Origin of the sequence: Caldanaerobacter subterraneus, assembly GCF_004345675.1 — a bacterium.
Classification (GTDB): Bacteria; Bacillota; Thermoanaerobacteria; order Thermoanaerobacterales; family Thermoanaerobacteraceae; genus Thermoanaerobacter; species Thermoanaerobacter subterraneus.
In genome coordinates this window covers 1-82,592 of sequence record NZ_SLWU01000011.1, presented here as the reverse complement: position 1 = coordinate 82,592, position 82,592 = coordinate 1, and the positions used below count along the sequence as shown (strand labels likewise).

Below are 82,592 nucleotides of genomic sequence, written 5' to 3'. Positions count from 1 at the left end.
TTCGCTAGAGATATCAATGCCCACAATAAGTGTAGAGCTCATGGATAAATTCACGCTCCTTTTTGCAAAAAGTTTTTTGAAGGTCCTTTGTCTCTTAAGTTTTTGTAATACACCCTCGCCGTGATTAGTGCTCAGATTTAGCTTATAGGGTGCCTGACCATCGATGCTCAAGCGATGGACAGATAAGCTAAAGAGGCACAACAAACGAGTATGTATTACTCAAATAACTCCAGAGGTTCAGTCTTTGCCGAGTGGTAATGCTGCTTTACCAGCATGCCACAGGAGTGAGTCAAAAATACCTCAGTAAACTTAAAAGGGACCTTCTACTTTTAAGTTTATCAGAGACAAAGGACCATTTAAATAAAAATGAGAAATTTAATTATGAGATTGTTTTACCAGGGTAAAAATGGTTTTTAAGGATTTAATTTGTGTGTTTATTATTAAATTTTTAATGTGGATTACAATCATATTATACGAGGAGTGGTCCTTATGGATATGGCAGAATTAGGAAGAAGAATAAGGGAAGAGAGAAAGCGCCAGTTTCTAAAACAAGGAGACCTATCGGGAGGAGAATTTTCAAAAGGCTACATAAGCCTTATTGAAAAGGGGAAAATTAGTCCCTCCCTCAAAGCATTAAGTTACATTGCAGAAAGACTAAATAAACCCATAACATACTTTTTAGATGAAGACTATGTAGAAAAAGAAGAACTAAAAAAAGAACTTGAAAAATACAAGACAATACTTGAAAAATTCCTCACTGCTGAGCGCTTTTTTGACAATAAAAACTACGAGGAAGCGATTAAATTATACCTTGAAATTTTAGAAAATTCAATAGACGAGTATTCCACAAACATAATAAATTTTCACCTTGCCAAATGTTATGTTGAAACTAAAAACTATTCAAAAGCCTTAGAAGTAGTTGATAAAATTCTGCCCTATTTTGAAAAAAAGCTCAATGACGGAATTTTAGTAGAACTATACCACATAAAAGGCTTAAGCCTTGGTAACCTGCAAAACTTCCAAGCTTCTCTTGAAAACTACTTAAAAGCCTTAGAAGCTCATGAAAAATACTCATCCAAAAATTTACACTCAAAAGCTCGCATCCTTTACAGCATTGCAAACCTCTACAGCAAAATGGGAGAATTCATAAAAGCAAGAGATTATTACATGAAATGCTTAGAATACGCCACACAAATTGAAGCTGTAGACTTCATAGCTCTAGCAAACAACGGATTAGGGCTTGTAAACTATGAACTCAAACAGTATAAAGACGCAATAAAATACATAAGGCGAGCAATACTCATTAGCAAAACCCTTAACCTAAAAGCAGACATAGCTAATGAGTACAACTACCTGGGATTCGTATACACAGACCTCAAAAAATATGACATCGCAGAAAAATACTTTACAAAGAGCTACTCCCTTTATAAAGAGCTGGAAAACGAAAGAGGAATGGCATACAATTTAACAGAAATTGGTAGAATATATTACCTGAAAGGAGACCTTAACAAAGCTTTAGAGTATCTAAATAAATCTTTAGAAATAGTGACAAGGTTAGGAGAAGAAGAGGAAATTGGGAGAATCTACACAATACTTGGGAATTTGCACTTAAAAGAAGGCAATTTTGAACTAAGCGAAAAAGAACTTTTAAAATCAGCAGAAATACTCTCAAGATTGGGACTAAAGAAGGATCTGTCAGAAGCCTACAAAGGATTAGGAAATCTCTATATAGCACTTAGCAAACCAGAAGAGGCAAAAAAATATTTCAATCTATCCATAGAGCTTTTATATGAGAATTACTGACTCTTTTCCAGCACTAGAACACAGAAACTTTCGCCTCTTCTGGTTAGGTCAGATGGTGTCATTGATAGGAACGTGGATGCAAAACATAGGGCAAGGATGGTTAGTTCTTGAACTAACAAATTCTTCTTTTTTATTAGGACTCATAAGTGCTGTGCAGTTTCTCCCTATGATGCTCTTTTCCCTTTTTGCAGGAGTAATAGTAGATAGATTCCCAAAAAGAAAATTAATACTCTTTACTCAGTCAAGCTTTGCTGTTACATCTTTTATACTAGCCACTCTGACAGCTTTAAAGGTTATAAATTACTGGGAAATCTTGATTTTAGCATTGATAAACGGATTTTTAAACACGATAGACGTGCCAGCTAGACAGTCCTTTATAATAGACCTGGTAGGCAAAAAAGACCTTATGAATGCCATAGCTTTGAATTCCGCAGTATTCAATGCCGCCAGGATAATAGGCCCTGCTATAGCCGGAATCTTGATAGGCAAGCTAGGGTATGCCATTTGCTTTTACTTAAATTCAGCAAGCTTCATAGCAGTTATAATTGGACTTATACTTATAACCGTAGAAGGAGTAACTCCAAAATTAAAAGACGCAAAAACGAGAATAATTGAAGACCTGAAAGATGGCATGACTTATATAAAGAATATGCCTGTAATACTGCACACAATCCTAATGATAGCAGTTTTAAGCACCTTTTCTATGAATTTTAACGTCTTAGTGCCCGTTTTTACTAAAAATGTGCTCCACAGAGAAGCTACAGGCTATGGACTTTTAATGTCAGCAATGGGAATAGGAGCACTAATTGGCGCATTAACCCTGGCATCAATAAGCAAAAGAGGAGTAAAGCCAGTCTACCTCTTCGCGGGAGGCATAGGTCTGGGGCTTTTTCAGATACTTATAGGGATTCAAAATAGTTACACCCTAACCGCCTTTTTGTTGGCTTTGTCCGGCTGGTTTATGGTAACCTTCACTTCCTCTGCAAACACCACAATACAGATAAACTCCGCCGACGAATTCAGAGGAAGGGTTATGAGCGTTTATTCTCTGGTATTTGGAGGAGTAACGCCTATAGGTTCGATGTACGCAGGCACACTATCGCAAAGATTTGGCCCCCATATCACCTTTATAGTAAGCGGTGTAATAGCAATGGCCTACTCCTTTTACGTATTGTCAAGATACAGAAAAATTTTTAGTGCCTAGCTTTCCTCCTCTTCGTATATTCTCTTTGCCTCTTTAAACATCTCAATTGCCCTCGGCAAAAGCCCATTCACATAGGCTATAAGCACGCCGTAATTGACAATGGGCACCTTTTTCTCTTTTGCATATGAAATTCTGTACATCATCTCTCTTCTGTTTAGCATGCAGGCGCCGCAGTGAACTATAAGACTGTAAGTCTCCAAATCTTCTGGAAAGCCCATGCCACTTGACCAGCTGAATTTCAATTCCTTTCCTGTCTTTTCTTTAAGCCACCTCGGTATTTTCACTGTCCCTATGTCATCCTCCTGCCTGTGATGGGTACAACCTTCAGCGATCAAAACTTTGTCCCCATCTTTTAATCTCTCAATCGCCTTCACGCCCCTCACCAGTTCTTCTAAATCGCCTTTATACCGAGCAAAGAGTATTGAAAAAGAAGTAAGAGGCACATCTTCCGGAACACAGGCTCCCACTTTTTTAAAAACTTGAGAATCTGTTATCACCAAAGAAGGCTTAACCTTTCTCCTCTAATTCCTTTTCTGATATGGAATAATTCCTAAACACTACTAAGCTTAAAAGTATCAACACCCCTGCCAAAGGCCCACAAAGCATAAGCCCTAAGGGACTTTCTGCGCTATATCCAAAGGCTTTAAAGAGAAGAGGTGTAACAAGTGACGAAATCCCCATGACCACCTTTACCACAAATCCCTGCGCTCCAAAAAACATACCTTCTCTTCTCTGCCCAACTTTAATGCCATCTAACTCCGCTATGTCTGCAATCATGGCATTGGGTATCACAAAAAACACAGAAAGAGGAATACCTGCAAGCAAAATTATCACAATAGACAAAGTCTTACTAAAAACCGTGCCAAAAAGGCCTGTAAGCCCTAGTATCAGAGCAAAAAATGCTGAAAACACCATAAAGACCTTCTTTTTCCCATATGCAAGGCTTAGTTTTGGCACAAAGAAGCTGAAGAAAACAGCTACCACAAAGGCTCCCGCAATCATAAATCCAGAATTTTCAGCAGGAATCTTCAAAAGAACTTCCGTAATATAAGGCATAGCAATTGTAAGGGTATTAAGCCCAAACCACAATGCCGTAATAGCAGTCAAGTAATAGATGAAGTCTTTATTTGAAAGAGTCATCTTTATAGAGGCAAACATCGAGACTGTCGACATATCCTCTTCTTTTACTGGTTCTTCCTTCACAAACAAAGGAGTCAGCATAAGCGTTACAAAGGCAAAACTTCCTAGTATGATTCCCATAACCTTAAAGTTAAAAATCCTAATTAAAATTCCTGAACCAGCTTCTGCCACCATGACGCCCAAAATCTGGGTTATCCCCTGCATCATCGTAAGAGTGATTCTTTCCTCTGCGCTTTTTGTTATCTCGGGAATAAGAGCAAGATATGGAGCTACCACTGCCGTGAAAGCCACAAAAAACAAGCTAAGGACAAAGGTCAGATAAACAAAATTTAATATAGATTCATGCTCTACAGGAGGAAACCAGATCATTATAAAGGACAAAAACAAAACAGGGCTTCCAAAGAGCACAAAAGGAATCCTTCTTCCCCATCTAGACCTCAATTTGTCAGAATAGTAGGCGACTATCGGATCAGAAACCCCATCAAAAATTCGAGCAACTATCATGGAAAAGCCTATAAGACCTATAGGCACAAGAATTTTAAGCCCCTGTGTGTTGAAAGCAGGAGGAGTGTAATAGTATTGATACCATTTCACCGCCGTCTGAGTGAAAATTGATATTCCCATGTACCCCAAAGAATACATAAAAAGCACGAAAAACCTTCTTCCCTTCATCCTCTTTCTCCTTTCAATAAAGGTTTATACACTTTTTCATAATAATCCCTTTCAAAGGCATCATTTCTATCTCCAAAATACTCTGCTTTTTCCCTCGCTTCATGAAGCTTTGCCATGTCAAGGTCAGCTGTTACCAAAAAATCGCCTTCATAATGGGGAGACACGGCCAAAACCCCATCCTCATTTTTAGTTATATCTATTGGAGCAAAAATCCCTGCTCTTCCTGTAAAGTGGATTCCACCTATCCACCCGTTCAAAGAAGCTTTGGCACCATACACATAGGACTCCTGAACCCTTGGCCATATGCCCCTTAATGCCCTCCAGAAATTGTATTCCTCATTGTTAGCTATTGGCAAAAGGACTATATCAACCCCCATTTCATAAGCCATTCTGAAAGTTTCAAAATAGGTGGCATCCATGCAGACAGGGCAAGCTACTTTCCCTACATCTAGTAAAAACACTTTAAGTTCATTTTCTCTATCAAGCCCTATTTTCTCCTCAAAATCAGTGAGGTGAATCTTCTTCTGCCTTCCTAAAATTTCTCCTTCCCTCGATATCAACGCTCCTCCGTTGTAAAGCCTGCCGTTTTCATTTATTATGTAACTTCCAGTATAAATGTAAATCCCATATTTCTTCGCAAGTCCTTTCATTAATTCCTCTAGAGCTTCCTGATAAGGACCTGCTATAGACTCAAATATAAACTTGAGAAGGCCTTCGCCTCCACCTTGAGAAGCACTCATTCCTTCCTTCTTAGATCTGCCGTTTAGATATTCATCAATCTTCTTAAATCCAGGAATTATGCCAAATAAGTCAAAAAAGTTGTACTCCGGAAAAACTACTATATCGCTATCTTTTGAAGCAGCCTCCTCCACAAAATTTTTAAGCCTTTCTGCATATTCTTCAAAAGAAGAGGTCAATTTGATTTGCCTCTGAACGCATGAAACCCTCACTTTTCTGTAATCCTTACTTCTCCTCGCAATACCAACTACCCTACCTACATAGCCCTCTGCCTTTTTGGAAGACATTTTCTTCTTAAAAATGTACTTTAACACATTCATCTTCATCACCCAAAAATCCCTTTATAAGCTTTGACATTAAGTTTACTTAAAACGTCAAACTTTAAAACAGCCTTTTTTCTCTCATTTTCATCCAGTTCTGCCCATATAAAAGTCTCCTCTCCTTCTTTTGCCAAAAAACCGTCATCATCTTTTGTCATTTCCAGCGGAGCGTGAATTGCGGACTCAGAAAAAAATTCTATCCCTTCAAACTTGCCTTTGAAGCCACTTTCTACTGCAAAAAACAGGTTTTGCTGTACATTTTGCCATACACCAGCTATCTGCCTTGCAAAATTTCTATTCCCTTTAATTGCCATAGGTGCAAGTACGAGGTTAACCCCTTTTAAAGCAGCGTATCTCGGTACTTGCGGATAAAACCAGTCTGTTGGGAGAATTATAGACACCTTAAAGCCTTTTACCTCAGCCATTTCAAGGTCAGTTCCCCTTGAAAGGCCGTAAAACTTCTCCCATTTTGAAAGGTACAGTTGCCGTTGAAAAAGCATTACATCCCCTTCCATCACTAAAAAAGAAGAGTGAAAAATCTCATCATCTTCTCTCTCAAAAAAACTTCCAGGGCATATGGCAATATTCTTATATTTTGAAGAAAGGTCTTTCATTATCTCAACAAAATCCCCTCTGAAATACCCCACTTCCCCCAGAAGAGCAGGGAAAACCGCAATATCAATTTTTTGCAAACAGCACTCCCCTATTACATCCTCATACCAGCAAATCCAGTCTTTCTGAGATTTCAGCTTGTAAACTACGTCTTTTTTCAAAACTACAGAGGCAACCTTCATAAAATTCACTCCTCAAAAAGCACTTTGTAAAGAGCCATTGCAAGATACCCTGCTCCTGTCGCAAAGCCAACCCCGGTCTTCGCTTCTCCTGTGTCTTTGTCAAAACTCTCCGCTAAAAGCCCGTAATCCATATTAGCCATCTTAAGCCAGCCTAAAGCCTCTTCCCTCTTTAAAGGATTTAGTAGACTTCCACAAAGACCTAAACCTGACGGCGTATTCGGATGATGGTCACAGGCTAATTCTTTTATCTTCGCATCTTTAAAGTAATACTTGTATTTCGGCGAATAATAGTAATCAATCGTATTCTTAAATATCTCATCCTTGTAGTCAACAAAACCGTAATAATACATAAGCCCTAGATTGCCTGGCGGATCATTGTAAAGCCTATAGTTTCCCTTCCCATCAGAAGACCAAGCAAATATCTTTTTCCCTTCTACTTCTACCACCAAGTATTCGTATATTCCTTTCTCTATCCCCCTTATCTTCTTTTCAACTTCTTCTGCTTTTTTGTACCAGTTAAGCTTTACATAAAGGTCTTTTAAATTGATAAGCCCTCTTAAGAGTATTACGTTGTCTATTGTCACAAAAGGATATTCTGAAGGGTCATCTGAAGGCAGTAGAAAAGTTTTATAAAGCCCTGTTTTGGGGTCATATTCTTCCTCAATCCTTCTATACACCATATCCAATGCCTTTATAAGCTCCAAATCATCCAAATCCACATCCATCTCCTTAAGCAGTATAAAATAGCTAGCTGCCTCATCTAATTCAAATCCTGGGTAAAGTACTGTGCCGTCTATGTAATGAGCATGGTCTCCAGCATTTTTGCTGTGCCTTAATATCATCTCCCTCGCAATAAGATTGTGGAATTCCCTGTCAATAAGCTTTATTGCTGGAAAAGACCATAAAAAACTATCTCTTTCCCAAAAAGCGCCTGAAACGTAATACCTCGGGCTCCTTGATGTTAAAGCCACATAGCTATCCGATTCCATGTCTTTGCCTACCGCAAAAAAGTAGTTGAAAAATAGGTTCTTGTTAAGTAATCTCTCCAGATATTCATCTTGGGAGTATTTTATGTATTTCTTCTCAAGCCATCTGCAAACTTCCTCGTATATCCTTTCAAAACCTTTTCTTTTGAGATGAATCAAAGTGGTAGAAGCTCCATCCATATCAGAATTTACCGCTATGTAAAAGCAGTTTTTGCCATTAAGTTTTAGCTTCAAGGTAATGCTGTTGCTCTCTTCAACGTAGTCAAACTCCTTTTCTGCTCCAAAGGCTAGAGAAAAGGCTACATTATAAGAATAGACGTTTAAAGCAGGGTTTTTAAGCCATTTGTCAATTTTAAACTCCTTTTTAAAATCAATCTCATGGGAATTAAAACGTAAAAAGCTCAATTTGTCAGGATGAACTATCAGGTATACTTCCATTTTTTCAGAACTTTCAAATTCGTAGACAAAACCTTTTTCTTTCAGATCAGCGTAAATTTTTATTAAAACACGACTTCCATCTGAAAGGTATAATTTGATAGAAGGAATGTAAGAAAATATCTCTTCTATCTCACTTTTCACTATTTCAAGTCCCTCACCTTTTTTGTAAAAACGGGGTTCAAACAAAGCTTCTTCTCCAGAAAGTTCAACAAGTCCTTTATTTGAAAGAGAAACAAAATTCAAACTTTTTATAGAAGCATCATTTATATCTATCTCAGGCAAACTTATATAGTGATTTCCAGCATACAATACCCTCATATTTTTGTCAATTTCACTGGGTCGTGTAACAATTTTATTCACCCTAACCCCTCCTGTTAATTTTCTTTTTATCTTGAAAAAAGTTTTCACCTTAATTGTACTATTTTTTCTAAAATAGGTAAATAAAAAGATAAAAAATAGGCGAATACTTTTTCGCCTATTATGCCAACCTACTGCGAATATTTAACCCCTTATCAATGGCATCCTGCACTATTTTATGACAGCACTTGTCTAGAGGATTTTTCTTTTGACAATCAGAATTACTCATTGCACCAGTAAGATTTATGACTTCTTCCATAGTGTTGGCACCATATTCTACTACTGCCTTTATAATTTCTTCTTTTGTCACTCTGCTGCAATAACAAGCATATTTAGGATTAGCATCTTTCTTAAACCATAGCGGCACTTTCACCAAATTTATTTAAAATCTTTTCCTCCATAATCCCCATACTCCTTTGTTCTAAAGCTTAGCATAACATGATTTTAACTTATTACTTTAAATCTTCTCAATCTTAAAGCATTTGTTACAACTGACACTGAGCTAAATGCCATTGCCTCTCCTGCTATAGCTGGAGTTAAAAGGCCCATCGCAGCAAATGGTATGCCGATTGTATTGTATACAAAAGCCCAGAATAAATTTTGATATATATTTCTCATGGTAGCTTTGCTTAATTTTATAGCGGTCACAATACCCATAAGATTTCCACTTAAAAGCGTTATATCTGAGGTTTCTATCGCCACATCTGTACCTGTACCTATCGCTATGCCAACATCCGCAGTAGCTAAAGCAGGAGCATCATTAATACCATCTCCCACCATTGCAACTACTTTTCCCATTTTTTGAAGCTTCATAATCTCCAAAGCCTTATGTTCTGGCAATACTTCTGCCAACACATTTTTTATACCAACTTGTTTTGCTATTGCCTCAGCAGTCCTTTTATTATCTCCCGTAATCATGTATACTTCAATACCCATAGCTTGTAACTTTTGAATTGCTTTTGCCGAGTCACTCTTTACAGTATCTGCAACAGCTATAATGCCATAAACTCTGTCGTGAGATGCCAATATCATTGCTGTTTTACCTTGTGATTCTAGTTCTTCAACCTTATCTTCAATTGACGTTATATCAATATTTTGTCTGTCCATGAGCCTTCTATTGCCAATATAAAACTCTTTTTCATTTATCGTAATGCATATACCGTAGCCTGGTATAGCCTCAAATTTCTCAGGGTCTTCCAATATTTTGAATTTTTCTTTTGCTTTATTGACAATTGCTTGTCCCAATGGATGCTCAGAATTTTTTTCCGCAATTCCCGCAATTTTCAAAATCTCATCTTCGGTGAAATCTCCAAAAGTTACTATGTCTGTAACTTCCGGTTCTCCTTTTGTTATCGTCCCAGTCTTATCAAATACTATTGCCGTTATTTTCCCTGCCCTCTGCAGATGTTCTCCTCCCTTTATGAGTATACCATTTTCTGCTCCTTTTCCTGTCCCTACCATCACAGAAGTGGGAACTGCAAGTCCAAGCGCACACGGGCAGGCAATTACAAGTACTGATACTGCATTTATTATGCCCGCATTAAAATCTCCATACCCAAAATACCAAATTAAAAATGTGGTAGCAGCTATGGCTATAACTGTGGGTACAAAAATACCAGAGATTTTATCAGCAATTTGTTGAATTGGCGCTTTTGATCCTTGGGCATCTTCTACCATTTTAATAATTTGCGATAGTACCGTATCTTTACCCACTTTTGTCGCTTCAAATTTAAACGTTCCTGTTTTATTTATCGTAGCGCCAATTACTTCATCACCAACGCCTTTTTCTACAGGAATAGATTCACCAGTTATCATAGATTCATCTATTGTGGAACTACCCTCAACTATTTTACCGTCAACTGGTATTTTTTCGCCCGGCCTTACAACAACGATATCCCCGACTTTGACTTCTTCAATAGGTATATCTAATTCTTGCCCATCCCTTATCACTCTTGCGGTCTTTGCTTGTAGTCCCATGAGGTTTTTTATTGCTTCAGATGTTTTTCCCTTGGCTGTAGCTTCAAGCAGTTTACCTAATGTTACAAGCGTTATAATAACTGCTGATGCCTCAAAATACAAGTAATTGTGTATCTCATGAGAGGGTTTGGTAAATACATTGTACAAACTATAAAAATACGCTGCAGATGTTCCCATAGCTACCAAAGTATCCATATTTGCCGTCATATTTTTTAAATTGTTCCAAGCACCTTTATAATATCTAAAACCTACAATAAACTGAACAGGTGAAGATAAAAATACCTGTAACCACGGATTATCAAGTATTCCACCTGAAATTTTAAACATTCTCAAAATCATTGGTATTACTAACGGCACAGTTAAAATCGCTGAATATATTACAAGTTTCCTTAATGTATTTATTTCTTTCTCCTTTATCTCTTTTCCTGTGTCAATACTTACTCCAGTCTTTTCTTTTGCATCATATCCTATATCTTTTATCGCTTTAATCATTTTTTCTGTATCAATTTCATTTGAATCATATTCGACAATTGCCGTCTCAGTTGCAAAATTAACTGATGCATTGCTTACACCAGGCAGGTTTTTTAAGGTTTTTTCGATTTTGGCAGCGCAGGATGCGCAGGACATACCCATAAGTGCAAGTTCTACTTTATCTTTTATTACACCATATCCTATATCTTCTATCTTTTTCTCAATATTGCATATATTAATTTTATCTGGATCATATATAACTGTTGCTTTTTCAACAGCAAGATTTACATTTGCGTCTAAAACTCCATCTAAGCTTTTAAGCCCTTTTTCTATTTTGGTTGCACAAGCTGCACAAGACATCCCAGTTATTTTTAAATTAGCTTTTTCGGCCATATTTTCATCTCCTCTTCATCTCTCAGCATTCTTATAGGAAATTCTTCAACATAAAAGGAGATTCAGAAATTTTATCTAACTTTTCTTTCTATTATTCCCCCTCCTACAACAATATCTCCATCATAAAAGACTACTGACTGCCCCGGTGTAATAGCCCTTTGTGAATTGTCAAATTTCACAAAAACTTTGCCGTCTTCAAGTGAATGCCAATCTTATTCGCTACCCTTCTAGCATCATTAACAGCAGCCAATGAACAACAGCCACCTTCAACTTTCACTGCTTCCTCATCTTTGTCCTGCCATATTTGCATCGTAACACCTATAACCTCATATCCCTGTTCTTTTAAAAGATATGCTGAAACAGAGCTATCAACACCTCCGCTCATTCCCACAACTACTCTGTTATTCTTTTTCATAAAAAAATTTTTTGACCTCCTTGTAGATTCTTTCATACAATCTGTGATATTGACCTTAATCTTTTAATAATTTGTGGAAGCACTTCTAAAACTTTATCTATATCTTCTTCTGTGTTATCTTTACCAATTGTAAGTCTTAATGACCCTCGAGCTAATTCTTTTGAGTGCCCAATTGCCAGAAGCACATGAGAAGGCTCCAATGAACCAGAAGTGCATGCTGAACCACTTGAAGCACATATTCCTGCCATATCTAAGTTTAAAATAAGGGATTCGCCATCTATAAATTCAAATGATACATTAACATTGCCTGGAAGCCTTTTTGTTGGATGCCCGTTTAACCTCGCATATGGTATTTTTTCTAATATTCCATTTATAAGTTTATCTCTTAAAAATGTAAGTTTATTTATATGAGAATCCAAATTTTTCGTGATAAGCTCCATCGCTTCTCCCAGTCCTACTATTCCTGGAACATTTTCTGTGCCCGCTCTTCTATTCCTTTCCTGTGTTCCACCTTGTATAAGCGAATGAATCTTTACACCCTTCTTTATATATAATGCTCCCACGCCTTTAGGTCCATATATTTTATGGGCAGATAGAGATAACAAATCAACATCTAATTTTTTTACATCTATTGGTACATTACCAACTGCTTGCACAGCATCAGTATGAAAATATACATTTTTCTCATGAGCTATTTTGACAAGCTCCTCAATTGGCTCTATCGTACCTATCTCATTATTGGCAAACATTATAGAAACAAGGATTGTTTTATCTGTAATTGCCTTTTTTAAATCTTCAGGTTTTACAAGTCCATATTCGTCAACTGGAAGATATGTTACTTTGAATCCTTCTTTTTCAAGATATCGACAAGTATTAAGTACTGCATGATGTTCAATTTCCGTTGTAATAATGTGATTTCCCTTATCTTTTAACGCATATGCTACACCTTTTAATGCCCAATTATCAGACTCAGACCCACCACTGGTAAAATATATTTCGTCAGAATCTGCCCCTAGTGCTTTTGCCACTTTTTCCCTCGCTTCTTCAATAGCTTTTTTCGCTTCTTGTCCATATGAATACAGGGAAGATGGATTACCAAAAACATCACTATAATATGGTAACATCGCCTCTAATACCCTTTTATCAACTGGTGTAGTCGCAGCATTGTCTAAATAAATTCTATCCACAAAAATCGCCTCTCTCTATTATTTTCTACTTCTTAGTATCTGTTCATATTTTACATTTTTTATTCAAAAAATTTGTGCATACTTAAATATAAAATACCACAAAGAATTCCTTCTTGTTTTGCAAGTTTCATTGACATCTCAAAAGCCTCTCTCTTTTATCTTTATAATTTCATCAATAATGTCAAGATTTAATGTGTCAGGAATAAATCCAGCTCCTATTCCTTGTAACTTAATTCCGAGTATTACGATAAGAATTATAAATTTTCTCTTTTTACGCTATCACAATCTTATCTCAATGTCAATAGGTGCATTTGCGCATCCAAATTGCTATTCCTTATCAAACTGAATGGGCGGTATCAAGCCGCCCAACATATCTTTTCCTTAGTCAGTTGCAAATTATTTAGAAAAGTTAACACCGATGTTTCACAAATTCCACAAAACATCCTCCTACTTTATACTTTAATTTTTTAATAGATATTACACTTCATATCCTGTATCAATAATTGCTTTTTTCATATCATCTACAGAAACTTTAGCAGGGTCATATGTCACCGTTACATTACCTTTGTCAAGGTCAACAATAGCTTTCGATACTCCATTTAACTTCTTTAGTGCATTTTCAATAGACATTTTGCAATGGTTGCATGTCATCCCCTTAACATTTATGACGATAGTCTCACCCTTAGGTCCAAACAAACCCATGATTCATATCCTGGTTATCCAAACTGTACAAAAATGTACAGTTTGGATAGCTGGGGTATTTGTAGTCCGCCTTTCAGACTTTCCCATCCCCAGCAGGCGGTATTTGGGAAAGCCATAGCCCCTGCCCCAAGAAGCAGGAACTTGCGCCCTTTAAGGGTCTCTCCACTTACCCTGAATTAGTAATTCTTTTAGGGCAGAGAAGTCTCTTTTTACCTTCTCAGAAGAGAGTGGAGTTACCACCGCTACCTTGAGAACTTGCCAGAAATCATAGGCACTAAAACTTGTTCCATACAGAGGTTTTAGCACCCTTCCTGGCTCACTCTCAAGGCTTTGTATGAGTTTTATTGCTTTGTTTATCTCTTTTAAGTGTTTTTTCTTTAGATACTTGTTTTTGACTGTTTTCTTTACATGCTCTTTTAATTCTTCTAATTCTTCTATGGTTAACTTGTTGAGAAACTTTATATAATTGTCTGGTATCTTTTCTTGCAGTCCCAACCCCCTTCTTGCTATTACATAGGCTGCTGCTATATCTTTTGTTATCATATACTGTGGCGCATATTTTAACATCCCTATTATTGAGGTGTAAGAAGGGTCTACCTCTATTACTTCTATCCCTTCTCTTTTCGCTAATGCTTTTATTTTTGAAAGAAGTGATTTATAGCTAAAGCTATGTCTTATCCTCCTTGATTTTCTCCCTGAAAAGTCTCCTCTTTTGCCTTTTTCTTTTATTTCTAATCCCTCAATTACAATTGCTTTTCCTTTCTCTTTTGCTATCTTTACTATCTCATGAGCATACTGCCATCTGAAATATTCCCTTTTATCTGAACTGCCACTTGCAAGCTCTGGCATTGGTATATTCCCATAGCTTATTAGATTCCCTTTTTCATCTACTTCTACCCATGATATGTTTTCTGGATATGCGTTTATGTCTATTCCTATTGCTCCTTTTTCTTTTGTTATTTTTATTTCTGGATATTCTTCTTCAATGGCAAAATAGGCGTATATATTGCCATTTTTGAGTTTTAATTCTACAGAATAAGGTATGTTTGATTCGGCAATTTCCTTAAGAAGTTCTTCTCTTCTCTTGTTCTTTTTATATCCTGCTTCTATTTTGGCATATACATATTTTCTTTCTCCTACATTTATCCTTAAGAAAGTGCCATTTTTTCTTACTTCTATTCTTGTGTTGAGATTTCCTTTTTTGCTTTTATCCCCTCTTGAATAGAGATTTCCTTTTCTTTTCTCCTGCCACCTAATTTTTAGTTTTTCATATCCTTTCCCATTTATATGGCGCTTTTTAAGTTTCCCAAATAAGTCTCTTCCTCCAAAAATTACTTTCTTTGGATTATTCCCTAATTGTCTAGATGATTCTAATACACCTCTTGCTTTCATTATTGCATCATCTACATATCTTGAGTTTAAGTTAAACATCCCCTGAAGGTCTCTTTTTAAGGTTTTTCTATCATAACCTTCTAGAAGCCTTTTGTATGCAAATCTCATGCAGGAGGACCATCTTCTCATTAAGTCTAATAATATTTGTTTGTCTTCTTGATTTAGAAAAATGAGTTTAGCCTGTATTACTACCATGTTTTTTGCCACCCCTTTGTCCGTAAATTCTTGCTGCGAAAGATGTTACTATTGCTATTAAGTCTTCTGCTAGCTCTTTATTTCATTTACTCCACTTGCTATCTCATGTATGACTTCATACTACCATCTTTCTTCCTTTTGGTGTTCTAACTGGGGTTATTAATCCTTCCTTTTCCCAGTTTATTAATGTAATTCTCACCATATCATACAGTTCTTTAACCTTTTTTATAGTTAATAACATTTATCATCACCCAATCAAAATTATATCATTTTTTACTACTAATTTCAACTGTTTTGACCTCCTTTTTTAAAAGTTAATAATATTTTTATTTTTTATTAAGCAATCTTAAGGAATTAAGGACTGCAAGGAGTGCAACACCTACGTCGGCGAACACAGCTTCCCACATTGTAGCAACCCCTAAAGCACCAAGTGCTAAAACCACTATTTTTACTCCTAATGCAAGAAGAATATTTTCCCATACTATTAACTTTGTCCTTTTGGATATCTTTATAGCTGTTACCAGTTTTGACGGTTCATCTGTCATTAAAACTACATCGGCTGCTTCTATAGCAGCATCTGACCCGATTCCTCCCATTGCAACACCCACATCAGATCTCGCTAAAACCGGTGCATCATTTATGCCATCACCGACAAATATGAGCTTGCCTTTTTTATTGTCAGCATACAATTTCTCAAGTACGCCAACTTTCTCATTTGGAAGAAGTTGTGAATACACTTCATCAATCCCTAATGAAGCAGCGATTTTATCGCTTACAACTTTGTTATCCCCCGTAAGCATGACAATCCTTTTAATGCCCATTTTCCTGAGACTTTCTATAGCTTTTGGGGAATCTTCCTTTACCTCATCAGATATGAGGATATAACCACAGTATTTGTTATCTATAGCTACATGGATGATAGTGCCTGTTGAGTCACCGGTAACACAATCAATATTTTCCATCTTCATTAATTTGGCATTGCCCACAAGGACTTCTTTTCCTTCTATATTTGCTCTTACGCCATTTCCTGAAATTTCTTCATACTTTTTTATTTTAGATCTGTCTACTTCTTTCCCATAGGCTTCTAAAATGGATTCTGCTATAGGATGATTTGAAAAACTTTCGGCATATGCCGCATATTCTAAAAGCGCATCCCTGCTCATGCCATTTACAGATTTAATTTTCGTCACCTTAAATACCCCTTTTGTAAGGGTACCTGTTTTATCAAATACAACAGTTTCTACATTGCTTAACGCTTCCAAATAGTTACTTCCTTTTACAAGGATGCCATTTTTTGAGGCAGCACCTATACCAGCAAAAAAGCTTAAAGGAATCGATAACACCAGTGCACAGGGGCACGATATAATAAGAAAAATAAGTGCTCTATATATAAATTCCTTGAAGGTTGCTGCTGGTATAATTAAAGGAGGAATTACAGCAATAATCAATGCCAAAAAAACAACAATAGGAGTGTAATATTTGGCAAACTTTGTCATAAATTTTTCTGTAGGAGCTTTCTTACTGCTAGCCTCTTCAATAAGTCCTAGTATTTTTGAAACAGTTGATTCTGCAAACTCTCTGGTTACTTCTATTGTGAGAAGTCCATTTTTATTTATAAAGCCACTTAAAACCTCCGCGCCTTTATAAACCTCTTTTAAAACAGATTCTCCTGTTAATGCAGAAGTATCCACCATCGATTCCCCTTCGATTACCTTCCCATCAAGTGGTATTTTTTCACCAGGCTTTACTATGATGACGTCTCCCGGTCTTACTTCTTGTGGTGAAACCCTCTTTATTTCATATCCAATTTTTAAGTTAGCATAATCGGGACGAATATTCATTAACTCTTTAATAGACCTTTTCGAATGATCAACAGCAATATCCTGCAGAAGTTCCCCAATTTGGTAAAAAAGCATTACTGCTACACTCTCAGGATACTCTCCAATAGCAAAAGCACCAATTGTCGCTATGCTCATGAGAAAATACTCATCAAAAATCCGCCCTTTCAAAATATTTTTGGCAGCTTTTAAGATGACATCTCCTCCTGCGATTATATAACTTACAAAAAATAAGGTAAATTTGACATAACCTAATGAATTAAATAGCAATGCTATTGCAAACAAGATAGCAGAGATCCCATATTGAATGATTCTCCTGTATACTTCATTAGAGTCATCATTCTCAAGCTTACAACTATCAGAATCACAATTTGCGTTCAGTGGACTTTCTTTTGCATCTAGGGCACAACTTTTACAGCCAAACCTCTCTAAAACAAAGGCCCTTTTATTATTTTGCATAGTATTCACCCTTCCTGATTCATTCATTAATATGGTCAAAACCCTGTTCAAATATTTTCTTTACATGGTCATCCGCCAAAGAATAATAAACCACTTTTCCTTCTTTTCTGAATTTAACAAGCTTATTTTGCCTTAGTATCCGAAGCTGATGAGAAACTGCGGACTGGCTCATACCAAGAAGTACAGCAATATCACAAACACACATTTCTGATTCAAATAATGCATAAAGAATTTTTATCCTTGTAGTATCTCCTAATACTTTAAACAATTCTGCAAGGTCATACAATTTTGTTTCCTCTGGCATAGCTTCTTTTACTTTATTTATAATATCTTCATGTATTACGCTAACTTCGCAGATTGGGATTTTGCTGTCTTCTCTTTTCATAGGTATCTCCTCTTTGCTTTAATATATGAATAATTGTTCATACTTTATTATATAATAATTTTTGTTTCCTTTCAAGAACTCCAATTTCCTTTTTTAAAATTCTTGACCGAATAGTTCAAATGTGTTATAAATAATTTTGCCACACAATTTTCAAGATTTGGTTTCTACGGGGGTATCGAGAATGACAGTAATATTTGTAGGAAAAAACAATCAAATTACAATAAAAGCTCCAAAAAATGTTGAAAAACTCGCAAAAGAGTTGAATATAAATTTAGAATCACATGTCTTTATAAAAAATGGAGAAATAGTTACTCCAGATGAAATTCTTCAAGATGATGATGTAGTAGAGATAATATCGGTAGTTTCTGGAGGTTAGTAGAAGGAGGCTTTACCAATTGAAGTGCATAAGATGTAAGAAAAAAGCAGTTATCACTCTAAAAAGGCATAATGCAGCCTTCTGTGCTGAGTGTTTTTTGCATTATTATAGAAACCAAGTCTTAAAAAACATTCAAAAAAATAAAATGTTTAAAAAAGACGACAGAGTTTTAGTGGTAGTATCTGGCGGCAAAGATAGTATGGCTCTGTGGGACGTTCTAGCCAAGGAAGGTTATAACGTTACCGCAATGTATATAAACCTTGGAATTGGAGAGTATTCAAACAGGTCTCAAGAAGTGGTTGAAAATTTTGCAAAGAAAAATAATCTTCCACTCATTGTAAAAAATATTAAAGAAGAATTCGGGCTTGATATATACAAGCTTTCAAAGACTTTAAAACGAAGCCCCTGTTCCGTATGTGGAACAATTAAAAGATACCTGTTTAACAAAGTAGCTTACGACAATGGATTTTCAGTTATCGCAACAGGTCACAATCTAGATGACGAAGCAGCAACACTTTTAGGCAATATTTTGAATTGGGGAGAAAGCTATCTTGCAAGACAGGGACCAGTTTTACCTCAAACTCACCCTAAACTCATAAAAAAAGTAAAGCCCCTTTATACTTTAACAGAAAAAGAAAACATGTATTACGTGCTTTTAAACAAAATTGAATTTTTACATGAAGAGTGTCCTTATTCAATTGGAGCTCGTTCAATTCTTTATAAAGAATTGCTGAATGAACTGGAAGAAAAAAGTCCTGGCACAAAGCAGCGTTTTTTGATTGGCTTCCTTGAAAAGGGCAAAAAGCATTTCAAAGAGGTAGAAAATATTGAATTGAAGGAATGCAAAACTTGTGGCCATGTCACAACAAGGGAAGAATGTTCTTTTTGCAGACTTACAAAAGTTTCTAATACCGTTGGCTAGTGTAGAGATTGTACCTAAGGCTGGTAGTATAAAAAATTCTTAAAACCAGCCTTTTTTCTTACACAAAAGTCAACATTTAAAATTACAAACAAAGTAGGGAGAGTGAAAAATGCATGAATCCTTTTGATGTAATGCTTAAAAATTATTTTGATGAAAAGATGCTTGACAAGCTTTCAAGAGTAAAAATTCTTCTCATTGGCTGTGGTGGACTTGGTTCAAATGTTGCAGTGATGCTTATAAGAAGTGGTATTAAAAACCTCACAATAGTCGATTTTGATGAGGTAGACATCTTAAATCTCAACCGACAAAATTACTTTTTACACCAGGTAGGAGAAAAAAAGGTATTAGCCCTTAAAGATACTCTCTTTAAAATCAACCCCCACGCAAACATAGCAGCCAAAAATATAAAAATTGATGAGTCAAATTTAGATGAGTTAATCCCTCAACATGATATAGTTGTGGAAGCTGTTGACAATGAATTTACCAAAACGCTGATTTTTAAAAAAGCCCAAAAACATAATAAAAAAGTGGTTTTGGCTTCAGGTGTCGCAGGATTTGGTGATTGCGAAAATATTAAAATAAAACGGGGTAAAAACTTTTCAATTGTGGGTGATTTTGTTACATCGATTAATGAAAAGAAACCTTTGGCACCCAAAGTCATGGCAGTCGCCGCAATACAAGCAGATGAAGTATTAAGGATGATAAATGAGCTGGAGTAAAAATGATGATATAATTATTTTTCTTCAAGTATTTTTTTTCGTTCCAGATACTCTTCTTCGCTTATTTCCCCTCTTGCATATCTTTCTTTTAAAATTTCTAATGCATCACTCTTGTGACTTCTACTTCTCGTACCTCGAAATGATGATATAATAAAATAGATTGCTACAATTATTAAACCTATTTCTATTGCTGACCAAATAATACCCCAAATGAATACATCCGCTCTATATCCCCATGCGCACATCATACGCATCAATTGTCTCTCCTCCTTTACAAAGGAATTTTAACAGTAAACTTACTCCCTTTATTTATCTCGCTTTCAACGCTTATTTCGCCTCCATGGGCTAGTACTATAGCTTTTGCAATCGAAAGCCCTATTCCACTTCCACCTGTTTCACGATTTCTTGATTTTTCTCCTCTGTAAAACCTTTCAAAAATAAAAGGAATATCATCTTTTGATATGCCCATTCCATTATCTTCTACAATAAATACTGCATAATCACCATCTTTATAAAAGTCTATTTTTATTTTGCCACCTACAGGAGTATATTTATTTGAATTTGATATTAGGTTAACGAAGACCTGTGCTATCCTGTCCTTATCACCAAACAACATAATGTTATCTTCGATGTTCTTTACAACTTCTTGTTCTTTTTCAGCAAAAGATGCTTCAAAATTTGTCAAAATGCTCTTTACTAATTCGCTTGCGTCAAATTTGATTTTATTAAGCTTTAACATATCAGATTCAAATTTATTCAATGTTTCAAGGTCTTTTACAATATTTATAAGCCTTAAGACCTCTTCATTTAAACTCTTCAATCTTTCATGCGTCGGCTCCCAAACCCCATCAAGCATTGCTTCAATATGACTCTGCAATGTTGTCAATGGTGTTCTAAGCTCATGTGCAATGTCAGAGGTCATTTGTTTTCTTAGTATTTCTTGATTTTTTAAAGATTCTCCAAGATGATTTATTGCAGCTGTGAGCTTAAATAGCTCATCTTCTTTAGGTATATCATAAACCTTTGCAGTAAAATCACCTTTTTCAAGCTTTTTAGCAACTTCCGTAATATTAATTAATGGTCTTGTAATATAATTTGACACATAAATACTTATAGTCAATGCTATAAAAATAGCTATCACCGTTGCTATAACATTATATCTGCTAATATCACATAAAAACTTAAAATCCAAGTCACTCATCATTATCGGCCCATAATAAATTATATCTACATATCCCACTGTTTTTTCATCTACAATGATGGGAAGAGTTTTTTCAGAAATATTTTTCTTATTCCATTTTCCCATCATATTCATCATATATGACATTGAAGAAAAATCCCATATAATTTTGCCATCTTTATCTCTAAGCCTTAATCCATATCCTTCCATCATAGCTGCATGCCCAATTTCACGCCCTGTCGTACTTTTCCAACCTCCCTCAGATTTATACACTGCAGCAAGAGTGTTAGCTATATTGCTAAATTCTTTATCTGTTGACTTTATAACATAATTTCCAAAGCTATTTATTATTAAGATGTTTGTTGTAATACTTACAATAACAATCGATATAAGAGCTATTGAAATAAATACAATAGCCGCCCTTGTTCTTAAATTATTTCTAAACATTTCCATCACCAAATTTATATCCAACACCATACACTGTTCTAATATACACTGGATTTTTCGTATCGTCTTCAATTTTTTGTCTTAAATTTTTAATATGTGCATCAATCGTCCTGTCATATCCTTCATAGTCAAATCCCATAACTTTTTCAATTAATTCTTCTCTTGTAAAGACCCTATTTGGATTGCGAATTAGAATCTTTAAAATTTTAAATTCATTTGGAGTAAGATTTACAACCACACCCTTTTTCCTCACTGTATGTGCTCTTAAATCGACCACAAGGTCATCATTATTAAAAGACATTACTTCAGCAAGAGGCACATCATCAGTTGTTCTTCTTAATATTGCTTTTACTCTCATAACCAATTCACGTGGGCTGAATGGTTTTGTAATATAGTCATCAGCACCTATGGAAAATCCATTAATTTTATCACTTTCTTGAACTTTTGCTGTAAGCATCAATATCGGTACATCGGAAAACTGACGTAACCTTTTACACAGTTCCTCTCCTGAAATACCTGGCAACATGAGGTCCAATATAACAAGGTCTGGTTTTTCTTTTTTAAATGTATCTAAAACGTTATTGCCATTAGTTTCAGTAATAACACTAAATCCCTCACGCTCAAGGTATGACTTTACAACTTCCAGTATTTTTATTTCGTCATCAACCACAAATATTTTCTTATTCATCTTCCATCCACCCTTTATTATTTTGCAGCAAAATTATGAATAACTTATGAAGATAGCTTGATAAACTTCTTTTAATATATTATACATCACAGTTTACAAAAATCTAATCGCTTACTTTTGGAAATTATTTTAATTAAACTGTATTTATTTTCTCTTCATATTTTCTTCAAAAGTAAGCCTTAAAATAAAAATGAACCCAAGTTAACAGTTTTTTAATAAATAGAAAGGAGTTGAAATGTATGGGGCTTATATTAATCTTGGCAATTGGCTTCTATTTGTACAAAACAGGTGACCTGCAAAGAATAATTAATAATTTAAATGCAAACAAAGATTGCCAAGTGAATGAAGCAAAGAAAATACTTGATATACGTTTAGCCAAGGGAGAAATTACAGTAGAAGAATATAACAAATTAAAAAGCATTTTGTAAAATATAAATATTTAGAGAGGAGGAGAAAATAATGTTTGGAGGATATATGATGGGTGGTTTAGGTCGTTGGTTTGGAGGATATTATCCTTGTGGTTATGGAACTTGGTTCGGCGGTGGACTTACCAATATATTGTTCTTGATTTTAATAGGCGTAGTAATTTACTTGGTAGTAAAACAGATTAGAAATGTTAACTTTTTTAAAAAACACAATACAGATCCTAATAATGAAGCATTAGAAATTGCCAAGTTAAGGTACGCTCGCGGTGAAATCACCTTAGATGAGTATATAGAAATAACTAAAACTTTAAAAAAGTGAGCTAAATAATCAGATAGAACCCCCCATTTTTCTGAATACAGAAAAGGGGGGCTGTATTTGTATATAATTTGCCTTTTTTTAGTATAATAAGTGACAATAATCACAGATTTTTGATAAACCCCTTTTGTATAATAAATTAAATAAATTAAATCTTTAGTTATACCCTTTGTTGAAAAGCTGCAAAAGCAGTAGTTGGGGAAGCCAGTGAAATCTTAATTTTATTGTTAAAAAATTATTTTAGAAGTTCTTGTCAAAAATAAGAATTGATATTATAATTAGAATCGTAATCAATATAAAATTGTGATGTGTATTAAGGAGGAAAAATAAAATGGATGCCAAAGAGATAGTATTAAAAACTTTAAGAGAATCTTCAAAGCCTCTGCGTCCTAGTGATATTGTAGAAAAATCAGGCCTTGACAAAAAAGAAGTTGAAAAGGCTATTAAAGAATTAAAAAAAGAAGATTTAATAATGTCTCCTAAAAGATGCTATTACTCTGCAAAATAATCTGTAAAAAAGAGAGTGCAGATTTTACACTCTCTTTTTTCTATAACCAAAACTTTCTGAAACTACTCTTCCAATACTATTTATCCTAGCAGTTATACAACTAAAGCAATGAGCAGGAGTATCAGCAACGCAAATTTTTCCAGGATACAGCCGTATATAATCGTTCAATATTCAAAAAATTTGTGCATACTTAAATATCTTTCCCCAGTATCAGGTAGTACTGTTACAACTCGTTTTCCTCTCCCGAGGCGATTTGCAACTTCAACTGCCGCAAAAACATTTGCGCCTGAAGAAATACCACAAAGAATTCCTTCTTGTTTTGCAAGTTTCATTGACATTTCAAAAGCATCTCTCTCTTTTACCTTTATAATTTCATCGATAACGTCAAGATTTAATGTGTCAGGAATAAATCCAGCTCCTATTTCTTGTATCTTATGAGGTCCAGGTATTTCCTATGAGTGAACTTATTAATAATAGGGAATACAGAAGCTTTTAAAAGAAGTTATAAAAGAACTTCATAGAGGTAAAAGTGTTGCAGAAGTTAAAGAAAAATTTAAAGATGTCATAGATGGAATAACTTCTACAGAATTGTCAGCAATAGAACAAGAACTAATAAACAGGTGAATATATATGTATTTTGAAGGTGACACAGGATATCGCTCCTATAAAAGCAATAGAAGGAGAAAAGAGGCTTATGTCTTAATAAATTTTAAAGGGGACAGCTTTAAAAACTGTCCCCTTTATTTTCTCTATCTACTCAAAAATTACTTTGCACTCTTTAAAGCCTCTGCAGCTAATTCTTTAAAAGTTTGGGATGTATGTGTAGCTCCAGTAACAGTATCTACTTTATCAGGGTCTTGCTTCTCAATAAGCTGCTGTTCCAATTTCTCAAATGCTTCTTTTGGTGTAACACCTGACTTAGCCTTCATATTTTCTGCATATTGCTGGTCATCTCTCTTTAACTGCCCATCCTTATTTACTTCATTATAAGTCACGGATGCTATTTTACCGTCTTTTACAGTTATCTCAATCTATCCTTTCCATCCGTGCTCGTCAAAATTAGGTTGTTCCGCTTTGTAAGTACCATCTTTGTAAGTACCAGTTGCTGTTTTAGAAGAACAGCCACTTATTGCAAACACCAAAAATAATCCCACTAATACGAGTGTTAAAATCCTTCTCATAAAATCACAGCCTCCCTTTTAATACAAATTTTGTGTAAAAATATTATACTGTTTTGTTAAAATAATATCAATGTTTTTCGCTCACCTCCCTTCTAAAAAATATCTTAATAAAACCTAAAATCTTGATACCAAGGAAGATAAAATCATTATGAGTCCTACAATTTGATATATTTTTATCGTATCGGCATTTGCTTTTACCAGCTTTGGTATTTCGTCATAATATTTGCGGGCAACATTTACAGACCTCACAGCTAGTGGAATTGTTATAAAGGTCATAAGCCATATTGGATTTTTAGTAACTAAAGCTATTAAAGCAAGAGACAGATAGGCTGCTATATAAAGAGATGCGTACACTATCACTCCTTTTTGTTTGCCAATTCTAACTAACAAATTGTATTTATGTCCTTTGAGGTCTGCTTCATAATCTGGATACTGGTTTATCCAAAGAACATTGGTTATTAAAAACCCTATAGGCAAAGAAACTAATAAAACATCTATACTTACATGATGAGTCATCACTAAATACATCCCTATAACTATCAATGGCCCAAAAGTTATTCCTACAGCTATTTCTCCAAAGCCTCTGTAGCTTAATTTAAAAGGAGGCAAACTATAAAAAACTGCTATTAAAACTCCAGCAAGCCCTACAATAAATACGCGAGGTTCTCTAAATATGACAATAGCTAGCCCTATAGCACAAGCTACAAGTATTGTTACTAAGGCAATAATTACTGTTTCTTCGACTGTAAGTTTACCTTCGACTATAGTTTTCTTCCCTCCACTAAAAGGAGTTCTTTTATCCGGAGTTACAAAAGTATCTACCCCAGATTTATAATCAATAAATTCATTGACTGCATTTTTACCTATCTCAATAAGGTAAATGCCTATAACTGAGACAACAAACCAGAATAAGTCAAACTCTCCCGTTTTACCATAAGCATAGGCAGCCGCTACAAACATAGGCACAGTAGATGCTATCCATATCTTAGGATCTGCCAACTGCCAAAAACCCTTCCATATCCTTAAAAATTCCTTTTTATCCATAGAACTTCCTCCAGAAAAATAGAATTACTTAGTCATTAAGGTATATTCTGGATCGGTAATCCTAAAATTTCCTTTTAACCCAGAAGTTATATACACTTTTTTATCATCTGTCACAAATATTGCTTCTACTCCAGGTAAATTTTCTGCAACCCTCATACCCTCATCTAAACCCATAACAAAAACTTTTGCTAGTGCATCACCATCTATAGAAGTATCTGTTATTATAGTAACGCTATATAAGTGATTATCCGCAGGATAACCGGTAAAAGGATTTAATATATGATGATATAATTTTCCGTCTTTTTCAAAATATCTTTCATATACCCCTGAAGTGACGACAGCTTTTTCAGCAACCTCTACTATCCCAAAATATTCACCTCTGGGTTTAAAAGGAGTTTGAATCCCTACACGCCAATTAGTTCCATCAGGTTTTGTACCAATTGTAAGGACATCACCGCCCAAATTTATAATAGCATGCTTTACACCTTCTTTTTTTAAAACTTCTGCCACTTTATCTGCAGCATAGCCTTTCGCAATACCTCCCAAGTCTATGCTCATGCCTTTATCTTTTAACATAACTGTCATATTCTTTTCATCTAAAACTATATTTTTATAGTTTACAAGAGGAAGTTTAGCTTTTATTTCTTCCGCTGAAGGCACTCTGGCTTTATCGGTACCAATATTCCAAAGATTTACTATAGGACCTACCGTGATATCAAAATAACCTTTTTCAATTTCAGAAAAATGTATTGCTTTTTTTATAACGTAAAAAGTATCAGGAGACACTTTTACGGGTCTAATCCCTGCGTTTTTATTAATTTCACTTACTTCACTATCCTCTATAGTGACGCTCATTTTCTTTTCTATATCTTCAATGGCTTTAAATCCATCATCCAATACTTTTTTGGGAACCTTGTCGTATACAGTCAAAGTACAATAAGTATCCAGTGCAAATTTAGTATCAGATATAGGTTGAGAATTTTTATTTGAACACCCAGAAAATATAAATATCAGTAGAAAAATACCAAAAAATGCTGTAATTTTTTTCATATAATAACTCCTCCAAGAATAAGGCCTTTAACCAATTTTAGTAATTTCTATATAAAAGCTTAGTCGTCACATCAATCAAAATTTGTTTTGGTGGAGAATCTTTTAACATAGCTATTTTGTCAAAAGCTTTTTTAGTATACTTCTCTGCTAACATTTTTGATTGGGTTATCCCACCATTTTGTTGAACAAATGCAACAATGCGTTTTATGTCATCCTCACAATAATTTCTCTTTTTTATCAACGATATAATTTTTTCATCTCTATTTCTTTCTAAAGAATATATTAAAGGAAGTGTAAAGACACCCTGTCGTATATCATTACACAAAGGCTTCCCCACAACACTTTCTTCCCCAGTATAGTCTAAAATATCATCTATAATTTGAAAAGCTATTCCAATATTATAGCCTATACTAGCCAATACTTTGGACAACTCTTCTCCACAGTTGCTTTCATAAGCTCCCACATAAAAGCTTAAAGCAAAGAGAGCAGCAGTTTTTGCAGCTATTCTTTTTAAATAATCGCTTATTGTAATATTTATGTCATATCGGCTTTCAAATTGAGCAATCTCTCCTTTGCATATTCTTGAAACCACTTTAGAGACTTTTTTTAAATTCGCAACATTGATATTATCTGATAAAAGCAAAAAACTTTGAGAGAAAAGAAAATCTCCAATAAACACTGCATAATCTTTACCATATTCTGCCTGAATAGTGGGTTTACTGCGCCTTATTAAAGCATTGTCAATTATATCGTCATGCACTAAAGTCGCCATGTGAAGCATCTCAATAGCAGCTGCTAAAGGTAATATCTTTTTTCTATCATAATTTCCAAATTTAGCCGATATAATTACAAAAGCAGGCCTTAACATTTTGCCACTATTATTTACCATATCTAGTAGTATATCGCTAATTAATTTGTTTGAACTTTTTACACCCTTTTTCATGATTTTTACAACTTCTACAAGTTCTTCTTTTACCTCTAAATTGTCATTCCAAAACTTATCCATTTAACCACCTTTAACCTTTATCAAGAAAAATTTAGTATTTTAATATTTTTAATTTGTTCCAGTGTTTTAAAAGAAATTTAGAAGATAAACCCACAAAGATACCAGTTCCTATCCCTGCTATCATCAACACAGGCAGATATATCATTATCTTTATATTTTGAACTATTGCAGAAGCCACCAACATCTGCCCAATATTGTGAAATACTCCCCCTGAAACACTTACTCCTACTTCACTAACATGATTTTTCCCAATGTTTTTGACAAGATACATAACAACAAGACTTAACAAGCCCCCTCCTAAACTGTAGAAAAAGGTAGAAGGCGAAGAAGCAAAAAAAGTAGCTAATAGTATTCTCACAATGAGAACAATTAATGTATCAATAAAACCAAATAAATACAAAGAAGTAACAGTGATTATATTTGCAAGGCCTAATTTAGCACCAGGAGCAATAAAAGGAACAGGCAGCATTCCTTCTATAATATATAAAATCAATGAAGTAGAAACTAGTATTGACAAAAAAACCATTTTCTTGGTCCTGGACATATTTGTATATTCAATAGGTAACTTCGTCGATCTCCACACTTTTATCCCCCCTTATCTCTACCACAATCCTAAAGGGGAGGCACACTATGCTTTGCCCTGGTTTATCAATAAATCCCTCTTTCATACAGATTTTATCCGGACACTCGGCATGAATAACCTGAACTCCCCCATTTTTGACTAACAATATATTTTTACCTTGCTTTGTAACTATAGGTATTTCTTCTTTATGATTTACATCATCCAATGACACCTTTTTGTACACTTTACCATCTATCATTATTACCGCATATTTATGGTGATACTGTTGGGTTGCTGATATTCTATAAAACACCAACAACCCAACAGATAAAACCGCTACAAAAAGTATAATAAAAATATCACCTTTTTTCACATCAAGTAGCCCTCTCTTTAACTTTTATCAACTTATATAAAGATATGTTTTTCGAGCAAAGGTAGTCTTCTTCCACCAATTTTTTATCCATGGAATTACATAATAGTCGAGGCCAAAAGACCTCCCTGCTCCTCCCATTAAAGCTATAGCAGCGAAGATATACCACAATATTGACTTATCTGCCATTGCTGACAAGATGAAATTAAGTGCTAAGAATATAGAACCAGCAGATGCAAGGAAAGTAAACAAACCCGCTATTAAAGCCAATCCTATTGCCACCTCTGCTAATACTACCATGACCTGGAATAAGAAAGCATGGGGTACTACAAAAGTATCCATAAACCACTTATAAAAAGCCGGCGGTTCCTTTAATAGAGGCTGCAAAGTTTGAACAGCAGTAGCTCCAGAAGTAGCATTAGCAGTTGCGCCGGATACATCAGAGGTAGTTATAATAAATATTTTTGACGGGTCAAGCCATCCTTGCTGTATTTTATTTATGCCTTCAATAAGCCACAAAGCGCCTACATATATTCTCAAAAGGACAAGCCAAAAAGTAGGAACATGGGCTGCAATATGTCCTCCCAATATTGAGCGATTGTTTTTGACTTCAAAGAACTCATGGTAAATGTACGATAACACAGCATCAATGCCAGCTACCCCAAAAAGGTAGTGCATGTTCACAAGATGCTTAATAGCCATTGCTAAAAAACCCGTCAAAGACACACCCATAAGTTCTGCTACTGCATATCTACTTCCTATGGATACCATAAATCCATGATATTTAGGTTTAAAAGTTTTTTTCTCTTCCCCTTTTATGTCTGCCACTATATTATGAACAGCAGTTTCCGCTGACTGCAGCGCTGTCTCTACAACTTGAGGTATAGGTTTCCCATCTATTTCATAATACGCCAAGTCACCTATCACATAAATGTTTTCTTTTCCTACTGCTTGCATGTATTCGTTTGTTTGGACTCTGCACCGTCTATTTAATTCCAGCCCAAAATTTTCAACACATTTATTGCCTTGAACTCCACATGTCCATATTAAAGTTTTTGTCTCAATCTTTCTCCCATCTTTTAACACAACATAATCCCTGGCTACTTCCACAATAGGGGAATTAGTTAAGACCTCTACTCCTTTTTTATTCAAAAACTTTTGCGCTTTAGTAGCCAGTTTAGCATTTAAATTGGGAAGTATTGTATTTAAAGCTTCTACTACCATAATTTTGATTTCACTGCGGTCTAAGTTATATTTATCACACAAACTTTTTGTCCATTCCATCAATTCACCCGCAGTCTCAATTCCTGTAAATCCCGCTCCAGCTATTACAAAAGTAAGCATCTTCTTTTTTTCATCCGGATCCTTCTCTACACTAGCCTTTCTAAACATTTCTTCAATGTGTTCCCTCGTTCTAATAGCTGCCTCCAAACTCCCTACATTAAAGCCATATTCAAATACACCTGGTATACCAAAATCACATGGCTCACTGCCAATGCCTAAAATCAAATAATCGTATTGATATGCGCCTTTTTTCCCAATCACTTGCTGTTTTTCATGATCAATTTTTTCTATTTCGTCAAGTATTATGTTTACTCTCTTGCCAGCAAAAACCTTATGTAAATAAATGCGGACACTGTCAGGTTCTATTCTAGAACCAGCTACTTCATGTAAATCTGTTAACAAAGTATGATAAGGTTTCTTGTCTATAAGTGTTACTTCTATATCAGGATTATTTTTTAATTTTTTATTCAGTAATTTCGCTGCATGTAAGCCCCCATACCCGGCCCCAATGATTACAATTTTCTTGTTATTACCCATATAAACACCTCTCCGATTGATATGATTATAACAAATTTTCTAGTCAATATTTTATCATACAAATCACATTTTGTCTATGGTCTGACAATAAAAACGTTGTCTTTTTCACTAAAAAATTTATAAAATCATCGTTTATAAAAAAATATACCCCCACCCGGTATTGATTAAAACTTTAGTGTTGTTTTTTCCTGTACTGTTTCGCATACGGAAAAATTAATGAAACGCACCTACTAAATGAAAATCCTTAATATAACAAATAAAGGCAGGTATTTAAAAAATACCTACCTTATCTATTAAAAAGTCCTTTATTCAAATTCTTTCATTGCCTCTTCAACACTCTTCTTTCCACGCAAAATCATCTTTTCCCAAAAGGCCCCTTAAGCCTTCGCTTTGCCCTGCTCCGCAACTTCCTGCTGTTTTTTCTTGAGCTCCTCTTCATCAGCTAAATAATAGTGCCTTATAGGCTTTAAGTTCTCATCTAACTCATAAACCAGAGGAATACCTGTAGGAATATTTAGCTCCATTATTTCCTCATTAGAAAGATTGTCCAGATACTTCACAAGGCCTCTTAAACTGTTTCCATGAGCTGCTATTATCACTCTCTTGCCAGACTTTATAGTCGGTGCAATTGTGGACTCCCAGTAGGGAATAACTCTATTTATAGTGTCTATCAAATTCTCTGTGAGAGGGATTTCATCCTCAGAAAGGTCGGCGTACCTTGGGTCATTGCCAGGATATCTCGGGTCATCCTTAGTCAAAGCAGGAGGTCTAACCTCTGCAGACCTTCTCCAAAGCTTTACCTGCTCTTCTCCATATTTTTTTGCAGTTTCTGCCTTGTTAAGCCCCTGAAGAGCTCCATAATGCCTCTCATTCAATCGCCAGGACTTGTAAACTGGTATCCACATGAGGTCCAGCTCATCTAATACAATCCATAGTGTCCTTATTGCCCTCTTCAAAACTGAAGTAAACGCCACATCAAAAGTAAATCCCTTCTCTTTTAAAATCCTTCCCGCCTGCTTTGCCTCTTCAATTCCTCTAGGCGAAAGGTCTACATCTGTCCAACCTGTGAACCTGTTTTCCATGTTCCATATGCTCTCTCCATGGCGAAGTAAAACTACTTTGTGCATGCTACACCACCTTCTCGTCTTTAAATTTTATTCCAAAAGGCTATTTTTATTATACCTCAATGAATAAATAAACACAACAAAAAGCTCTTACACCATTTCCCTGAAAAGGTTTGACTTATCTTTAAAAATATTTTACAATCAAATTGGCAAATATTATACAAAATGGGGGAGAGGTAAATGAGGTGGTCTTTGGATGTCCTTTATACTTCCTTTGACAGCGAAGAATTTCAAAAAGACGTCGAAAAAATAACTTCATCAATCGAACACATACGGTCTTGGACTGAAGAAAACTTTACAACATATGAAAATTCCAAAGAAAAACTCGAATACTACATAAGATTTAAAAATGAACTGGGAGATTTAATGGTAAAAGTAAGAGGATATTCTGCTTTATCTTTAAGTGTGGATGTAAAAAATGAAAAGGCATTAAAAGCTTTGGAATCTCTTGAAAACTTAAGCACAATGCTTGCAGAGCCAGAGACCAAATTTAAAAGATGGCTTTTGAACATGCCGAACTTGGAAGAAACAATCCAGTCTTCCTCTTATCTTAAGGAACACGAATTTTTTATAAAAGAGACAGTCAAAGAAGCAATGCACCTACTTTCAGAAAAAGAAGAGACGATAATAGCAAAGATGAAAAACACAGGGTCAGAAGCATGGGCAAAACTCCATGACCTTTTGACCTCTACACTCCTTGTAGACATAAATATAAGCGGCGAAGAGAAAAAACTGCCTCTTTCCGTTGTAAGAAATATGGCTTATGACAAAGACCCTTACATAAGAAAGACAGCTTATTTTGCCGAATTAAATTCCTATAAAAAAATAGAAGACGCTTCAGCAGCTTGCCTCAATGGAATAAAAGGAGAAGTAATAACTGTTACAGAACTGAGAAAATACTCATCTCCTTTAGAAATGACTCTTCAGCGTTCACGCATGGATTTTGAAACACTTGAGGCAATGCTTGAAGCTATAGAAGAATATCTGCCAGAATTTAGAAGATATTTAAAAGAAAAAGCCCGCCTTTTAGGTCATAAAGATGGACTACCTTTCTATGACCTTTTTGCTCCAGTAGGAAAATTGGACAAAAAATTTACATTTGATGAAGCGAAAGAATTTATAGTAGAAAACTTTAACTCCTTCAGTGAGGACCTTGCACAATTTGCTAAAAAAGCCTTTGAAAACAGCTGGATTGATGCAGAGCCAAGGGAAGGCAAAAGAGGAGGAGCCTTTTGCTACAACCTTCATCCAATAAAGCAAAGCAGAATACTGGCAAATTTTGATGGGAGTTTTTCTAATGTTCTAACTCTGGCTCATGAATTAGGGCATGGATATCACGGCCATTTGCTAGCAAATGAAACATTAATAAATTCAAGATACCCGATGCCTATAGCGGAAACAGCATCAATTTTCAACGAGCATATTATAGTGAATTCTGCATTAAAAACAGCTTCTAAAGAAGAGAAATTATCAATTATAGAAAACTCACTGCAGCGCTCAACACAAACCATCGTAGACATTTACTCAAGATTCTTATTTGAAGATGAAGTCATAAAAAGAAGAAAAGACCATTCTTTATCTGTTGAAGAATTAAAACAAATTATGATAGAGGCTCAGAAGAAAACATACGGGGATGGCCTTGACCAAAATTACCTGCACCCTTACATGTGGATAAACAAGCCCCATTATTACGATGCCGATTTAAACTACTACAACTTCCCATATGCATTTGGGGAATTATTTGTAAAAGGCCTAATTTACAAGTACAATCAAGAAGGCAAAAAATTTGTAGAAGAATATAAAAACCTTCTTTCCCAGACAGGGAAGAAAAATCTCTATGATTTAGGAAAAATCGTAGGATTTGACTTGCACTCTAAAGACTTCTGGAGAAAATCTTTAGATGTCATAAAAGAAGAAATCGACCAATTTATATCTTTAATATAATTCAAACACTGGAAGAGGTTCTTCTCATTCGAATTTTATTTTGAAGTAAAATATCTAAAAGGGGACCCGGGTTTTGTACAAAGAGCGGTCCCCTTTCATATTTTAAAACTCCCTATTTTCATAAAATTTAACAGATAATAGACATGAAACTGTCAACACAATAAGTGTCAAAGCAATTATAAACAACATTTTCACTGTATCTGATTGATTCATTATAAAAGATACAATATTTTGAAACCCATAGTGTAAAATTATCGTAGGATTTTTTGAGTGAAAAAAACAAGAGACAACCCCTGTGATAAAATAGAACTTGGAAACAAAACATCACAGAAAGGGGGGTCTCTTGTGAAAAAACATATCTTTGAGGATATTATACTTACAAAATGCTCTAAATTTCACTGAGGAAGTAGTAGAAATTTTTGGTGATTTGTTAAACAAAGGAATGAATATTACAGAGCTTGTAGCAAGGATAAAGGAACTCACGGACAAACTAGGTAGAGAGGCAATAGAAGCAATTATTGAAGAGTTAGATAGGATAATAAAAGAAGACAAGAGAAGGAAAGAAAAATGGGTAGTAGAGAGGAAAGATAAAAAGAGATTAACGACAGTCCTTGGGGATATTGAATATGAGAGGACATATTACAAATCTAAAGAGGATGGGAGATATACATATTTGGTGGATGATGCATTAGAGATAGGACGGCACGATAGGATAGAAAAGGGAGTAAAGATAAAGTTAGTAGAAAACGCAATAGAAGAATCATATGAGAGAAGTAGTAAAAAAGCATGTCCAGAGGAGTTAAGTAAACAGACGGTATTAAATGCAATAAGGGAAATAGGGGAAGTAGAAGTAAAGAGAGAAATAAAAGAAAAGAAAGAAGTAAGGGGTTTATACATAGAGGCAGACGAGGACCATGTACCTTTACAGGACGGGAGAGATGAAACTCCACGATTAGTATACATACATGAAGGTAGAGAAGAGAAAAACGGAAGGAACGTACTGAAGAATGTCTATTACAAAGCATATGTAGGAGAGAAACCTGAAGACATATGGATAGATGTAGCAAATTACATAGAAGACAATTACAAAGAAGAGAAGATAGAGAAGATATACATAGCAGGAGATGGGGCACCGTGGATAAAAGAGGGATTAGAGTGGATAGTAAAATCAAGGTTTGTACTAGACAGATATCATTTAAACAAATACGTATTAAAAGCTACATCAAAAGAGCCAAAGTATAGGGATAAGATATGGAGAGCAATAAATGAAGGGGATAAAGAAGGAGTAAAGAAGGTATTTGATGAGTTAATAAAGGCAGCAGAGGAAGAGAGAGAGAAAGAGAAGATAAAAGAAGCAAAGAAATACATACTAAACAATTGGGAAGGGATAAAGATATACAGTGAAGACGAAGATGTAATAGGGTGCAGTGCAGAAGGACATATAAGCCATGTATTTTCAGCAAGACTAAGCAGGAATCCATTAGGGTGGAGCAGAGAAGGATTAAAACTAATGGCGAAATTAAGGGTATTTAGCAAGAATGGAGGAGACTTAAGAGAAGTAGAATGGGGCAAGAAAAAGAATATAAATGCAGGAAGTTACAAATTAACGAAGAAGCAAATAAAAGAAGCGGTAAGGAGAGTTAAAACGTCTACAAATGAAAAGATAAATAATATTACGGTTTTGAATATAGGGAAAGTAACGCCAATATATAGGGTTTTAAGAGCATTAAAATATGCACAAGTTATATAAAAAAGCATGATAAGTTGAAGGCTGAAATTAACTAAGTTTCAGGGGTTGTCTTAAAAAAATCCTACAGTATCTTGACACTATCATGTGTCTTCCGTTACTTGCAAAATCTTCTCATTTTGTGTATACTTCATTTTAGGTACCTCCTGTTTATTTTGATAATTCGAGGTAAGTTCTTAAACTTACACTCTGTATTTTATCAGGAGGTACTTATTTTTTCAAAGTCCATTCTCCCTTATTTTTTATTCATTACAGGAATGCTCTATTAATCAAAGTGATGTAATCAGCAATTTTATCCAAATCAGAGGTTATATGAGTTGAAAAGAAAATACTTTTGTTTTCATCTTGTATTAAAGAAGAAAAAATGTCCAAAAGCTCACTTCTTATCAAAGGATCCAGCCCTGAAGTCGGCTCATCCATAATGAGAAGTTCAGCCCCATGGGACAACGCTATGGCAAGGGCAAATTTTATTTTCATCCCTCTGGATAAACTCTTTATCTTTCTTTTAGCAGGCAAATCAAATTCTTTTAAATACTTCATAAAAGCTTCCTCATCCCAGTTTTTATATAGGGGTGCTATAACTCTTTTCATCTCTGAAATAGTTAACTCTCCATAAAAATAACTTTCTTCATATACAAAGCCGATTTTTTCTTTTATTTCCTTTTCATGTTTTATATTGTCCAACCCAAAAACTTTAATTTCCCCTCCATCTCTTTTTAGCAAATTCATAATAAGCTTAATAGTCGTACTTTTCCCTGCCCCATTAGGTCCAATGAAGCCCATAATAAACCCTCTTGGCAGCGAGAAACTTATATCTTTCAATGTAAACCCTCTAAAATTCTTCCTTAAATTCTTAACCTCCAAAATTGGCTCCACCTTTTAGACCTCCTTATACAAAATCTCTAACATCTCTTTTATCTCTTCTAAGGATAAGTTTACTGCTTTTGCAGCTATAACCGCTTCTACTAATTTTTCTTCTACAATTTTTAGCCGTTTCTCACGCATTAATTCCTTGTTTTGCGCTGCTACGTAAGTGCCCTTTCCGGGAATTGTAGTAATGAATCCTTCTTTTTCAAGTTCATCATAAGCCCTTTTTGTCGTAATTACACTTATCTGCAGCTCTTTTGCCAAATTCCTAATAGAGGGAAGCAGTTCTCCCTCTTCAAGTTCACCCTTTAAGATTGCTTCTTTGATTTGTCTGACAATTTGTTCATATATGGGCTCTTCCGATGAATTAGAAATGATAATGTTCATCTATTACAACCATCCCCTTTGTGTTATTACTGTATATATACATTATATACAGTAATAAGGATTTTGTCAATAAAAAAGTTCTGTTTGTTTGAAAAATCAAACAAACAGAACTGTCCCCGGTGTTTGATTATATTTTTGGAGAACCTATTGTCTTTTTCTTTTTTAATGTGTTTTTAACATCTATCGCCCCATATACATCTTTTTCTATTACATCGCTGAATTTTTTAAGTTCTTCAAGTGATAACTCTTCAATTGGTAAGTTTCGTTCTATCGCATATAAGACAACTTTGCCTGCAATTTCATGGGCGGTCCTAAAAGGAATACCTTTTTGTACAAGATAGTCTGCAAAATCTGTAGCATTCATATAACCATATTTTGCAGCTTTTTCCATGTTGTCTGTTTTTACTTTAATTGTCTTTATCATTTCTGTAAATACTTTCAAAGACATTTTTAAAGTGTCTATTCCGTCAAACAAGGCCTCTTTATCCTCCTGCATGTCTTTGTTATATGCCAGAGGAAGTCCTTTCATTACGGTAAGTATTGTAATCAAATCGCCGTAAACCCTGCCGGTTTTGCCCCTTATTAATTCTGCTGCATCAGGATTTTTCTTTTGCGGCATCATACTGCTTCCTGTTGAAAATCTATCGTCCATTTCAATAAAGTCAAATTCCTTTGTAGACCACAAAATTAATTCCTCACAGAATCTGCTCAAATGCATCATTGTTATAGAAGCAAAGCTTAAAAATTCTATCACAAAATCTCTATCACTAACCCCGTCCATACTGTTTAAGGTTATATCATCGAACCCTAAAAGAGAAGCGACATAATATCTGTCGATATTAAAGGTAGTACCTGCAAGAGCACCAGAACCCAAAGGCATTACATTGACTCTTTTCATCATATCATCAAGCCTTGACAAATCTCTTTTAAACATTTCAACATAGGCAAGAAGATAATGTCCAAAAGTCACAGGCTGTGCCCTCTGTAAATGCGTATATCCCGGCATAATTGTTTCTTTATAAGTTTCAGCCATTTCTTTTAGAGTATCTATAAGCTTTATTAAATCCTCTTTTATTTTGTCTATCTCATCTCTTAAATAAAGCCTTTCATCCGTCGCAACTTGGTCGTTTCTGCTTCTTCCTGTGTGAAGTTTACGCCCTACATCGCCTATCTTCTCTACAAGAAGCCTTTCTACATAGGAATGAACATCTTCATCCTGAGGTATTTCTTTTAACTCGGATTCCTCAAGTATTTCTTTAAGCCCTTTTTCTATCAAATTAAGCTCCTCTTCTGTTAAAACGCCAGCCTTGTAAAGACCCTTTGCATGGGCAATAGAGCCCATTATATCATACTTTAAAAGCCTTATATCAAAAGAAATGGAGGAATTGAAATCCTCCATCAGTTTGTCCAAGTCCTTTTTAAACCTACCTCCCCACAGCTTCATCCATATCCTTCCTTCCCATTTCCATCAAAGCCCTAATTTTTAAAGAAAGCCCAAAGAGGTTTATAAATCCTTCTGCGTCTTTTTGGTTGTAAACTTCATCTTTACCAAAAGTTGCGAATTCTTCGTTGTAAAGAGAATAGGGAGATTTTGCACCCGCATTTATGACATTTCCTTTATAAAGCTTTAGCCTTACAACACCCGTTACATTTTTCTGCGTCTCATCAATAAAAGCATCCAAAGCTGTTTTGAGAGGTGAAAACCAGAGGCCGTTATAGACCAGATCCGCATATTTCTGTGCTACCAACTCTTTAAACCTCATCGTTTCTTTATCAAGTACAAGGTACTCAAGTTCTCTGTGAGCAATATAAAGTAACGTTCCTGCAGGAGTCTCGTAAACACCACGAGATTTCATTCCTACAAGTCTATTTTCAACAAGGTCAACTATCCCTACCCCATTTCTTCCTCCAATTTCATTTAATTCTTCTATTAATTTGACAGGGCTTAGCGTTTTTCCATTTACCTTTACAGGAATGCCCTTTTCAAACTCTATATAGACATATTCCGGCTTATCTGAGACTTTCTCTGGAGGAGTAACTATATCGTAAATATCACTTTTAGGCTCATTCCACGGGTCTTCAAGGTCTCCTCCCTCATGACTCACATGCCACAGATTGCTGTCTACACTGTATATTTTTTCTTTAGTTACAGGAATAGGTATTCCTTTCTTTTTAGCATATTCTATTTCATCTTCCCTCGATTTTAATTCCCATATTCTCCATGGTGCTATTATTTTTATTGAAGGATCAAGAGCACGTATTGAAACTTCAAACCTCACCTGGTCATTGCCTTTGCCTGTCGCACCATGGGCTATCGCCTTGGCACCTTCCTTGTGAGCAATTTCTACAAGTTTTTTGGCAATTAAAGGCCTTGCCATTGAAGTTCCCAGAAGGTATTTTCCTTCATATATAGCCCCCGCTTTTAATGTAGGAAATATATAGTCTTTTACAAACTCCTCTTTGACATCTTCAATATATACTTTGCTGGCACCACTTGCTAAAGCTTTATCTTTTATATACCTTAGGTCTTCCCTTTGCCCTACATCCACGCATACCGCTATTATTTCACATTCATAATTTTCTTTTAACCATGGTATAATCACTGAGGTGTCAAGTCCTCCCGAATATGCCAGTACCACTTTTTCACCTTTTAACATTTTTCACACTCCTCACGAAAGAGAATTTTCTATATTGCCTTTTCGCTCTCTATATACTTATCTATCAACACCGACTTTTCAGGCAAAATCGTTGATAATTTTAAGAGTAACAAGTTTAAAATCTTATCTCACTAAGCACATCATCTAGTATCTGTAAAGCTTCATCAATTTCTTCCTCCGTCACGATGAGTGGAGGTACAAACCTCAAGACATTGTGACTTACGGAATTTATTAAAAGTCCTTTTTCAAGTGCTTTTAAAACAATCTCCGATGCATCCTCCAAATCCACTTCACATCCCACCATAAGTCCTTTTCCTCTTATTTCTTTCACGACTTTATGTTTCTTTTGCAAAGTTTCTAGCCCTTCTCTAAAATATTTGCCTTTTTTATCAACACCTTCTAAAAATCCATCCTTTGTCACCTCATTTAATACTGCAATCCCAGCCGCACAAGCTAGAGGATTACCGCCAAAAGTAGAAGCGTGATCTCCTGGCTTAAAAACAGCTTTATCTTCTTTTGCTACTATCGCTCCTATCGGAAAACCACCTCCTAGCCCTTTGGCTAAAGTCATAATGTCTGGAACTACACCGTAATGCTCATATCCGAAAAGCTTTCCTGTACGCCCTATTCCTGTCTGAACCTCATCCAATATAAACAGGAGGTCATTTTCATCGCATATCTTCCTTACCGCTTTTACATACTCTGGTGTAGCCTCATGGATACCTCCTTCCCCCTGGATAACCTCGAGCATAATTGCACACACTTCATCGTCGACAGCCTCATAAAGGGCCTCAATGTCATTTAAAGGCACATATTTAAACCCGGCAAGGAGCGGTCCAAAACCTTTGTGATACTTCTCTTGCCCTGTCGCAGTAAGCGCTCCAAATGTCCTCCCGTGAAAGGAATTTTTGGCGGTTATGATTTTATACCTTTTGCCGCCGTATTTTAACGAGGCGTACTTTCTAGCAAGCTTTATAGCCCCCTCATTTGCCTCTGCACCGCTGTTCGCAAAAAACACCTTCCCTCCAAAAGAATTTTCTGAAATCATTCTGGCAAGCTCTATCTGCTTTTCATTCCAGTAAAGATTTGAACAGTGAATTAAAGTCTCTGCTTGCTTTTTAATAGCTTCGACCAGTGCAGGATGACAGTGCCCCAAAGAATTCACAGCAATACCTGCCACGAAGTCGAGGTAAGCATTTCCCTCACTATCCCATACTCTTGTACCTTCTCCCTTGACAAGCATAATAGGATATCTATTGTAAGTATCCATCAAATATTTCTTTTCATAGGTTATCATCATCAAAACATTCCTTTCCTATCATTGTCCCTATCCCCTCATCCGTAAAAATTTCTAAAAGAAGAGAATGGGTAAGCCTTCCATCTATTATGTGTGCCCTTTTTACACCATTTTCTACAGCTTTTATGCAGCACTTAAGCTTTGGAATCATTCCCCCGTTTATTCGCCCAGAATCCATCAATTTTTTAGCATGTTCCAAGTCCATTCTGGAAATCAAACTCGTCTTGTCCTCCACATTTTCCAAAACCCCCTCAACATCTGTGAGGAGAATCAATTTTTCCGCCTTTAAGGCTTCTGCTATCTTGCCAGCAGCCGTGTCGGCATTGACATTGTAAGTCTTTCCATCATCCCCAAAGGAAACCGGAGCTATAACAGGTATATAGCCTCTATCAATAAGCATCTCTATAACCTCAATGTTTACTTCAACTATTTTGCCAACATACCCCAGGTCTCCGTTTGACAGGTCTTTTTCTGCTTTTAAAAGTTTTCCGTCTTTCCCACTTATTCCAACAGCCATGCCTCCCAGTTCGTTTATCATTGAAACTATCTCTTTGTTTATCTTTCCAACAAGAACCATTTCTACAATTTCTGCAGTTTTTTCATCTGTTACCCTCAGCCCATTTACAAACTTTGATTCTATCCCCAGTTTTTTTAAAAAGCTGCTGATTTCGGGCCCTCCACCGTGAACTATCACAGGATTTAAACCCACAAATTTCATAAGTACTACATCCTGCATAACCATTTTCTTTAAATTACAGTCCAGCATGGCACTGCCGCCATACTTTATCACAACTGTCTTGCCGGAGAATTTTTTTATATAGGGGAGCGCCTCCACAAGGATATGTGCTTTTAAAATTTCATCTCCGAATTTTTCTTTCCTTATCATGTCCTGTAGCTCCCATTTATTTTTACATAATCGTAAGAGAGGTCGCATCCCCATGAAGTAGCCATAAATTCTCCGGCTTTCATGTCAACTATTATGAAAATTTCCTTTTCTTTCAAAACTTCCTTAGCTAAAGATTCATCAAAGGCAAAAAAACTGCCATTTTCACAAACCTTAACTTCCCCTTTTGCGCTTTTTAGATATATGTCCACTTTGTCCACATCAAAGTCTGCTCCAGAATAGCCCACTGCTGCCAGTATCCTTCCCCAGTTGGCATCTTCCCCAAAGATAGCTGTCTTCACAAGGTTTGAATTTACAATGGCTTTAGCTGCAAGTCTTGCGTCATTTTCCGTCTTAGCATTTATTACATTTACTTCTATAAGCTTAGTCGCTCCCTCACCGTCTTTTGCGATGAGTCTGGCAAGAGTTTTATTGACGTATTCCAAGGCTTTGTAAAATAAATCAAATTCATAGGTCCCCTCCTGAATGGCTTTATTTTCTGCCATTCCATTTGCCATCACTATCGCAGTATCATTTGTGCTCATATCCCCATCAACAGAAATCATGTTATAAGTCCTATTGACAGTATTTTTAAAGGCTTTATCCAACGTAGCCTTCTCCACACTGGCATCTGTAAGTACAAAAGAAAGCATTGTAGCCATATTAGGATGTATCATTCCGGAACCTTTTGCAAAACCTGTCATTGTAATATCTTTTCCTTCAACATTAAATTTCACAGTAACAGCCTTCAAAAATGTATCTGTCGTCATAATAGCATGGGCTGCATCATATCCTCCTTCTTTTGATAGGCTCAATGCCGCCACTTCAATTCCTTTCAACACTTTTTCCATTGGAAGAGGTACGCCAATCACTCCTGTAGAACAAACTAGGACATCTTCTTCCTCTATCTCGAGGACTTCTGCTACCTTTTTTGCCATAGATTTTGCGTCCTCAATTCCTTTCTCCCCTGTACACGCATTTGCATTGCCGCTATTTATTACAATTGCCTGGGCTTTCCCCTTTTTTGCCCTCTCCATATCTAGAATGACAGGAGCTGCTTTTACCCTGTTTGTAGTAAACACTGCCGATATGTTCGCCAATCGCTCAGAATATATTAAAGCCAAATCCTTCTTACTTCTCTTTATGCCTGCAAATACACCTGAAGCCACAAAACCTTTGGGCAATTCTATTTTCCCATCTAAAATCTCCATCTGCTCCATCGCCTCGTTCCTACACCCCTTTTAATATTAATGCTTTACTATGGATATACCGGCACTATATCAAGTCCTGTTTTTTCTTCTAGCCCAAAAATTATATTCATATTCTGGATCGCTTGACCTGATGCTCCTTTTACTAAGTTATCAATGGCAGTCATTACAACTAAAGTACCTGTCGCTTTGTCAACTTCAAAACCTATGTGACAAAAATTCGAACCATATACATTTTTAGTAGAAGGATAAGCCCCAGGCTTTAGCACCTTCACAAAATACTCATTTTTATAAAATTCAGCGAAAACCTCATAAATTTCCTCTTGATTTAAATTTTCTCTTAGCTTGCAATACATTGTACTCAAAATTCCCCTGGTCATAGGTGTCAAGTGAGGTGCAAAAACCACCGATACCTTTTCTCCCGATGCCTTGGAAAGTTCCTGAACCATCTCGGGCACATGCCTGTGATTTGCCACATTGTATGCTCTTATACTTTCATTACATTCTGCATATATATTCTTCTGTGACGGGCTGTGGCCTGCTCCCGATATCCCCGATTTTGAATCAATAATTATGTTTCCATCTATAACCTTCTCTTTCAAAAGAGGAACAAGCCCTAATATCACACTAGTAGGATAGCACCCTGGATTTCCCACTACATCGGCTTCTTTTATACTATCTCTATAAATCTCAGGTAAGCCATACGCTCTTTTTATCCCATCATACCCATCGTATTCTCCGCCATACCATTCTTTATAAGTCGAATAATCGTCAAATCTGAAATCTGCCCCCAAATCAATCACTTTAACCCCTTTTTTTACCGCTTCCCTTGCAATTTTAGAAGCATAACCTGCAGGTAGCGCCGTAAAAACTACATCGCACTTTGAAACCGCCTTCTCTACCTCTACATCATCGAGAGAAATGTCATAAAACCCTGTAAGGGATGGATAGACATCTGCTATTGACTTTCCTGCATAACTTTGAGACGAAATGTACTCTATTTTTACTTTTTCATGCTTTGAAAGAAGGCGCATAAGCTCTACTCCAGTGTATCCAGTTGCTCCAAATATCCCAACTTTTATCATCCGGCTGCCTCCCTTTGTAAATATATATACAGTTTAATTTATATTTATGCAAAAATTCGTAAAAAAATAATTGCTGCATAAATAAACTATTTTATTTATATTTATGCAGCTTTTACTTACCATTATATCACCGAAAAAAATTTTTTCAAGAGTTTTTTCAAAAAATTTTTCTTCCTAAAATTTACAAAAACTATCTTGTTGTCTTTTTTAAAAAGATGTACCCAAAAATTAATACTACAGAAAAAGCTAATATAGAATTATAAAGGAATACCATTTTTATTCCATAAAGGTCGCTTAAAAATCCTCCTAATAAACTTCCCACAATCCTTGAAATACCCATGCCTATTAAATTGTTCATGGTCTGCCCTGATGCTCTTAATTCTTTTGGAACTTCTTGATTAATATAGGTTGCCATGGAATAGTATAATACTATAAAAATTAATCCGTGTAAAAGCTGAAAAGGTAAAAACAAACAGGCTTTTGATATAAAAAATATAATCAACCATCTGATTGCAGCTACTGTGCTAGCCCCTATCAATGCCCATCTTGTACCTATCTTTTTAAGTATTCTGTCAGCATATAACAAAAACGGTATTTCACTCATTGCAGAAATAAAATAGGCTAATCCTAGAAGTTCGTTGCTCCCTCCTATTTGCCTGAAGTAGATGGGAAAATACGTATAGTAAAACCCTAGAGTAGTCTGAATTAAAAAATTGAGAGCCATCAGCACTACCAGATTTTTATTTGAAAAAAGTCTCCATATGGAGATTTTCTCTTTTCCAAACTGATGTCCTTTTACAACTGGAAGTTTAAAAACAATCATAAAAGCTATGAACATCACTGCAATGTTCAAAATAAAAATACTCCCAATATACCTTTGCGCAAACCATCCTGCTATAACTGACATTACCGCATATCCTATCGTACCAGCCATTCTAATCGGTCCAAAGTTTTGATTTATCTCGCTTAAATGCTCCAATGTTATGGCATCACTTATCGGACCAGTAGAACTCTGAAAAAATGTGAAAAACGCTATAACAGCTATAAGATAATAAAAACTTCGCGACAAAGGAAACAATGCCATAGTAAAAATGCTAGCTAAAAATAAAATTTGCAAAACAAAATTTTTAGACCTCGCTCTGTCGCTTGTAATTCCCCAAAACGGCTGAGCTATTATAGCGACAAAAGGACCTAAAGACATTAAAATTCCAATTTCACTCTTACTATAACCTATGTAGTCCAGATAAACCGGCACAAAAGTTCCGTAAATAGCCCCACTCATAAAAAATACTGCGTAAAAGAGTATGAAAAAATAATACATAATAGCTGCATATCCCATTTATCTCCCTCTTTCTTTTGTGGATGAAATTTGATTTTACATAATTATAAAAAAACTTACTCCAAATAGCAAATGCATATTGACAAATTATTTCATATGTAATATAATTATTACATGTGAAATGAAAAATTGAGGAGGTTTTTAAAATGGGATTTGTTTATCTTATACTCGCCCTTTCTATCACTTCAATAATTTTTTTAACAGCAATTGTTCTTGAAATAACCAAGCTTCAAGTGCAATCTAAAGTTTTTTCTAAATTAAATCAAGAGACACAAGAAAAACTGTCATCTTTACGTCAAAAAGCAGAATCTATTGAGAAATTACTTGAAAATATAGAATAAAAAGGAGGATTAATATGAATATATCGGGCACAGACTTATTTGCAATTATCACACTTTTTACGCCTTTTATTTTAGCAGTTATCTTTGCAGTTATCTTTGCAGTTTTCTCTATATTTGCCTTTGTAAAAATATCAAATATGCGAAAACAAAATGACCTTTATATAAAAATGTCAAACGATCTATTAAATGAGATAGATGCAGTGAAAAAGGCGCTGGAGAAAATAGAAAAACTGTTAAAGGAAGTTGATTAAAATGGCTGAACACAACCCCTCACCAGAATATTTAGATCCGGCAAAGATTATAAAAATTTTTGACGCCCTATCTCACCCTGTAAGAATAAAAATATTAGGCATTTTGTATGAAAATAGGCAGTATATAAGCGAACTTGCAAGAATAATAGGCATAAGCAGACCTCTTTTATACATCCATCTTCGCAAATTAGAAGAAGCAGGACTTGTAAAAGCAAGTATGGAAATCTCCAGTGATGGAAAAGCCACAAAATATTATGAATTAACTCATTTTGATATGAGACTAACACCTCAAATGCTCCATGAAATCTCTAAAGAAATTAATTTAGAAGATGAAAAATCTCAATAACGAAGATAAAAACAATATGAGGGCTCTTTTAAAAGAGTCCTCATTTGTTCTATACGCCACAACTTAATACAAACTATAACGACACCCCAAATCAATATTTTTTCTTATAAATTCATAGTTTTTTTCAAAAAAAGCGAATTTATATCTCTATATACTCTATTTTTAACAATAGTAACTGTGCCACCCGTTTCTATTTCTGTAGTAGGAAAATTCCCCGTTGTAGAAATAATAACTACATGCTGATTTTCTATATACCAACCACTTCGCGACATTATATCCCAATACTTACCTACTACTTTGCCAATTTCTTTATTCCCATTTTCCTCTTGGGTTTCAAAAATTGTATACAATCGTAGAATTCCAAAATCATTTTCTTTTTCACGATATACTATATATTGGCTCCTACCATTATCCAAAGATTTGATTTCTTCACCATAGACATCTAATAGCTTTCCTGTTTTTTTATCTATAACTTCAATTCTATCATCACCTATTTTTAATATCTTCACTTGAGAAAAGTCGTAAGATAAGCCTATATATCCTCCATTCAATTCCACTCTTCCAAATTTGTCTGGCATTACAACTCTTTTTTCTCTACTAGATTTTTCGGATCCCCTTTCGATTCAATCTTTTTAATCCTTCAGCTGCTGCTGTGCCAAAATTTTTAGAATTTTGTTATGAGAATCCACCAATAAAAGCCTAATGCTATCATTTTCTTTTCTCAATTGCACAATTTTATTAAACTTTATAGGGTAATTTTTATAAACATTTAATCCTAATGTCATTTTTAAATCTGAAAGTACGTACTTGTCAAAATTTTCTATAAGCTCTATTTTCCCTGTCCTCGTATCAACTATTTGCGCTCTTCCATCTCTATAAAAAACTATTGCAATATTTCCTCTATCATACAGTAAAGGAACCACGTCGTTGAGATTTCCTGATAAAGTAGTACGTTTCCCCGTTATCAAATTTATAAATTCTATATTGTTTTCTAAAAATTGTTTATCAGTAGCTGCTGTAATAAAAATAACCGCTTCACTCCCTCTCTTTATCAATTCATTAGGTTTGTCAATTAAAGCTATTTCTTTTTCTCTTCCATTTTTGTCCACCTTATATATTTTCGTGGTTTTTATGTTTATATTTCTGTAAAAATATACATTGCTATTTTCATCTACAGATAACAAGTACCCATTTGTAACTAATTTAGGTTCCTCTTGCTCTAGCTTTTTGTAGATTTTTCCTGAACTTTCAAAATAAATCTGGTACCCTGTATTCCTCTTTACACCAATTGCATCATTAACAGGCACATTCACTTTTACTTCACGAATTTTTAGAGCATCCAAATCCACCAATTTAATTGTTTCAGAACCTTTATTAGTATAAGCAAAATAATAGTCATTTGGCAGCATAGAATAAAAATTAGAAATTACATATCGTATAACTCCCTGATCCAATGTTAGTTTAGATCCTTTAAAAAAATTTACAATAGCTATATTGTTAGAACCATCTTTATCGATTGTACCTATTAAAGCATTCTTCCCACTCGGGCTTGTCAATATAAAACTTTCTATCCCAAGATTTAATTTTATAGGTAACCTGTAGAAATTCCCTCTCGATTCAACAACCATGTCTTCTCCATCGTTAATGATGACTTTATTCTCATCTGCATAAACTAACTTGGGGTCAGAACTTTTATTGAATTGATACTCCTCCAAATTTGCGTATTCATTAGAGCAGGATACCAAAATCAATGACGCTACCATTAACACTGCCAATAAAAAATACCTCATCTTTTTCATAACCTCACCTCATAAAAATACTTTGTAAAATTTTTAACTTATATTCTACACCCATACGTTTACAAAATTGTAATATTTCAATGTTGCTGTAATATTTCAAATTAAAAACAGCATTTTTCTTTTCCAAAGAATCAGTAATATTTTTTATTTTCGCTTTTTGGAAGTTCAAGTTATAAAAACCAACAACAAGGTAATCCCAAATTTTTAGGATTACCTTGTTTATACAGTTGGGATAAGTTATTTATAGAAAATTTTATGCATTTATTACTTTAAATTTTATTTAGTTAACCTTTTGCTATCAACATTTTATGTTCAGTACAATCGGTACTTGTATCCTTCATTTAACCCAGGTAAAGTACCATATCTCGGATAAATATATATATCGTAATAAACCCCCAAAATACTATAATGTATTTCCTGCTTGTAAATATCAGAGGGATATGCCCATACATCATAACCTGTTGATTCATACAGTTCTGTCCCACAATACTGGCATTTCCATAAAGTGTATTTTGAATATATTATTTTCCCATTCTCAATCCAGCAAAGATTTGATAAACCACCAGTATTTGGCCTCATTAAATGATAGCCATCAGGACTTGCAGGACAATAAGCTATATATTCTGGTTCGACTATATTTTGTGACATGTCTCCAGCTTTAGATATTACACCTTTTGCCTGTATATTATCTGTTGCAGCAAATACAACAGTTGCTGATAAAAGTAATGTCAAACACAATAAAAATGATACTATCCTTTTCATTTGATTTCATCCCCCTAATTTCAAATATTCTTAGCATTCTAATAGAACAACTTTTAAAACCTTTTTTCCTCCACCTGTCTTTTTAATAATTCTAAGGACTACCGGTAATTCCTTCTATATCCATGGTATCTTATTTCCAGCATCATGTCAATTGACCAAAAGTATAAATTTTCACTAAAATAGCCCTTACTTTTGTACTTTAGTATAAAAACCGAGTTTCTCTCCTTTAAAATTTGTACTAAAGTACAATCTAACATCTTTTATCCCTTATTTAGTGATGTAAAAACAATAAAAACTTATATTAAATCTAACTTTGTTGCCTTGTATATGCAGTCCTTCACATTCTTTGTTCCCAATAGTTTGAAAATTTTCCTTTTATGATACTTTATATTGCTTAGTGACATATTAATTGTTTTTGCAATTTCTTTATCTGTTTTCCCTTCTGCCGTAAGCTTGAGTATCTTTATATCTATTTCGTCAAATTTTCTTTTTATTCTTTCCATCTCAAATTCCTGGTAATTTCTTTATATATATCTTGCCAGTAAAAATACTACTGCTACTAAATTATCATTAAACTCATTTTCAGAAGATATGTCTACTATCCCTATCAAATTTCCTTCTTTATCAAAAATAGGCCCAGCAGTACAATTTAACCTTTTTAAATCTTCAATATAGTGCTGTTCTTTTCTTACAACCGCTATATTCTTCTCTCTTATCGCCAGTGATACTGCATTTGTACCTGCAATTTCTTCTTTTAATACCATACCCTTTTTTAAGTAAAAATCGATATCGGCATGGGGTAAGTTTAATTCCAGTATTACACCTTCTTTATCAGTTAACAAAAACATAAAGTTTTTAAAATCATTAATATCTTTCAAATCTTTAATGCTTTTGCGAAAAGCTTTAATTAATGAATATCTTTTGCTATCTTCAACAATTTTTACATTATTCAACGCCACTAACTTTTTATCCGGTGTTAAGCCCCTTTTTAAACATCTCCCCCACGACTGTTCAAATAGACCCTTATGTGTCTCAAACTTTACAATCTTGTCCATATTTTCCCTCCATATATGCTCCATATTGTAATATTTCACCATTAACCCCCAAATTCCTTCTTTGATTGCCAAATTGTAATATTTCTGTAATGTTGTATCAAAGAAAAATGTCGATTCCTTTTATTTAAAATATAAAAAGCCCGGACAGTGCTTTCTGTCCGGGCTTTTTATATTTCAGACAAAAGGAACCGTCCCCTTTGTCTGAAGGGTATCTTTATAATAAAGTGCCAAATCTTTTTATAAACCTGGTTTTCACGTACTGAGCCAAAGTCAAATATGCCAGTATTGTTGGTATCAATACTATCCCAAAATATGTTAAAGGTAGAGGTCTCATGCCAAGCTGTGCTCCAAATGTAGTAAACGGAACAACTGTTCCAACAAGTATAGCTGTCATTGTAAAGAGGAAAAGAGGCCATGCTGGCATGCTCTGTATAAATGGCACTTTCTCTGTTCTCAGCATATGCACAACCATAGTCTGTGTCCACAAGCTCTCTACAAACCAACCAGTCTGGAAAAGAGAAACAAATTGGGCTTTTAACTCAGCAGGCAACAGGAAATAAGAGCCTCCTATTACCATTGGACCAACCACAAAGAACATCAAGGCGTAAGTCGTTATATCAAAAATGGAACTGGTAGGTCCAAACCAGATCATAAAATGCCCTATGTTTGCAGCATCCCATTTTCTCGGCTTTTCTATATACTCTCTATCCATTCTGTCCCAAGGTATTGATGCCATTGAAAGGTCATAAGTTAAATTGAGGAACAAAAGTTGTAACGGCGCCATTGGCAAGAAGGGTAAGAAAGCGCTGGCTACAAGCACCGAAAATACGTTGCCAAAATTGGAGCTTGCCGTAATTGCAATGTACTTCATGATATTGCCGAAGATTTTGCGCCCTTCTACTACCCCTTCTTCCAAAACCATCAAGCTCTTCTCTAAGAGAATTATATCAGCAGACTCTTTGGCAATATCAACAGCGTTATCAACAGAAATTGCTACATCTGCTTCTCTCATGGCAGGAGCATCATTTATTCCATCCCCCAAAAATCCTACTACATGTCCTTTGGTCCTCAATGCCTTGATTATCCTTGCCTTTTGCATTGGAGTAAGTTTTGCAAAAATTGTGGTTCTTTCTGCTATTTCAGCCAGCTCATCATCTGTCATATTCTCTATCTCTTCACCCAAAAGTACATTCTGCACAGGTATTCCAACTTCTTTACAAACTTTCTTTGTCACTATTTCATTGTCACCTGTCAGAATCTTCACTTCAACTCCGTGTTCTTTCAAAGCCTTTATAGCATGAGGGGCTGTCTCTTTTGGCGGATCGAGAAATGCCAAAAATCCCATCAATACCATCTTGCTCTCATCTGCCACACTGAACACGCCTTCTGGAGGAACTTCGTTCTTCTGTGCCACTGCCAGCACTCTCATCCCATCTTCATTAAGCTTTCTCACCATTTCTAAAGCCTCTTCTTTTATCTCTTCTGTCAATGGCACTACTTCTCCTTTATACTCAACCCAATCACAAATGGAAAGCATCTCCTCTACAGCGCCTTTAGTAACTAATTGCCTCTTTTTACCACCAACCCCATTTTCGCTCTCTAGCACGACAGACATTCTTCTTCTTACAAAATCAAAGGGTATTTCATCGACCTTTTTATAAATCTTCTCAAGCTCTGATCCTTTCATTCCCTTTTCTTCGCCGTATTCTAAAATTGCTATGTCAAGAAGGTTTCTCAAGCCTGTCTGGTAGTAACTATTTAAAAAGGCATGTCTTAGCACTCTGTCATCTTCATTCCCATGGATATCCAGGTGCTTTTCTAAGACTATTTTATTCAAAGTCAAAGTTCCAGTTTTATCTGTGCAGAGTATATCCATCGCTCCAAAATTCTGTATTGCATCAAGCCTTTTCACTATAGTCTTGTGCTTTGCCATTGCTACAGCACCTTTGGCGAGGTTTGTAGTCACAATCATTGGGAGCATTTCAGGTGTCAATCCCACTGCCACCGCCAGTGCAAACAGCAAAGCGTCAAGCCAGTTTCCTTTTGTCAGCCCATTGACTATAAAAACTACTGGGAACATAGCTGCCATGAATTTGATAAGGAGTCTGCTCACATTGTCAATACCCTTTTCAAAGCTCGTCATAGCTCTTTGGCCGACCAGTGTCTTTGCCATTGAACCAAAGTAAGTGCGCTCCCCTGTCGAAATCACAACCCCAATCGCAGAACCGCTGACAACGCTCGTCCCCATAAAACATATATTTTCTAAATCGGATATAGATAAGCTTTCAGCTTTTCTCTTCTCTTCCTTCAAATTCGGATATTTCTCTACAGGTTCAGATTCACCAGTTAAAGTAGCCTGGTTTATGAAAAGGTCTTTTGAAGTAATGACCCTTAAATCCGCCGGTACCATATCTCCTGCTGCAAGATGTATTATGTCTCCTGGAACTATCTCTTCCATTTTTATTTCCTTTACACCTGTTTCTTTCCTTTTAACTGCTGCTGTTGTGTGAACCATAGCTTTTAGTTTTTCAGCCTCTATGTTAGAGCGATACTCCTGCACAAAGCGCAGAAGTCCGCTAACTAGGACCATTATAGAAATTATTATGATGGTGCTCCAGTCCCTGTCTTGAGGTAAGACGAACAAGACGTCAGTTATATATGATACAATTGCCAGAAATACGAGGATTCCTATAAATGGATTTATAAAAGCTTTCACAAGCTGGACATACCAAGGAGCTGGTTTTTCATGAGCTACTTCATTTAGACCGTACATTTCAAGTCTTTCTTCTGCTTCTTCTAAAGTCAATCCATCTCTATCAGTCCCTAAGCTTGCAAGCACCTCATCAATATCTTTTTTTGCAAAATTTACTAGCTGAGCAAAAATTGCATCACTTGCACCGTTTTTCTTTGCAATCTTTATCATTTTCCTCACCTCCAAAACACAATAGTAGGGTATAGGTTGCTGCTACTACAACCTTCCAATTACAGTATTTGTTTTTCTGGAAAAAATCTTTCACAAAGAGACGATGGAATTAAAAGGAAGACAGTGTTTTGGAGGTATATGTAACAGGGCATTAAAAGAAGGGGAGGGAAACCAGAAAAAGGGCTATACTATGATTACCGGTGAGAAGAATGGAAGTGGAGAAAGTTCCCCATCCTTCTTTAATGCCGCATTACATATACCCTTTTTACTTATGCTACTACCTCCACCGTCCATTCTTCTCACCTCCGTTTTTCCGCAAAATTTAAAAAGCCTCTCTCAACGAAAGAAAGAGGCTTTCCATCCAATTTCCTTCGTTGAGCTTTGGCACTATACAGCTTTGGAGAAAACTCCAGCTGCATTAGGCAAAACCTTGATTCGGTAATGCCTGTTCACCCGTTACCATCTCTCGATGTTTCCGGGCAGCAGCCTGTATCTGTATAGGAGCCTCACCTAACGAGGTATTAAATTTTCACGCCCTTTTACATTATATTCTTCTTCTTGCACAATGTCAACTTATTTTCAAAAATTTTTACACAAAAATTCTTACACTCATAAAATGAGTAAGATAAGCAAAAGCAATGCCTATTGTAGAACCCATTAAAACATCGGAAGGATAGTGAAGCCCCATGTATATTCTAGAAAGTCCAACAAGTACTGCAAGAGAAACAAAGATAATTGCAAGGTTGGGAAAGAATATTGAAAAAGTCATTGCGAGAGAAAAACTGGCAGTCGCATGTCCAGAAGGAAAAGAATAATCTTTTAATAATTGACGAAAAGTGTTAGCATTTGCAAGCACCATATAAGGGCGAGGCCTTGTGTATTTTCTCTTCAACAGTTGCACAAAAAGATGACTACTTATAAGGGAAAACAAAGCCTCTATCGCAGACGTTTTGACATTATTTTTACCAAAAAGGGCCAAAAATACTGTCACAAACACGGTGAAAACAGGGCCACCCGCATGAGTTATTTTGGGCATTATTTTATCCAAGAGGCTGCATTTTATCCTCTCATTGATGTAGAAAAATATATTTCTGTCCTTGTCCTGCAGTATTTTTCTTAATTCCATTGACAGGCCACCTCTTTAAAAGTCTTCATTTCTATCTTATCATAATTTTTATAAAATGTCTCTCTTATGAGCTCACCCTCAAATTCCTCCATGTTGATTTCACAATTTTAAAAAAATAAAGGGGCCCTATCCCCTTTTTAAGCCAAAGCTCTTTTCTTAACTTCTTCTATGGCATTTCTCACTTGAGGAATTAAGGAAACTACAAAACAAATTAAAACCTCTGTTCCTATGATACTGCCATTAACTAAAAGTGAATACACTATGGGGTTCATACCTTTTGGAGCATAGCTTGCAAAAAAGAATATTCCAGACAAAAAGTGGGAGAAAAATCTTCCAAAACCGCCGACTAAAATTCCCAAACTTAAATTTTTTCTAAAAAAGCCTGCAAGCCCCAAAGCCCCAAAAGCCAAAGGATAATCCAAAAGAACCTGTACCCATTGTACTATAAAAGGATCTTGAATCAGCTGCAAAAACCCATAGGCCATTCCAACGACAATTCCTGGACCGGGACCGTAGTAATAGGCAAAAACAAACAGTGGAAGCATGCTGGCAGGTGTAATAGATCCCCCTTGGGGCCAGTGGTAAAACCTTATATAAGATAGAACAAAAGCTATAGCAATTGAGAGGGCCCCATAAACAAGCATTTTTGTGTCAAACTTGACACTTTTCCTCATAAGATACAAGAGAAAAGCTGCCAGCAAAATTGCTAGGATTACAGAAAGGGTCACTGGTTTTATCTCTGCAAAATCAGAAAATATGCTTAAAATATAGGACATAAACAAAAACACCTCCATTTTTAGGAGGTTATGTTCGCTGAAAAAGGCACCGCCTCATGCGGTGCCTTTTGAGCCCGCATTCCCTACGGAGGCATTACCCTCATCAGGTTCCAAGGGTTCGGCATTTCTGCCGTCTCAGCCTTTTCAGGCTCCCCCAGCGGACATAACCACCCGTATTTTGTTTTGCTTATTTTTAACTTTACCACTTTTTATGCTATGTGTCAATACTTTTAACTTACAAGCTGCTCTTCTTCCCTCTCAAACTGGCTGTTGTAAAGTTTAGCATAGAAGCCGCCTTTTTTGAGAAGTTCTTCATGGGTTCCCTGTTCTACTATATCTCCATGGTCCATAACGAGTATTAAATCTGCATCTTTTATTGTAGAAAGCCTGTGAGCGATTATAAAGCTTGTGCGCCCTTTCATGAGATAATCCATCGCTTTTTGTATCTGTATTTCAGTTAAAGTATCTACAGAGCTTGTAGCCTCATCCAGTATGAGAATTTTTGGGTCTTTTAATATGGCTCTTGCTATTGTAATAAGCTGCTTTTGTCCCTGAGAAATGTTAGTACTCTCTTCATTTATCATCATGTTATATCCACCAGGCAGGCTCTTGACAAAGCTGTGAACGTGTGCTGCTTTAGCAGCTTTAATCACTTCCTCATCGGTTGCGTCAAGTCTGCCATATCTTATATTGTCCATGATAGTTCCATTGTAAAGCCAGGTGTCTTGAAGCACCATTCCAAAGAGGGACCTTAAATCTTCCCTTGAAAATTCTCTTATATCGTGACCGTCAATTAAGATAGCACCTTCATTTACATCGTAAAATCTCATTAAAAGCTTGACAATTGTAGTTTTTCCTGCACCAGTAGGACCAACAATTGCAACTTTTTGCCCTGCTTTAATCTTAGCAGAAAAGTTATTTATGACTATTTTATCTGGCCTATAGCCAAATTTGACATTCCTAAATTCAACGTCTCCTTTTATATCCTCCAATTTTATCGGCTTAGGATTGTCAGGCACTTCCTCCTCTTCTTCCAAAAACTCAAAAACTCTCTCAGCACAGGCTGCTGTCTGCTGAAGTATATTGGAAATATTTGCAATCTGCGCAATTGGCTGAGTGAAAGACCTAATGTACTGTATAAAAGCCTGTATATCTCCCACTTCTATCGCATTTTTGATGACCAACCAACTTCCTAAAACTGTAACAGCGACATACCCTAGATTGCCTATCACATTCATAAGGGGCATCATAACACCTGTCAAAAACTGTGACTTCCAAGCAGCATCATACCAAGTGCTATTAAGCTCATCAAATTTGGCTATACTCTTTTTTTCTCCATTAAACGCTTTTACTATGTGATGTCCTCCATACATTTCCTCCACATGCCCATTTACATGCCCTAAATAATCTTGCTGCTCTCTAAAATATTTTTGAGAATACTTTACAATAAAAGCAATTACTAAAGAAGACAGAGGTATAATCAAAAGAGCAACCAACGTCATAAGCCAGTTTATTGTAAGCATCATAATCAGAACGCCAATAACTGTGGTCACAGAAGTAATTATCTGTGTCAAGCTTTGATTGAGAGTCTGTGTAATTGTATCTACGTCATTTGTGATACGAGAAAGTATTTCTCCTTGATTCGTGCCTTCAAAATATTTCAAAGGAAGTCGATTAATCTTCTCAGAAATTTCCCTTCTAAATTTGTAGGTAACTTTCATTGCAACACCGGACATTATCCAGCCCTGCAAATAGCCAAATAAAGCGCTTAGCCCGTATAATCCAATGAGGATTAAAATTATCCTTCCAATATATTCAAAATCTATTCCGCTTCCCTGACCTGTTATTCTGTTCATCACACCTTCAAAAATTTTGGTGATAGCTTTACTCAATATTTTAGGTCCTGCAATGGAAAAGGAGGTACTTAATATTGCCAGTAAAATTACCGTTATTATAGAGATTTTATACTCAGACAAATACTTTATAAATTTTTTCATCGTTCCCTTAAAATCTTTTGCTTTTTCTGCTCCACGTACTAAAGCCCGAGGTCCTCCACCCCTACCCATATGTGGAATTGGCGGCATTTTGGAATCTACTTTTCTGTCTCCGCTCATGCTAATTCCTCCTCCTTAAGCTGCGACAAAGCAATATCTCTATAGGTTGGACAAGTCCTCATTAAATCTTTGTGCTTACCTATGCCAACAACTCTTCCTTCCTCCAAAACAATTATCTGATCTGCATTAAAAAGGGTAGAAACTCTTTGAGATACCATTATGACAGTGCTGCCTTTTAGCTTTTCCTTAATAGCTTTCCTTAAAGCTGCTTCTGTCCTAAAGTCAAGGGCAGAAAAACTCTCATCAAAAATGTATATCTCAGGTTTTTTAACAAGGGCACGAGCAATGGAAAGCCTTTGCTTTTGACCTCCTGATACGTTTGTTCCCCCTTGAGCAATTTCTGTGTCAAACTTTTTGGGCTTTTCATTTATAAACTCCATCGCCTGTGCAATTTCCGCTGCTTCTATTAAGTCTTCCTCAGTAGCCAGGTCGTTACCATATTTCAAATTTGACTTAATAGTACCGCTGAAAAGCCAGCTTTTCTGAGGCACGTACCCTATTCTGCGGCGAAGGTCCTCTTGTTTCACTTCTCTTACATCCACCCCATCCACCAGCACTTGCCCTTCTGTAACATCGTAAAATCTCAGTATCAAATTAACTAAAGTACTTTTACCAGAACCAGTTCTTCCTATTATGCCTACTGTCTGACCAGGCAAAACTTTGAAGCTCACATCCTTTAGAGCATAATCTTCAGCTCCAGGGTATTTGAAAGACACATTTCTAAATTCCACTGTTCCTGCTTGTGTTTCATCAAACTGCTTTGGATTTTCTGGGTCTTTTATAGAGGGCTCTGTTTCTAAAACCTCAGCAATACGCTCTGCTGAAACAGAAGCTCTCGGAATCATTATAAAAAGCATTGAAAACATCAGGAAAGCAAATATTATCTGTATAGCGTACTGCATAAAGGCCATCATGTCTCCAACTCTCATGCTGGAATTTTCTATTTGATGAGCCCCTACCCACACTATCAAAAGAGTTACACCATTCATCACAAGCATCATTGAAGGAAACAGTATCGCCATAGCGCGGTTTACGAAAAGACCCACTTTGGTCACATCCTGGTTTGCTTTGTCAAATCTTTCTTCTTCAAACTTTTGATTGTTAAAAGCCCTTACCACCATTATCCCTGATAGATTTTCACGTGTAACTAAATTGAGCCTGTCAATTAATTTTTGCATCAACATGAATTTAGGCATGGCAATAGAATACAGGACTGATATTATCCCAAAAAGTACAATAACCGCCAATGCTATAATCCATGACATTGAAACACTCTTGCTCAAAGCTCTGAAAACTCCACCTATTCCCATTATAGGAGCGTAAAATACCATTCTTATCATGATTACAAGGAGCATTTGTATTTGTGTAATATCGTTTGTAGTCCTCGTTATCAAAGAAGCAGTGGAAAATTTGTCAAACTCTGCATTAGAGAAGTGCTGGACTCTAATAAACAGGTCTTTCCTTAAATCTCTCGCTACTCCTGCAGCTGTGCGGGAGGCAAAAAAGGCTACCATAATAGTACTTGCCGCACTTAAGCCAGTTATCAGAAGCATAAGAAGTCCTGTGTGTAAAATGTAGTTCATCTGAATCCTATCAGTATTTATGCCAATTGCTTTATACTCATTTTTAACCGCCATTGTGGCAGCCTGAATTATCATGTCATCCCCTAAAACTTCAAATTTTTTATTCATTTCATCTTTTATCTGAAGAAGCTGTTCCTCTGGCATTCGTGAAATTATCGCAAACAGGTCCACATTTGCAGGTATTTTCTTCCCATTAAATTCTATTACTCCATTTTTGGCATTCTCTTTAGCCTTTTCAATTCCCGAAACAGCAAGAAATGCCTTTCCTAAGGGCAAATTTATCTTGTCAATTTCTGATTTGTCTATATTATTAAGAACATAAACAGGTTCTTTTGAAAGTATAGGATATTTTTTAACATACTTGTCATAATCAGAGCTCATCTTGTTTACGAGTGTGTAATTTTTCAAAATCTCCTCTTTTTCACTGGGAGTGACAAAAAGCATTAGCTTATCCATTTCACTTTTTCTTATTGCTTCAGGAACTGCATTTGTTATTCCACCCTGCTGTATACCGTTATTGACTATTTTAGACATGTAATCAGGTAGCGCCAGGTCACTCATGGCTTGAACAAATATGAAGAATACTGCAAGTAAAATTAATACTGCATAGGGTTTCAGATATCTTGCCAGCTTTGTCATATAGTCACCTTCTCCTCCTTAAATTTTTGCTACATTTAGTTATCTTGTAATCTTTTCCTTCTTTATTTCCATCATCTTTTTAAATCCTCATTACCTTTCATTTCTAACACTTTTTTTAACGCTTCTAGTCCCTCTATTATCTTATTAAGGTCCTCTTGACTAGCTCTATTTATCAACTCTTCAAATTTTCTTTCCGCTTCTTTAAAATGCCTTTGAAACTTTTCCTTAAATTCTGGAGTAACACTGACATAAACTACTCTTCTGTCTTCTTTGCTTCTCACCCTTTTAACCAACCCTTGTTTTTCAAGTCTGTCAAGAATGCCAGAAACAGTGCTGTTAGAAAGCCCCAATTTTTGACTTAAATCGCTTACTTTCATCTCTCCATAATGGGCTAAAATCCCCATGAGCATTCCCTGAGGGCCTGTTATGTCATACTCCTTGCATTCGTATTTCATCATCTGCTTTATTGTGTTACCTATTTGTTTTAAAAGCTTTAATATTTTCAAACCATTGCTTATCTCTTCCATTTTCACCACCGCATTTAAAATTATTTCGTATACGAATATTTCGTATGCAAATATTTTTGACACAAAATATATTTTACTCCTCCCAATCTAGTATGTCAATATTCTCTAAAGCTTTTCATAAAAAAATAAAGACTGCCTTAAAACTAAGACAGTCTAAAACTGTTGACAAAATAGAGAAGTGGCATTTTGTGTGTAAATGCGACTTGTTGCCAAAGCAGTAACTAAACTTAGCGAGCTTGAGGAGCGAAGGTGGGGCGAGCAAAGCGAGCGGCCACTTTGAGCCCGAAGGGCGAATTGGCCGGTACCCCGCCTGAGCCCTCAAGCGAGCTTTAGTTTAGTCGCTTTGCAACTCCGGAGCATTAACACAAAATGCCACTTAATTGAATGGGACTTTATCAACAAACGAGACTGCCTTAAAACTAAGACAGTCTGAAGAGTTTCACATATTGCGCAAAATACTTAAAACTTCCTCCACTTCATAAGTATTTATCACATCCCTGGCTTCAAGCCAGCCTTTTCTCGCAATTCCCACGCCATATTTGACATCCTCAAGTCCATCAACACTGTGAGCATCAGGATTTATGGCAAACTTTACGCCTTTTTCTTTTGCGTATTTTATATACCTCCAGTCAAGGTCCAGTCTAAAGGGATTTGAATTAATCTCTATTATCTTTCCATAGTGAGCCGCTGCATCAATCACTGCGTATACATCTATTTCGTAACTATCCCTGGCAAGCAAGAGTCTACCTGTTGGATGCCCCAAAATTTTAGTGTATTTATTCTCCAACGCTTTTATGACCCTTTTAGTCATTTCTTCTTTGCTCATCCTGAAGTGAGAATGGATTGAAGCAACTACCATATCAAACCTTTTTAAAATTTCTTCTTCATAATCCAGTGAACCATCAGGCAAAATATCAGATTCTATCCCTTTTAAAATAACTATATCAGGATATTTTTTATTTAATTCATCTATCTCTTCCCACTGTCTTAAAAGCACCTCTTCAGTAAGCCCATTTGCATAAAAGGCGGATTTGCTGTGGTCAGTAATCGCTATATACTTATACCCCAGATCTCTTGCCTTTCTCACCATGTCTTCTAGAGAATTTCTCCCATCGCTGTAAGTCGTATGCACGTGAAAAACTCCTTTAATGTCCTTTTCCTCTACCAAGACGGGTATCTTCCCTTTTTCTGCTGCTTCAATCTCTCCCATGTCCTCCCTCAATTCAGGGGGAATATACAAAAGGCCAAGCTTAGAAAATATCTCTTCTTCCTCTTTACACTCTATGAGATGGTCTCCCTTAAAAAGTCCGTATTCATTCATCTTTATACCCATGGATTTTGCCCTGTGTCTCATTGCAGTATTATGCTCTTTGCTTCCAGTGAAATGGTGAAGAGCATAAGGAAACTCCTCTTCCTTCACAACCCTCAAGTCCACGTTTATCCCTGACTTTAAAACTACGCTAGTTTTAGTCTCTCCCTTTGCAATTACTTCCCTCACTCCATCATAATTAACAAATGCATCCATGAGCTTTAAAGCTTCCTTTGAAGTTGCGAGTATGTCTATGTCTTTGACTATCTCCTTTTTCCTTCTCAAACTTCCGGCAATTTCAGATTTGATAGCAAGGCCCGTGCCATCGATATATTCTTTAATCTTAGTAGCCTCTTCATAGGCTTCAAAGTAGAGATGGTGTCCGCTATATTGCTTCACAAACTGTATTCCCTCCAATATCTTTTTCTGTGTTTTTTCTCCAAAACCTGGAAGCTTAAGCAGTCTGTTTTCAAGGCAGGCGTATTCTAATTCCCCAATCGTGGTTATACCAAGTTTCTCATAAAGCGTCTTTATTTTTTTAGGCCCCAAACCAGGAATTTTTAACATCTCTATGAGGCCAGGCGGTACTGACTCTTTTAATTTTTCGTAATACTCCATTCGCCCGGTGGTTATAAGCTCTGTAAGCTTTTTGTTAAGCACCTCTCCTATCCCTTTCACATCTTTTAACCTGTCTTCTTTAACAAGCGTCTCCAAATCTTCATCGAGAAGCTCAATTGTCCTCGCAGCATTGTAATAGGCTCTTGATTTAAAAGGATTTTCCCCTTTAAGCTCTAACAAAAGTCCAATCTCATTTAATATATCCACAACAGTCTTTTTATCCATAACCCACCACTTCTTTTTTTGATTTATTTTTATCCACTTTAATTATTACACTAACCTTGTCAGAGTCTTTAAGCATTTTTCTCCCTTCTTTCCTGTCTGTATCTATATATATCACGAATGACTTCTCTAAAGTCTTCCGCTTCCCTAGATACTTCAAGCATATAATTTATGTAAAAACTATGGTCGTTTATTATAATCTTTTTCCCTCTCAATGCTTCCCATGCAACAGTAGCATTAGCTATATTTAAAACAACAAGGTCTACATCCCTTTTAAGCAAATCCTCCAGTTCATTCCATAAATTATATACAAATCCCTCATCGTATTCCTTTAAATAAACCGCTATGTCTATATCAGATTCTTTTGTGGCTTTCCACTTAGCAACAGATCCAAACAGAAAAGCCATAACTATATTATCTTTATTCCTGAAAAACTCTTTTAGAGTTTCTAGATAATCCATCCCATCACCCGCTTTCTATCCTCATTATACCATAAGGTCAATAAAAAATAATGGCACAATTGACAAAATTATTATCAATTGCGCCATTGTGATCTCTTATCCAATTCCCTCTGGCTTCTTCTTATCATCCACCAATCTTAACCCCTTCATGCTTAAGTAAAAACTTTTTTATCTCAATCCCCCCTCCAAAACCTGTCAAGTTTCCGTCGCTTCCAATAACTCTGTGACAGGGAATTATAATGGGAATAGGATTTTTATTAAGAGCCTGCCCTACTGCTCTCGCTGCTTTGGGTTTCCCAATTCTTCTTGCAATTTCACCGTATGTCACAACAGATCCATAGGGAATTTTCAAAGTCTCCTCCCACACAGCCATCTGAAACTTCGTACCTTGCAAATCCAGCTTCACATCAAAATTCTTCAGCCTCTTTTGAAAATACAGGTCAAGCTCTTTAATGCACTCTTCAATATAAAAATCGGTTCCCTCTTCAAAATCCTCTAATGGAAATTTTTCATTTTCAAACTCAATTTTGCATATACCTTTGCCAGAAGAAAATACTGTAAGAACACCTACCGGAGAGTTAAATCTCTTGTAAATCATATAAAATTCCCCTTTATCATTTTTAAAGTAAAAAGTAAACTTGCACAGAAAAAACTTCACAATCACGAGAAAAAATAATACATAAAAATGAAACCAAATAGTGTTACTCCGCGTCTATAATATTGGGGAGATTTCGTCAGGGAGAGATAAAAAATGGAAAGAAGGTTTTACTTAATTATTATTCTAGCATTAAGCCTCCTATGCCTTCTACTTGGAATAATGCTTTTTATAACAGCATTTTACCCTAAAATTTAGGGGTAGCAAAAACCTACCCCTCAAAATAGCTGGCAACCTCTTTAAGATACTCTATAATCGGAAGGTGCTGTGGGCATACGCTCTCACAATTGCCGCATTCTATACAAGAACTAGCCTTTGCATCCCCTAAATCCTCATAGGCTTTGCGATTCGCCTCATAAATATTGTACATATGCGCTTCATTGTAAAGCTCGAAATTTCTCGGTATGTTGACCCCATTTGGACAGGGCATGCAGTAATTACATCCTGTACAAGCAATAGGGGAAAGCTCTTTATATTTATTTCTAACTCTTACCACAATCTCCAGCTCTTCAGAAGTCAAAGTGCCAATCCCAGACCTGTTCGCGCTCTCTATATTTTCTTTCAACTGCTCAAAAGTGCTCATGCCACTTAAAACAACAGAGACTTCAGGCTGGTTCCAAAGCCACTGGAGTGCCCACTCAGCAGGACTCCTCTTCACTTTTGCTGTATCCCATATCTCCTGCACAGCTTTTGGAGGATTGGCAAGTCTTCCTCCTCTTATGGGCTCCATTATCACAACTCCCAATCCTTTTGATGCAGCATACTTTAACCCCTTTTCTCCTGCCTGCACATCTATGTCCATGTAATTGTACTGTATCTGGCAAAAATCCCATCTGTCATAGTAGTCTATTATTTCTTTGAAAACGGGAAATTCGTCGTGAAACGAAAAACCTATGTATCTTATTTTTCCTTCCTGTTTTTTCTTTTCAGCCCAGGCTAAGGCATCAACTCTTTTCATATTTTCCCATTTGTTTTTATCTAAAGCGTGCAAAAGGTAAAAATCTATATGGTCAGTCTGAAGCTTTTTAAGCTGTTCATTTAGATATTTGTCCATATCCTCTTTTTCATTTATAAGCCATGTGGGAAGCTTAGTCGCAAGAAAAGTCCTCTCTCTATATCCCTCTTTCAATGCTTTTCCTGTGACAATCTCGCTGTTGCCTCCATGATAAGGCCAGGCAGTATCGAGATAATTCACTCCATTGTCAATAGCATATCTTATCATCCTTATGGCTTCTTTCTCATCTATTCTGCTGTTGTCATTGTCAATGACAGGGAGTCTCATCAAACCAAACCCTAATGCAGACACTGCCACATCCAATTTTCCAAATTTTCTATATTGCATAATCCTCTCCCCTTTCCCTGCAAAGTTGTAAAGTAATTATATCACATCTTTTTTTGAGAACAAAATTTATAAAAAAGAAAAGGGCAAAAGCCCTATTAATGTAGATTCACTCTCTTTCTTTCCTATACTTTTCCATTATTTCTGAGAAAATTTCCGCATTTGTTGGCGGTGTATAAGTTATCGCATTGGCACCTGCTTCTATGGTCTTCAAAATTGTCTCTTCAGTAGGACCACCAGTTGCTATAATTGGTATATCAGGATCTATGTCTTTTATCTTTTTCACTATATCAGGTGTCTTTTGTGCTCCCGACACATTAAGAATTGTAGCGCCCGCCTCTATTCTTCCTTTTATGTCTTCCTTCTCAGACACTATAGTGACAACTATCGGTATATCGATGGTGGCTCTCATCTTTTTTATTATATCATTCGCCGTTGGAGCATTTACAACAACACCCATGGCACCGGAAAATTCAGCGTCAAGAGCCAGATTTATAACTCTTTTCCCCTGTGTAAGCCCTCCTCCTACGCCGCAGAAAACAGGTATGTCAGCTGCCATTATGAGAGCATGAGTAATTACAGGTTGTGGTGTAAAAGGATATACAGCCAAAACGGCATGAGCATTGGTGTTCTTAATCAAAGCCACATCTGTCGTAAAAACTAAAGATTTTATCAATTTCCCATACACCTTTATACCGGAAGCCTTTTGATGTATTATCTCAGGCACTAAAACCATTTTCTGCCTTAAGGGAGAAGTTATCTCTGGAACAAAATCATCAGCCATACTCATCACCATCACTTTATTTACTGGTATAGTATTATATTAACCAATAAATATCTCCAATTCAATAGGTTTTTCCCAAAAAACAGTGAAAAAATCAGATAGGAATCAGACAAAGGGGACGGTTCTTTTTGTCTGATTTAAAAGAGCTCTTGAAAAATTCAGTCGTAAGGAACCGTCCCTTTTGTCTGTTTTGTTCCCTTTGTTTTTTGTTTAGTATTTTTAAATTGGACTCTTTTTGAAAACCATTTTCACACTCATAAATATAAAAACGTTTAACCATGTGTGCATAATTTACAACTTTTTTTGAAGACTTATTGATTTTTTGTAAAAATTTATGATAAACAGTACTAAACTTTTGTGATACAGCATAAAATTTAAATAGGTAATTTAAAAATCACTAAAATTTACTGCAATTTTTTAATATTTTTTAATTTTGGTTGCACAAAATTAAATTTCTTCATAAATGTTTTACATTTTTAACAGCTATCTTGCCAACTAATATTAAATATGCTATAATAGTAATCGTCTACAAAATAAAAACAAAATTAAAGGTAAGGGGGATTTTTGAAGATGCTAAGAAAGAAATGGCTTCCTCTTTTAGTGGTGCTCGTCTTCGCCCTATCAGTTGTCCTATCTGCTTGTAGCAAACCACAGGAGACACAACCATCCGAACAGCCCAAGCAAGAACAAACAACTCCAACAGCTTCTGTCCAGGACAGCGACAACTGGACAAAAGCAAAAGACCCTTCAAAAATACCAGAAGCTTCAAAATCTCGTACAGACACTCTCATAATAGGTCTGCATGAGCCAGCAGGAACATTTAACCCACTCTTCTATGAGACAGCTTATGACAATTACGTCTTAAGCGCTATATTTGATGGCTTAATAGAAGTAAACTTTGACGGAACATATATACCTGGCCTTGCAGAGAAGTGGGATTTGGACAAAGATAATAACACTGTCACCTTCCACTTAAGAAAAGGGGTACAATTTAGTGATGGAACGCCTTTAACAGCCCATGACGTAGAATTTACTTACTACGTATTAGCAGACCCAACTTACGATGGACCAATTGACCTCTCTCCTGCAGGTATAGTAGGATTTAAGGAGTATCAGGAGGGCAAAGCAGATAAAATTGAAGGTATAAAGGTTTTAGATGACTACACAATACAAATTCAATTAGAAAAACTCATGGGAACTAGCTTGTCAGATTTGGGTATACCTGTAATTCCAAAGCACTACTATGGAAAAGACTTTAAGAAGGGAAATCTTGAGGGCATAAAGGCTTTAATGCAAAAGCCACTTGGTTCAGGGCCATATGTATTTGACAAATTTGTACCTGGTCAGGAAGTGCGCTTAGTAGCAAATGAGCACTACTGGAAAGGTGCTCCAAAAATTAAGAATTTGATCTTCAAGACGACCACAGACGAAACAGCAGTTCAAGCGTTACAGGCAGGAGAAACAGACTATGAAACTTCCAACATCACAGCTAAAAAGGACAATGTAGAGCTTCTTGAAAGCCTGGGATTTGTAGACTATGCACTGTTGCCCACAAACGGATATGGGTATATCGCTTTTAACTTCTATCAGCCAAAGTTCCAGGATGTAAGAGTTCGCCAGGCTCTGACATACGGTCTTAACAGAAAAGCTATAGTTGACGCAGTGTACCAGGGGCTGGCAGAAGTGAGAAACGTTCCTCAGTCAAAAGTGTCCTGGGCATATCCACCTGAGGATGAAATAAATCCATATAACTACGATCCAGAAAAGGCAAAGCAGCTCCTTGAAGAAGCAGGCTGGAAGCTAGGACCTGACGGGTATCGCTATAAGAATGGTGAAAAGTTCACAATTCACTTCCTGCAGTCAACACCAAACCCTGTTAACGACGCTTTAGTGCCAATTGCTGTTGAAAACTACAAACAATTAGGTATTGAGTTTATAGCAGAACCCATGGAGTTTAACTTAATAGTTGATAAAATTAAGAAAGCCAAAGAAAAGACTTTTGACATGTACTTCATGGCTTGGGGCTTAAGTGCTGAACCAGATCCATACAACATATTCCACTCCAAAGGGTCACAGAACAGAAACGGATACTCCAATCCAAAAGTTGATGAGCTTATTGTAAAAGCTCGCGAAGAGTTAGATATGAATAAGCGCAAAGAACTCTACCATGAGCTTTACAAAGTGCTCAATGAAGACCTGCCATACATCTTCATGTACCAGAGACATGACCTCAATGCCAAGAACATGAGAGTAGTAGGATTCCAGATTTCATCTTTCAGAGACTTCACTTACTCGCTCTATCAGGCAGAACTTCTCCAGTATTAAATTAAGTAGGAAAAGCCCGGACTTAGGGCCGGGCTTTTCCAATGCATTTAGGAGGGGATTTGATGACACAGTTTATAATAAGAAGGCTTTTGCAGAGCATTCCAACATTAATAGGAGCATCCATAATAATATTTTTAATTTTTGCTCTTGCTCCTGGCGATTACGTAACAAGGCAGTTTGAAAACCCTAAAATGACTCCGGAGAGAATGGAACAGTTAAGAGCGCTATATGGCCTTGACAAGCCTTTACCAGAAAGATATTTAAGATGGGCTGGAAACATGCTAAGAGGCGAAATGGGAGACTCTTTAATGTTTAAAAAACCGGTTATAAGCGTGATAAACGACTTTATATGGAACTCTTTCCTTTTAGGAGTTGCCATAATGTTTTTTGAATGGTTGATCGCCTCAATAATAGGCATATACTCGGCAGTCCGACAGTACTCTGTCTTTGACACGATAGCTACTTTGATAATTTTTATGTTATATTCCCTGCCATCTTTCTTCCTGGGACTAGTTTTACTTAAATTTTTCGCTGTAGATTTGAGATGGTTCCCAGTAGGTGGAATGATAACCACAGGTTCAAACTACACTGGATGGGCCTATATAATGGATGTAGCTAAGCATATGGTACTCCCCGTTGCAACCTTGACTCTGATAAGTGTAGGGGGCTTAAGCCGCTACTTCAGAGCCAATATGCTAGAGGTTATCAAACAGGATTATATAAGGACAGCGAGAGCGAAAGGATTAAAGGAAAGGACTGTTATTTTTAAACATGCTTTGAGAAATGCACTTTTGCCTTTAATCACTCTCTTCACACTTGAAATACCAAGCCTATTTGCAGGTGCAATGATAACAGAGAGAATATACAACTGGCCGGGAATAGGAAAAGTAGTCTTGCAGGCAATTTACGTGAGGGATTATCCTCTCTTCTTAGGATATACCATGTTAATCACAGTACTCACAATCTTGGCAAATATACTGGCAGATGTATTATACGGAATAGCCGATCCGAGGGTAAGGCTTAAATGAGGAGGGATAAAATTTGGAAAGACCGACTCCAACTCTCGATTACAGGAGGAAAAACAAAAAAAGAGGCGGTACTTCACTCTGGCAAGACGCTTTTCGCCGCTTTATAAAGAACAAATACGCTATTTTAGGTCTTGTAATACTGACCTTTATGATTTTATTTGCCTTCATAGGACCTTATTTTTCCCCACATCAGGACGTACCCGATGTGACAAAGGCAAATCAACCCCCAAGTAAAGAGCACTGGCTTGGAACAGACAACCTTGGAAGAGATGTGCTATTGAGGCTTATGCTTGCAGGTAGAATATCTCTCACAGTAGGTATAGCTGCTACTCTGATACTTCTATTAATTGGCGTGTCTTTGGGGGCAATCTCCGGATATTACGGAGGATGGGTAGATGTCATAATAATGAGAATCGCAGATATCATATACGCTATGCCTGGGCTTCCAATATTGATAGTGATGGGTGCCATAATGTCCGACTTGAAGATACCTCCGGCTCATAGGATATACTACGTCATGTTCATATTGGGTATTATCTCATGGGTTGGAGTTGCAAGGCTTGTAAGAAGCCAGATTTTAAGTTTAAAAGAGCAGGAATTCATGCTGGCAACAGAAGTTTTGGGTTTAAGAGATAGCAAGAAGATAATAAAACACCTTTTCCCCAACGTCTTGCCAACAGTAATTGTCGCCGGAACACTAGGAGTTGCAAGTTCTATAATCTCAGAATCTGCTTTGAGCTTTTTAGGCTTAGGAGTCGTACCTCCAACACCTTCTTGGGGTTATATGCTTTCTGCCGCCAATAATATGATAGACTTTGCAAAGCGTCCGTGGCTATGGATTCCGCCAGGCGTTGCCATAATGCTTACTGTCCTTGCTATTAACTTCGTAGGCGACGCTTTGAGGGACGCTTTTGACCCAAGACAAAAGATTTAGGAGGAGTTGAAATGGCAAGAAATATTGTAGAATTTCGCAATCTTAAAACCTACTTCTACACCGAAGAAGGTGTTGTAAAAGCAGTAAATGATGTCAGCTTTTCAATTCGCGAGGGTGAAACCGTCTGCGTCGTTGGGGAATCAGGGTGTGGAAAAAGTGTAACCGCTCTTTCTCTAATGAGACTGATCCAATCTCCTCCTGGTAAAATCGTAGGTGGAGAGATAATATTTGATGGGAGAGATATCCTTAAATTAAGCGATGCTGAGATGAGAAGAATCAGGGGAAATGAAATAGGAATGATATTCCAGGAGCCTATGACCTCATTAAACCCTGTTCTCACAATAGGAGACCAGCTGATGGAACCTCTGATGCTTCACAAACACATGACAAAAAAGGAAGCCTGGAACAAAGCTATTGAACTTATAAAGCAGGTTGGAATTCCCCGCGCTGAACAGATTATGACAAGCTATCCTCATGAGCTAAGCGGCGGAATGAGGCAGCGCATAATGATAGCAATGGCCATAAGCTGCGACCCCAAACTTTTAATCGCTGATGAACCTACAACCGCTCTAGATGTTACCATACAGGCTCAGATACTTGACCTTTTAAGAAGGCTCAAAGAAGAGAAAAAAATGGCTCTCATGCTCATAACCCACGATTTAGGAATTGTGGCTGAAATGGCGGATTACGTGGTGGTGATGTACGCAGGGAAAGTCATAGAAGAAGCTCCAGTGAGAGAGCTTTTCAAAAACCCCAAACACCCATACACGAGAGGCCTCTTAAAAGCAAAGCCTGTGATTGGAAGAAGGCAAGAAAGGCTTTATACCATACCAGGTCAGGTGCCAAACCCGATAGATCTTGGAGATTTCTGTTATTTCAGCGACAGATGCGAATACACAATGGACGTCTGCCGCAAAAAGATGCCTCCTTTTGTCGCTGATGAAAATGGTCATAAAGTGGCCTGCTGGCTGTACGAAGGAGAGTGGAAAAAATGAGCGAACCTTTGATTGAAGTGAAAAATTTAAAAAAATACTTCCCTATAAGAGGAGGAGTTTTGCAACGCACAATAGGATACGTAAAAGCCGTAGATGGAGTAAGCTTCACTATAAATAAAGGGGAAACCTTAAGCCTTGTAGGAGAATCTGGCTGTGGGAAGAGCACTGTAGGCCGTACTATAATAAGGCTTTACGACAAGACGGATGGAGACGTTCTTTTTAAAGGTATTCCTATACATAGCCTCAAAAAAAGCGAGCTTAGAAAACTTCGCCCCAAAATGCAGATGGTATTCCAGGACCCCTTTAGCTCTTTAAATCCCAGGCTTAGAATAGGGGATGCAGTAGGAGAAGCCTTATTAGACCACGGCCTTGTCTCAAAAAACGAATTAAGAGATAGAGTAATAGAAGCATTAGAAATGTGCGGACTGGCTTCATATCACATAGATAGATATCCCCATGAATTCTCTGGCGGTCAAAGGCAGAGAATAGGAATAGCTCGCGCACTCATTTTAGACCCTGAATTTATAGTCTTAGACGAGCCTGTCTCTTCTTTAGACGTGTCAATACAGGCACAGATAATAAATCTTTTGATGGATTTGCAGCAACAAAAAGGCCTTACTTATCTTTTCATCTCTCACGATTTGAGCGTGGTGGAACACATAAGCACAAGAGTTGCTGTAATGTATCTGGGCAATATTGTAGAGATGGCATCAAGAGATGAACTCTTTGACCATCCACTGCATCCTTACACGCAGGCACTTCTTTCTGCAGTGCCAATACCTGACCCGGACTTAAAAAGAGAGAGAATAATACTAGAAGGAGATATACCAAGTCCAGCAAACCCGCCAAAAGGCTGCAAATTCCACACAAGATGTCCTTTTGCAAAGGACATATGTAAAGAACAAGTTCCTGAGTTTAGAGATGTAGGAGGAGGGCATTATGTAGCTTGCCACTTAGTATAGCTACATGCCCTCCTCCTTTTTTTCAAGTTCTTTTATAAAAATGGGTTTCACCAAAAATTCGAAGTACACAAAGCTAATCAAAAGAACCAAAGAAGTAATCAGAAAAGGAAGAGTACTCTTACCTCTTTGAATTACATACCCTGCTATAAAGCTTCCAATAGCCCCTCCTATGCTCCTCAAAAAAGTTCTGGCACCTCCAAAAAAATCTCTCTTATCTTCCTCTACAGCAGACATCGTTTGGCTGTCCACCATATTGAGAAAAAGTGTAAAGCTACCACTCCTTAAAAGGAAAATTAACACAAAAGCAATGGGAAGCATCTTAAAGTAAAGAATGAAAGCCAGCCCTATATTTATAGCGTACACGTAGTAATAAGACCTAATTACTCCCAGCTCATTTATAAGCCAAGGCATTATTATAGAGGCAAAGAACAGAATTATACCATTGGCAGTCAAAACGTAAGAGACAGCCTCATCATGCCACCCTGTGGTAAATTTTATTATGACATTCTGAAAAGGTATAACCAATGAAAATACTATCCCCATTAAAAATAGATATAATGTCAAAATTATTATTTTGCTGTTCAAATGCTCTTTAAAATTCTCTGTTAAATTTTTTGTCTCAATCTTTTCTGCACTATTAAGCCTATTGTTATTGCGGCAGGGCAAAAATAATCCCCTCAAAATTGCCACTAAAAAGATAGACAAGGCAGATATGTATATTGACCACTGATATTTAGTGGTACCATACTTGAGAAACTGCGGGATAAATCCCCCCATAAGAGTCCCTATTCCACTAAAAAGCGTAAAAACCGCGAAAAGAAGGCTGTAACTTAAGGTCTCCATTTCATTTGACCCTGCATAAGAAAAGAGAAGCTGTATTTCAGTGGAAACCAAAAGTGAAACCCCTATAAACTGTATTATTTGGGCCGGATAAAAGGCATAAAGGGTGGTCCCAATTCCAAACATCAAATAGCCCAATCCTATCAGTACAATCCCCGTTATAAATACCCTTTTCCTCCCAAAATGCCTTGCCATAAATCCTGCAGGCAGTGAAAAAAGCCCCATGACAAAAGTGCCTATAGAGTTTAAAGCGCCAATCTCTTCAGGTGAAATATTCAAAGCTAAAAAGTGGAAATTTAGCACAAACCCTAAAATACCCATTCCTATCCCTAAAAATGCCTCTGTTGCCACAAAAATTTTTACTTCCCTTGGCAGAAATTTTATCTGGTCAAAAAGCCCCATACACTTTCTCCTTTCTTCCCAGACAATCAGACAAAGGGGACGGTTCCTTCCGTCTGATCTTTTAAATTTAATCAGGCTATATAGTCAGGCTTTGCCTTTTTCTTTCAAAATCTTATGTATACTATACCTAGTCACCCCAGCAATAGAAGCAATATCTTTAATTGAAAGTCCTGTTTTTTCTCTGTATTTTTTTATTAAGTCATGCCATTCTTTACGTTTTTTAATTTCCAGATTTTCTATATCTTTAATCCCAAATTCCATTGCCATTTTTTTAAATAACTCTTTGGCTTCTTCCGTACTCATTTTTTCTTCCTCAATGTCGATAAAAATTTCAGTGCCTTCTGTCTGCTCCATATATTTCTTAAACTGTTCTATAGCTTTCTTTTTATCATCAGAGAAAATACCTAAAATCAACTCTGTATCTACAATTTGACACATTTTATCATTATCGTTAAGATAACAGCTATAACTGCTCCACTTATAATCAGAAACTTCTTTCACTAGTCCCGCTTTTACCGGATTCTGATGAATGTATCTTACTAATGCTATAACGTAACTCTCATCTTCAACTGGCTCACTTCTAAACCTATCTTGAAATAAATGCCCTGTCCTATCGTATTTTTTATTAAAATAAGAAACATAAGTTCCTGCAATCCTCTTAATAGAACTTGACAAATCTTCATTGCCTTCCTTGATCATCAAATGAACATGGTTACTCATTAGACAAAAAGCAGTTAAATAAAACTTCCCGTCTAGCTTTTTCTCTGCCAATATTTCTATAAAGCGCTTTTTATCATCATCATTGTTAAATATATTTTTCTTTTCATTTCCCCGCAACATCACATGATAATATCCACTCTTGCTTTTAACTCTTGACTTTCTAGGCATTTATATCCACTCCAAAAATAATAATTCAGACAAAAGGAACCGTCCCCCTTGTCTGATTATAACATATAAATTAGATAAAATCTCCCATTTTTTCAGAAGTTTTAATTTTATATATTCCTAACAGGATAAAGGTTAATGCAAAAGCCAACAGTATGATTATATTCATATAAACATCGCTTAAACTACCACCCATTTGAATTTTTTCTATAGCGTCTATTGCCCATTTCTGTGGTATAAAATCAGAAAGCTTTTGAAATGATTTTGGCATTAAATATAATGGCCAGAAAGTTCCCCCTAACATACAAGTAGGTGTAATAATTAAAGTAGACAAGACATTAGAATAACTTGTAGAGGGTGAAAAAGCAACTATCATTGAACTTAAACCAATAGAGGTTATTCCAAAAGAAACCAGTACTAAAAAAACATCAAATGTCGCTTTTGTGAAGCTTAAGTTTAATATAAAGGTAATCAACGCAAGTATAAAAGCTATTTGAAAAACTGTCAAAATCAAATTTACCAAAAAATTGCTCGCTAAATAAGTTCTTGACTTTAAAGGAGAAGCAAAAATTCTGTAAAAAGTTTTATCTCTCTTCTCCACAAGTATAAAATTAGAAATATTAAAAGTACTAAACATCAAAAACATTATAAAAAATCCTAAACTTCTTGTTGTTGCCACTGCCGTCTTCCCTATATCTTCAACAATATATGTTTTCAAGCTAAAAGGACTGTTCTTATAAAGGTTGTACATCTTATAAAAATTTTCTTTATTTCCTTCGGATGCCTTACTCAAATTGTAAAGAACATTTATCTTGCGGTCAAGATAACTTTTCAAAAATAAGGTGGTTTCTTCCCCTTTTATTGATACAATCTCTACATCCTTTGGATTTCCTTTCAAAATTTCTTCTTCAAATCTTTGAGGAATCACTATAGCGCTGTCAACTTTTCCTTTCGATACTTTATCATTTATCTCATCTTCTTTTAAGAAAACAACCTTGAATTTATCCGTTTTTTCCAATGAATTAATTAAATCTGCCGAAATCAGACTTTTATCTTTATCTACAACACCTATTCTAAGCTGTCCGCTGCCACCATAGGTAAAAAGCAAAAAGAAAAGTGGAATTATAATACCAGAAATCAATAAAATAATATTCCCTTTCCTTCTAAAAAATAACTTTACAGTATTGTTCATAACCAAAAATAGCTCTCTCACTTAAAAAGCCTCCCTTCTGAATAAATAAGCTGACAACACTATGAAAAAAGCTGCAAGAATTAAATTTACCATGAGGGCTGTAGGTACATATTGGTAATTACCTACCCATATCACGTTAAATATGGCTGTATTTGTCCATGTAATTGGAGAAAAATTTGAAAGTCTCTCAATAAACTGACTTCCCATCTCTTTTACAGGATAATATGACCCACCTAAAAAGGCTATAAAAGGAATTATACCGTTTAGTAAACCTTGTGCCATTGCTCCATTTTTTATAATAAACCCCAAACTCACTCCCAAGCCCACCACAAAAATTATCTCACTAATTATAATCACAAAAACAGTTATGATATCATTTCCCCAATTAGCTCCGAAGATGTATTTGCTAAAAAAAATAATAATCAAGGCCTGTATAAAAACAGAAAAAGTTACCCCTAACACCTTCCCTATCAATATTTCATATTTCTTAACAGGAGAAGCTAATATTCTGCGCCCTGTCTTTTTTGTCCTTTCCATATCTATTGAAAATACACCACTCATAGCACCGTATAAAATTATCAAAGTAAGCATTGTAACAGAATAATAATCGAATGATGTTTGTTTAACTTTTCTGTCAATAGAGGTTATTTTTACAAATTCTCTATTTAAATTTATATCGCCTCTATTTTTAAGAAAGGCAGGATTTTGTGAAGCTATAGCTGTCATTCCCTTAAAAGTATCAACAAAAGAGTCAATCATACTTTCTGCAATCTCCGTTTTTATATCTCCATGTGCATTCTTATAAAAAGTTATATCTTTACCTTTTAAAAAAGCATAACCATCATATGTGCGTTTTTCTATTTCACTTATTCCTTTGCTGACATCTTTTATTTCTACAAATTTTACTCCCATTTTATCAGTTTCTTTAATGAAAATATCAAAACCTTGTGAAAGTATCGTATCTCCTTCATCTGTATATATGACTTTTATATCCCCTAATTTTATATCTGATGTTGACGAAAACGCAAAACCTAAAATTCCAATAAGAACTATTGGCAATAGTATCATAATTGCCATTACATTCTTGTCATAAAGAATTTCCTTTATTTCTTTAAGCATTATAGTAAGGATTCTCATTTTACCACCTCTAATCCCTCAATTTTCTGCCCGTTAACGTGAGGAAAACTGTCTCCAAATCGGGAATTTCATTTCTCAGATTGCGTATTGGTATATTCTTTGAAATAAAATAATGGATTATATCATCAAAATTGCTCACATCTTTTAAACTTGTTATCTTTATCGTGCTGTCTTTTATCTCAACATCTTTTACACCCTTTATTCCTTTCAATTCCTCCTCTTTTATTCCATCAATTGAGCCAATTTCAATATAAACTGTATTCACATCTGTAACCATTGAAGTGAGTTCTTCCTTTGTTCCTTCAGCTATAACCTTGCCATGGTCCATTATAGAAATCCGCGTGCAGATAGCCTCTACTTCCTCCATATAGTGACTTGTGTAAATAATTGTACTACCCATTTCATTTAACTTTTTAACAGATTCCAAAATGTGATTCCTCGATTGAGGGTCTATACCTACTGTAGGTTCATCCATTATTATCAATTTAGGTCTATGGGCAATGGCACAGGCAATATTTAGCCTTCTTTTCATACCACCTGAAAATTTATTTGGTACTTCTTTCGCTTTATCTGAAAGACCTACAAACTCTAATGCCATCTCTACATTTTCTTTTAGCTCTTTCCCCTTAAGTCCATAAAGGCTTGCAAAAAACTTTACATTTTCATAGGCTGTTAAATCTCCATATATAGCAACGTCCTGAGGCACAATACCTATATTTTTCTTTATGAATTCAGCATCTTTACGTATGTCTTTGTCAAAAACATAGACTTCACCTCTGTCAAAACTTATCAGTCCGCAGATTATGCTTATAGCCGTAGTCTTTCCTGCACCATTGGGACCCAAAAGTCCATAAATTTCCCCTTCTTCTATTTCCAAATTTACATTATCTAAAGCTATAATATTGCCAAACCTTTTTGTCAAATCCTTCATTCTAACTATTTTCATAAAATCCCTCTCCCTAGAATATAAATTTTCAGATAAAAGAAAATATCCCTCTTAATTGAAATTGATTTACCTTTCTAGGAATATTATAAAAGAAATGGTGGAAATTATCTAGTATAATCACATAAAAAAAGTAAGGTCCGCGATGGTCTTCGCTTCAGCCAGTACAGGTCCTTCGGCACTCTTTAGCACTTTACAACCTGTACTGACCTATGCTCGACTGCTATGGATACCTTAGAAGTCTTATGCACCTTCCATAAGACCTCCAGTCTAAGTACACTGCAAAGGCGCGTACTTTGACCTGCGGCACCCATAGCAGTCTTAGCTCGACTGCAATGCATCCTTTTTAGCTTATAGCTTTATCAAGACACATTGCAATCTGCCCTCTGACTGACATTCGCAATACCGAACATCAATCTTCGGCCGGCCATCTAAGGCTTACGCCTCTAAATGACCTTGGCTCAACCACCGCGAACCTTACACTATTATGTTTCCCGCACTTTAAGGGAATATTCTAAGAATTTTTATCTATTTTTGGAAAGTTAATGCAATAACTCTTGCCTGTCCTTCCAAGTCTTCTTTCTTAACTTCCAGCTCAGAAGAGGGGATTTGTTCTCCATTTGTAAGTTTCAAAAAGTTATCTACTGTGTCTATTGGAAAATCTATGTACTCCGTCTTGTAGTGCATTGGAATTGTAATCTTTGGGTTTAACTGCTTCATCACTTCTACCGCCTGTTTTGCGTCGATGGTATAATATCCTCCTACAGGGATAAGCAAAACATCCACAGGCCCTATCTCATTGACCTGCTTTTCCGTCAAGACATGTCCTAAATCTCCCATGTGGCACACTCTTACACCGTCAATCTCAAAAATGAAAACTATGTTTTTCCCCCGCTTTGCCCCCTGCTCTCCGTCGTGGAAAGTGCTTATTCCTTTTATTTTTATTCCTTTTATGTTGTGTTCTCCTGTCCTGTCCACTATTTCAAATTTCCCTTTTACAGCTTTAAAGTAATTGTGGTCAAAATGGGAATGAGAAGAAGTGACAATATCTGCCCTCACATCCGGCATAGGGTATCCTACAGAATCGTCAAAAGGGTCTGTCACAATTGTAGTCCCGTCTTCGGCAGTCAATTTAAAGCAAGCGTGTCCTAACCATTTTATTTTCATAAAAGACCACCTCCTAAAACCTATTATAACACAAAAAAGGCGGCAAAAACCGCCTTCTTTACATTCTTTCAGGAGCAGTGACTTTAAGTATGTCAAGAGCGTTCTTTAGAACAGTCTTTACAGCTAAAATCAGAGCAAAGCGTGCTTTCATTAAATTCTCCTCTGCTCCTTTCACCCTATGGCTGTTGTAGAAAGAGTGGAAAAGAGAAGCAACGTCTATGACATACCTTGTAATCCTGTGAGGAGCCAAGGTCTTCGCAGCTATAGTTATTTCTTCAGGAAAATAGGCAAGTTTTTTAATCAAATCCACCTCTTCCTCTTCTTTTAAAAGCCCAAGGTCTACATCTTCTATATTTTCTATCTTAACCCCCATCTCCTCTAACTGCCTTATTATAGAACAAATTCTCGCATGAGCGTACTGCACGTAAAAGACGGGATTTTCATTCGTCTGCTGCTTAGCTAAATCCAAATCAAACTCTATTGGGCTGTCAGGAGACCTCATATTGAAGAAAAATCTCGCTGCGTCTTTACCTACTTCCTCTATCAAATCCCTTAAAGTGATCATCTTTCCTGTCCTTTTAGACATCCTGACTACCTGTCCGCCCTCTATAAGCTTGACAAGCTGCATCAAAACTACATCAAGCCTTGATGGGTCTATCCCCAAAGCCTTCATAGCCCCTTTCATAGGAGCGACATGCCCATGGTGGTCAGCTCCCCAAACATTTATCACCCAGTCAAATCCGCGCGTCACAAACTTGTTTTTGTGATAAGCTATGTCAGAAGCAAGATATGTTGGAACTCCATTTGACCTCACTAAAACGTCATCTTTCTCAGCGCCAAAAAGGGTCATTTTAAACCACAATGCCCCATCTTTTTCATAGGTATAGCCCTTTTCTGTAAGCTCCTCTATCACTTTATACACTTCTCCGCTGTCATAAAGGGACTGCTCAGAAAACCACACGTCATACTCTATTCCGTAAAGCGCCAAATCCTCTTTCATCTTCTCTATATTCTTTTTAAGCCCATATTCTATTAAAGCCTTTCTCCTCTCTTCAGAAGGCACATCCTTATACTTGTCTCCGTGTATCTCTAAAAATTCTTTCGCTCTGTCTATTATGTCCTCTCCGTGGTAACCCCCTTCTGGCACCTCTGCATCTATTCCAAGAAGTTGCAAATACCTAGCCTCAAGGGAATATCCAAACTTCTCTATCTGATTCCCCGCGTCGTTTATGTAAAATTCCCTTGAAACGTTGTACCCCGCGTAATCGAGTATGGAAGCCAAAACGTCTCCTATCGCTCCCCCTCTAGCATTTCCCATGTGCATCGGACCTGTAGGGTTAGCAGAAACAAATTCCACCTGCACCTTCTTGCCTTTTCCAAGGTTAACCCTTCCATAATCTTTTCCTCTTTTGTGAATCAATTTAAGCGTCTCAATCAAAAAATTTTGGTTTAAAAAGAAGTTGATAAAGCCTGGCCCAGCAACTTCAACCTTCTCTATAAAGGTACCAGAAGTATTCATTTTTGAAGCTATAATCTCTGCAATTTTACGAGGAGCCATCTTTGCCTCTCTTGCCATAACCATTGCAAAATTGGTAGCAAGGTCCCCATGCTGTTTTTCCTTTGGCTCTTCCACTTCCACATCTTGAATGGATTCAAAATTGAGCAATCCCTCTTTTTTAGCTTCATTTAATGCTTTTAAAACAACATCTTTTATCTCTTCTTTAGCTTTTTGAACAATATTCTCCAACTCAATTTACCTCCCGCACTTTTAGATATAGTTCATTGTTGCTTACCTTTCTATTGTTGAGGTCGAGAACATACTTTATGTTTACCTCTCCTCCACTCTCCCCCATATTTACATTCACGTCTGTAGAGAGAACTCCTAAAAGAATTTTGCCATAAGGTGTCTGATAATCTGTCTCATGCCTTTTATTTTTTTCAAAGACCATTTTGGACTTGTTCGTGCCAAATCTGAGCAAGGTAACCTTGTCTCTAGTTATTTTCAAAGTGGTAGTGGTGCCATCCATGCCTGACAATTCGCTCTCTTCATACACCACGTAAAAAGTATTGCCCTTGACATAGAAATTCCCTTCTGTAACAAGTTCTATAGTGTCAACTTCTTCCCTGTCGTTCTTCTGAGTGCCCTTTACAGAAATAATGGCCTTTTTCAAATGCCTCTCCCCTTTTTGCCTTCAAAAAATCCTTTTCTATTATTTTTTAACATACAATCCCCTTATTTTCAAGTACGCTATTCAAAATATTTAAAAAGGAAGCGGATTAAAACCCGCTTCCTTTCTTATTCTATGTCGCTTCTCCAAGCAAAGAAAGGTTTGGCCCTACCGTAAAGAGCATATTCTTTCTTGCTCACCCACGCCCAATTTTGATTGCCGTAGTCATAGTGCCACCATTCATCTAAATAGTTTGTAAAACCCACTGATGTCATGATATTAAAGAGTAACCTGCGATTTTCCAAGGCTTCCCTTTCTTCTTTTGAAAGCTCCTTGCCTTCTTTCAACAACTCTTCAAAATAAGTAGTCCTTGCCTTTTCCGTAGGATCGTCATACTCTGTTCCCATATTGAGCAGCCTTCCCTTGTCATCTGCAATTGTCAGGTCAACAGCCCCTCCGGTGTTGTGGGGCGAAGGCCTCGTAGGATCTGTAGAAGGTAATGCAACAAATGTCAAGGTTCTTTTAGTAATCTCTTCTTCCGATTCAGAAGGATATTGCTTCCTAAACTGTTCCTTTAAAGTATCAAACAGAGATTGCTGCACCTGAATAGGTCTCCACGTATCAAAAATCACAAACTTATATCCCGGTGGCAATAAATCAGCCGCTTCTAGTAATTTTTCATATACACTCTCTCTCACGTAACATTCAGGAAGAGCACCTTTTATCCCCTGAAGAAAGTACTCTGAGCGCACTATTATCCTCTCGGGATATAAACTTAAAGGAACCAGCTTTTCATTATTTTCTCTTATCGGAATCTTTCTAACCTCTTCCCAATTCCACTTTTCGATTGGAGTGGAAATAGGTATTTCCTTAAAATTTTTATCACTCATTTTTTCACCCTTTTCTCCAGCAATTTTATAATATTCTTCTCCTACCAATTCTTTCAAGGCCTTTTCGTCCTCTTCACGAGGTGAATACATGTAAAGTATTACACCTATTAATATCCATACTACTAGGATTATATTACTCGTAGGGCCACTCTAAGGATAAATCCGTGCCGGGTATCAGCGTAGAAATAGCAATAAGCCCCGCCATTATCGCACCTACAATGGGATAAAACATACTTGACACTTTTTCCATTCCTTTTTAGGTAAAGGAGCAGGAGTATCTTTGAAAACCCCAATTTTATCCATAATTAATCAGTAGCCTTTTTTATAGCTTCATAATACTCACCTAACAAATTTTTCAATGCTTCTTCCTCATTACCTTTTGGAGCTTTAGCATATAGTATAACTCCCACTATAGCCCACACACCTAAAACAATATATTCATATGGCCAAGCTAATGACAAAGGCGTTCCTGGAATCAAAGTAGCTATTGCAATTATAATTGCTACTATACCTCCAATTAAAGGTAAGAGAGTAGCCGAAGTCCTATAAGCACCTCTAAGATTAGGATATTTTTTTCTTATTTTAATCAAACTAAGAGTAGCCAATACCCACGCAATTGCAATAGCAAATCCTCCCATATCTAAAAACCATACCATAGCTCCTTTTCCCAGCCATCCTAAACCAAGTGCAAATCCAAGAGTTAAGTAAAGAGCATTTACAGGTGTTCCATATTTAGGATGCGTTTTAGTGAAGGTCTGGGGAAGAACTCCTGCACGTGACAAAGACAAGATTAATCTAGGCGTTGCTGCAAATAAACCTACAAAACTTGTAACTAATCCTAGGACAGAAATAAAATATGCCGCCCATCCTAATGCAGGAAAACCAGCTACTTTAAAAGCATCTATTGTTCCTAATTTTAATTTAGCAGTCTCTTGCCACGGAATAACCCACGCAGAAGATAGCAACACTATCGTATAAAACAATCCCGCTAAAACAACTGATAAAATAACACTAATGCCAATTTTCCTTACGGGCATATTTGCTTCTTCTGCTAGTACAGCAACTAACTCAAACCCTGTTAAATATGTCATAGCGGGTAAAACAAATCTCATTGTCGAAAGGAATGGATTCATATCTTTACTCCAGGCAGGCCAAAAGTTTGATGCTTGACCGTGAGTAAATCCTACAATTACTAACAGTAACCCTAGTACAATCATTGTTCCAAACATTACAATTTGAATCCCTGATGCTAAATGAGCTCCATAATAATTTACTAAAAACACTAACAATGTAATAGCAATACCTACTATAAGTTCAGGTAAATGTATTTTAGTCCCCGCAATAACATAATATGGGCCTTGTTCAAGTTGAGGAAAAATCCATGCCAATAACAAACTTGATGCCGTCACATAAAATGCCAGAGAAGCTAAATAAGCGCCTACTAACGCCCATCCTGCTATAAAAGAGGTTGTCTTACCAAATGCGACATACGTGTAAACAACTTCTCCTCCAGCTCTGGGGAAAACAGTAGACAATTCGGCATAAGCCAAAGCAATTAAACTAGCAATCACTGTCGCTACAACAAATCCAAAAATTTCCCCTCCTGCTCCGTATGCTGCAAAAAACTTACTGTTTGTATATATCCAGCTTGTTCCTATAACACCCGCTGCTCCAAGAGCAACTAAACCAATAAAGCTTATTCGTTTTTGAAGTTCTGTCATTAATAACACCATCCTCTCTCTTTTTTATTATTATTATTTTTTAATTTTTAAAGTCTTACTTTAGTTTTCTCTCTTTACATACTCACCTGGTTACCCAAACTGTACAAAAATGTACAGTTTAGATAGCTGGGGTATTTGTAGTCCGCCCTTCAGACTTTCCCAACCCCAGCAGGCGGTATTTGGGAAAGCCATAGCCCCTGCCCCAAGAAGCAGGGACTCACGCCCTTACGGGTCTCTCCACTTGCCCTGAATTAATAATTCCTTCAGGACAGAGAAGTCTCTTTTTACCTTCTCAGGAGAGAGTGGAGTCACCACCGCTACCTTGAGAACTCGCCAGAAATCATAGGCACTAAA

Annotated in this window: 74 protein-coding genes, 8 pseudogenes and 2 riboswitches; of the genes and pseudogenes, 19 read left to right on the top strand and 63 right to left on the bottom strand. The window is 36.3% G+C overall.

Features of this window, described 5'->3' with window-relative positions; translation table 11 throughout:
* Positions 1–489: 489 nt before the first annotated feature.
* Positions 490–1,803, top strand: a complete 1,314-nt coding sequence (locus tag EV203_RS06770) for a tetratricopeptide repeat protein (protein WP_011026478.1) — start codon at positions 490–492, stop codon at positions 1,801–1,803.
* On the top strand, positions 1,790–3,007 hold the full coding sequence (locus EV203_RS06765) for an MFS transporter (RefSeq protein WP_011026479.1): 1,218 nt from the start codon (positions 1,790–1,792) through the stop codon (positions 3,005–3,007). Before EV203_RS06770 ends, EV203_RS06765 begins: the two co-directional genes overlap by 14 nt.
* On the opposite strand, the pseudogene EV203_RS13535 reads toward EV203_RS06765, so the two are convergent.
* The 16 genes and pseudogenes from EV203_RS13535 to EV203_RS06690 form a co-directional block, all read right to left on the bottom strand.
* Positions 3,004–3,516, bottom strand: a pseudogene (locus EV203_RS13535) ([FeFe] hydrogenase H-cluster maturation GTPase HydF); the annotation flags it as partial. The gene EV203_RS06765 and the pseudogene EV203_RS13535 overlap by 4 nt on opposite strands.
* Positions 3,515–4,819, bottom strand: a complete 1,305-nt coding sequence (locus EV203_RS06760; RefSeq protein ID WP_207910870.1) for an MFS transporter — start codon at positions 4,817–4,819, stop codon at positions 3,515–3,517. The pseudogene EV203_RS13535 and the gene EV203_RS06760, both read right to left, overlap by 2 nt.
* Positions 4,816–5,877 carry a nitrilase-related carbon-nitrogen hydrolase gene (locus EV203_RS06755; RefSeq protein WP_243700608.1) on the bottom strand — a complete coding sequence of 354 codons (1,062 nt, stop codon included), beginning with the start codon at positions 5,875–5,877 and terminating at the stop codon, positions 4,816–4,818. Before EV203_RS06755 ends, EV203_RS06760 begins: the two co-directional genes overlap by 4 nt.
* Positions 5,878–5,882: 5 nt before the next feature.
* Positions 5,883–6,671 carry a carbon-nitrogen hydrolase family protein gene (locus EV203_RS06750; protein ID WP_009610378.1) on the bottom strand — a complete coding sequence of 263 codons (789 nt, stop codon included), beginning with the start codon at positions 6,669–6,671 and terminating at the stop codon, positions 5,883–5,885.
* Positions 6,672–6,676: 5 nt separating this feature from the next.
* On the bottom strand, positions 6,677–8,455 hold the full coding sequence (locus tag EV203_RS06745; RefSeq protein ID WP_132039753.1) for a glycoside hydrolase family 125 protein: 1,779 nt from the start codon (positions 8,453–8,455) through the stop codon (positions 6,677–6,679).
* Positions 8,456–8,573: 118 nt separating this feature from the next.
* On the bottom strand, positions 8,574–8,825 hold the full coding sequence (locus tag EV203_RS06740; RefSeq protein WP_011026483.1) for a (2Fe-2S)-binding protein: 252 nt from the start codon (positions 8,823–8,825) through the stop codon (positions 8,574–8,576).
* A gap of 71 nt (positions 8,826–8,896) precedes the next feature.
* Complete coding sequence (locus EV203_RS06735) at positions 8,897–11,293, bottom strand: heavy metal translocating P-type ATPase (RefSeq protein ID WP_132039750.1); 2,397 nt, start codon at positions 11,291–11,293, stop codon at positions 8,897–8,899.
* A 71-nt stretch (positions 11,294–11,364) separates the two neighbouring features.
* Positions 11,365–11,490: pseudogene (locus EV203_RS06730) on the bottom strand (aminomethyltransferase beta-barrel domain-containing protein); the annotation flags it as partial.
* A pseudogene (locus EV203_RS06725) lies at positions 11,475–11,744 on the bottom strand (7-cyano-7-deazaguanine synthase); the annotation flags it as partial. The pseudogenes EV203_RS06730 and EV203_RS06725, both read right to left, overlap by 16 nt.
* A complete protein-coding gene (nifS, locus tag EV203_RS06720) occupies positions 11,741–12,895 on the bottom strand; it encodes a cysteine desulfurase NifS (protein WP_132039746.1) in 1,155 nt (384 codons plus the stop codon). The gene nifS and the pseudogene EV203_RS06725, both read right to left, overlap by 4 nt.
* 59 nt (positions 12,896–12,954) lie before the next feature.
* Positions 12,955–13,126 (bottom strand): annotated as a pseudogene (locus EV203_RS13775) (cysteine synthase A); the annotation flags it as partial.
* A gap of 246 nt (positions 13,127–13,372) precedes the next feature.
* Positions 13,373–13,597 (bottom strand): copper chaperone CopZ, encoded by a 225-nt coding sequence (gene copZ / locus EV203_RS06710; RefSeq protein WP_132039744.1) that lies wholly within the window; start codon positions 13,595–13,597, stop codon positions 13,373–13,375.
* Positions 13,598–13,747: 150 nt separating this feature from the next.
* Positions 13,748–15,184 (bottom strand): IS200/IS605 family accessory protein TnpB-related protein, encoded by a 1,437-nt coding sequence (locus EV203_RS06705; RefSeq protein ID WP_132039742.1) that lies wholly within the window; start codon positions 15,182–15,184, stop codon positions 13,748–13,750.
* A pseudogene (locus EV203_RS06700) lies at positions 15,165–15,425 on the bottom strand (hypothetical protein). The gene EV203_RS06705 and the pseudogene EV203_RS06700 overlap by 20 nt, the downstream one beginning before the upstream one ends.
* Positions 15,426–15,510: 85 nt before the next feature.
* The gene (locus tag EV203_RS06695; RefSeq protein WP_132039740.1) at positions 15,511–17,481 is read right to left on the bottom strand and encodes a heavy metal translocating P-type ATPase; all 1,971 of its coding nucleotides are present in this window, start codon (positions 17,479–17,481) and stop codon (positions 15,511–15,513) included.
* Between the two features lie 19 nt (positions 17,482–17,500).
* Positions 17,501–17,866, bottom strand: a complete 366-nt coding sequence (locus EV203_RS06690; RefSeq protein ID WP_132039738.1) for an ArsR/SmtB family transcription factor — start codon at positions 17,864–17,866, stop codon at positions 17,501–17,503.
* 181 nt (positions 17,867–18,047) lie between these two features.
* On the opposite strand from EV203_RS06690, the gene EV203_RS06685 reads away from it, so the two are divergent.
* The 3 genes from EV203_RS06685 to thiF all read left to right on the top strand — a co-directional run bounded on the left by EV203_RS06685 (position 18,048) and on the right by thiF (position 19,883).
* Positions 18,048–18,242 carry a MoaD/ThiS family protein gene (locus EV203_RS06685; RefSeq protein WP_132039736.1) on the top strand — a complete coding sequence of 65 codons (195 nt, stop codon included), beginning with the start codon at positions 18,048–18,050 and terminating at the stop codon, positions 18,240–18,242.
* 19 nt (positions 18,243–18,261) lie between these two features.
* Positions 18,262–19,164 (top strand): PP-loop family protein, encoded by a 903-nt coding sequence (locus EV203_RS06680; protein WP_132039734.1) that lies wholly within the window; start codon positions 18,262–18,264, stop codon positions 19,162–19,164.
* A 113-nt stretch (positions 19,165–19,277) separates the two neighbouring features.
* Positions 19,278–19,883 carry a sulfur carrier protein ThiS adenylyltransferase ThiF gene (gene thiF, locus EV203_RS06675; protein WP_011026491.1) on the top strand — a complete coding sequence of 202 codons (606 nt, stop codon included), beginning with the start codon at positions 19,278–19,280 and terminating at the stop codon, positions 19,881–19,883.
* Between the two features lie 14 nt (positions 19,884–19,897).
* On the opposite strand, the gene EV203_RS06670 is transcribed toward thiF, so the two are convergent.
* The 3 genes from EV203_RS06670 to EV203_RS06660 are packed head-to-tail and all read right to left on the bottom strand — an operon-like array spanning position 19,898 to position 22,198.
* Positions 19,898–20,137 (bottom strand): SHOCT domain-containing protein, encoded by a 240-nt coding sequence (locus EV203_RS06670; RefSeq protein WP_236612036.1) that lies wholly within the window; start codon positions 20,135–20,137, stop codon positions 19,898–19,900.
* Positions 20,138–20,154: 17 nt separating this feature from the next.
* On the bottom strand, positions 20,155–21,540 hold the full coding sequence (locus tag EV203_RS06665; RefSeq protein WP_207910869.1) for a sensor histidine kinase: 1,386 nt from the start codon (positions 21,538–21,540) through the stop codon (positions 20,155–20,157).
* A complete protein-coding gene (locus EV203_RS06660; protein ID WP_132039732.1) occupies positions 21,503–22,198 on the bottom strand; it encodes a response regulator transcription factor in 696 nt (231 codons plus the stop codon). Before EV203_RS06660 ends, EV203_RS06665 begins: the two co-directional genes overlap by 38 nt.
* Before the next feature lie 239 nt (positions 22,199–22,437).
* On the opposite strand from EV203_RS06660, the gene EV203_RS06655 reads away from it, so the two are divergent.
* The 3 genes from EV203_RS06655 to EV203_RS06645 all read left to right on the top strand — a co-directional run bounded on the left by EV203_RS06655 (position 22,438) and on the right by EV203_RS06645 (position 23,447).
* Complete coding sequence (locus tag EV203_RS06655; RefSeq protein WP_011026495.1) at positions 22,438–22,626, top strand: SHOCT domain-containing protein; 189 nt, start codon at positions 22,438–22,440, stop codon at positions 22,624–22,626.
* 31 nt (positions 22,627–22,657) lie between these two features.
* Positions 22,658–22,942 carry an SHOCT domain-containing protein gene (locus EV203_RS06650; protein ID WP_132039730.1) on the top strand — a complete coding sequence of 95 codons (285 nt, stop codon included), beginning with the start codon at positions 22,658–22,660 and terminating at the stop codon, positions 22,940–22,942.
* Positions 22,943–23,270: 328 nt separating this feature from the next.
* Entirely contained in the window at positions 23,271–23,447 is a 177-nt protein-coding gene (locus EV203_RS06645) for a MarR family transcriptional regulator (RefSeq protein WP_003869722.1), read from the top strand.
* A gap of 164 nt (positions 23,448–23,611) precedes the next feature.
* Here the strand turns inward: EV203_RS06645 and EV203_RS06635 are convergent.
* Positions 23,612–23,893: pseudogene (locus EV203_RS06635) on the bottom strand (pyridoxal-phosphate dependent enzyme); the annotation flags it as partial.
* Positions 23,894–23,927: 34 nt separating this feature from the next.
* Here EV203_RS06635 and EV203_RS06630 point away from each other — a divergent pair.
* Entirely contained in the window at positions 23,928–24,071 is a 144-nt protein-coding gene (locus EV203_RS06630) for a DUF438 domain-containing protein (protein ID WP_341765404.1), read from the top strand.
* 140 nt (positions 24,072–24,211) lie between these two features.
* Here EV203_RS06630 and EV203_RS14220 read toward each other — a convergent pair.
* From EV203_RS14220 to gpmA, 8 genes and pseudogenes are all read right to left on the bottom strand, one after another.
* Positions 24,212–24,628, bottom strand: a pseudogene (locus EV203_RS14220) (FMN-binding protein).
* A 114-nt stretch (positions 24,629–24,742) separates the two neighbouring features.
* Positions 24,743–25,672 carry a prenyltransferase gene (locus EV203_RS06620; RefSeq protein ID WP_132039728.1) on the bottom strand — a complete coding sequence of 310 codons (930 nt, stop codon included), beginning with the start codon at positions 25,670–25,672 and terminating at the stop codon, positions 24,743–24,745.
* Positions 25,673–25,696: 24 nt separating this feature from the next.
* On the bottom strand, positions 25,697–26,722 hold the full coding sequence (locus EV203_RS06615; protein ID WP_132039726.1) for an FAD:protein FMN transferase: 1,026 nt from the start codon (positions 26,720–26,722) through the stop codon (positions 25,697–25,699).
* Positions 26,723–26,759: 37 nt separating this feature from the next.
* A complete protein-coding gene (locus EV203_RS06610) occupies positions 26,760–27,728 on the bottom strand; it encodes a polyprenyl synthetase family protein (RefSeq protein WP_132039724.1) in 969 nt (322 codons plus the stop codon).
* A 31-nt stretch (positions 27,729–27,759) separates the two neighbouring features.
* Positions 27,760–28,272 carry a Gx transporter family protein gene (locus EV203_RS06605; RefSeq protein ID WP_207910871.1) on the bottom strand — a complete coding sequence of 171 codons (513 nt, stop codon included), beginning with the start codon at positions 28,270–28,272 and terminating at the stop codon, positions 27,760–27,762.
* A 10-nt stretch (positions 28,273–28,282) separates the two neighbouring features.
* A complete protein-coding gene (locus tag EV203_RS06600; RefSeq protein WP_132039720.1) occupies positions 28,283–28,663 on the bottom strand; it encodes a NusG domain II-containing protein in 381 nt (126 codons plus the stop codon).
* A gap of 27 nt (positions 28,664–28,690) precedes the next feature.
* On the bottom strand, positions 28,691–30,481 hold the full coding sequence (locus tag EV203_RS06595; protein ID WP_132039719.1) for an FAD-dependent oxidoreductase: 1,791 nt from the start codon (positions 30,479–30,481) through the stop codon (positions 28,691–28,693).
* A 377-nt stretch (positions 30,482–30,858) separates the two neighbouring features.
* A complete protein-coding gene (gene gpmA, locus EV203_RS06590; RefSeq protein ID WP_132039717.1) occupies positions 30,859–31,608 on the bottom strand; it encodes a 2,3-diphosphoglycerate-dependent phosphoglycerate mutase in 750 nt (249 codons plus the stop codon).
* A gap of 177 nt (positions 31,609–31,785) precedes the next feature.
* Here gpmA and EV203_RS06585 point away from each other — a divergent pair, with 177 nt between their 5' ends.
* Both EV203_RS06585 and EV203_RS06575 read left to right on the top strand, forming a co-directional pair.
* Positions 31,786–33,549 (top strand): M3 family oligoendopeptidase, encoded by a 1,764-nt coding sequence (locus EV203_RS06585; RefSeq protein WP_132039715.1) that lies wholly within the window; start codon positions 31,786–31,788, stop codon positions 33,547–33,549.
* Positions 33,550–33,894: 345 nt separating this feature from the next.
* Positions 33,895–35,299 (top strand): annotated as a pseudogene (locus EV203_RS06575) (ISLre2 family transposase).
* Positions 35,300–35,545: 246 nt separating this feature from the next.
* On the opposite strand, the gene EV203_RS06570 reads toward EV203_RS06575, so the two are convergent.
* The 9 genes from EV203_RS06570 to EV203_RS06530 form a co-directional block, all read right to left on the bottom strand.
* Positions 35,546–36,172 (bottom strand): ABC transporter ATP-binding protein, encoded by a 627-nt coding sequence (locus tag EV203_RS06570; protein ID WP_243700605.1) that lies wholly within the window; start codon positions 36,170–36,172, stop codon positions 35,546–35,548.
* Positions 36,173–36,175: 3 nt separating this feature from the next.
* A complete protein-coding gene (locus tag EV203_RS06565) occupies positions 36,176–36,550 on the bottom strand; it encodes a GntR family transcriptional regulator (protein ID WP_132039713.1) in 375 nt (124 codons plus the stop codon).
* A gap of 127 nt (positions 36,551–36,677) precedes the next feature.
* Entirely contained in the window at positions 36,678–37,994 is a 1,317-nt protein-coding gene (gene argH, locus EV203_RS06560) for an argininosuccinate lyase (RefSeq protein ID WP_132039711.1), read from the bottom strand.
* Positions 37,975–39,207, bottom strand: coding sequence for an argininosuccinate synthase (locus EV203_RS06555; RefSeq protein WP_011026508.1), 1,233 nt, complete (start codon positions 39,205–39,207; stop codon positions 37,975–37,977). Before EV203_RS06555 ends, argH begins: the two co-directional genes overlap by 20 nt.
* 115 nt (positions 39,208–39,322) lie before the next feature.
* Complete coding sequence (locus tag EV203_RS06550; protein ID WP_011026509.1) at positions 39,323–40,504, bottom strand: acetylornithine transaminase; 1,182 nt, start codon at positions 40,502–40,504, stop codon at positions 39,323–39,325.
* A complete protein-coding gene (gene argB / locus EV203_RS06545) occupies positions 40,491–41,390 on the bottom strand; it encodes an acetylglutamate kinase (protein WP_009609716.1) in 900 nt (299 codons plus the stop codon). The genes EV203_RS06550 and argB overlap by 14 nt, the downstream gene beginning before the upstream one ends.
* Positions 41,387–42,607, bottom strand: a complete 1,221-nt coding sequence (gene argJ, locus EV203_RS06540) for a bifunctional glutamate N-acetyltransferase/amino-acid acetyltransferase ArgJ (protein ID WP_041587229.1) — start codon at positions 42,605–42,607, stop codon at positions 41,387–41,389. The genes argB and argJ overlap by 4 nt, the downstream gene beginning before the upstream one ends.
* 38 nt (positions 42,608–42,645) lie before the next feature.
* Entirely contained in the window at positions 42,646–43,680 is a 1,035-nt protein-coding gene (gene argC / locus EV203_RS06535) for an N-acetyl-gamma-glutamyl-phosphate reductase (RefSeq protein WP_132039709.1), read from the bottom strand.
* A gap of 190 nt (positions 43,681–43,870) precedes the next feature.
* Complete coding sequence (locus tag EV203_RS06530) at positions 43,871–45,019, bottom strand: MFS transporter (RefSeq protein ID WP_132039707.1); 1,149 nt, start codon at positions 45,017–45,019, stop codon at positions 43,871–43,873.
* Positions 45,020–45,165: 146 nt separating this feature from the next.
* Between EV203_RS06530 and EV203_RS06525 the strand changes: the two genes are divergently transcribed.
* From EV203_RS06525 to EV203_RS06515, 3 genes are read left to right on the top strand one after another with little or no spacing between them, the layout of a single operon-like run.
* Positions 45,166–45,360: a hypothetical protein gene (locus EV203_RS06525; protein ID WP_132039705.1), complete on the top strand. Its 195-nt coding sequence runs from the start codon at positions 45,166–45,168 to the stop codon at positions 45,358–45,360.
* 14 nt (positions 45,361–45,374) lie between these two features.
* Positions 45,375–45,611, top strand: a complete 237-nt coding sequence (locus EV203_RS06520; RefSeq protein WP_132039703.1) for a hypothetical protein — start codon at positions 45,375–45,377, stop codon at positions 45,609–45,611.
* A gap of 1 nt (position 45,612) precedes the next feature.
* A complete protein-coding gene (locus EV203_RS06515) occupies positions 45,613–45,957 on the top strand; it encodes an ArsR/SmtB family transcription factor (RefSeq protein WP_082990414.1) in 345 nt (114 codons plus the stop codon).
* A 104-nt stretch (positions 45,958–46,061) separates the two neighbouring features.
* On the opposite strand, the gene EV203_RS06510 is transcribed toward EV203_RS06515, so the two are convergent.
* From EV203_RS06510 to EV203_RS06435, 16 genes are all read right to left on the bottom strand, one after another.
* Complete coding sequence (locus tag EV203_RS06510) at positions 46,062–46,535, bottom strand: hypothetical protein (RefSeq protein WP_243700604.1); 474 nt, start codon at positions 46,533–46,535, stop codon at positions 46,062–46,064.
* 54 nt (positions 46,536–46,589) lie between these two features.
* Positions 46,590–47,756 carry a hypothetical protein gene (locus tag EV203_RS06505; RefSeq protein ID WP_132039701.1) on the bottom strand — a complete coding sequence of 389 codons (1,167 nt, stop codon included), beginning with the start codon at positions 47,754–47,756 and terminating at the stop codon, positions 46,590–46,592.
* 312 nt (positions 47,757–48,068) lie between these two features.
* Entirely contained in the window at positions 48,069–48,518 is a 450-nt protein-coding gene (locus EV203_RS06500; RefSeq protein WP_132039699.1) for a hypothetical protein, read from the bottom strand.
* 296 nt (positions 48,519–48,814) lie between these two features.
* Positions 48,815–49,021: a helix-turn-helix transcriptional regulator gene (locus EV203_RS13760; RefSeq protein WP_243700603.1), complete on the bottom strand. Its 207-nt coding sequence runs from the start codon at positions 49,019–49,021 to the stop codon at positions 48,815–48,817.
* Between the two features lie 21 nt (positions 49,022–49,042).
* Positions 49,043–49,573 (bottom strand): sigma-54-dependent transcriptional regulator family protein, encoded by a 531-nt coding sequence (locus tag EV203_RS06495; RefSeq protein WP_243700602.1) that lies wholly within the window; start codon positions 49,571–49,573, stop codon positions 49,043–49,045.
* A gap of 214 nt (positions 49,574–49,787) precedes the next feature.
* Positions 49,788–52,496: a magnesium-translocating P-type ATPase gene (gene mgtA / locus EV203_RS06490; protein WP_132039697.1), complete on the bottom strand. Its 2,709-nt coding sequence runs from the start codon at positions 52,494–52,496 to the stop codon at positions 49,788–49,790.
* Positions 52,497–52,855: 359 nt separating this feature from the next.
* Positions 52,856–53,021: riboswitch (M-box (ykoK) riboswitch) on the bottom strand.
* Positions 53,022–53,085: 64 nt separating this feature from the next.
* Entirely contained in the window at positions 53,086–53,622 is a 537-nt protein-coding gene (locus tag EV203_RS06480; RefSeq protein ID WP_011026523.1) for a phosphatase PAP2 family protein, read from the bottom strand.
* A gap of 137 nt (positions 53,623–53,759) precedes the next feature.
* Positions 53,760–54,398, bottom strand: a complete 639-nt coding sequence (thiT, locus tag EV203_RS06475; RefSeq protein ID WP_011026524.1) for an energy-coupled thiamine transporter ThiT — start codon at positions 54,396–54,398, stop codon at positions 53,760–53,762.
* Between the two features lie 62 nt (positions 54,399–54,460).
* Positions 54,461–54,564: riboswitch (TPP riboswitch) on the bottom strand.
* A 64-nt stretch (positions 54,565–54,628) separates the two neighbouring features.
* On the bottom strand, positions 54,629–56,512 hold the full coding sequence (locus EV203_RS06470) for an ABC transporter ATP-binding protein (protein ID WP_011026525.1): 1,884 nt from the start codon (positions 56,510–56,512) through the stop codon (positions 54,629–54,631).
* A complete protein-coding gene (locus EV203_RS06465) occupies positions 56,509–58,734 on the bottom strand; it encodes an ABC transporter ATP-binding protein (protein WP_132039695.1) in 2,226 nt (741 codons plus the stop codon). The genes EV203_RS06470 and EV203_RS06465 overlap by 4 nt, the downstream gene beginning before the upstream one ends.
* Positions 58,735–58,805: 71 nt before the next feature.
* The gene (locus tag EV203_RS06460; protein WP_046159946.1) at positions 58,806–59,261 is read right to left on the bottom strand and encodes a MarR family winged helix-turn-helix transcriptional regulator; all 456 of its coding nucleotides are present in this window, start codon (positions 59,259–59,261) and stop codon (positions 58,806–58,808) included.
* A gap of 439 nt (positions 59,262–59,700) precedes the next feature.
* Entirely contained in the window at positions 59,701–61,413 is a 1,713-nt protein-coding gene (gene polX, locus EV203_RS06455) for a DNA polymerase/3'-5' exonuclease PolX (protein WP_132039693.1), read from the bottom strand.
* Positions 61,414–61,481: 68 nt separating this feature from the next.
* Positions 61,482–61,871, bottom strand: a complete 390-nt coding sequence (gene mntA, locus EV203_RS06450; RefSeq protein ID WP_011026529.1) for a type VII toxin-antitoxin system MntA family adenylyltransferase antitoxin — start codon at positions 61,869–61,871, stop codon at positions 61,482–61,484.
* 124 nt (positions 61,872–61,995) lie between these two features.
* On the bottom strand, positions 61,996–62,469 hold the full coding sequence (locus EV203_RS06445) for a methylated-DNA--[protein]-cysteine S-methyltransferase (protein ID WP_132039691.1): 474 nt from the start codon (positions 62,467–62,469) through the stop codon (positions 61,996–61,998).
* 268 nt (positions 62,470–62,737) lie between these two features.
* Entirely contained in the window at positions 62,738–63,868 is a 1,131-nt protein-coding gene (locus EV203_RS06440) for an aldo/keto reductase (protein ID WP_132039689.1), read from the bottom strand.
* A gap of 106 nt (positions 63,869–63,974) precedes the next feature.
* Positions 63,975–64,649: a hydrolase gene (locus EV203_RS06435; protein WP_031314343.1), complete on the bottom strand. Its 675-nt coding sequence runs from the start codon at positions 64,647–64,649 to the stop codon at positions 63,975–63,977.
* Positions 64,650–65,219: 570 nt separating this feature from the next.
* On the opposite strand from EV203_RS06435, the gene EV203_RS06430 reads away from it, so the two are divergent.
* From EV203_RS06430 to EV203_RS06410, 5 genes are all read left to right on the top strand, one after another.
* Positions 65,220–66,974 carry an ABC transporter substrate-binding protein gene (locus EV203_RS06430; RefSeq protein WP_132039687.1) on the top strand — a complete coding sequence of 585 codons (1,755 nt, stop codon included), beginning with the start codon at positions 65,220–65,222 and terminating at the stop codon, positions 66,972–66,974.
* Between the two features lie 62 nt (positions 66,975–67,036).
* Complete coding sequence (locus EV203_RS06425) at positions 67,037–68,002, top strand: ABC transporter permease (RefSeq protein ID WP_132039685.1); 966 nt, start codon at positions 67,037–67,039, stop codon at positions 68,000–68,002.
* Between the two features lie 13 nt (positions 68,003–68,015).
* The gene (gene opp4C / locus EV203_RS06420; RefSeq protein ID WP_132039683.1) at positions 68,016–68,936 is read left to right on the top strand and encodes an oligopeptide ABC transporter permease; all 921 of its coding nucleotides are present in this window, start codon (positions 68,016–68,018) and stop codon (positions 68,934–68,936) included.
* A gap of 11 nt (positions 68,937–68,947) precedes the next feature.
* Positions 68,948–69,931: an ABC transporter ATP-binding protein gene (locus EV203_RS06415; protein WP_132039681.1), complete on the top strand. Its 984-nt coding sequence runs from the start codon at positions 68,948–68,950 to the stop codon at positions 69,929–69,931.
* Positions 69,928–70,893, top strand: coding sequence for an ABC transporter ATP-binding protein (locus EV203_RS06410; protein WP_011026536.1), 966 nt, complete (start codon positions 69,928–69,930; stop codon positions 70,891–70,893). Before EV203_RS06415 ends, EV203_RS06410 begins: the two co-directional genes overlap by 4 nt.
* On the opposite strand, the gene EV203_RS06405 is transcribed toward EV203_RS06410, so the two are convergent.
* The 10 genes from EV203_RS06405 to EV203_RS06360 all read right to left on the bottom strand — a co-directional run bounded on the left by EV203_RS06405 (position 70,894) and on the right by EV203_RS06360 (position 82,238).
* Positions 70,894–72,135, bottom strand: coding sequence for an MFS transporter (locus tag EV203_RS06405; RefSeq protein WP_132039679.1), 1,242 nt, complete (start codon positions 72,133–72,135; stop codon positions 70,894–70,896).
* Between the two features lie 84 nt (positions 72,136–72,219).
* Positions 72,220–73,023, bottom strand: a complete 804-nt coding sequence (locus tag EV203_RS06400; protein ID WP_011026538.1) for an REP-associated tyrosine transposase — start codon at positions 73,021–73,023, stop codon at positions 72,220–72,222.
* A gap of 70 nt (positions 73,024–73,093) precedes the next feature.
* Positions 73,094–74,233, bottom strand: a complete 1,140-nt coding sequence (locus EV203_RS06395) for an ABC transporter permease (RefSeq protein WP_132039677.1) — start codon at positions 74,231–74,233, stop codon at positions 73,094–73,096.
* Positions 74,234–75,349, bottom strand: coding sequence for an ABC transporter permease (locus tag EV203_RS06390; protein WP_132039675.1), 1,116 nt, complete (start codon positions 75,347–75,349; stop codon positions 74,234–74,236).
* Positions 75,350–75,359: 10 nt separating this feature from the next.
* On the bottom strand, positions 75,360–76,295 hold the full coding sequence (locus tag EV203_RS06385) for an ABC transporter ATP-binding protein (RefSeq protein ID WP_132039673.1): 936 nt from the start codon (positions 76,293–76,295) through the stop codon (positions 75,360–75,362).
* A 525-nt stretch (positions 76,296–76,820) separates the two neighbouring features.
* Positions 76,821–77,459 (bottom strand): MBL fold metallo-hydrolase, encoded by a 639-nt coding sequence (locus EV203_RS06380; protein WP_132039671.1) that lies wholly within the window; start codon positions 77,457–77,459, stop codon positions 76,821–76,823.
* A gap of 58 nt (positions 77,460–77,517) precedes the next feature.
* Positions 77,518–79,206, bottom strand: a complete 1,689-nt coding sequence (gene argS, locus EV203_RS06375) for an arginine--tRNA ligase (protein ID WP_132039669.1) — start codon at positions 79,204–79,206, stop codon at positions 77,518–77,520.
* A 1-nt stretch (position 79,207) separates the two neighbouring features.
* Positions 79,208–79,630: a YwiB family protein gene (locus tag EV203_RS06370; protein WP_011026544.1), complete on the bottom strand. Its 423-nt coding sequence runs from the start codon at positions 79,628–79,630 to the stop codon at positions 79,208–79,210.
* 125 nt (positions 79,631–79,755) lie between these two features.
* A complete protein-coding gene (locus tag EV203_RS06365; RefSeq protein ID WP_201766478.1) occupies positions 79,756–80,574 on the bottom strand; it encodes a M15 family metallopeptidase in 819 nt (272 codons plus the stop codon).
* Between the two features lie 248 nt (positions 80,575–80,822).
* Positions 80,823–82,238: an APC family permease gene (locus EV203_RS06360; RefSeq protein WP_243700601.1), complete on the bottom strand. Its 1,416-nt coding sequence runs from the start codon at positions 82,236–82,238 to the stop codon at positions 80,823–80,825.
* Between the last annotated feature and the right edge of the window lie 354 nt (positions 82,239–82,592).

What these genes read in the sequence shown, in the direction of transcription:
- EV203_RS06770 (WP_011026478.1), top strand. Translation starts at nt 490, where the DNA reads ATGGATATGGCAGAATTAGGAAGAAGAATAAGGGAAGAGAGAAAGCGC.
- EV203_RS06765 (WP_011026479.1), top strand. Translation starts at nt 1,790, where the DNA reads ATGAGAATTACTGACTCTTTTCCAGCACTAGAACACAGAAACTTTCGC.
- EV203_RS06760 (WP_207910870.1), bottom strand. Translation starts at nt 4,819, where the DNA reads ATGAAGGGAAGAAGGTTTTTCGTGCTTTTTATGTATTCTTTGGGGTAC.
- EV203_RS06755 (WP_243700608.1), bottom strand. Translation starts at nt 5,877, where the DNA reads ATGAATGTGTTAAAGTACATTTTTAAGAAGAAAATGTCTTCCAAAAAG.
- EV203_RS06750 (WP_009610378.1), bottom strand. Translation starts at nt 6,671, where the DNA reads ATGAAGGTTGCCTCTGTAGTTTTGAAAAAAGACGTAGTTTACAAGCTG.
- EV203_RS06735 (WP_132039750.1), bottom strand. Translation starts at nt 11,293, where the DNA reads ATGGCCGAAAAAGCTAATTTAAAAATAACTGGGATGTCTTGTGCAGCT.
- copZ (WP_132039744.1), bottom strand. Translation starts at nt 13,597, where the DNA reads ATGGGTTTGTTTGGACCTAAGGGTGAGACTATCGTCATAAATGTTAAG.
- EV203_RS06705 (WP_132039742.1), bottom strand. Translation starts at nt 15,184, where the DNA reads ATGGTAGTAATACAGGCTAAACTCATTTTTCTAAATCAAGAAGACAAA.
- EV203_RS06695 (WP_132039740.1), bottom strand. Translation starts at nt 17,481, where the DNA reads ATGCAAAATAATAAAAGGGCCTTTGTTTTAGAGAGGTTTGGCTGTAAA.
- EV203_RS06690 (WP_132039738.1), bottom strand. Translation starts at nt 17,866, where the DNA reads ATGAAAAGAGAAGACAGCAAAATCCCAATCTGCGAAGTTAGCGTAATA.
- EV203_RS06685 (WP_132039736.1), top strand. Translation starts at nt 18,048, where the DNA reads ATGACAGTAATATTTGTAGGAAAAAACAATCAAATTACAATAAAAGCT.
- thiF (WP_011026491.1), top strand. Translation starts at nt 19,278, where the DNA reads ATGAATCCTTTTGATGTAATGCTTAAAAATTATTTTGATGAAAAGATG.
- EV203_RS06670 (WP_236612036.1), bottom strand. Translation starts at nt 20,137, where the DNA reads ATGCGTATGATGTGCGCATGGGGATATAGAGCGGATGTATTCATTTGG.
- EV203_RS06665 (WP_207910869.1), bottom strand. Translation starts at nt 21,540, where the DNA reads ATGGTGTTGGATATAAATTTGGTGATGGAAATGTTTAGAAATAATTTA.
- EV203_RS06660 (WP_132039732.1), bottom strand. Translation starts at nt 22,198, where the DNA reads ATGAATAAGAAAATATTTGTGGTTGATGACGAAATAAAAATACTGGAA.
- EV203_RS06655 (WP_011026495.1), top strand. Translation starts at nt 22,438, where the DNA reads ATGGGGCTTATATTAATCTTGGCAATTGGCTTCTATTTGTACAAAACA.
- EV203_RS06650 (WP_132039730.1), top strand. Translation starts at nt 22,658, where the DNA reads ATGTTTGGAGGATATATGATGGGTGGTTTAGGTCGTTGGTTTGGAGGA.
- EV203_RS06645 (WP_003869722.1), top strand. Translation starts at nt 23,271, where the DNA reads ATGGATGCCAAAGAGATAGTATTAAAAACTTTAAGAGAATCTTCAAAG.
- EV203_RS06620 (WP_132039728.1), bottom strand. Translation starts at nt 25,672, where the DNA reads ATGGATAAAAAGGAATTTTTAAGGATATGGAAGGGTTTTTGGCAGTTG.
- EV203_RS06615 (WP_132039726.1), bottom strand. Translation starts at nt 26,722, where the DNA reads ATGAAAAAAATTACAGCATTTTTTGGTATTTTTCTACTGATATTTATA.
- EV203_RS06610 (WP_132039724.1), bottom strand. Translation starts at nt 27,728, where the DNA reads ATGGATAAGTTTTGGAATGACAATTTAGAGGTAAAAGAAGAACTTGTA.
- EV203_RS06605 (WP_207910871.1), bottom strand. Translation starts at nt 28,272, where the DNA reads ATGTCCAGGACCAAGAAAATGGTTTTTTTGTCAATACTAGTTTCTACT.
- EV203_RS06595 (WP_132039719.1), bottom strand. Translation starts at nt 30,481, where the DNA reads ATGGGTAATAACAAGAAAATTGTAATCATTGGGGCCGGGTATGGGGGC.
- gpmA (WP_132039717.1), bottom strand. Translation starts at nt 31,608, where the DNA reads ATGCACAAAGTAGTTTTACTTCGCCATGGAGAGAGCATATGGAACATG.
- EV203_RS06585 (WP_132039715.1), top strand. Translation starts at nt 31,786, where the DNA reads ATGAGGTGGTCTTTGGATGTCCTTTATACTTCCTTTGACAGCGAAGAA.
- EV203_RS06565 (WP_132039713.1), bottom strand. Translation starts at nt 36,550, where the DNA reads ATGAACATTATCATTTCTAATTCATCGGAAGAGCCCATATATGAACAA.
- argH (WP_132039711.1), bottom strand. Translation starts at nt 37,994, where the DNA reads ATGAAGCTGTGGGGAGGTAGGTTTAAAAAGGACTTGGACAAACTGATG.
- EV203_RS06555 (WP_011026508.1), bottom strand. Translation starts at nt 39,207, where the DNA reads ATGTTAAAAGGTGAAAAAGTGGTACTGGCATATTCGGGAGGACTTGAC.
- EV203_RS06550 (WP_011026509.1), bottom strand. Translation starts at nt 40,504, where the DNA reads ATGATAACCTATGAAAAGAAATATTTGATGGATACTTACAATAGATAT.
- argB (WP_009609716.1), bottom strand. Translation starts at nt 41,390, where the DNA reads ATGATAAGGAAAGAAAAATTCGGAGATGAAATTTTAAAAGCACATATC.
- argJ (WP_041587229.1), bottom strand. Translation starts at nt 42,607, where the DNA reads ATGGAGCAGATGGAGATTTTAGATGGGAAAATAGAATTGCCCAAAGGT.
- argC (WP_132039709.1), bottom strand. Translation starts at nt 43,680, where the DNA reads ATGATAAAAGTTGGGATATTTGGAGCAACTGGATACACTGGAGTAGAG.
- EV203_RS06530 (WP_132039707.1), bottom strand. Translation starts at nt 45,019, where the DNA reads ATGGGATATGCAGCTATTATGTATTATTTTTTCATACTCTTTTACGCA.
- EV203_RS06525 (WP_132039705.1), top strand. Translation starts at nt 45,166, where the DNA reads ATGGGATTTGTTTATCTTATACTCGCCCTTTCTATCACTTCAATAATT.
- EV203_RS06520 (WP_132039703.1), top strand. Translation starts at nt 45,375, where the DNA reads ATGAATATATCGGGCACAGACTTATTTGCAATTATCACACTTTTTACG.
- EV203_RS06515 (WP_082990414.1), top strand. Translation starts at nt 45,613, where the DNA reads ATGGCTGAACACAACCCCTCACCAGAATATTTAGATCCGGCAAAGATT.
- EV203_RS06510 (WP_243700604.1), bottom strand. Translation starts at nt 46,535, where the DNA reads ATGCCAGACAAATTTGGAAGAGTGGAATTGAATGGAGGATATATAGGC.
- EV203_RS06505 (WP_132039701.1), bottom strand. Translation starts at nt 47,756, where the DNA reads ATGAAAAAGATGAGGTATTTTTTATTGGCAGTGTTAATGGTAGCGTCA.
- EV203_RS06500 (WP_132039699.1), bottom strand. Translation starts at nt 48,518, where the DNA reads ATGAAAAGGATAGTATCATTTTTATTGTGTTTGACATTACTTTTATCA.
- EV203_RS13760 (WP_243700603.1), bottom strand. Translation starts at nt 49,021, where the DNA reads ATGGAAAGAATAAAAAGAAAATTTGACGAAATAGATATAAAGATACTC.
- EV203_RS06495 (WP_243700602.1), bottom strand. Translation starts at nt 49,573, where the DNA reads ATGGACAAGATTGTAAAGTTTGAGACACATAAGGGTCTATTTGAACAG.
- mgtA (WP_132039697.1), bottom strand. Translation starts at nt 52,496, where the DNA reads ATGATAAAGATTGCAAAGAAAAACGGTGCAAGTGATGCAATTTTTGCT.
- EV203_RS06480 (WP_011026523.1), bottom strand. Translation starts at nt 53,622, where the DNA reads ATGGAATTAAGAAAAATACTGCAGGACAAGGACAGAAATATATTTTTC.
- thiT (WP_011026524.1), bottom strand. Translation starts at nt 54,398, where the DNA reads ATGTCCTATATTTTAAGCATATTTTCTGATTTTGCAGAGATAAAACCA.
- EV203_RS06470 (WP_011026525.1), bottom strand. Translation starts at nt 56,512, where the DNA reads ATGAGCGGAGACAGAAAAGTAGATTCCAAAATGCCGCCAATTCCACAT.
- EV203_RS06465 (WP_132039695.1), bottom strand. Translation starts at nt 58,734, where the DNA reads ATGACAAAGCTGGCAAGATATCTGAAACCCTATGCAGTATTAATTTTA.
- EV203_RS06460 (WP_046159946.1), bottom strand. Translation starts at nt 59,261, where the DNA reads ATGGAAGAGATAAGCAATGGTTTGAAAATATTAAAGCTTTTAAAACAA.
- polX (WP_132039693.1), bottom strand. Translation starts at nt 61,413, where the DNA reads ATGGATAAAAAGACTGTTGTGGATATATTAAATGAGATTGGACTTTTG.
- mntA (WP_011026529.1), bottom strand. Translation starts at nt 61,871, where the DNA reads ATGGATTATCTAGAAACTCTAAAAGAGTTTTTCAGGAATAAAGATAAT.
- EV203_RS06445 (WP_132039691.1), bottom strand. Translation starts at nt 62,469, where the DNA reads ATGATTTACAAGAGATTTAACTCTCCGGTAGGTGTTCTTACAGTATTT.
- EV203_RS06440 (WP_132039689.1), bottom strand. Translation starts at nt 63,868, where the DNA reads ATGCAATATAGAAAATTTGGAAAATTGGATGTGGCAGTGTCTGCATTA.
- EV203_RS06435 (WP_031314343.1), bottom strand. Translation starts at nt 64,649, where the DNA reads ATGGCTGATGATTTTGTTCCAGAGATAACTTCTCCCTTAAGGCAGAAA.
- EV203_RS06430 (WP_132039687.1), top strand. Translation starts at nt 65,220, where the DNA reads ATGCTAAGAAAGAAATGGCTTCCTCTTTTAGTGGTGCTCGTCTTCGCC.
- EV203_RS06425 (WP_132039685.1), top strand. Translation starts at nt 67,037, where the DNA reads ATGACACAGTTTATAATAAGAAGGCTTTTGCAGAGCATTCCAACATTA.
- EV203_RS06415 (WP_132039681.1), top strand. Translation starts at nt 68,948, where the DNA reads ATGGCAAGAAATATTGTAGAATTTCGCAATCTTAAAACCTACTTCTAC.
- EV203_RS06410 (WP_011026536.1), top strand. Translation starts at nt 69,928, where the DNA reads ATGAGCGAACCTTTGATTGAAGTGAAAAATTTAAAAAAATACTTCCCT.
- EV203_RS06405 (WP_132039679.1), bottom strand. Translation starts at nt 72,135, where the DNA reads ATGGGGCTTTTTGACCAGATAAAATTTCTGCCAAGGGAAGTAAAAATT.
- EV203_RS06400 (WP_011026538.1), bottom strand. Translation starts at nt 73,023, where the DNA reads ATGCCTAGAAAGTCAAGAGTTAAAAGCAAGAGTGGATATTATCATGTG.
- EV203_RS06390 (WP_132039675.1), bottom strand. Translation starts at nt 75,349, where the DNA reads ATGAGAATCCTTACTATAATGCTTAAAGAAATAAAGGAAATTCTTTAT.
- EV203_RS06385 (WP_132039673.1), bottom strand. Translation starts at nt 76,295, where the DNA reads ATGAAAATAGTTAGAATGAAGGATTTGACAAAAAGGTTTGGCAATATT.
- EV203_RS06380 (WP_132039671.1), bottom strand. Translation starts at nt 77,459, where the DNA reads ATGAAAATAAAATGGTTAGGACACGCTTGCTTTAAATTGACTGCCGAA.
- EV203_RS06360 (WP_243700601.1), bottom strand. Translation starts at nt 82,238, where the DNA reads ATGACAGAACTTCAAAAACGAATAAGCTTTATTGGTTTAGTTGCTCTT.